This is a genomic window from Wenxinia saemankumensis, from assembly GCF_900141735.1.
In the GTDB taxonomy this organism is placed as follows: Bacteria; Pseudomonadota; Alphaproteobacteria; order Rhodobacterales; family Rhodobacteraceae; genus Wenxinia; species Wenxinia saemankumensis.
Window position 1 is genome coordinate 331,155 of record NZ_FQYO01000002.1, and the last position, 110,893, is coordinate 442,047.

A 110,893-nucleotide genomic window follows, 5' to 3' on the forward strand; every position below is an offset into this window, starting at 1 on the left:
GGCCCTCGACACCCCGACCGGCCCGTTCTGGATCGAGGCCCGGGCCGGCGCGATCGTCGCCGCCGGCTGGGGGCCGGTCCTGCGCCCCGCGCGGGGCGTCGACCTGCTGCAGCGGGCCTGCGTCCAGGTCACCGCCTACTGGGCCGGGCTGCTGCAGGACTTCGACCTGCCGCTCGATCCGGGCGGGACGGGCCTCGCCGCCCGTGTCTGGGCCGAGATGCGCGCCATCCCCTACGGCCGCACCCGCAGCTACGGCGAGATCGGCGCCGCGCTCGGCGTGCCGCCGCAGGCGGTCGGCCAGGCCTGCGGCGCCAACCCGCTGCCGCTGCTGATCCCCTGCCACCGCGTCACCGGCACCGGCCGGCTCGGCGGTTTCTCCGGCGCGCTCGGCCCCGAGACGAAGGCCGCGCTGCTGCGCCACGAGGGCGCGCTGCTGATCTGAGGGGGCGGCCCTGCTCTTATCTTGCCGGAAACACTCCGGGGGAGGCGCGCAGCGCCGGGGGCGGAGCCCCCTTACGCGCCCTCAGCCGTCCCTGCCGTAGATCAGCTGCTGCACCGCGCCGACCGCCAGCAGGTAGACCGACGTGATCGCGAGTCCCCAGAGCGCCCAGCTCTCGGGATGGAAGTCGATCCAGGCCGCCCAGCCGGCGAAGCCGGTCCAGGCCAGCGCCACGGGCAGCGTGACCGCCTTCCAGCGCGGGGTGCGGGTGGGATGCACGAACTTGACCGGCAGGAACATCGCCACCGTCAGCACCGCGACGACGGCGAGGATCACCCAGTAGTTCGGCTTGAGCGCGAACATCACCAGCACGACCATGTTCCAGCAGCCCGGAAAGCCCGAGAAGGACTTGTCGGCCGTCTTCATCCGCGTGTCCGCGAAGTAGAGCCCGCTTGCATAGGTGATGACGAGGATCGCGAGCCAGCCCGACCATCCGGGCAGCAGGTCCGGATGCACGAAGAGCGCGTAGGCCGGGATGAAGACGTAGGTGAGGTAGTCGATGATCAGGTCGAGCAGCTCGCCGTCGAAGACGGGCGCGTTGCGGCCCACGTCGTATCTCCGCGCCAGCGGGCCGTCGATCCCGTCGACGAAGAAGGCGACGACCAGCCACAGGAACATCACGTCCCATTGCCCCGCCACCGCGGCGAGGAGCGAGAGCATCGCGAAGACCGATCCCGTCGCGGTCAGCAGGTGGACCGAGAGGGCCTTTGCGCGGATATCCATCGGATCCTGTCCTCGTCTGTCTGGCATGGCATGCGCCCCTCGTCCGTCGCGGCCGGTGCGCCCCGGCGGAGAGGTCGGGCCCCGGCCTTCGCAGCGCCGGTCCCCGGGGTCAACCGGAACCCCGCGCGGATCGTTCCTCGGCCCTTTCCCCGGCCCCCTCCTCGGCAGGGGCACGCCGCCCTTTGGCGCCGGCCCTCGGATGGGCGGCGTCGTAGACCTCCATCAGCCGGCCGGCATCGACCGCCGTATAAGCCTGCGTGGTGGAGAGCGAGGCATGGCCGAGCAGTTCCTGGATCGCGCGGAGGTCGCCCCCGGCCGAGAGCAGGTGGGTCGCGAAGGAATGGCGCAGGGCATGCGGCGTGGCGCTGGGCGGCAGGCCGAGCCGGGTGCGGGCCCCTTCCATCGCGCGCTGCACGAGCCGGGGATTCAGCGCGCCGCCCCGCGCGCCGCGGAAGAGCGGGCCGTCCGCCTCGGCGGGGAAGGGGCAGAGCCGGAGATAGGCGTCGACCGCGTCCCGCGCGACGGGCAGGACCGGCACGCGCCGCTCCTTGCCGCCCTTGCCCCTGATCGTGATCGCGGCGGCCAGCGGCGCGTCCGCGCCGGTCAGCGACAGCGCCTCCGAGATCCGCAGCCCGCAGCCGTAGAGCAGCGTGACCACCGCCCGGTCCCGCGCCGCGATCCAGGGCTCGGCCGCGACCGCCTCGACATCGTCCAGCACGGCGCGGGCCGCGCCCTCGTCCAGCGGACGCGGCAGGCCGGGCTTGTAGCGCGGGGCGCGGGTCGCGAGGACGGCCGTCGGCTCGAACCCCTCGCGCTCGGACAGCCAGCCGTAGAAGGTCTTCACCGCCGAGAGCGCCCGCGCGAGCGAGCGCGCGCCGACGCCGCGGCCGCGTTCATGCGCCATCCAGGCGCGCATGTCGGGCGTGGTGATCCGCGCCAGCGGGGCGAGGCCGAGCGCATCGCCGTGATGCCGCTGCAGGAAGGCGAGAAAGCCCAGCACGTCCGACTGGTAGGCCCTGACCGTGTTCGCCGCCGCGCCCTTCACCCCGCGCTCGTGGTCCAGCCAGCGGGACAGCGCGTCGGCCAGGGCGGGCGAGAGGCTCATGCCAGCCAGCGCCGCATCGCCCGTTCGAACACGCCGGCGAAGAAGCCGAGAAGGTCGGTCCCCTGCTGCGGCGAGAAGAGATGCGGATCCTCCGACCCCATGACGAGCAGGCCCGCCGCCGTGTCCGGCCCGAAATCGAGCAGCAGGCAGACCTCCGACCGGATCGCGGTGCGCCCGGACCAGAGCGGGCTCTGCGCGACCGCGTCCGGCCCGATCTGGCGCAGCGTGACCTGCCGCAGCGGGATCGCCCTTCCGTGATTGACGTAGTCCGCGATGAAGCCCGCCGGCTGCAGGCTCAGCACGTCGCCCAGCCGGGCGAGGGCGGCCGTGCCGTCGCCCTCCTCGGCCTCCAGCACCAGCCGCAGCTCGTCTACCCGCAGGATCTGCGCCACCTCGGTGCCGAGATCGCGCAGGAAGACCTCGAACTGCGCCGGCTCCAGCAGCTTCAGGATCGCCCGGTGGATCTGGTTGGTGCCGGCGAGGTTCTCGTAGGCGGCCGCGATCACGCTGCGATGCGTGTCCTCCAGCCGGTCGAGCCGCGCCTCCAGCCGCTCCATCGCGATCCCGCGCAGGTCGACGATGTTGGTGCCCATCGCCCGCTCGTTGGCGGCGACGAGCGCGGCCATCACCTCGGCATCGTCGAGAAGCGCGTCGGGGTCGGAGATGATGCGGTCGCGCAAGGTCGCGTCGAGCGCGGCGAGATTCTGGTCCATGGTCGGGGTCCTGCTCGTCTGCCTCGGCCCGTCCCCCTCGTGTGGCGGGGGGATCGGGCGCATGTCGGGCGAGAGTGGCCGCCCGCGACCCGCCCCGCAAGCCGGGACGGCACCGCCCGCCGGCCGGCGTGACTCCCCGGCGACAGGGCCGCCAGGGGGCAGGGGGCAGTCCCGGAGACGAGGGGCCCATCCCGGCCCCGTCTCGTCGCGGCCGGCAACCCGTGCGGGCAGGGGCGTCTGCCGCTCCCCCGCCCGGCACCGACGTCGGTCAGGCCGCCGGCGCGCGACGCCGGGCCCCATCGCGGCGCCAACCGCGCCGGCCGGGCGCGCTTCCGCCCTTTTGCCGCGCGGCCCGGATCGCTACATCGCGGGCCATGCCCCCCGACTCCTCACAATCCGATCTCTTCGGTGCCCCGCAGGGGGCGGCCGGGCCGGATGCGCGCGTGGAGGCCGGGGCGGAAGAGGGGGCCGAGTTCTTTCCCGAGGGCACGCCCATCGCCGTGCTCACCACCCAGCCGCTCGACCGACTTCTCGACTACCGCGCCCCGGCGGGCGGCTGCTGGATCGGTGCCTTCCTCGAAGTGCCGCTCGGCCCGCGGGCGGTGCTCGGCGTCGTCTGGGGGCCGGGGACCGGCAGTTTCGACCGGGCCAGGCTGCGCCCCGCCAGCCGCGTGCTCGAGGCGGCCCCGCTCCGGGCCGAGATGCGCGAGTTCCTCGGCCGCGCGGCCGATTACACGCTGACGCCGATGCCCGCGATGCTGCGCCTCGCCAGCCGGGCGCCGGATCTCGGCGCGCCGCCCGCCGCCCGGCGTGTCTACCGGCTGGGGGAGGGGACGCCCCCCCGCATGACCGAGGCGCGCGAGAAGGTGCTCGCCGTGCTCGAGGAATATGGCGGCCTCGCCTTCCAGCTGTCGGAACTGGCGCAGATGGCCGGCACCGGCACCTCGGTCGTGAAGGGCCTCGTCAAGGCCGGCGCCGTGCTGGAGGAGGAGGCGCCCCGCGACATGCCCTTTCCCCGGCTCGACCCCTCCGCGGCACCGAAGGCGCTGACCGAAAGCCAGCAGGCTGGGGCGGACCGGCTGCGCGCGGCCGTGGCCGCCCGGCGCTATTCCACCACCCTGCTGCGCGGGGTCACCGGCTCGGGCAAGACCGAGGTCTATCTCGAGGCGGTCGCCGAATGCCTCGCGCAGGGCCGGCAGGCGCTGGTCCTGCTGCCCGAGATCGCGCTCACCGGCGAATTCGTGGGCCGGGTGGAGGCGCGGTTCGGCGCCCGCCCCGCCGAATGGCATTCGGGCGTGACCCAGACCGAGCGGCGCCGCACCTGGCACATGGTCGCGGCGGGCGGGGCGGAACTGGTGGTGGGCGCCCGCTCCGCGCTCTTCCTGCCCTACCGGGATCTCGGGCTGATCGTCGTCGACGAGGAGCACGACACCTCCTACAAGCAGGAGGAGGGCGTGCTCTACAACGCCCGCGACATGGCGGTGCTGCGCGCCTCCATCGCGGGCGCGCAGGTGGTTCTCGCCTCCGCCACGCCCTCGCTCGAGAGCTGGGTGAATGCCGAGGCGGGGAAATACGCCCGCATCGACCTGACCGACCGGTTCGGCCCGGCCGTCCTGCCCCGGATGGAGGCGCTGGACCTGCGGGGCGAGGACATGCCCGCCGGCCGTTGGGTCTCCGAGCCGCTGGCCCGCGCGGTCGAGGGGCGTCTGGCGCGGGGCGAGCAGTCGCTCCTCTTCCTCAACCGCCGGGGCTATGCGCCGGTCACGATCTGTCGCGCCTGCGGGCACCAGATCGGCTGCGACACCTGCGATGCCCGCATGGTCGAGCACCGGTTCCTCAAGCGCCTGATGTGCCATCAATGCGGCGAGACGAAGCCGATCCCCGCCGCCTGTCCCGCCTGCGAGGTCGAGGGCAAGCTCGCCCCCGTCGGCCCGGGGGTCGAGCGGCTGGCCGAGGAGGCGACCGCCCGCTTCCCCCGCGCGCGGGTCGCGGTCCTGTCCTCGGATCTCTTCGGCAGCGCCCGCGCGCTCAAGGCCGAGATCGCGGCCATCGCGGCAGGCGCGGCGGACATCGTCATCGGCACGCAACTGGTGGCGAAGGGCCACAATTTCCCCAAGCTGACCCTCGTCGGGGTGATCGACGCCGATCTGGGGTTGCAGGGGTCGGACCTGCGCGCGGCGGAGCGGACCTTCCAGCTGATGCGCCAGGTCGCCGGCCGGGCAGGCCGGGCCGAGGCGCCGGGCACCGCCCTCCTCCAGACCTTCCAGCCCGAGCATCCGGTCATCCGCGCGATCCTGACCGGCGACGAGGAGGGGTTCTGGGCCGCCGAGGCGGCGGAGCGGCGCGCGGCGGGCGTGCCGCCCTTCGGCCGGATGGCGGGGATCGTGCTGTCCTCGCCCGACGTGCAGGAGGTGTTCGATCTCGGCAACGCACTCGCCCGGCGCGACGGCCCGCTCCGGCGGATCGGGGCGCAGGTATTCGGCCCCGCCCCGGCGCCGATCGCCCGCGTCCGGGGCCGCCACCGCGTGCGCCTCCTGGTCAAGGCGGAGCGGAGCGCCCCGCTGCAGGCCGCCTTGGCCGAATGGGTCGCGCAGGTGAAGCGACCCGCGAACCTGCGCCTCGCCATCGACATCGACCCGCAGAGCTTCCTCTGAGCGGCGCCCCGGCCGAGCGAACCCGCCGAGCGGGGCTGGGTCGAGCGGGCGCGGGCCCCCAAATCACCACGATTGTTTCACGATCCGTCCCCGAAGGCGGGACAGGGTCGGCGGCGTTCCCGGCAGGCTGCCGCAACCCGCGAGGCTCAATCCGATGTCCATCGTCGCCCTCGACACGTCGAAATCGCGGGATCACCGCGCCACGGACCAGCTCCCGCGCTCGCGCGTGACCCTCGTCGTGCCCGTCTACAACGAAGAGCGCGCGATCCTGCCCTTCGTCGAGGCGATCGAGGCGCTGCGGCCGGACCTGCCCGAGGGAGTCCGGCTCGACATCCTCTTCGTCAACGACGGCAGTTCCGACGGCACCGAATTCGTCATCCGCTCGCTCGTGGCGCGACGCGAGGCCCTCTCGCTCGTCAACCTGTCGCGCAATTTCGGCAAGGAGGCGGCGCTCTGCGCCGGTCTCGAATACGCGCGCGGCGAGGCGGTGGTGCCGATGGATGTCGACCTGCAGGACGACCCTGCCGCCCTGCCGGGAATGATCGGGCTGTGGCGCGCCGGGGCCGAGGTCGTCAATGCCAGGCGCCGCAACCGTGCCGGCGACAGCTGGATGAAGCGGCAGACCGCCCGCGGCTTCTACCGGGTCTACAACCGCATCTCCGATCACCCGATGCCACAGGACGTGGGCGATTTCCGCCTGCTCGACCGCAAGGTCGTCGACGTGCTGCTCTCGATGAAGGAGAGGGTCCGCCTCAACAAGGCGCTCTTCGCCTGGGTCGGATTCCGCACCGAGGAAGTGCTGTTCGATCGGCCCGGCCGCAATGCCGGCCGGACCCGCCTGAACTACGCCCGGCTCTGGGGCCTCGCGCTGGACGGGATCTTCGGGTCGACGACGAAGCCGCTGCGCTGCTGGACCTATATCGGCAGCGCGATCGGTCTGATGTCCTTGCTCTATGCGGCCTGGGTGTTCGGGGCGACGCTGGTCTACGGCAACCCGGTGCCGGGCTACGCCTCGACCGCGATCCTGATCCTCGGCTTCGGTGGCCTGAACCTGATCGCGCTGGGCATCATCGGGGAATATGTCGGGCGCATCCTGACCGAGGTGCGCGGCCGGCCGCTCTACGTGGTCGGCTCCAGCGCCGGCCTGCCGGAATGAGCGCGGCCCGTTCCGCCCTGTCGCGCCGCGTGGATATCGCGCAGATGCTGCGCTTCGGCGCGGTCGGACTCGCGGCGACCATCGTCCACGCCGCCGCCGCCCTCGCGGCGCAGGCGGCGCTCGGCCTGCCGGACCTCGCCGCGAACCTCGCCGGGTTCGCCGCTGCCGTCGGCGTGTCCTATCTCGGCCATGCCCGCGTCACCTTCCGCCGCCCCGGCGCCGATGCGGGGCAGGCGCTGCGGTTCCTCTGCGTGGCCGGCCTCGCCCTCGCGGTGAGCTCGGCGATCACCCTCGCTGCGGACCGCGCAGGGCTCGATTTCGCGCTGGCGATGGCGCTCGTCGTGCTGATCGTGCCGCCCGCGAACTACCTCGCCGCGAAGGCCTGGGCCTTTGCCGGGCCGGTCTCGGCGATCGAACGGTTTTCGGAATGATCAGACTTCGACCGCTCACCCTCGGCGCGCTGATCGTCGCCCTGCTGCTGCTGGTGCTGTATACGGCAGCCTTCATCGCCTTCCCGCGGGCGATGGGGAAGGATTTCCTGCTGGACTTCGATGTCTTCTATCTCGTCAGCGAGATGAATGCCGAAGGGTCGCTCTATCGAGCCTATGTGCCCGAACTGTTCCTCGAGCGTCAGGCCTCACCGCTCTGGCCCAATTCGCCGAAGATGTACTGGAGCTATCCGCCGCCGTTCAACTTCGTGATCGCGCCGCTCTCGCTCGTTGCGGCGCCGCTGTCCTACGCGCTTTTCATGATCGCGACAGGCGCCTTCGCCGTCCTCGTGCTCCGCCGGCTGTCGGGGGAAGGGTTTCACACCGTTGCAATCCTGTTCTGCCCAATGGCGCTTCTTATCATCAAGTCGGGTCAGAACAGCTTCCTCACGGGGGGACTCGTCGGACTTGCCTGCCTGCTCGCGATGCAGTCTTCGCGGTGGGCCGGGTTGCCGCTGGGGCTGATGGCGATCAAACCGCACCTCGCGCTGGGGGTCGGCATCTGGTCGCTTCTGACCCGGCGCTGGGGCCTCGCGGCGCTGTCGCTCGGGACCGTCACGGCGATCTCCGGCCTGGCGACGCTGGCCTTCGGCCCCGGGATCTGGCCCGCCTCACTGGGGGGTATCGCGGACACGGCCGAGGTCCTCGAGGGCGGCGGCTTCGCCTACTACCGGATGACCTCGATCTACGCGTCGGCGCGGTCGCTCGGGATCGGACACGACATGGCAATGGCCCTGCACCTGGCGGCCGCGATCCTCGCCCTCGCGTCGCTGGCCTGGGTCGTCGCGAGGGGGCCTGCGGCTGGTTTGGTGCTGGGCTACGCGGTCGTCGTCTCGACGCTGCTCAGCCCCTACAACTACGACTACGACCTCGCGATGCTCGCGGCCGCCGCAGGGCTGCTGTTGCCTGCCCTTGCACGCCATGCCGGGGCCGTCGAGAAAGGCGTGCTCATCGGGACTGTCCTGCTGGCTTCGTACTACGGGATGATCGTGACCGAATTCTACGACACCATCCTCGGGGAGGAGGCATACCTGGCGCATCCGCCGGTGTCGCTCGTGGGGCCGGTCATGATCATCGCGGCCTGCCTTCTGCTGCGGATCCTGCAGCGGGCCCGGGACGCGGGCGAGGAGTCCCTGCCGGAAGCGCTTGACCGGGTCGATCGACCCGGGCGCGGGCCGCGATCCGGTCCGGCACGGGGTGAGCCGTCGCTGCAGGCCTGACGCGGGCACCCGCGTCGCCCCCGCAAGTCGGCTCTTGCGTTCCGGCCGTTCGGCATGGCTGGACCGGGCCGCGCGGCGGGCCTAAGGGAGGCCATGGACGCCGCCTATCCCCCCTCCCAGACCACGAACGGGCACGAGGCGCGCCGCCTGCTGGGTCTCGGCCTGCCGCTCGTCGGGTCGGCGGTGGCGGGATTCGCGATCCACATGACCGACGTGCTGATGCTGGGCTGGTACGACGTCGTCGCGCTGGCGGCGGCGACCATCGCCTCGACGCTGTGGTTCAACCTCTTCATCTTCGGCGCGGGATTCGGCAACGCGGTCAGCCCGCTCGTCGCCAGCGCCATCGCCGAGGGCGACGACACCCGCGCCCGGCGCCTCACCCGCATGGCCTTCTGGCTGTCGGCGGGGTTCTCGGTCCTGACGATCCCCGCCTTCTGGTGGTCCGAGGCGCTGCTTCTCGCCATCGGGCAGGAGCCGCAGGTGGCCGCGCTCGCGCAGGACTACCTGCGGATCGCGATGTGGGGCCTGCCGCTGCACCTGGGCGGCAACGTGATGCGCAACTATCTCGGCGCGCAGGGACTGACGCGGGTGCAGCTGTGGGTGACGATGGGCGCCGTGCTGTTCAACGCGGGCGTCAACTACGCGCTGATCTTCGGAAATCTCGGCGCGCCCGAGCTGGGCATCCGCGGGGCGGCCATCGCCTCGATCCTGACGCAGGCGCTGACGCTGCTGATCCTGTGCCTCTATGCCGAGCGGGTGCTGCCGGAGGCGAAGCTGTTCCAGCGGATCTGGCGCGACGATGCCGAGGCGCGGGGGCGGGTGTTCCGCCTCGGCCTGCCGATCGGGCTGACCTCGCTGTTCGAGGCCGGGCTCTTCGCCGCCTCGACGGTGATGGCCGGCTGGTTCGGGGCGATCCCGCTCGCCGCGCACGGCATCGCGCTGCAGCTCGCCGCGCTGACCTTCATGTTCCATGTCGGGATGAGCCAGGCCGCGACGATCCGCGCGGGCGGCGCCTATGGCCGCCGGTCCGAGGCGGATCTGCGCCGCGTCGGCCTCGTCTCGATCCTCGTCGCGCTCGCCTTCGCGCTGGTGGTGGTCGCCGTCTTCGTCGCGATCCCCGGGCCGCTGGTCGCGCTCTTCGTCGACCCGGCGGAGCCGGCCCGCGCGGCGCTGATCTCGGTCGGGGCGAGCCTCGTGCTGATGGCGGCGCTGTTCCAGCTCGCCGACGCGGCGCAGATCATCGCGCTCTCGTTGCTGCGCGGGGTGCAGGACACCGCGGTGCCGATGTGGCTGGCGATGGTCAGCTACTGGGGGATCGGCTTGCCCGCCGGCTACGTCGCCGGGTTCGTCCTGGACTGGGGCGTGCAGGGCGTCTGGCTGGGGCTGACGATCGGCCTCGCCGCGGCCGCCGCCTCGATGATGTGGCGATTCTGGCGCCGATCCGTGCGGATCGGCGTGCGGGCGGCGGCCACCGGCTAGCGCGGCCCGAAGGCGAGGACCTGCGCACCGCGCGGCTCCTCCCCCGCGAGGGCGCCGCCATGCCTGCGGATGAGCGCCTCGATGTCGCCGGCGATCCCGGCATGGCCGCTCAGCCGCGCCGTGCGGCTCAGATCGTCGAGATAGCGCAGCAGCCAGTCCGGCCCGCGGGCCGGGGCGGCCTGCAGCGGCGCGGCGGCCGCATCGGTCCCGGAATCCCTCTCGACGTCGGTCCGGACATCGGCGGGGGCGCCGCCGGCGGCGAGGCAATCGGGACTATGCGTCATCGGACCGCTCCCGGCCGATCCGGTCGGCCTTCTTCCGCACGAGGACGCTGCGCAGGTCGTGCATGGCGAGGAGCAGCGGATCCGTCATCGCGTCGAGCTGGGCGTCGGTCGCCTTCGACTGCACCCAGTGGGCAGTGAGGTTAAGATGGTCGACCGCCCGCAGGATATCGTCCAGCTCGCGTCCGGCCAGCACCTCGCGCCGAGAGGCCAGCCAGTCGTCGATCGCCGCCTGCTCGTCCCCGGTCAGGTCGCGGTCGCCGGTGGCCCGGACATTGCCGTTGTTCACGTTGATCGTCGCGATGTGGTCGAGCTCGATCCGTCGCTGGCGGTTCTCGGTGTTCACCCGGAACGCCAGCGCGCCGTTCTCCTTCACCCGGAAATAGAAGTCCGGAAGGTCTTCGCCCATGTCTGCCTCGTCCGTTCCGGCGCCGTTGATCGCGCGTCCGGCCTTTCGCAGCGAGTCTAGCGACGCCCGGGGCAAGGACAAGGGCAGGGCCCCGGAACGCGAAAAGGGCGCCCCGCGCGTGGCAGGACGCCCTCACTTCGCCCCGCCCCCCGGCAGAGAGGGGCGGGGGGAATGTCGCCCTTACTGGGCGGTCTCTTCCGTCTCGGTGTCGTCCGACGGGTCGGCCACGGCACCGTCATCCGTCACAGCCTCGTCGTCGGCGATGTCGGCGCCTTCGGTGCCCGCATCGGCCTCGGCCTCGGCGGAGGCGTCGGCATTCGCGTCGGTGTCGGCCGAAGCGTCGGAGTCGGCCGCCGCGTCGGCGCTCGTGTCACCGGACGCGTCGGTGTCGGCCGCGGCGTCGGTCTCCATCTCGCCTTCGGCGTCGCTCTCCATGCCGGCGCCGGACTGGCGGGCATCACGCTCTTCAGCGGTCTCGTAGGTGACCGTCGGCTCGCCCACGGTGACGATCTCGATCGTCGGCTGCTCGGCGAAGGTGACGGAGACGTTCGGCTCGGCGCTCTCGTACGAGATCGTCGGATCCGCCGCCTCGACCGTGGCGGTCGGCTGGCCGGCCGGGCGGACGATGTTGACCGTCGGCTCGGTGGAGGCGGTGCTGACATCGGCGTCGGTCGTCTCGGCATCGCCCTCGGCGGTGGCCGTCGAATCCTCGGTCGTGTCGTCGGCCGGGACATCCGTCTCGTCGAGATCGAGCGCGAGTTCCGGGGCGCCCTGGCGGACAGTGACGCGCGGCTCGTTCTGGACGACCTCGACTTCCGGGTCGGCCGTGTCGACGGCGACCTGGGTCTCGCCGCGGGTGACGTAGATCGTCGGCGCGGGGATCTCGACGCGGACGATGATCTCGGGGATCTCGACCGAGACGTTCGGCTGGGCCTGCTCGACGTTGATCTCGCTGGCGCCTTCCATCACGCTGATGTCGGGGTTCGCGGTTGTCACGGTGACCTCCGGCGGATCGACCTCGACGTCGACTTCCGGCTCGGGCACGGTCACGACGGCCTCGCCCTCGATCGTCAGCTCCTCCTCGACCGTGGCCTCGGCGGCGGCATTGGCCTCGGCTTCCGCGTCGGCGCTGGCGTCGGCATCGGCGCTCGCATCGGCGTCGGTTTCGGCGTCAGCGTCGGCGCTGTCCGTCGCGCCGTCGGTCTCGGTATCGGCCGTGTCGGTGCCGGTGTCGGTGCCGGTGTCGGTGCCGGCATCCGCCTCGGCATCGGCAGAAGCGTCGGCCTCGGTGTCGCCGCCCTGTGTCGCCAGCAGGTCGGAGCACTGGGCCTCGTCGTTCTGATTGATGACCGCGACGGCCTCCGAGGTGGAGGGCAGGCCCGCGGGCAGCTCGCCCTCGGTGTTGTAGAGCGCGACGACATCGGCACAGATCGGGACGAGGGCGTTCATGCCTTCGTCGGAGATGCGGATGCGTTCCTGGGCGGACGCGGCACCGGCGGTCAGTGCGGCGGTCGCTGCGCCTGTCAGCAGCGCCTTCTTCATCGAAATGGTCACGGGGAGACCTCCCTGTCTGGATTGGACCGGAGTGCGCCAGGCGGCGCCTCTCACCCGGTCCAATGGCCGGAGCGGCAGATCGTTCCGCGAAATGTGAAGTTTCGGGAGCGGCCCGCGATCAGTGCATCCCGTCGCAGAACCGCGCGATCCGGGCGCAGGCCTCGGTCAGCTCGGTCTCCGACGCGGCATAGCTGACGCGGAAGGCAGGGGAGAGGCCGAAGGCCGCGCCGAAGACCACCGCCACCCCGGCCTCGTCGAGCAGGGCGGTGGTGAAGGCCTCGTCGCTGTCGATCGGCGTACCATCGGCAGAGGTCAGGCCAAGGCAGCCCGAGATGTCGGGATAGACGTAGAACGCCCCTTCCGGCACCGGACAGTCGATGCCCCGCGCGGCGTTCAGCCCCGCGACGACAAGGTCGCGGCGGCGCTGGAAGAGGGCGGCGTTCGGGGCGAGAAAATCCTGCGGGCCGGTCAGGGCCTCGACCGCCGCCCACTGGCTGATCGTGCAGGGGTTCGAGGTGGACTGGCTCTGCACCTTGCGCATGCCGCGGATCAGCTCCTCGGGTCCGGCCGCATAGCCGATCCGCCAGCCGGTCATCGCATAGGCCTTGCTGACGCCGTTCACCGTCAGCGTCCGGTCCATCAGCCCCGGCTCGACCTCTGCCGGGGTGGCGAAGACGAAGCCGTCGAAGGCGAGATGCTCGTACATGTCGTCGGTCAGGACCCAGACATGCGGATGGCGCATCAGCACGTCGGTCAGCCCCTTCAGCTCGGCGGCGGAATAGCCGGCGCCGGTGGGGTTCGAGGGCGAGTTGAAGAGAAACCACTTCGTGCGGGGCGTGATCGCCGCCTCGAGCTGGTCCGGCGTGATCTTGTAGCCCCGCTCGCGCGCGCCGGGCACGAAGACCGGCGTGCCGCCCGCCAGCAGCACCATGTCGGGATAGCTGACCCAGTAGGGCGCGGGGATCACCACCTCGTCGCCCGGGTCCAGCGTGGCCATGAGCGCGTTGTAGAGCACCTGCTTGCCGCCCGTGCCCACGGTGACCTGTTCCGGGCGGTAGTCGAGGCGGTTGTCCCGGGCGAATTTCCGGCAGATCGCGCGCTTGAGCTCGGGCAGGCCGTCGACGGCGGTGTAGCGGGTCCGGCCAGCCTCGATCGCGGCGATCCCGGCCCGGCGGATGTTCTCCGGCGTGCCGAAATCGGGCTCTCCGGCGGAGAGCGAGATCACGTCCCGGCCCGCCGCCTTCAACTCGGCCGCGCGGGTCGTCATGGCGATCGTGGGCGAGGGCTTCACCCGCGCGAGTGTCGCGGACAGGATGGACATGTTCGCTCCCGGGGTGGTTCGGCTGGGACCGCCGTGTCATACGGCGGCCCAGAGGCCCCCACAAGCGCCGGGGCGGGAGGAGCGCCGATGACCGAGACGACGGACTGGTACAGCGACGAGACCGCCACCCTGGGCGACCGGATCTCGGGCGGGCGCGAGGCGCTGGGCATCGACCAGGAGGAGCTGGCCCGCCGCATCGGCGTGCGGCTCGACACCCTGCGCAAGTGGGAGGAGGACCGGGCCGAGCCGCGGGCCAACCGCGTGCAGATGCTGGCCGGCATACTCGGCGTGTCGCTGTCCTGGCTGCTGACCGGCAAGGGCGAGGGGCCAGACGCCCCGCACGAGGCCGAACTGCCCGCCGACGTGGTCAAGCTGCTGGACGAGATGCGGACCCTGCACAGCCAGATCGCCCGCGCCTCGACCCGGCTCGGCCAGGTGGAGAAGGCGCTGCGCCGCCGCCTGCGCGAGGGCTGAGCGTGGCGGAGGACCGCGAGACCCGGCTGCGGCGGCTGCACATGCGCTCGATCCGCCGCGGGATCAAGGAGATGGACCTGATCCTCGGCCGGTTCGCCGTCACCGACCTGCCGGGCCTGCCGGAGGCCGAACTCGACCTCTACGAGGCGCTGCTGGCCGAGAATGATCACGACCTCTACGCATGGATCGCCGGTGCCGCGCCGGTCCCCGACCGGTATGCCGCGCTGATCGCGCGGATCGGGGCGGGGGCCGTCGGCGTGGTGCGCCCCGCCTGACGCGCCGCCGGTCGGCGCCGCCGGGTTCCGCACAATTCGAGCGATCTTTCCCCGCGATTGCCCGCCGAATTCGCCTCGAAAGTAACGGATCGTTCGCTTTTTGCCCCCAGTGTCCCCCTCGACCGGGGAAGGAGCGGCGAAGCGATGAGCTTGCACACGGATATCGGGACAGGGCAGTCGGCCGCCCATCGGCACGGCTTCCTCGCCTCCTACCTCGAGACGGTGACGTTGATCGAGCGGCTGCACCGGTTGCTGCTCGACGTGATCAAGGACGATTTCGAGCGGCTCGGCGTGCTGGAGCTGAACGCCGTGCAGGCGCTGCTGCTGTACAACATCGGCGAGAACGAGGTGACGGCGGGCGAGCTCAAGAGCCGGGGCTACTACCAGGGCTCGAATGTCAGCTACAACCTCAAGAAGCTGGTCGAGATGGGCTACATGCACCACCAGCGCTGCGACATCGACCGCCGCTCCGTCCGGGTGCGCCTGACCGAGAAGGGGCGCGGAATCCGCGCCGCCGTCGCAGAACTCTTCGCCGCCCATGCGGAAGGGCTGGGGCAGTCCGGCGCGCTGGACCTCGACCGGATCGACCTCGTCGCCGGCTCGCTCCGCCGCTTGGAGCGGTTCTGGACCGACCAGATCCGCTACATCTACTGAGGATCGGGGCCGGCCTGACGGGGGGCCGAGGATCGCGGCGGGACAGCCTGCCCCGGCAGGCTTACCGGGGCTCACCGGGCGGGCTCGGCGGACGGACTCACCGGGCGGGCTCGGCGGACGGGCGCCATGCCTCCCGGGTCGGAGCAGGGGGCGACCCGCGGACGTGACGGCGGTCCCGGTCAGATCGACCGGTCACGGCAGGGGGGGGCGGGGCCGTTCCCGGGCCGGAACGCGGACAGGATGCCGGGGCAGCGTCCCGGCCCCCGGGCCTGCCTGCCGGTGGCGCGTGAGTGGTTGGCGGACGATCCACAGGGCCGGACCGCGAACAGGATGACGGAGCGGCATCCCGGCCCCGCCAGTGCCAGTCATGTCAGGCGGCGCCGGGTCGTTTCCGGCGGGATTGGAAGGAGTGGACGGGGCAGGGCTCCCCGCTTCAGGGGAGGGCGCCGATCACGGTTGCCGACAGCTCCCGCACCAGCTTGCGCCGCATCGCACGCTCGTAACCGGCGTAGTCCGAGGCCACCTCGACGAAGGCGCCGGGCCCGTGCGGCACGTTGCGGGTGACCCAGGGGACGAGGTCCGGCTCGTCCGCCCCGATCACCATCGCGTTCACGGTGATCCCGGCAAAGGCGAAGGCGTCATAGGCCAGGCGCGGGCCGAAGCCCTCGTTGTTCGGGCCGTCGGTCGACAGGTCGATCGTGCGGAAGAGGCAGTCCGGCCCCTCGGCCAGCCGGGCCACCGCGTGGCCGAGCGCGTAGCCCATCGCGGTCGGCATGTCCTCGCGGGACCGCTCCGATTCCGCGATCCGTCCTGCCAGCGCGGTCAGGTCGGCGGGACCCTCGACCAGGATCCAGCCGCCGCCGATATCCACCTGGTCCCAGCGCCCCGACCATTCGAAGACAGTCACCGCCACCGGGTCGGGGGAGGAGAAGACGGCCGCGCTCACCTCCGGCGCGAGGAGCGCGGCGGCGAGGCCCTGCCGCTGCAGCCGGTCCTCGTCCTCGTCCACCGAGGAGGACACGTCGAGCGCCAGGACCAGCGCCAGCCGGCAGGCCGCCGCCGGCGTGCCGGCCCCCGCGCAGAGCAGCGCGGCCGGCAGCGCCCCGGCGGCGGCCCGGATCACCCGCGCCTCACCAATGGCCGGTATTCTCCATCGAGGCCCAGGGCTCGGCCGGCTCCTTGCGCTCGCCGGCCTGAAGCAGCTCGATCGAGACGTTGTCGGGCGAGCGGACGAAGGCCATGTGCCCGTCGCGGGGCGGCCGGTTGATGGTCACGCCGTTGTCCATCAGGTGCTGGCAGGTGGCGTAGATGTCGTCCACCGCGTAGGCGAGGTGGCCGAAATGGCGGCTGTCCGAGGGCAGCCCCTCGTCGCCGTCCCAGTTGTAGGTCAGCTCCACCGGGCATTCCTCCTGCCCCGGAGGCGCCATGAAGACGAGCGTGAAGCGCCCGCCCTCGCTGTCGTGGCGGCGCGTCTCCTCCAGCCCCAGCAGGCGGAAGAAGTCCATCGTCTTCTCGAGATCCTTCACGCGGACCATGGTGTGCAGGTATTTCGGGGCCATTCTCGCCCTCCCTCGTTCTGGCTGTTCCGCCGGCCGACCTAGCCCGCCCGTCGACCCGGGCCAGCGCCGATCGCGCCTCGTCAGAAGGTCGAGCGGATCTCGACGCCGAAGCCGAGATTCCGGCTGTCGAAGCGGGAATTGTTGCTGAACGTGCGCTCCGCCTCCAGCGTCGCGACGGGGGTGAAGCCCGCCCAGGACCACCCCGTCAGCGCGGCCTCGACAGTCAGGAGCGCGCGGCGGTCGCGGCGGCCGGCATCGACAAAGCTGAAGGTCGGGAAGTCGAAGACGAAGTAGTCGTCGAACTCGGTCACCGAAACCGCCCCGCCCAGCGTCAGCTCGGCCGGGCCGAGGGGCTGAGCCAGCCGGTGCGTGACATCGAGGCTCGCCCGGCGGAAGGCGGTGTTGGCCCGCTCGGTCGAGAGCCGCGACAGCTCGACTCCCGCCCGGGTCACGCCGCCGCCCGGCCAGGCATGGGTCCAGGCGAGCCCGCCTTCGGCAAGGCGCTCGGTCCCGCCATCGGTGCGCTCGCGCCAGTCCTGCGACAGCGAGAAGGACAGCCGGTCCGCCTCGCCCAGGGGGCGGGAGAGGCGGGCCTCGAACCCCGCCACGTCGTAGATCGCCTCGCCCCCCGCGGCGACGCGGCCGAGCGACAGGCCGAGATCGACCCGCGAAGGCCCGATCAGCCGCACATGGTCGAGACCGATCTCGACCGAGCGGGTCGAGACGTCGATCGTCTCCTCGCCCGCCTCTTCCAGCGCGTTCCGCGACCTGCCCGAGAGGCGGACATGCCGGTCCGACAGGTCGAAGCGCAGGCTCGTCCGGCTCGTCGCGTCCTGCGCCAGGCGGTAGCCGAGCGCGAGGTCGGTCTCGGCGATCCAGCCGTCCAGCGCCTGGGCCGCCACGGTCAGCGCGCCCAGCGTCTCGCCGTTCACGACGTAATCCCCGGTCTCGGCCCCGCCGTTCACATTGGCCGAGGGGCGGATCGAGAAGGAAAGCGAGACGGACCAGGGCGACAGGCGGCGCATGGCGCGGGCCTCGTCCTCGATCGCCGGGACCCGGTCCGGCCCGGCGAGGGTCAGGGCACGCCGGTACCAGAGCTCGGAGACGAAGAACCTCTCCTCCCCCGCCGCGGCCCGGGCGGCGAGCCGGGCCGCGCCGAGGCGCGTCTCGACCGGGGCGCCGCTGTCCCAGATCGCCGCGGCGGCCTGCCGCGCGGCCGCCATCTCGCCCGCCTCGAAGGCCGCGCGGGCCAGGATGGCCAGCGCGCCCGGATCCTGCGGGTCGGCCTCCAGCAGGGCCCGCGCGATCGCCGCCGCCGCGTCCGGGCGCCCCTCGGCCAGCAGCTGCGCCGCCAGAGCCCGGCCCTCGTCCCGGCCGAGGCGGAGCGGCTCCTGCGTGGCGGCGGGGGCGGCGGTCAGGAGGAGGAGGGCGGCCGCCAGAGCGGCGCGGATCACGGGCGGACCTGGCCGGTGATCGTGACGCCGAGCTCGCGGGCGTCGTAGTCGGTGCTGAAGGTCGCCGTCTCGAAGCCCGAGGAGGTGATCTCGTACCCCTCGGGGAAGCCGCTCGTGTCGACCGTCAGCTGGCCGATCGTCTCGCGCCGGTCGGCGCGGGCCTGCAGCGCCTCGGTCCCCACCTGGTCGAGCGCGCTGGCGCTGCCGGTCCGCGTGATGGTCTGGATCAGGGGCAGGCCCGCGACATCGGTCGTCACGGTTTCGGTATAGGTGTACTCGACCACCTCGTACGAGATCCGCTGTTCGCGCGCGACGCCCTCCATCGAGAGGAAGGCGCCGATCTCGTCGCCGTTCGTGCCGGCGATCAGCCCCTCGTATTCGCCGGAGCCGATCTCGTCGCCCTCGGCGTTGAACGTGCTGACCGCGCCGCCCTCGAAGGCGCCGGTCTCGGTCGTGAAGTCGATCCGGCTCATCACCACGTCGGGCAGGGCGTAGGCGGGCCCCGTGCCGGAGACCGGGCTCGTGCTGCGCCCCTCGATATTGGCCAGGATCGAGCCCTGGATCGTCCCCGACGGGTCGAGGTCGAGGATGTCGAGCAGCAGCCGCGTCTCGCCGGTGACCAGCTCGAGCCCGCCGCGATCGTCGAAGCTGCGCATCCCGCTGTAGACGCCGACATAGACGTACTCGCCCCCGTCCGGCAGGCCGAACCGCTCGCGGTTGAGGTTCGCGCCGCCATAGCCGAAGCCGATCCATTCCGCCCCGTTCGCCGCCGTCGCCTCGAGCTCGTCCGAGCGGAGAAAGACGGCATAGGACTGGACCTGTCCGGTCGTCGGCGTCTCGCGGCTGGCATAGAGGCCGGCGATGTCCGTCGTGCCGTCCGTGGGCAGGCCGCCGATCCGGTCGTAGCGTCCGGCGGGGCCGTCGAAGGGCAGGTTGTTGATGACGAGCTCGTCGTTCGCCGCGTCGTAGTCGACCGCGTTCATCGTCAGGTTGCGGTCGAGGTCGAAGAGGAAGCGGTTGGAGACCGTCGTGTTGGGATCGCGCGGATCCACGTCGCCCGGCTCGACCTCGCTCTCGTCGACGAGGTTGTAGGCCTCCAGCGGCTGGCCGTCGCCGCAGGCGAGCAGCAGCAGCAGCGGGGCGAGGGGGGCGGTACGGTGCATCATCGGCCTCCACCCGGGCGCGACGGTCCCGGTCGGGGCGAGGAATCCCGCGCGGGGCGGCCGAGTCAATTCCGAATGCCGCCGCGCGCCCGCCGCGCCCCGGGCCTGTCGCCGGCGCGCCACGACGAGCGATGGACGTTTGCGGCACTCGCCCCCCCAGATGTAGTGTGAGCGCGACTCGCGAATCTCAGGAGACGATGCATGCCGACCGACCAGAGCCCGAGGATCGAGGACGAGATCGCCGAGGCCCGCGCAGCGCAGGTGCCGACCCGCCGCGCCGTCTCGCCGGGGATGGAGGCGCGGCTCTACACCGCGCATCCGGTGCTCGATCACGGCTTCGTCCGGGTGGTCGACTACATGGGCGACGATTCCGCCATCTGCCAGGCGGCGCGGGTCAGCTACGGCAAGGGGACGAAGTCGGTGTCTAACGATACCGGGCTGATCCGCTACCTGATGCGGCACTGGCATTCGACGCCGTTCGAGATGTGCGAGGTGAAGCTGCACGTGAAGCTTCCGGTCTTCGTCGCGCGGCAATGGATCCGGCATCGCACCGCCAACGTGAACGAGTATTCCGCGCGGTATTCGATCCTCGACCGGGAGTTCTATATTCCCCGCGGGGAAGATCTGGCCGCGCAATCGGTGGTGAACAACCAGGGCCGGGGAGAGACCCTGACGGGGGCGGAGGCGCAGCGCGTGCTGGACTGGCTGCGCGAGGATTCGGACCGCGCCTACGATCATTACGAGGCGATGATCAGCCAGGACGGGCAACAGGGGCTGGCGCGGGAACTCGCGCGGATGAACCTGCCGGCGAACATCTACACGCAATGGTACTGGAAGGTGGACCTGCACAACCTGTTCCACTTCCTCCGCCTGCGGGCGGATGCCCACGCGCAATACGAGATCCGGGTCTATGCCGAGATCCTGTGCGAGATCGTCAGGGACTGGGTCCCCGCCGCCTATTCCGCCTTCGAGGATTACCGCCTGGGCGGGGCGCAGTTGAGCGCGAAGGGGGTGGAGGTCCTGAAGCGGCGGCTTGCGGGCGAAGAGGTTTCGGAGGAGAGTTCGGGGATGTCGAAGGGTGAATGGCGGGAGTTTGTGGGGGTTTGGGGATGAATGGACGGGTTGTAATTAGGTCGCTCAAATCCATCGTGAAGCTAAGTTACGACTTGCCGGGGCCAGGCGTCTGGCTACTCACCGGAGCGAATGGTTCGGGAAAAACAAGTTTGCTGGCGGCTCTTCGAAGAATTGGCTATCAGAATGCATTTCCCTTGCACTACCCATCGTCCAAGCGTGACGAAGGTCTAGATACACATTCTTCTGCCTCTGTCGAATACATCTTTGGTGATCGAAGTGTTCGATACGAATACACCGGGGTTCGATGGGAGCCTCGGCCAAAAACTAACAAAAGTGTGCTGCAAGACTTTCCGTTCGCTGCTGTTCTATATATTGGTGCGAATGCCGACCGAATCACCCCAAAACCAGAGGACTTCTCCGCAAACCGGGCCAAGGTGGTCAAAAAATATATCGTCGACGGAGCAAATTATATCTTCGGCACCGAGAAATTTTCAAATTTGCGACAGGTCAACGTAACACGGGGCGTCAACCCAGCTTTTGTTCTCAAAATGGGCGCAAAGTCGGAATATTACTCCGAGAGAAACTTTAGCTTAGGTGAGCTATGCGTTCTTAAGATGCTCCGGACTTTGGAGGCGTGCAAGGCAAGATCGCTAATTTTAATCGATGAATTAGAGATGGCGCTCCATCCCCAAGCGCAAATCGCCTTATATAAGTTTTTAACGAAAGAGGCAAAATCTCGCTCCCATACTGTCATCTTCTCCACCCACTCTGCAAGCCTTATCAAGCACGCATCGAGAGATCAGATTGTATATCTCCGGAAGCTAGATGGGGTAATAGAGCCAATTTTGAAGCCTTATCGGTCCGAGGTGCTCGGCAGCTTGGCTGGGTTTGAGGAACAGATACCTGACGCGCTTTACTACTGCGAAGATGAATACGCGGAGTCGATCTTGACAGCAATGATGCCGCTTGTTGCGAAAAATAAATTTGGCAAAGATGCGATCAACTTTTTTAGAGCGAAAGTGGTTCCGGTGGGTGGCTATGACGCTGTCGTGCGCTTTCTCGATCGACATCCGACTTTTTCTTCTGAAAAGTACCCTGTATATGCTGTCTTGGACGGTGACGTCAGGGATGAAACGCTGGTCAAGTGGAGGGAAAAAGATGATTTTGCCAATTTGGATCGATACAAGAAACATGAGGGCAATATCAAATATCTGCCATTTACACCGGAGGTTGGAGTATGCTCTCTCCTAGGCGGAAAAATATTTCTTTCTGAAATGCGGCGAAGGCTCAATGATCCACAACTTTATTGGGAGGCAAGTCTGCCTTCAGATTACAGCGAGCTTACGGGAAAGCCTAAGCGGGACGCTGCAAAAAAATTCTGCGAATGTCTGGAACTCGAACTTGCCGAAAGATTTAATCGGACGCGCGGGGAGATCAGGCGCATCATCTCGGAATCGTTCGTTCTTCAATACTCTGAGAATAACTCCGGCGAATTGTTAGGCGTTCTCGGCGCAACATTGGTTAAATAAGTCGTATTGAGCGAGCCGTAGGGTGTGTGCTCGTCACGCACCGCCCCACTCATCCCGCGCCACCTCCAGCTCCCATGTCTTCTGCAGGTTCATCCAGAATTCCGGCGTCGTCCCCAGCGCCGCGGCGAGCCGCAGGGCCGTGTCCCCGGTGATCCCGCGCCGGCCGCGGACGATCTCGGTCACGCGGTTGGGGGGCACGTCGAGGCGGCGGGCGAGGGCGGTGGCGCTGAGGTTCATGGGTTCCAGGAATTCCTCGGCCAGAACTTCGCCCGGGTGGACCGGGGCAAGACTGTGGAAATGTTCGTCGGTCATCGGACATCCCGGAATGGTTCGAGCGGAACCCTCGTCGGAATTCCTTGCGGAAACAACAAGGGCGGCCCCCACCCCGAAGCCGCCCGTCGATCCGTCCCGGCCATCCCGCCGGCTCAGAGAGGCTTCAGATCCCCCGCCATCTGGCGGCCGTCGCGGCTTTCGATCAGTTCGTATTCGATCTTCTGGTCCTCGTTCAGGCCCGTCAGCCCGGCCTGCTCCACGGCGGAGATGTGAACGAAGATGTCCTTGCCGCCGCTATCGGGGGCGATGAATCCGTAGCCCTTCGTCGAGTTGAACCATTTCACGGTGCCCGTGGCCATGGGCGTCTCCCTGTCGCTGGCGGCCGGGGCGTCGCGGGTCGGGGTTGCCCCCTTCGGCCGTCTGATCTAGCGCGATCCCTTGCCAGCCCTAACGCGGAACCGCCCGGAGGGTTTCATGCGGATCTTCGTCCTGTCCACCTGCGACACCTGCCGCAAGGCGCTGAAGGAGCTGCGCGCGGCCGGACACGCGCCCGAGGTGATCGACATCCGCAAGGACGGGATCGGGCCGGGGGATCTGGCGGCGATGCTGGACGCGTTCGGGGACAGGGCCGTCAACCGCGCCTCGGCCACCTGGCGCGGCCTGGACGAAGGGCAACGGGCCCGCCCGGCGGCCGAGCTGATCGCCGGGAGTCCCACTCTGCTGAAGCGCCCGGTGATCGAGCGGGACGGGGCCTGGCTGCAGGGGTGGAGCGCGGCGACGAGGGCCGCGCTCCTCTGAGTCAGCGCAGGTCGGGGGCCGTCGCCTCGGCCGCGAGATCGGGGACGAGGGCGTCCAGCGCGACCGTCGAGGTCTGCTTCTCGCCCAGACGGCGGAGCGAGACGGTCCGCCCCTCCACCTCGCGCGCGCCGCAGGCGAGGATCACCGGCACCTTGCCGAGCGAATGCTCGCGGACCTTGTAGTTGATCTTCTCGTTGCGGGTGTCGGCCTCGGCCCGGACGCCCGCCTTGCGGAGCGCGGCGACCACCTCGTGCACGTACTCGTCCGCCTCGGACACGATGGAGGCGACGACGACCTGCCTCGGCGCGAGCCAGAAGGGCAGCTTGCCGGCATGTTCCTCGATCAGGATGCCGATGAACCGCTCGAAGCTGCCGAGCGTGGCGCGGTGCAGCATGAAGGGCCGGTGCTTGGCCCCGTCGGGGCCGACATATTCCGCGTCCAGCCGCTCGGGCAGGTTGGGGTCGACCTGGAAGGTGCCGCATTGCCAGACCCGGCCGATCGCGTCGGTCAGGTAGAAGTCGAGCTTCGGCCCGTAGAAGGCGCCGTCGCCGGGTTCGAGCGTGTAGGTGCGGCCCGTCTTGCGGATCGCCTGTTCCAGCGCGTTCTCGACGTAGTCCCAGCTCTCCTCGGTGCCGACGCGCTTCTCGGGGCGGGTGGCGAACTTGATCTCGAAGGTGGGGAAGCCGAGTTCGGCGTAGATGTCGGCGAGGAACTCGATGAAGCGGGCGCATTCCGCCTCGATCTGGTCCTCGGTGCAGAAGATGTGCGCGTCGTCCTGGGTGAAGCCGCGCACCCGCATGATCCCGTGCAGCGCGCCCGAGGGTTCGTAGCGGGTGCAGGAGCCGAACTCGGCGAGCCGCAGCGGCAGGTCGCGGTAGGATTTCAGGCCCTGGTTGTAGACCTGCACGTGGCAGGGGCAGTTCATCGGCTTGAGCGCATTGACCCGCGTCGCGGCCTTGTCGCGGACGGCGGCATCGTCGTCCTCGCCGTCGCGGCTCTCGTCCACCTCCACGATGAACATGTGGTGCTGGTACTTGTCCCAGTGGCCCGACGCCTCCCACAGCTTGCGGTCCACCACCTGGGGCGTGTTGATCTCGCGGTAGCCCCCGGCGCGCTGCTTGCGGCGCATGTAGTCCTGCAGCGTGGTGTAGATGGTCCAGCCGTTCGGGTGCCAGAAGACCTGTCCCGGCGCCTCCTCCTGCATGTGGAAGAGGTCCATCTCGCGGCCGAGCCGGCGGTGGTCGCGCTTGGCCGCCTCCTCCAGCATGTGCAGATGCGCCTTGAGGTCGTCGCGGTTGCGGAAGGCGACGCCGTAGATGCGCTGGAGCATCTGGCGCCTGGAATCCCCGCGCCAGTAGGCGCCGGCCACGTTCATCAGCTTGAAGGCGTCGGCGGGGACCTGGCCCGTGTTCTGCAGGTGCGGGCCGCGGCAGAGATCCTGCCAGTCCCCGTGCCAGTACATGCGGATCGGCTGGCCGTCGTCGGGGATCGCCTCGACCAGCTCGACCTTGTAGTTTTCCCCGGTCTTCTCGTAATGCGCGATGGCGTCGGCGCGGGACCAGACCTCGGTGCGGACCGGCTCGCGGGCGGCGATGATCTCCTTCATCTTCGCCTCGATGGCGCCCAGATCCTCTGGCGTGAAGGGCTCGGCCCGGTCGAAATCGTAGTACCAGCCATGCTCGATGACGGGGCCGATCGTGACCTTCACGTCGGGCCAGATCTCCTGCACGGCGCGGGCCATGATATGGGCGAGGTCGTGTCGGATGAGTTCGAGCGCGGGGGCGTCGTCCTTCATCGTGTTGATCGTCACCTCGGCATCGGCCTCGATGGGCCAGGCGAGGTCGAAATGGCGGCCGTTCACCTGGGCGCTGATCGCGCGCTTGGCGAGGGAGGGCGCGATGCTCTCGGCCACCTCGGCGGCGGTGGTGCCGGCGGGGTAGCTGCGCGCGCTGCCATCGGGGAATGTCAGGGAAATCTGGGAGTCGTCGAGGCTCATGGCCTGTCTCCTCGTCGGTTCGGCGCCCACGGAACGCCCGGCTGCGGGTTATGTCGTGGGCGCCTAGATGGCGGGGAGGGGGAGGGGCGTCAAGCCGGCGCGGTCACGCCCCCTGTTGCTCCCATAGGTAGCTGCCGCCGAAATTGGCGGCCTGGCCGGATTCCAGGTAGGTCTTGAGCCCCGCGAGCGAGCGGGTCCAGCCGTCGGCGGTGCCGCCCTCGGGGTCGTTGTTCAGGTCCCAGTGCTCGACCGTGAGCTTGCAGAAATCGCCCTCGGGCTCGATCAGGTAGACGACGCGGCTGGGGGTGGTCACGTCGTCCCATTTCGGCTCGAAGCTGGTGACGAGGCGGGTCTTGGGCACCACCTCCAGATCGCGGGCCTGCAGGGTCTCGGTCCCGTCGGGGGTGCGGTAGGTGACGGTGTCGCCGTCGCGCTGCGCGGTCTGGCCGAGGAAATCCCAGCGGGAATAGGCCTCGGCATCGACGAGCGCTTCCCACAGGGCGTCCTGCGAGCAGCGGATGTAGGTGGACATGACGAAGTCGGGTCGGGTCATCGGTGTGGTCCTTTCAAGACTGGTCTTCAGATGGGAGAGGGCACGGACGCGCGGCTTGAGGAGGGGTTCGATCCAGCGGTCGATCACCTCCTGAAGGGGCAGGGCGTTGAGGTAGTGATGCTTGAAGCGCCCGGCCCGGCGGGTGGTCACGAGATGGGCTTCCTCCAGTACCTTGAGATGCTTCATCACGCCGAACCGGCTCATATCGAGCTGCTCCTCCAGTTCGGTCAGCGTCTGCCCGTCCCGCGCCCGGAGCATGTCCAGAAGCGCCCGGCGGGCAGGGTCGTTGAGGGCCTTGAAGATCGCGTCCATCTTTCGCTCTTACGTGATTCTGTGGTCACGTGACAATAGGGTAACCTGTTGGGCCGCGCTTGGACCCCGGGGCCGCCCCCGGTATGGAGGGGCGATTGTCGACGCGGAGGGGACCATGACCGAGATGCTGACCACGCCGCAGGGCCGGACGCTTGCCCTGAACCGGGTGGAGGGGCAGGGGCCGGCGGTGATCTTCCTCGGCGGCTTCCGATCCGACATGGAGGGGACGAAGGCGCTGCATCTCGAAGGCTGGGCGCGGGAGAACGGCCGGGCCTTCGTCCGGTTCGACTATTCGGGCCACGGGGCGAGCGGGGGCGCCTTCGAGGACGGATCCATCGGCGACTGGCGCGACGACGCGGCGGCGGTGCTGGATACGGTGCCGGGGCCGAAGATCCTTGTCGGCTCGTCGATGGGGGGCTGGATCTCGCTCCTGCTGGCGCGGGACAGGGGGGATGTGGCGGGCCTCGTCACCATCGCCGCGGCGCCTGACTTTACCGAGGACGGCTACTGGGCGGGCTTCGACGAGGCCGCGCGGGCGCAGCTGGCGGAGACGGGCGTGGTCCACGTCCCGTCCGAATACGGCGAGCCCTACCCGATCACGCGGCGGCTCATCGAGGAGGGGCGCGCGGTGCTGGTGCTGCGCACGCCCCTGTCCCTGCCGATGCCGGTGCGCTTCCTGCAGGGGACGGCGGATGTGGACGTGCCGGAGGCCTGGGCGCATCGGCTGCTGGCCCATGCGGAGGGGGACGATCTGCGCCTCACGCTCGTGAAGGGCGCGGATCACCGCTTCTCCGACCCGGACTGCCTGGCGCTGATCGTCGCCTCTCTCGAGGAGGTGCTGGGCCGGCTCGCGGCCTGATCGTCGGCCGGAGATCGCCGCCGCGCTTGACCCCGGCGCGCCGGCGGGCCACCCCATGGGGCATCGCCGCCCCGAGGGAACGCCCATGTCCGCCCCGTTCAACGAACCCCTCGTCCTGCTGCCCGGCCTGCTGACCGATGCCCGCCTGTTCCGGCCGCAGATCGACGCGCTCTCGACCCGGGGCACGATCGCGGTCGCGGGCTACGGGCTGGGAGAGCGGGTGGAGGAGATCGCCTCGAGCCTGCTGTCGATGATCCCGGCCCGGACGGCGCTGGTCGGGGCGGGCTTCGGCGGGGCCGTCGCGCTGGAACTGATCCGCCGCGCGCCCGAGCGGGTGACGCGGATCGCGCTGATCTCCACCCATCCGCTGGCGCCGACCCCGGCCGAGGCGGCGGAGGCGGAGACGCGGATCGTCGCGGCCAAGGCGGGCCGGTTCGAGGACGTGATCGCCAAGGAACTGCCGGAGGGCGCGCTGGGCGAGGGGCCCAACAGCGACGAGGCCCGCGCGGCCTATCTCGAGATGGCCCGCGCGGTCGGCCCGGCGGGCTACCTGCGCCGGACCCGGGCCGCGATGCGGCGCAAGGACCAGCAGGCGACGATCCGGCGGATCCACCAGCGGGCGCTGGTGATCTGCGGCGAGGCGGACCCGCTGACGCCGGTCAAGCGGCACAGCTTCATGGCCGAGATGATCCCGACCGGCACCCTGCGCGTCATCGAGGGGGCCGGCCACCTTCCGTCGCTGGAGGCGCCGGAGGCCGTGACCGAGGCGCTGGCCGAATGGATGGGGCAGCCGCTGGTCCTGCGCTAGGGCAGGGGAGCGGCGCCCGGCGCCCGGGCGCGCAGACCGGGACCGGGGCCGTTCGGGTCGCCCCCTCAGACCGGCATCGCGGCGCCGGCGGGACCGTCGCCCTCGGCCTCGCCCGAGGCGGAGCGGACGAGCCGGGGCTTGCGCTTGCCGCCATCGGGCGAATGCCGGTCGATGAACTTCAGCACCAGCGGGCGGATGTTGTTCCGCCACGACCGGCCGGCGAAGATGCCGTAATGGCCCGCGCCGCCCTCGAGATGCTGGGACTTCTTGGCCTGCGGCAGGCCCGTCAGCAGGTCGAGCGCGGCGAGGCATTGCCCGGGGGCCGAGATGTCGTCGTTCTCGCCCTCGACCACCATCACCGCGACGTTGTCGATCCGGCCGATATCGACCGGCTTGCCCTCGACCGTGAAGGCGTTGCGCGCGATCTCGCGGCCCTTGAACACCCTTTCGACGGTCGAGAGGTAGAACTCGGCCGTCATGTCCATCACGGCGAGGTATTCGTCGTAGAAGGCGTTGTGCTTGTCGTGGTCCGACGCCTCGCCCTTGGCCACGCGGAAGATCTGGTCCAGGAAGGCCTGGGCATGGGTGCCGAGGTTCATGTTGATGAACGAGGCAAGCTGCAGCAGCCCCGGGTAGACCGGGCGGCCGACGCCGCGATACTTGAAGCCGACGCGCTGGATGGCCGACGCCTCGAGCTGGCCCATCGTGACAGAGCGGCCGAAATCGGTGACCTCGGTATGGTTCGCCTCGGGGTCGATCGGGCCGCCGATCAGCGTCAGAGACCGGGGCTGCGCGGCCGGATCCTCCTCCGCCAGGTAGGCGGTCGCGGCGAGGGCCAGCGGCGCGGGCTGGCAGACGGCGATGACATGCGTGTCGGGGCCGAGATGGCGCAGGAAATCGACGAGATAGAGCGTGTAGTCCTCGACGTCGAACTTGCCGGCGCTGACCGGAATGTCGCGGGCGTTCTTCCAGTCGGTGACGAAGACCTCGCAATCGGGCAGCAGCGAGATCACCGTCTTGCGCACCAGCGTGGCGTAGTGCCCCGACATCGGCGCGACGAGCAGGACGCGGCGGGCACGGGGGGCGCGGTTGGGCACCTTGAAGTGGATGAGATTGCCGAAGGCGCGCTCGACCACGGTCATGATGCGGACCGTGTGGTCGGTGCCGTCCTCGACCGTGACGGTGGGAATGTTCCAGTCCGGCTTGGCCACCATCCGTTCGAAACTGCGCTCCGTCACCTCGCCCCAGGCCTTGAGCCATTCCATGCCCGGATTGGCCATCGCGGCGGCGGCGGGGTAGGACGCCATGGCCCGCGCGGTGGCGCCGAGCCATTGGTTCGTGTTCCGCACGCTTTCCATGAAGTCGTAGGTGAACATATAATTCATTGCGGGGGCCTTCCGGATGGGGGCGCTCTGTTCCGCGCCAGACGGCGATCCCCCGCGAGGAGGCGGGCGATGCTGCAGGTGCGAAAGGAAACCTAGGGGGGAGGCCCGCCCGTGGCAACTGACGAAACGTCTGGTCCCGTGGACCCGAAACGATCCGTCGCCAGGATGGAACAGAACCTCGCCCGGGTGGAGGAGCTGACGCAGCGCCTGCTCGCCGCGATGGCGGGCAAGCGGCAGGTGCGCCCGTCGCTTCAGGGGCCGGGGCAGCAGCTCTACCTCAAGGCGGCGCAGGCCTGGTGGCAGGACATGGCCCGGAACCCGGCCAAGCTGATCGAGCAGCAGGTGGAGTTCTGGGGCGAGAGCGTGAAGCATTACGCCGAGGCCAGCCAGGAGCTGATGAAGGGCCGGTTCCACGCCCCTCCGGAGGAGGAGGCGGGGCCCGGGCCGCGCGACAAGCGCTTTGCCAACCCGCTCTGGGACAGCCATCCCTGGTTCAACTACGTCAAGCAGCAATACCTCGCCAATGCCCGCGCCATCGAGACGGCGGTGGCCGAGACCGAGGGGCTCGACGCGGGCGAACGCAAGCGGCTGACCTATTTCTCGCGCCAGATCGTGGACATGATGGCGCCGACGAACTTCCTGGCCACCAATCCCGACGCGCTGGAAAAGGCGGTCGAGACCGAGGGGCAGAGCCTGATCGACGGGCTTGAGAACCTGATCGCCGATCTCGAGGCCAACGATGGCGAGCTGGTGGTGAACCTCGCCGACAAGTCGGCCTTCGAGGTGGGCCGCAACATCGCCACGACCCCGGGCGAAGTCGTGTTCCGCAACCGCCTGTTCGAGCTGATCCAGTATGCCCCCGCGACCGAGCAGGTCCACCAGACGCCGATCGTCCTCTTCCCGCCCTGGATCAACAAGTTCTACATTCTCGACCTCAAGCCGCAGAACAGCTTCATCCGATGGGTGGTCGAGCAGGGCTACACGCTCTTCGTCGTGAGCTGGGTCGATCCCGACGCGGAATATGCGCGGACCTCTATGACCGACTACGTCGAGGAGGGCTACCTGGAGGCGATCGCGCAGGTGAAGTCGATCTGCGGCGTCAAGAAGGTGAACGCCATCGGCTACTGCATCGCCGGCACCACGCTGGCGCTTACGCTGGCGGTGATGAAGGCCCGGGGCGACGCGTCGGTGAAGTCGGCGACCTTCTTCACCACGCTGACGGACTTCTCCGACCAGGGGGAGGTGGGGGTCTTCCTCGACGACGACTTCGTGGACGGGATCGAGGCCGAGGTCGCCGAGAACGGCTATCTCGACAAGTTCTACATGGCGCGGACCTTCTCGTTCCTGCGCTCGAACGACCTGATCTACCAGCCCGCGATCCGCTCCTACATGATGGGCGAGGCGCCCCCCGCCTTCGACCTGCTCTACTGGAACGGCGACGGCACCAACCTGCCTGCGACAATGGCCGTCGAATACCTGCGCGGCCTATGCCAGCAGGACCGCTTCGCGAACGGGACGGGGTTCGAGGTGGCGGGCGAGACGGTGCATCTGAAGGACGTCACGGTCCCGGTCTGCGGCATCGCCTGCGAGACGGACCACATCGCCGCCTGGCGCAGCTCGTATCGCGGGATCGGGCGGATGGGCTCGCGCGACAAGACGTTCCTGCTTTCGGGTTCGGGCCATATCGCGGGGATCGTGAACCCTCCGGCCAAGCGGAAATACGGGTGGCGCAGCCATGACGACCTGAGCCTGCCGCCCGACGAATGGTACGCGGCCGCCACGCCGCAGGAGGGATCCTGGTGGCCCCGCTGGGAGGAATGGCTCGCCCCCCGGTCGGGCAGGATGGTGCCCGCGCGCGATCCCGGCGACCCCGCGCATCCGCCGCTGGCCCCCGCCCCCGGACGCTACGTGAAGGGGCGCGCGGCCTGACCCACGCGCAGCCGGTGACGCCAAGTCATTGATCGGTCTGCCGGATCGCGGTCGGCCGGGCAAGCCATCGGCCCGCCTGCCGAAACTCTTATGCTGCGGCGCAGAAAAATCCTTGCAATGCTGCAGTGCAGCACCTAACTTGGCGTCACGAACGACAGGGTGGCGGCGCAACGGCCCCACCCACCCGCACCGACCAGAAAGGAGAGCCGTCATGGCCGCCAAGACCCAGGACTACACCGCGATGATGAAGGACATGATGGGCGCCTTCCCCGTGGACCAGAAAGCCATGGAATCGATGTTCAAGTCGCAGACCGCCTTCGCCGAGAAGATGTCGGCCGTGGCGATCGACGCCGCCCAGCAATCGACCGACCTGTCCGCCCGGTGGACCCAGGACACCCTGACCAAGATGTCCGCGATCACCCAGGCCCGGACCGAGCCGGCCGACTATGCCAAGGCGATGACCGACTTCGCGACCGCCTCGGCCGAGAGCGCCGCCGAGCACATGGCCGCCTTCGCCGACATCGCCAAGAAGGTGCAGACCGAGACGCTCGAGCTGATGATGGCGATGGGCAAGGACATGTCCACCGACATGCAGGACGTCGCCCGCAAGGCCACCAGCGACATGACCTCGGCCGCCAAGAAGGCCTCGGCCAAGTAAGATCGCGGTCCCGGCCCGCCCCCGCACGGGCGAACCGGGACCCGACAGATCCCGGGGCGTCTCCCTCTCCGGGATCGCCCCTCGAAGGGCGGGCCGCCGGTCCGCCCTTTCTTTGCGCGGGCCTTTCTTTTTGCAGGGGGCCGTCCTACGCTTTCTGCCGGTGCACAATCGGGAGGCGTAACGATGTCGGACCAAGGCAAGCCGCTGCTGATCAAGCGCTACGCGAGCCGTCGTCTCTACAACACGGAGACGAGCGATTACGTCACGCTCGAGGACATCGCCAGCTTCATTCGCGCGGGACGCGATGTGCAGATCGTCGACCTGAAATCTGGCGACGACCTGACCCGGCAATACCTGCTCCAGATCATCGCCGAGCACGAGAGCCGGGGCGAGAGCGTCCTGCCGCTCGAGGTGCTGAACGATCTCGTCCGGTCCTATACCAGCCAGGCCTCGACCATCGTGCCGCAATTCCTCGCCATGTCCTTCGACATGCTGCGCGACGGGCAATCGCGCATGATGGAGAACATGGGCCGGGCCAACCCGATGGCCGCGATGCCGGGCTTCGACGCGATGCGCGCCCAGCAGGAGGCCTTCTTCAAGGCGATGACCGGCGGCCGGATGGGCACGTCCGTCCCGATGCCCGAGGCGGAGGAGGCGGAGCCGCGCCCCGCCGGCAAGTCGGGGCGGGACGACGACCTGGAGGCGATGAAGCGGCAGCTCGCCGAGATGCAGGACCGCCTGTCGAAGATGGGCAAATAGGCCCGGCGCCGCCCCCTCCCGAGCCCCGTCCCGGACCCCGTCCCGCCACCGGGGCCGCGGCCCCGCCTGTTCCGCGATGATCTGGCTCTTCGTCTTCTTCTGCCTGCTGCCGCTCGTCGCGGTGCTGCTTCGGCTGCGCCGGGCGCTGCGCCGGGGCCGAACCGTGGCGCTGATCCTGATGGGGCTGGGCGGGGCGGCGGGCAGCGCGGGTTGGCGCGCCGCCGCGCCCGCCGATCCCGCGCCGATCCCGATGGTGGTCGCCGCGGACGGGCTCAATGTCCGCGCCTGTCCCGCCCTCGACTGCGCCGCGCTGGGCCGCCTGCCCGCCGGCCGGACCGTCGCCGTGGCCGAATTGTCGGGCCTGTGGGGCCGGATCGCCTGCCCGCCGGCGGATTGCGACGCGGGCGCGGGGGAGGGTTGGGTGCATACCGGCTATCTCGCGCCCCCCTGAGGGGCCGCGCGCATCAGATCCCCAGCCGGTCGCGCAGCGCGAACCAGGTCATCGCCAGCGTCAGCAGAGGCGCGCGCAGACGTGCGCCGCCCGGGAAACGCGGCACCGGCAGCTGCGAGAGCACGTCGAAGCGCCCCGCCTGGCCGATCACCGCCTCGGCCATGGCCCGGCCCGACAGGCCCGCCAGCGAGACGCCGTGGCCCGAGAAGCCCGCCCCCGACAGCACGTTCGGCGCCACCCGGGCGAGGTGGGGCAGGCGGGTGACGGTGATCCCCAGCGTGCCGCCCCAGACGCTCTCGACCTCGACATCCGCCATCTGCGGAAAGAGAGCGCGCATCCGGGCGACCAGGGCCGGGGCGATCTCCTTCGGGTAGCCGATCGAATAGCTCTCGCGCCCGCCGAAGAGGAAACGGCGGTCCTCGGTGAAGCGGTAGTAGTTCACGACGAACTTGCTGTCGGCCACGGCGATGTCCTCGGCCAGCACGTCGCGCCAGCGCTCGCCCATCGGCTCGGTCGCGCCGATGAAGGAGTTGATCGGCATGACGCGGGCCGCGACCTTCGGCTCGATCCCCGGAAGATAGCCGTTACCCGCGATGATGACGTGATCGGCCACGACCCGGCCCCGCGGGGTCGTCACCGTGGCGGGGTCGCCATGGACGATGCCGGTCGCCTCGGTCAACTCGTGGATGTCGGCGCCCGCCGTCTCGGCCGCGCGGGCGAGGGCGGCGCAGTAGCGCATCGGGTGCAGGTGGCCCGCGCCGCGGTCGATCTGGCCCGCGACGTAGGACTCCGTCTTCACCAGCGACCGGATCCCGTCCCGGTCGAGCATCTCGATCCGGTCGTAGCCGTAGCGGTCGTTCAGGAAGTCGGCCTCGGCCTTCGCCGCCTCGACCTCGGCCGCGTCGTATTCGCCGTGGGCGATGCCGGGGCGGAACAGCGTCTCAGGCGCGTGGCTGGCGCAGAAGTTCCGCAGGCTGGCCTTGCCGTCCTCCGACAGCTCCCACAGGGCGCGGGCGGTGTCCGCGCCGAGGCGCGTCTCCAGCCAGCTCTGCGGCTTGTTGAAGCCCGAATGGACCTGCCCGCCATTCCGGCCGGAGGCGCCGAAGCCGGCGCGGTGCGCCTCGACCACGACCACCTTCAGTCCCGCGCGGGCCGCGGTGAGCGCGGCCCAGAGGCCGGTATAGCCCGCACCGATCACGCACAGATCGGCGCGGATCCCGCCCTCCAGCCGCGGCCGGGGGCGATGGGGCAGGTCGGTCGTCCTGACATACCAGGACGGCGGGTACTGGCCGGGGGCGTCGTTTCGGTAGAGCGGCATGGCCCCCATTTGGCGCGGCGCGGCGACAAATGCCAGTCCCCCGCATCGTGATCGCTGCGTGCGCCCGCGGTGCGGCGTCGCGCGGGGGGAACGCGGGCAAGCGCCGGGGACTTGTCTCCCTGTCGCGGGCGGCCGCGGCCCGATTTCCCAGAAAAGGTCCCCTCCATGACCGACGAGAAGAGAACCGTCCCCCCGACGACGACCGATGCCGGCATCCGCGCGCCCAGCGACGAACATTCGCTGACCGTCGGGTCCGACGGACCGATCGTGCTGCACGATCACTACCTGCTGGAGCAGATGGCCAACTTCAACCGCGAGCGGATCCCCGAGCGGCAGCCCCACGCCAAGGGCGGCGGCGCCTTCGGTCGCTACGAGACGACGCAGGACGTGTCGCGCTACACCAGGGCCGGCATCTTCCAGAAGGGGGCGAGCGCCGAGATCGCGGCCCGCTTCTCGACCGTGGCGGGCGAGCGCGGCAGCCCCGACACCTGGCGCGACCCGCGCGGCTTCTCGGTGAAGATGTACACCGACGAGGGCAATTTCGACATGGTCGGCAACAACACGCCCGTCTTCTTCATCCGCGATCCGATGAAGTTCCAGCACTTCATCCGCAGCCAGAAGCGTCGCGCCGACAACGACCTGCGCGATCACGACATGCAGTGGGACTTCTGGACGCTCAGCCCCGAGAGTGCGCACCAGGTCACCTACCTGATGGGGGACCGGGGCATCCCGAAGAGCTGGCGCGACATGCAGGGCTATTCCTCGCACACCTATTCGCTCGTGAATGCGGAGGGCGAGAGGTTCTGGGTCAAGTTCCACTGGCTGAACGACCAGGGCGACGGCAATTCCTATCTCAGCCAGGACGAGGCCGACAAGCTGGCCGGCTCGGACGGGGACTACCACCGGCGCGACCTGTTCGACGCGATCGGGGCCGGTGATTTCCCGTCCTGGACGCTCTACTGGCAGATCATGCCCTACGAGGAGGCGAAGACCTACCGGATCAACCCGTTCGACCTGACGAAAGTCTGGCCGCGCGGGGATTATCCGCTGATCGAGGTCGGCCGGATGACCCTGGACAGGAACCCGACCGACTTCCACGCCCAGATCGAGCAGCTCGCCTTCGAGCCGAACAACATGGTGCCCGGGGTCGGCCTCTCGCCCGACAAGATGCTGCTGGCGCGCGGCTTCTCCTATGCCGATGCCCATCGGCACCGGCTGGGGGTGAACTACAAGCAGATCCCCGTGAACGCCGCGAAATCCCCCGTCCATTCCTATTCCAAGGACGGCGCGATGCGGGTGACGCCCGTGGCCGACCCGGTCTACGCGCCCAATTCCTACGGCGGGCCGGCGGCCCAGCCCGGTCCCGGCCCCGAAGCGGGCAGGTGGGAGGCGGATGGCGACATGGTGCGCCAGGCCTATCGCCTGCGCGAGGACGACGACGACTGGAGCCAGGCCAACGCCCTGATCAACAAGGTGATGGACGCGGCGCAGCGCGAGCGCCTGGTCGGCAACGTCGCCGGCCACCTGGCCGACGGGGTGAGCGAGAAGGTGCTGCTGCGGGCCTTCGACTACTGGAAGAAGATCGACGCCGCGATCGGAGAGAAGATCGAGGCGAAGGTGCGCGAGATGCTGGGCGGGACGTCGGATGCGCCGGGCCTCGCCAGCGCGCAGAGCGTGTCCGGCAAGCTCGCCGCCGAGTAGGGCGGGTGGATCGAGGAGGAGAGGCGGTCCGTCGGGTCCGCCCCTTTCTCTGGGGCATACGGGACGGAGAGGGCGGAGGGGGGCTGCCCGCCCCCCGCGCTTCGCGCCCCCCCCGGGGAGTATTTCGGGCAAGATAAGAGCCGGGCCGGGCCCCCCGGCATCGTTGCGCCCCGCGCCGGGCCGGATGGCGGCGGCCCAGTGGGGGAGAGGGCGGAACGGGACCCGCGCCGTCAGACGTTCAGCAGCAGGTGCTCACGCTCCCAGGGGGAGATGACCTGCAGGAACTCGTTGTATTCCGTGCGCTTCACCACCGAGTAGACGCGCGCGAAATCGGGGCCGAGCACCTCGTGCATGGCGGCGTTCGCGTCGAAGAGGTCGAGCGCGGCATAGAGGCCCTGCGGGATCTCGTCCTCGGCCTCGTAGGCGTCGCCCCTGAAGCGCTTGTCGGGCCAGATCTCGTTCTTCAGCCCCAGATAGCCGCAGGCCAGCGAGGCCGCGATGCAGAGGTAGGGGTTGCAGTCCATCCCGGCGAGGCGGTTCTCGATCCGCCGCGCCTCGGGCGGGGCGACGGGGACGCGCAGCCCCGTCGTGCGGTTGTCGCGCCCCCATTCGAGATTGATTGGCGCGGCATGGTCGCGGACGTAGCGCCGGTAGGAGTTCACGTAGGGCGCGATCACCGCGATGACGCTGGGCAGATGCTCCTGCAGGCCGCCGATGAAGTGGAAGAAGGCGTCGGTCTCGCCCCCGGCCGGGCCGGTGAAGAGGTTGCGCCCGGTCTTGTCCGTGACCGAGTGGTGGACATGCATCGCGCTGCCCGGCTCGCCCTCGATCGGCTTGGCCATGAAGGTGGCGAAGCAGTCGTGCTTGAGCGCCGCCTCGCGGATCAGGCGCTTGAAGAAGAAGATCTCGTCGGCGAGCTTGATCGGATCGCCGTGGCGCATGTTGATCTCGAGCTGGCCGGCGCCGCCCTCCTGCGCGATGCCGTCGATCTCGAACCCCGCGATCTCGCTCCATTCGTAGATGTCGTCGATGACGGGGCCGTATTCGTCCACCGCCGTCATCGAATAGGCCTGCCGCGCCGCGGCGGGGCGGCCGGTGCGGCCGGTCATCGGGGCCACGGGCTTGGCCGGGTCGACGTTCCGGCCGACGAGATAGAACTCCATCTCGGGCGCGACGACCGGTTCCCACCCCTCGGCACGGTAGAGATCGACCACGCGGCGCAGCACGTTGCGGGGCGCGCAGCCGATGGGCCGGCCCTTCTGGTCGAAGGCGTCGTGGATCACCTGGAGCGTGCCGTCCACCGCCCAGGGAGCGGCGGCGGCGGTCGAGAGATCGGGCTTGAGCACCATGTCGGGTTCGGTGAAGCCGTCCTCGGCCGCCTCCGACCAGTCGCCGGTGATCGTTTGGAAGAAGATCGAGTTCGGCAGGTGGAAGCTGGTCTGCTTCTCCCATTTCGCGGCCGGCACCGCCTTGCCCCGGGCGATGCCGGGCAGGTCGGCGAGGACGCATTCGACCTCGTCGAGGCGCTTCACCTCCAGGTAGGCGCGGGCTGCGTCGGGAATGTGGTCGATCCAGCTCATGCCGCGTCCTCCGCCAGCCCCAGCTTGCCGGAGCGCAGGAACCGTCCGATCATCTGCGCGAGCCGGGCATTGTCGACCGGCCGGTCCAGCCCTTCCCGCGCCTTCTCCAGAAGCGCGTCCGGCACGGTGCCGGGTCCGCGATGCTCGATGAGGAATTCCGTCGCCTCGCGGCCGAATTCGGGATGGGCCTGCACGGTGAAGATGCCGCCCTCGTAGAGCAGCGCGGCATGCGCGCAGAAGGTGGAGGAGGCGAGGACGCTGGCCCCTTCGGGCAGCCGCGTCACCTGGTCCTGGTGCCAGGCGTTGAGCACCGTCGTCTCGCCGCCCCAATCGTATTCGGTCCGTCCGACCGACCAGCCGCCCCCGAACTTCTCGACCGTGCCGCCGAGGGCCTGGGCGATGATCTGGTGGCCGAAGCAGATGCCGACCAGCGGCTTGCGGCTGTCGCGGATCGCCCGGATCAGATCCTCCAGCGGGGGGATGAAGGGGTGGTCCTCGTAGGCGCCGTGGCGCGATCCGGTGACGAGCCAGCCCTCGGCCTCGTCCGGGCCGTGGGGGAACTGCATGTCGACCACGTTCCAGGTCGTGAAGGTGAAGCCCTGCCCGGCGAGCAGCCGTTCGAACAGGGCATCGTATCCACGTCCCTCCGGGGCCATCCCGTCGGGGGCGTGGCCGGTCTGCAGGATGCCGATATGCATGGAGCCTCGCGTGTTGGGCGGGGCCGAGCCTAGGGCCGGGCGCGGGGCGCGGCAAGGGGGCGGCGCGGCGGCTGGGAGGGGCGGGCGCGGTGCGGCGGGGCGGATTGCCTGCGGCCGGCCGCCATGCCCCCCCCCGTGCCGCGACGGGGCGCCCTCGTCTCGGGCCGGGCGGGCGGGGGAGCTGCGGGCCCGGCCCTGTCGGGCCCGCCCGGGTCGTCCGTCAGTCGGGCACGTAGCGTTCCGTCAGCTCCCACCCCGTCTCGCTGGCGAAGAGGGTCAGGATCGCGCGGTCGATCGGGGCCCGCAGCCCGGAGCCGGGGGGCAGGGCGATGGTGATCATCTGGGGATCGAGCGTCGTCTTCTGCACCCGCAGGTCGAGCGTGCCGAGCCCGTCCACCAGGGCCGCGACCTGCGGGGCGGGGCCGGCCGCCGCGTCGGTCTCGTCCGCCTGCGCCGCCTCCAGCGCCGCCTGCAGATCCGGATAGGCGCGGGTCTCGATCCCCTCGGTCCCGAGGAAGGCGGCGGCGGTCGACCCTTCGACCACGGCGACGCTGCGGCCGCGCAGGTCCTCGGGCAGGTCGATCCCCCGCTCGGTCCCCGCGAGGGTCACCACGGCGGCGGTCAGGGCGGCGCTGACGGCGAGGCCCATCAGCATCCAGAGCATCGCCACCGCCCGGCCGAGGAAGGTGGCGGGCGCCTTGTCGCCGTAGCCGATCGTGGTGAGCGTGACGCCGGCCCACCAGAACCCGTCGCCGAGGCCGCGCAGCGGGGAGCGGGCGAACATCTCGTGATTGCTGCGCCGTTCGATCGCCCAGACGATGGCGCCGACGATCAGCAGCAGGACCGAGAGGCCCGCGACGAGCCGCAGGAACTGCCACGAGAGGAACCCGGAGAGAACGCCGAGGATGCGGTTCTCGCGCTCGCCCGCCACGGCCAGGGTCGCGGTGTAGAGCGGCAGGGTGAACTCGGCACGCTCGAGCCCCGCGGCCGTCGCCTGGACCGGCAGGACGAGGTCGGCCGTGCCGTCCCCGAGCGCGGCCAGCGGGTCCGCGGGATCGACGGCGACGAAATCGAAATCCCACCCGTTCGTCTCGGCCACGATGCGCCACATGTCGGCGGCGAGGCCGAGCCACGCGCCCCCCGCCCGTTCCATCGCGAAGGGCTCCGCCGCCTGGATGCCGACGCGCAGCACCGCGCGGGCGTCCGGAGCCGCGGCGGAGGATTCTGCGGGAGCCTGGGCCCGGGCCCCGACGGCGGGCGCGAGCATCGCGAGCGCGAGAAGGGCGAGGGCGGCGAGATGGCGCATGGGGGGCTCCCGGATCCTGTTCCCGGGCCCAACGCGGGGGGCGGGGAGGGGTTGCGCGGAAACCGGCCTAGCGGACGATCTGCGGCAGGAAGCGGGGCCGGGCGGGGCGCCGCGCGGCCGGCAGATGGCGGTTCAGGCTGCGGTTCACGGCGCCGAAGATCGCGACGATGACCAGCGTCAGGGCGATGAAGTAGAGCGCCAGGATCGGGTAGGGGACGAATGGGTTGAAGGTCTGGTCCGCGAAGTAGCTCGCGTAGTAAAGCGCGTCGCCCTTCTGGCCCGCCGCCGGGAACCCGCTGAGGAAGACCAGCGTGGTGGCGTGGAAGAGGAAGATCGCCTCGTTCGTGTAGGCCGGCCAGGCCAGGCGCAGCATGGTCGGCCAGACGATGCGGCGGAACCGGGGCCAGCCGGTCAGCCCGTAGGCCTCGGCCGCCTCGACCTCGCCCCGCGGCACCGAGCGGAGCGCGCCGTGGAAGATCTCGGCCGAGTAGCCGGCGGTGTTGAGGAACAGCACCAGGGCCGCGCCGACCGGGGCGGAGGTCAGCGGATCGAGCGCGGGAACCGACTGCTTGAGCGAGAGGAAGAAGAAGTAGGCGAAGAAGAACTGGATGAAGAGCGGCGAGCCGCGGAAGACGAAGACGAACCACTCGGACGGCTTGCGCAGCCAGGGGGACCGCGCCGCCTTGCCAAGGGCCACGAGCGTGGCCAGGGCGAAGCCGGCGACGAGGGCGACCGCGCCGAAATAGACGTTCCAGATCATGCCGGAACCGATCAGCACGACCTGCTGGCAGAGCGTGAAGTCGCTGCGCGGCAGCAGCCGCTCGCCGTAGCCCAGGCTGCGGAAGGCGTAGTCCGCGACGATCTCCCAGCAGCTCATCGACCCGCGCCCCGTGGCCGGCCGCCGGGGGCGCTGCCCCCGGACCCCCGGAGTATTTCCGGCAAGATAAGAGCAGGAGCGGGCCGCCGGGTCATCGCACGCCCCCCTGCGCCGCGCCGCCGAGCGTCGCCTGGCCGCGGGAGAGACGGATCATCAGGCGCTCCAGCCCGATCTCGGAGACGCGGGTCAGTCCGAGGTAGAAGACGAGGAGCGCGAGGAAGTACCACATCCGCCAGTCGCCATGCGGGTAGTCGGTGAATTGCGGGGTCTTGGTCCCGCCGAGCTCGCGCGCCCAGTAGACGATGTCCTCGACCCCCAGCAGGAAGAGGAGCGGCGTCGCCTTGACCAGCACCATCCAGAGATTGCCGAGACCGGGCAGGGCATAGATCCACATCTGCGGCACGACGATCCTGCGGAAGGTCTGGCGGGGCGTCATGCCGTAGGCCTCCGCGGTCTCGATCTGGGCGCGGGGCACGGCGCGCATCGCCCCGTGGAGGACATTGGCGGCGAAGGCGCCGAAGACGATGGCGAAGGTCAGGACGGCGAGGGCGAAGCCGTAGACCTCGTGCTGCCATTGCGGCGCCGAGGAGAGCGGCAGCTTAGCCTGCGGGCAGACGAGGAAGTCGCTGCCCTGGCGCACCGGCTGGTCCCAGTCCGGGCAGAGCGCGAGATGCCGAAGGTATTCGAGGCCCTGGTCGAGCGCGATCACGAAGAACAGGAAGAAGGCGATGTCGGGCACGCCCCGCACGATCGCGATGTAGCCCCGGCCCAGCCACGACAGCGGCGCCACGGGCGAGCGCGCCGCGACCGCCCCGCCGAAGCCGAAGAGCAGGGCCGCGGGCCCGGTGATCGCAAGCAGCAGCAGGACCGTGCCCACGGCCCAGTAGATGGCCATGTGCTTGCCGGTCGTGAGGTAGCAGGACAGCCAGGCCAGGCCGTCGAGCACCTGCGGGTCGGAGCAATACGCGAACATCGGGGCGCGGGCGCGGCGCGGAGGGGGGGCCCCGCGCCGCGCCGTCAGGAGCCTGGCCGGGTCAGTAGGTGCCGACCTGCTCGCCGAACCACTCGACGAGAAGCGCGTTCAGCGTGCCATCCTCCTTCATCGAGGTGATGGCCGCGTCGAACTGGTCGCGCAGCGCGGCATCGCTCTCGCGCAGGCCCATGCCGACGCCGCCGCCCAGCGGCACCCGCTCGCCCACGAACATCAGCTCGCCGCCCGAAGCCTCGACCAGCGGCAGAAGGTAGTCGTAATCGGCGAAGACGGCGTCGGCCTCGCCGTCGCGGACGGCGGCGACGGTCTCTTCGGGGGTGGCGAATTCGAGCAGGGCGGCGCCGCTCTCGGCCACGTGGCCGGCCTGGATCGTGGCGGTCTGTGCCGAGACCACGCCGCTGAGGACGTCGACCTCCTCGGATGCGGCGACATAGGCGCTTTCGGTCGGGGGGTAGTAGTCCTGGGTGAAGTCGATGACCTCCTCCCGCTCGTCGGTGATGCTCATCCCGGCGATGATCGTGTCGTAATTTCCCGAGACGAGGTTGGGAATGATCGAATCCCAGTCGGTGGTCACCCATTCGCAGGTCAGTCCGGCCCGCGCGCAGAGCTCGTCGCCGAGCTCGCGCTCGAAGCCCGCGACCTCGCCGCTGTCGTCGATGAAGTTGTAGGGGGGGTAGGCGCCCTCGGTCCCCATGCGGATCACGTCCTGGGCGGTCGCTGCGCCGGCGGCGAGGGCCAGGGCGGCGGTGGCGAGTACGAGTTTCATCCGGTTCTCTCCCGTTGGGTCGTCGCGCCTCGTTGCGGGCGCTGATGGGGGGCGAGCCTGCTGCGCTTCGCCGCGCAAGGCAAGCGCCGAAGGCCGAAGTGCCGCATAGTCGCGCGGCATCTGCCCGCGGATCGGGCAGATGCGGGGGGCAGGCGGGCGCGGCCGGGGCCGCGTCGGGGCGGCGGATCGGCGCCGCGCATCCGGATCATCCAGGGGTGCTCCGGGCGGGATCTGGCAGCGCTTTGCCGCAGGCCCCGTCGGCGACCGTGCGCAGGGGAAGGCGCCCCCCGGAGCGGGGGGAACCGGGCCACGCTCAGGTCGCGGCGTGGGCGGGGTCGTGGGCGAGGGTGGAGGAGAGGAAGCCGCGCAGCCGCTCGCTCCGCGGGGCACCGAACAGGGCGCCCGGCGGGCCCTCCTCCTCGATCCGGCCCTGGTGGAGGAAGACGACGTGGTCCGAGCAGTCGCGGGCCATCTTCATGTCGTGCGTCACCAGGATCATCGTCCGCCCCTCGTCGGCGAGCGACTTGATCACGCGCACCACCTCCTGCTCGAGCTCGGGATCGAGCGCGGAGGTCGGCTCGTCGAAGAGCAGGGCCGCGGGCTCCATGCAGAGGGCGCGGGCGATGGCGGCGCGCTGCTGCTGCCCGCCCGAGAGCTGGGCCGGCCAGGCATCGGCCTTGTCCCCGATCCCCACGCGGTCGAGATAGCCGCGGGCCCTGTCCTCCACCTCTGCCCGGTCCCGGCCGAGCACGGTGACCGGCGCCTCCATCACGTTCTGCAGGATCGTCATGTGGGCCCAGAGGTTGAACTGCTGGAACACCATCGAGAGCTGCGTGCGGATCCGCACCACCTGCGCGCGGTCGGCGGGGTGGCGCCCCGCACCGGTGCCGCGCCAGGCGACGGGCTCGCCCTTGAACAGGATCTCGCCCTGCTGGCTGTCCTCGAGCAGGTTGGCGCAGCGCAGGAGCGTGGACTTGCCCGACCCGGAGGAACCGATGAGCGAGACGACATGGCCGCGGGGGGCGGCGATGTCGACGCCCTTCAGCACCTCGAGCTGCCCGTAGGACTTGTGCAGGTCGCGGATCTCGATGACCGGGGAGGTGTCCATGGGGCGCCTTTCTCGCTGGTGGGCGCAATAGGACGGATTTCGCCCGCCGCCGCAATGCGGCCCGCGCGGCAGGGCGCCCGTGCCGGGCCGCGTACGGGGGCGAAGGCCGGCGGCCGCGGTATTTGCGGACCCTGCGAAGGAGGGGGGCGGGGCGCGCCGCCCCCGGGGGGGAGCGGCGTCGCTGGTGCGACGGTCCGGGCCGAACGGCGGTTCGGGCGGGTCAGGCGGCGCGGCGGATCGGCGCCTCCGGGAGCGCCATGTCGTAATCGCCCGAGGGGAGGCGGACGAGGCCGCGCAGGCCGAGCGTGGCGCGATGGTCCGGCGCGAGGCCGTCGATCGCGGCGGCGAGCGCGGCGCGCAGCGTGCCGGCGATGCCGGGATCGGCGGTGACGAAGCTCTGCCCCGGCGAAGTGCCGGTACGGCCGACGACCCGCACCTCCCGCGCCGCCGGGTCCCAGCGCCGCAGCATCGCCCAAGTGATCGAATCGATCGCGGCGAGATCGGCCCGCCCCTCCGCGACGGCGGCGAGGCTGTCGGCATGGGCGCCGGTCTCGAGATGGGGCGCGAGACGCAGGCCGCGCGACTCGGCCCAGGTCCAGACCGCGCCCCAGCCCGAGCAGGACATCGGATCGTTGTAGGCGAGGCGGTGGCCCGCCGCCTCCTCGGCCGTGCGGGCGGGGTCGTCGTGGCGCACGACGAGAACCGAGTGGTAATGCCCGGGCGGGCAGTCGGGCAGGCCGTAATCGCCGCAGCCGAGCACGGTGAGACGCTCGCAGTGGAGCGCGCGGAGCGGCAGGTTGCAGATCTGGCCGACCAGCAGGTCGTCGCGCGCCCAGCCGTCCATGTAGGGGACGTCGCGGTCGAGCGCCTCCGGCGCGTCGATCCCGGCCTGGCGCAGCCGGTCGCGCAGGTCCGCCCAGAGGGCGTCGTGCGCCGCCGCCGTTTCGGGGCGGTCGTACATCGGGAAGGCGGCGAACATCACGCCCTCCGCGCGGCGGCCCGCTGCCGGGCGAGGCCGCTGTCGCGATCCTCGATCCCGAGCAGCGGGGCGACCATGCGCAGCAGCGCGTCCTCCTCCTCGTCGCGCTCGCCGTCGGCGAGGACGACCTCCCACAGCGCCTCGATCACGGTGATGCGCTCCTCGTAGGGGACTCCCTCCTTGATGGCGCGGGTGAAGCGGACGGTGTCGGGCGCCTCGGCCTCGACGGCCTCGGCCTCGGTCCGCAGCGTGCCCGCCGCCTCGGCGGTGAGGGCGAAGCGGCGCGCGAGCACGCGGTCGATGCGGGCGATCTCGCCGGCATCGTAGCTGCCGTCGGCGCGGGCGATGCGGACGAGAAGGGCGGCGAGCGCGAGCCTTGCATCGGGCTCGGGCAGGCGGTCGGCCTCTGGCTGGGCGAGGCGGCGAAGGAAATCGGCGATCATGCGGCGCGACATAGGGCAGGTCCCTCGTCAGGCCAGCGCGGCGAACCTCGCGGCAAGCCGCGCCGCCTCGTCCGCGAGGCCGAAGGGCGGGTTGATGACGGCGAGGCCGGAGCCGATCATCCGGTGCCCCTCGCGGGCCGGCGGGAAGCGCACCTCGTGGAGAAAGACCTTGTCCGGCAGGGAATCCGTCAGCGGCGCCTCAGCCCCGGTGGTGAGGAGGGGGTACCACAGGACCAGCACCCCGACCGGCCAGCGGCGGTGGAGCGCGCGCAGCAGGGCCGGCATCGCCGCGAACTCGGCCTTCACCTCGTAGGAGGGGTCGATCAGGCAGAGGCCGCGGGCGGGATCGGGCGGCACTGCGCCCTTCGCCATCTCGACCCCGTCGCGCTTCTCGATCGTGGCGCGTCGGCCGAGCAGGGCGCGCAGGGCCGCCTCCTCCCGGGGGTGCAGCTCGGCGAGGCGCATCCGGTCGTCCGGCCGCAGCAGCGTCGCCGCGAGAAGGGGGGAGCCGGGATAGGCCCCCGCCCCGTGATCCGCGCGGATCCGGGCCAGGGCGCGCGAGAAGGGATGCGCCGCCGGGGCGAAATCGTGGTCGCGCCCGATCCCGGCGGCGGCTTCGCCGGTGCGGGCGGCCTCGGCCCCCGACAGGTCGTAGAGCCCGCGCCCGGCATGGGTTTCCATGTAGGTCAGGGGCTTTGGCTTGGCCGTCATGTAATCCAGCATCCAGGCCAGCAGGACATGCTTGTGCAGGTCGGCGAGGTTCCCGGCGTGGTAGGCGTGTTGGTAGGACAGCATGGTTCCCGCTTGGCGCGGGGCGTCACGCTTGTCCAGCCGTCTTGCCGGCCGGGGGCGGCCGGCTATGCTGCGGGACGACCGCCTGCCTGCCTCGAAAGGGCCCGCCATGATCCGTCCGATCCTTCTCGCCGCCCTCGTCCTGCCCGCCGCCGCCGGGGCGCAGGAGACGGGCAACCGCATCGTCTTCCAGCTCGGCGGGGGCGCGGCGAGCGTGCCGGGCTATTTCGGCTCGCCCGAGACCGAGATCGTGCCAGATCTCGCCTTCTCCTTCGCCTATGCGCGGCTGGGCGGTTTCGAGTTCGGCGACCCCGACCCCTATGCGCGGGCCAGCGGCCTCGGCTTCGGCGCCTCGTTCCGCGTGGTGCCTGAGCGGACCGCGCGCGACTATCCCGAGCTCGCGGGGCTCGATGATCTCGAGCAGGCGGTCGAGCTGGGCGGGCAGGTCAGCTATGCCGGGCCTGGATTCGAGGCCTTTGCCGCGTTGCGTTACGGCGTGACGGGCCACGAGGCGCTGGTGGGCGAGGTCGGGCTCGACGCGGTGCTGCGCCCGCAGGAGGATCTGGAGCTGACGCTCGGGCCGCGGGTGGTCTACGGATCGGACGATTACGCGGACTACTATTTCGGCATCAGCGCGGCCGAGGCGGCGGCGAGCGGGGTCGACGCCTTCGCGGCCGGAGCGGGGATCGTCTCTGCCGGGATCGCCTTCGGGATGGAGTACCGTCTCGCCCCGGCCTGGTCGCTCTACGGCACGGCGCGCTACGACCAGCTGCAGGGCGATGCGGCCGACAGCCCGATCACCTTCGACGACGAGCAGGTGAGCGTCTCGCTCGGCATCACGCGGACATTCGACCTGCGGTTCTGACGGGCAACCCCCGGAGCGCCCGGGAAATGCCCGCGCAACAACCTGTAGTTGAACGATTTCCGGCCGCTTTCGTTGAAACCAGAAACGCCTGCCCATCGTTGAGGCGGCAGGGAGCCGGGGCGCCGCCCCGGCCCCGGGGGTAACGAGTGCCGGAGGGTGGGCCCGAGGGTCCCTCTCCGGAAGGTTCGGCGCCCGGTCCGCCCGGCGGCGGGCGGCGCGGTGGGGGGCGGTCAGTCCCCGTCAGGCCCCGGTCAGGCCCGGTCAGGCCCCGGTCAGGCGGGAGCCGGGCCGCAGCTAGACCAGGCGCGAATTCTCCACCGCCGCGCGGACGAAGCCGTCGAAGAGCGGGTGCGGGGCAAAGGGCTTGGACTTCAGCTCGGGATGGAACTGCACGCCGATGAACCACGGGTGGTCGGCCCATTCCACGATCTCGGGCAGGCGGCCGTCGGGCGACATGCCCGAGAAGCAGAGACCCGCGTTCTCCAGCTTCTCGCGGTACCGGGTGTCGACCTCGTAGCGGTGGCGGTGACGCTCCTCGATCACGTTGGTGCCGTAGACCTCGGCCACCTTCGATCCCTCGCGCAGGTCGGCGGTATAGGCGCCGAGGCGCATCGTGCCGCCCTTGTCGTCGTCGACCTTGCGCGCGACGACGTGGTTGCCCTGGATCCATTCCTTGAGGTGGTAGACGACCGGCTCGAACCGCCGCACGCCCGCCTCGTGGTCGAACTCCTCGGACCCGGCCGTCTCCAGCCCCGCCGCGTTCCGCGCCGCCTCGATCACCGCCATCTGCATGCCGAGGCAGATGCCGAGATACGGGATCTTGCGCTCGCGCGCGAACTGGGCGGCCTTGATCTTGCCCTCGGTGCCACGCTCGCCGAAGCCGCCGGGAACGAGGATCGCGTGATAGCTCTCCAGATGGGGGGCGGGGTCCTCGCGCTCGAACAGCTCGCTGTCGACCCAGTCGGTGCGGACCCTGACCCGATTCGCCATGCCGCCATGGGTCAGCGCCTCGGCGATGGATTTGTAGGCGTCCTCGAGCTGGGTGTACTTGCCGACGATGGCGACGCGCACCTCGCCCTCGGGATTCTCGAGACGGTCGAGCACGTCCTCCCAGACCGAGAGGTTGGGCTTGGGCGCGGGCGAGATGCCGAACGCATCCAGCACCGCCTGGTCGAGGCCGCTGCGGTGATAGGCGAGCGGCGCCTCGTAGATCGACTTGAGGTCGTAGGCGGGGACCACGTGCTCCTGCCGGACGTTGCAGAAGAGGGCGATCTTCTCGCGCTCGCGGTCGGGAATCGGCTGCTCGGACCGGCAGACCAGCACGTCGGGGGCGAGACCGATGCTCTGCAGCTCCTTCACCGAGTGCTGGGTCGGCTTAGTCTTCAGCTCGCCGCTGGCGGCGAGGTAGGGCAGCAGCGTCAGATGCATCAGGATGCACTCGCCCTTCGGCCGCTCGTGGCTGAACTGGCGGATAGCCTCGAAGAAGGGCAGCCCCTCGATGTCGCCGACCGTGCCGCCGATCTCGCACAGCATGAAATCCACCTCCTCCGCGCCGATGCGGAGGAAGTCCTTGATCTCGTTGGTCACGTGCGGAATCACCTGGATCGTCTTGCCCAGGTAGTCGCCGCGCCGCTCCTTCTCGAGCACATTCGAATAGATGCGCCCAGAACTGACGGAATCGGTCGCCCGCGCCGCGACGCCGGTGAAGCGCTCGTAATGGCCGAGGTCGAGATCCGTCTCGGCCCCGTCATCGGTGACGAAGACCTCGCCGTGCTCGAACGGGCTCATCGTGCCGGGATCGACGTTGAGATAGGGGTCGAGCTTGCGCAGCCGCACCGTGTAGCCGCGCGCCTGCAGCAGCGCGCCGAGCGCGGCCGAGGCGAGCCCCTTGCCGAGGGACGAGACCACGCCGCCGGTGATGAAGATGTAGCGCGCCATGAGGCCCCCGTGATGGTCCGAATCGGTGGATGGCGACGCAAGGGGTCGCGGCATCACGGGAGTCTGTCCTAGCCCGGAACCGCGCCCCGCCGCAAGCGGGCGTCGCAAGATGATGGAGGGTCGAGGCGAGAACGCCGCAACCTGTTGTGGGAATTGGCATTCAGGGGGCAGCCGGCGGCCGCCCCGGGCCGGCTCAGTCGGCCGAGGGGGCGAGCGGGACGTCGCCGCCGCCGGCATCCCCGGCAGAGGGCGGCAGCAGGCTGCCGCCATCGGTCGGCAGGGTCGCTGGCTCGCCCGCCGGAGCCGGCGCGTCCTGCAGGCGATCCACGACCGAGACGCCGGCTGATTGCTCGGCCGCGATGATCGTCAGCGCGATCGAGGTGCAGATGAACGCGATGGCGAGGCCCCAGGTGATCTTGCCCAGCGCCGTGGCCGCCGCGCGGCCCGTCATCACCCCGCCGCCGCCGCCCATGCCGAGGCCGCCGCCCTCGCTCCGCTGGAGGAGCACCACGCCGATCAGGCTGAGCGCGAGAACGAGGTGGACGATCAGGATGACGTTTTCCATTGCGCGGAGGGCCTCGAGAGCGGGGGACGTGCGGGTTGGCGCTATCTAAGGAAGCCGGGCGGGGCAGGCAACCGGCAATTCCGGGCGGCCCGGGGTCAGTAATGCCCGCCCGGCTTGGCGCGGAAGGTCAGTCCCCGCGCCGCCAGCGCCTCGCGCAGGATCGCGATGGCACGGGGGCCGAGGCCGTGCAGTCCGCGCAGCTCCGCCTCCGAGCGCTGGGCGACGTCGCCGAGGGTGCGGATCCCCTCCGCCTCGAGCGCGCGCTCGGCGGGGGCGGGCAGGGCGGGCGGCAGGCCGGTCTCGGGCATCGAGGCTCCCTTGCGTCTGTGGCCGATGATGCCGCGTCCCGCCCGCGCCTGTCCAGCCTGCGGGCGGCCGGGGCGACGTGCCTCGCAATTCCCCCTGTCGCGCGGGCGCCGCTTTCTCTATGACCGCCCCCGGCGTGACAGCCGCATGGCAGCGAGGAGACCTGAGATGGCCAACGTGGTGGTCGTCGGCACCCAGTGGGGCGACGAGGGCAAGGGCAAGATCGTGGACTGGCTGAGCGAGCGCGCGGACGTGATCGTGCGCTTCCAGGGCGGTCACAATGCCGGGCACACGCTGGTGATCGACGGCACCGTCTACAAGCTGCACGCGCTGCCCTCGGGCGTGGTCCGGCCGGGCAAGCTGAGCGTGATCGGCAACGGCGTCGTGCTCGACCCCTGGCACCTGATGGACGAGATCGCCGGCATCCGGGCGCAGGGCGTCGAGATCAGCCCGCAGACGCTGATGATCGCGGGCAACACGCCGCTGATCCTGCCCTTCCACGGCGAACTCGACCGCGCGCGCGAAAGCCAGAACTCGGTGGCGAAGATCGGCACCACGGGGCGCGGCATCGGCCCCGCCTACGAGGACAAGGTCGGGCGCCGCGCGATCCGCGTCGCCGACCTCGCCGACGACGCGACCCTGCAGGTCCGGGTCGACCGTGCGCTCGTCCATCACAACGCGCTGCGGGCCGGGCTGGGGCTCGAGGCGATCGACCGCGATGCGCTGGTCGAGAAGCTGCGCGCCATCGCGCCGCAGCTCGCCCCCTTCGTCGGCAACGTCTGGTACACGCTGAGCGAGGCACGCAAGGCCGGCCGGCGGATCCTGTTCGAGGGGGCGCAGGGCGCGTTGCTCGACATCGACTTCGGCACCTATCCCTACGTCACCTCGTCCAACGTGATCGCCGGGCAGGCGGCCACCGGGTCCGGCGTGGGTCCCGGCGCCATCGACTTCGTGCTGGGGATCGTCAAGGCCTATACGACCCGCGTCGGCGAGGGCCCGTTCCCGACCGAGCTGAACGACGCGGATGGCGAGCGGCTGGGCACGCGCGGCCACGAATTCGGCACGACCACGGGGCGCAAGCGCCGCTGCGGCTGGTTCGACGCCTGCCTCGTGCGGCAGACGGTCGCCACCTCCGGCGTGAACGGGCTGTCGCTGACGAAGCTCGACGTGCTCGACGGGTTCGAGACGCTGAGGATCTGCACCGGCTACGAGCTCGACGGCGAGCGGCTGCCCTACCTGCCGATCGCCGCCGACCAGCAGGCGCGCTGCATCCCGGTCTACGAGGAGATGGAGGGCTGGAGCGAGAGCACGGTCGGCGCCCGGTCCTGGGCGGACCTGCCGGCGCAGGCGATCAAGTACATCCGCCGGATCGAGGAGCTGATCTCCTGCCCGGTCGCGCTCGTCTCGACCTCGCCCGAGCGGGACGACACGATCCTCGTCACCGACCCCTTCGCGGATTGATGGCCCGCTCCCCCTCTCGGTTGTCGCACAAGGCCCGCAAGCGGCTGTCGATCCTCTTCCTGGTCGTCGGCCTCCCCGCCTACATCGTCGCCTGCGTGACGGTGGTGAACCTGTTCGACCGGCCGCCGATCCTGCTGGAGCTGGCGGTCTACGTCGCGCTCGGCATCGTGTGGGCCTTCCTCGCCCGTCCGATCTTCCTCGGCGTCGGGCGGGCGGCGCCGGAGGACGAGGACCGCGAATAGGTAAAGGGCCCCCTCGGGGGCCCTTCCTCCTGCCGCCCGACTGTCCTCAACCGGCGCGGCGCGCCGGGTTGAACCGGGTGGAGGGCGCGACGGCGAAGCGGCCGTTGCGGACCTTGGCGATCCGGCCCTGCCGCAGCAGCGTGCCGAAGGAGCGCAGCTCGTCCTCGCGGCTGAACTCGGCCGGGGCCATCTCGCGGACCCGGTTCACCAGCTGCGGGCGCGAGAAATCCTCGATCCCCTCGACGAAGGCGGTGTAGGCCGCCGCCGCTTCCAGCAGGTCGGGCAGGTCCGACGCGCCCATCTCGCGCGCGAAGCGGGCAAAGCCGCCATCCGGGGCCGGCGCCGGTGCGGGCGCCTCGGCCGAGCCGTCCTGAGACGAGACGCGGCGCGGGCGCACCGGGGTGATCGCTGCGGCGGAGGGCGCCGGGGCTGGCGTGTCGATGCGCTGCGAGGCCACCAGCTTCAGCGGTGCGGGGCGCGGACGCTCCACCCGGTGCTCGGCGCCCGCCTCGGGGCGGCGCGGCCGCACCACCTGGCGCAGATCGTCGCGGAAGGCGGCCTCGTCGGCGGCGCCCTTGCCTTCGCCCAGCTGCCGGGCCGCCTCGGCTGCCGCGACGGCCGCCTTGAGGCCGGTCATCGCCTCGCGCCGGGACTGCGCCTCGGGGGCCGAGATCTCGCCCTCGACCCGCGAATGCAGGCGGCTCGCCTCGGCGTCGTCCTCCTCCAGATCGGGGAGCATGCGGCGCGGGCGGGCGGAACCGCCGTGGAGCGTGTCCTCCTCGTCGTCTTCGGACTCTTCGTCGGGATCGTCGGTCGCGTCGTGCCCGGCCGTCGTCTCCGCCCTAGCGGGCACGTCTTCAGGGACGGGGGCCATCATGTCGTCCGCCTCCGGGCGGGCGGGCTCCGCGTCCAGGTCCCGGTCCGCCCCGTCGTCGTCCTCCGCCTCGGCCAGCGCCATGTCGGCGGCCCAGACGTCGAGATCGGCATCGGCGCGCGCCTCGGCCTCGTCGGGGCCGGCCGCCGCCTTGTCGTCCTCGTCGAGGTGGCGCAGCGCCACCCGGCGGGGAGAGATCGCGGGCGAGTGCTCCGCTTCTTCGGCGACGGGCGCATCGGGGCCATCCGTGTCCTCTGCCTCGCGGAGCGAGGCGGAGAGGCGGCGCATCAGGTCGCCCTCCTCCTCGTCGTCGGCGGCGGAGGAGGCGGCGGGATCCGCGGGGTCGATCGCCTGGACGGCGCGGGAGTCCGGCCCGGCCCCGGAAATGTCCTCCGGCGCCTCGCCGGCGGGGGCCGCGCGGGCCCCGATCCCGGCAAGGTCCACCTGCGGGTCGTCCTCGTCCTCGAACCCGTAATCGAAGCCGCCGAAGCCGGCGGGGGCCGCAGGACCTTCGGCGTCCTCGTCCTCTTCCGCCAGGGCGGCGAGCTCGGATTGCAGGTCGGCCTCGTCCTCCTGGCTGAGGGTGCCGGTGGCGAAATCGTCATCCGCGAGCGTGTCGGCGTCGAAACCGGCGCCGGCCACCTCATCCTCGGCATCGTCGGTCGCCCCGGCCGCGGCGGCGGGTGCGGCCTCGTCCGTCGCGTCGGGCACGCGGCGCATGCGGATGATCCGAGCGCGGACGGGGGGGGGGCTCTCCTCCGTCTCCGCCGGATCCTCGGCGGAAATTCCGTGCGCCGTCTCGCCCAACGCGGGGGTGTCGTCGGCCGCGATGTCCTCGTCCGCGAGCGCGTCGACATCGAAGCCACCCCGAGCGTCCGCCGCGACGAGGGCATCCTCGCCCGCGAGGTCGTCTTCCGCCATCGGCGGGGTCGGGGCGTCATCTTCCGCTGCGACGGGGGTCTCCTCCGCCGTGTCCCCGGCGCGGGCGGCCGCGGGCGCGACGGCGAGAGCCTCGGCCGGGTCGGAGCCGGCCGGCAGGTCGGCGCCTTCCAGCGCCTCCGCCTCGGTCAGCCCGTCCTCCGCCGCGGGCTCGTGTTCGGCCTCGTCGTCCTCCCCGGCCACATGATCGGGCCCGTCCCGATCCTCGCCCGCCCGCGGGGGCAGCGCATCCGGCTGCGGTTGCGGCGCGGGGAAGGCGGAGGTCACGGTCGGCGTGCCCTCCTCCTCGGTATCGGCGAAGCCGGAGGCGAGGGTGGCGCGGCCGGCGGCGGCGCGGATGCGGCGCAGCTTCGCCGCGATGCTGTCGTCCTCGTCCGCCTCGGACGGGCTGGCGACGGGCTCCGGCGCGGCGGGGGGCGCGGGGGGTGCGGTCGGGGGCGTCCCGGCCTCCGGCGCCCGGGCCGCCGGGGGCATCGGCGCGGCGGTCCGGGCGGCGGGAGCGTCGGTGCCGGCGGAGGAATCAGCGTCCGCGTCCGGCGCACTTTCGGCGGGGGCGGGGTCGGGCACGGCGTCCTCGCCCCGCATTCCGGCGGCTGGCGCGGTCGGCGGGGATGCGTCCGCGGATCGCGGCGCCGCCTCCTCGACGGCCTGCGCATGGGCGGGGGCCTGCGGAGCGGCGGGGGCCTGCGGAGCGGCGGGGGCCTGCGGAGCGGCGGGGGCGGCGAGGGCCGAGGCGGCGCGCAGGACGATGCCCTCGCCGCTGGTGCGGGCCTCGACCCGGCGCGAGATCTCGCGCTCGGCGATCCGGGCCAGCATGTCGGCGTCGGGGGTCGGCGGCTCGGCCCCGAAATAGCGGTCGTCGGCGGCGAGGTCGCGGAAATACTCCGCGATCGCCTTCATCGTCCCGAATGAATCGTCGAAGCCCTCGAGGGTGCACGAGAACGTGCCGTAGGACACCGTGAGGATCTTGCTGCTCGTTCCAACCATGTCTCGCTCGCTTCCATCCACTTTCCAGCAACAAACCGTTTACCTGCAATCCGGACGCAAACCGGACCGGCTTCGGGTTGTGCGGGCGGTGATTTTGGGGCCCTTTCGTGACTGTGAACCGGGATCGGGGCGACTTTGCGGAACGGGGCGATGGCGGGCGATGCGCCGGTGGTGACGACGGCGGGGGGACTCACGCTCCTCGGTGGGGGGCCTGTTAGCCCGGCCGACCTTACCGAGGCGTTAGCCCTCGCCCCCGTGCTGGCCGCCGCGGATGGCGGCGCCGACGCGGCGCTGGCGGCGGGGCTGCGTCCGGCCGCCGTGATCGGCGACATGGATTCGCTCTCGGCCGCGGCACGGGCCGCCTTCACCGACGTCCTGCACGAGGTCAGTGAACAGGAGACGACCGATTTCGACAAGGCGCTGCGGGGGGTGGGGGCGCGATTCGTGATCGGCCTGGGCTTCCTCGGCGGCCGGCTCGACCACGCGCTCGCGGCGCTCAGCGTGCTGGCGGCCCATCCGGGCCGGCGCTGCCTGCTCGCCTCGCCCGATTCGGTGGTGTTCCTCTGCCCGCCGCGCGTGGCGCTGGACCTCGCGCCTGGCACGACGGTCTCGCTCTGGCCGATCGCGCCCTGCCGCTGCGAGTCGACCGGGCTGCGCTGGCCGACCGCGGGTCTCGATCTCGACGCCACCGGGCGGATCGGCACGTCGAACGCGGTGGAGGCGGGGCCGGTCACGCTGGCCCCCTCCGCCCCCGCCCTGCTGGCGATCCTGCCCCGCCCGGCGCTGGTGCTGGCGGTCCGGGCGCTGGAGGCGGCGCCGGTCTGGGGCGGAAGCTGAGCCCGGCCGGCGCATCGCTGGTCAAGGGGCCGGGGACGGGCTAGGTCCGGGCGCGACCCCCTCCCGCGCCGGAAGAAGGAGCCCCGCGATGAGCGAGCACGACTACGACCTCTTCGTCATCGGCGGCGGTTCGGGCGGCGTCCGCGCGGCCCGCGTCTCGGCGTCGATGGGGGCGAAGGTGGGACTGGCCGAGGAAAGCCGCATGGGCGGCACCTGCGTGATCCGCGGCTGCGTGCCGAAGAAGCTGATGGTCTTCGCCAGCGGCTTCCGCGAGGGCTTCGGCGAGGCCGCGGCCTATGGCTGGGACATGGGGGAGCCGGGCTTCGACTGGGGCCGCTTCCATCCCAAGCTGCGGGCCGAGCTGGACCGGCTGGAGGGCGTCTATCGCAGGCTGCTCAAGTCCTCGGATGTCGATATCCACGACCAGCGGGCGCGGATCACCGGTCCGAACGAGGTGACGCTCGCCGACGGCACGGTGAAGACGGCCGGCACGATCCTGATCGCGACCGGCGGCCACCCGGTGACCCCCGACAAGGACAATGCCCATCTCGGCCTCGTCTCGGACGACATCTTCGAGCTGGAGGAGCTGCCGAAGTCCATCCTCATCATCGGCGGCGGCTACATCGCCTGCGAGTTCGCGGCGATCCTCGCCGGGCTCGGCGTCGAGGTGACGCAGTACTACCGGGGCGCGCAGATCCTGCGCGGCTTCGACGACGAGGCGCGCGGCCTGATCGCGGAAAGCCTGCGCGAGCTGGGCGTCGATTTGCATGTCGGGACCGACATCGTCGAGATGGCCCATGCCGAGAGCGACCATTTCAATCATCCGACCGGCAGCGACGCGTCGATGGGCGCCGGCGCCGCCGACAGCGCCAAGCTGCTGCCCTCGGACGGCGACAAGGGCTGTCCGGTCTGGGTCAAGTCGACCAACGGGCGCGAGAAGGTGTTCGACGCCGTGCTCTTCGCCACGGGGCGCAAGCCGAACACCCGCGATCTCGGCCTCGACGAGGTGGGGGTCAGGACGGGCCGCGGCGGCGAGATCGAGGTGGACGAGTTCTCGCAGACCTCGGTGCCGTCGATCTACGCGATCGGGGACGTGACGAACCGGATCGCCCTGACGCCCGTCGCGATCCGCGAGGGGATGGCCTTCGCCCGCACCGTCTTCGGGGGCGAGAGGACCTCGATGGATCACGATCTCGTCGCCTCGGCCGTCTTCACCCGGCCGGAGCTAGGCACGATCGGCCTCACCGAGGAGGAGGCGCGCGAGAAGGGCGCCTGCGAGATCTACTGCGCGTCCTTCCGCCCGATGAAGAGCGCCTTCGCCGAGAAACCCGACCGGGTGCTGATGAAGCTGGTCGTCGAGGCCGAGAGCCGGAAGGTCGTCGGGTGTCATATCGTCGCGCCGGAGGCGGGCGAGATGATCCAGCTGGTGGCAATCGCGATCAGGATGGGCGCCACGAAGGAGGATTTCGACCGCACGGTCGCCGTCCACCCCACGATGGCCGAAGAAATCGTGACCATGCGCGAGCCGATCCGCACCTACTGACGGGCGCGGGGCGGTTGATTCTGCGGCGGAACGTTCCGAAATGGTGATCCATCGGATATAGGACCGCTTGCGCGGCGCACGTGGGGGAGGCCCTGGCGCCGCACGAGACAAGGGAAGCAGGAGACAGATGGCAGGCAACAACGGTGGCCCCTGGGGCGGCGGCGGCGGGAACGACGACCGCGGCGGCAACGACGAGGACGTCCGGCGTCCGCAATTCGGCGACCGGCGTCCGGGCGACAGGCGCCCCGGCCAGCGCCGGCCGGGCGAAGGGCCGCAGATGCCCGAGATCGACGACCTCATGAATCGCGGGCGCGAACAGCTCCGCGTCCTGATGGGCGGACGCCGCGGGCCAACGAACGGCAGCGGCGGCTCCGGTCAGGGCGGCCCGCGCCTCACCCGCGGCACCGTCGGCCTGATCGTGGCCGGCATCGTGGTGCTGTGGGGGTTCATGTCGTTCTACACGGTGCGCCCCGAGGAGCAGTCGGTCGAGCTCTTCCTCGGCGACTTCTCGTCGATCGGACAGCCGGGCCTGAACTTCGCCCCCTGGCCCCTGGTCACGCACGAGGTGGTCAACGTCACCTCCGAACGCTCCGAGCAGATCGGCACCACCGGCCGTGCGAACGAGTCCGAGGGGCTGATGCTGACGACTGACGCGAACATCGTCGATATCGGCTTCCAGGTCGTGTGGAACGTCTCCGATCCGGCGCTGATGCTGTTCAACATCGCCGATCCGCAGCTGACCGTGCAGGCCGTGTCTGAATCGGTGATGCGCGAGGTCATCGCGGCCAGCAACCTCGCCCCGATCCTCAACCGCGACCGGGGCCTGATCGCCCAGCAGGTTCAGGAGCGGATCCAGTCCACGCTCGACGAATACGAGAGCGGCATCAACATCGTCCGGGTCAACCTCGATACCGCCGACCCGCCGGCGCAGGTGATCGACGCCTTCCGCGAGGTGCAGGCCGCCGAGCAGGAGCGCGACCGCCTCCAGCGGCAGGCCGACGCCTATGCCAACCGCGTCCTCGCCGAGGCGCGCGGTCAGGCCGCGCAGACGATCGAGGAGGCCGAGGCCTACCGCGCCCAGACCGTCAACAACGCGACCGGCCAGGCCTCCCGCTTCTCGGCCGTGCTCGAGGAATACCTCCTCGCCGAGGACGTGACGCGCCGCCGGATCTATCTGGAGACGATGGAGCGGATCCTCGGCGACACGCAGAAGGTGCTGCTCGACCCGTCCGTCGCCGGGGGCGGCGGAAACGGTCAGGGCGGGGGGACCGGCGTGGTGCCGTTCCTGCCGCTGAACGAGCTCATCCGAAACGACGGTGCCGGCGCAGCCGCCACCGCGGCCAACTGATAGGGGGGCCCGAGACATGAACAAGTCCATCATCATCCTCCCCCTCGTCGTGATCCTGATCGCGCTCGGCCTCAGCTCGATCTTCGTCGTGGACGAGCGCGAGAAGGCCCTCGTCCTGCAGTTCGGGCAGATCGTCCGCGTGCAGGAAGAGCCGGGGCTGGGCTTCAAGATCCCGCTCGTCCAGGAGGTCGTGAGCTACGACGACCGGATCCTCGCCCTCGACACGCCCGAGATCGAGGTGACGCCCTCGGACGATCGGCGCCTGTCGGTCGACGCCTTCGCCCGCTACCGGATCGCCGACGTGGTGCGGTTCCGGCAGGCGGTCGGCATCGGCGGCGTGCGCGTCGCCGAGGACCGGCTGACCAACATCCTCAACGCCCAGATCCGCGAGGTGCTGGGCGCCGATCAGGTCACGTCCGACACGATCCTGTCCGAGGACCGGCGCACGCTGATGAACCGGATCCGCGACCAGGCGCGGGAGCAGGCCCTCTCGCTCGGCATCGACGTGGTGGACGTGCGGCTGAAGCAGACGATGCTGCCGGACCAGAACCTCGACGCGACCTTCGCCCGGATGGAGGCCGAGCGGCAGCGCGAGGCCGCGGACGAGATCGCCCGGGGTAACGAGGCGGCCCAGCGGGTGCGCGCGCTGGCCGACCGGACGGTGACGGAGACGCTGTCAGAGGCGAACCGCGACGCCGACATCACCCGAGGCGAGGCGGACGCGCAGGCCAACGGCATCTTCGCCAGCGCCTATGGCGCCGATCCCGAGTTCTTCGACTTCTACCGCTCGATGCAGGCCTACGAGCTGGCGCTGCAGGGCCGGAACTCGACGATGGTGCTGACGCCGGACAGCTCGTTCTTCGACTACCTCTACGACGGCGACCGGCCGGCCCAGGCTCCGACGCCCGGCACATCGGGCGGCGCGGTCGAGGGCGAGACGCTGGAGCCGGGCGAGTTGCCCGAGGAGGCCCAGGTGGAGGGCACGCCGCCCGAATCGAGCCCCGCGCAGATCGACGCCGACGAGCAGGCGACCTCGCTCTCGGACGAGAGCGCCGAGTTCGTGATCGACGAGACCTCCGACGCGCCGCTCGAGACCGGCGCGGAAGAGGACGCGGCGGGCGATCCGCTGCCGGACGCGATCGTCACCGAGGACGACGACGTTCCGCCCGCGGCGATCAACGTCGACCCCGATCCCGAGACGGCGAACTGACGCCGGCGATGGGGACCGTGCTCTGGGCCCTCGGGCTCGTGCTGATCGTGGAGGGGCTGGTGGTCGCACTGGCCCCTTCGCGCGTCGAGGACCTGCTCGCCGCGCTCCGCGCCCTGCCGGTGGAGGCGCGGCGGCTGATCGGCTTCCTCGCGCTGACCCTGGGGGCGCTGCTCCTCGCGCTGGGGCGGTCGCTGGGTGTGGGCTGAGGGCTGGTACAGCGCTCTCCCCGGTCCGTTTTCGAAGATTACAAGCGCTCAACGCCCTGTGACGCCCTGTTAGCGTCCTTTGTGTTGCGGATCGGCCCCGGTCCGGCGCATGGTCCGCGACATCCGGGGAAGGCCGCGTGGCCAGACGCGCGGCGCCGTCCGGGGGGGACCCCGGCCGGAGACGACCCGGACAGAATCAGGAGTATCGACCACATGAAGGCCATCACCAAAGCTGCCCCGCTTGCCGGTGTCGCCGTCCTGTCGCTGGGCGTGGCGCTGACCGGCCAGACCGGGATCCTCACCGCGCAGGAGATCGACGCGGAGACGGCGCAGGAGACCGTCGAGACCCGGCCCGCCACCTTCGCCGACCTCGCCGAGCTGGTCAGCCCGGCGGTCGTGAACATCACCACCTCGACGATGGTCTCGGGCCAGACCGGACCGCAGGGGATCGTTCCCGAGGGCTCGCCCTTCGAGGATTTCTTCCGCGACTTCCAGGACCGCCAGGATGGCGCGCCGCGCCGGTCCTCGGCGCTCGGCTCGGGCTTCGTCATCTCGGCCGACGGCTACATCGTGACGAACAACCACGTCATCGAGGGCGCGGACGAGATCGAGATCGAGTTCTTCCCCGGCGAGAACCAGCCGAGCGAGTTCCTCCCCGCCGAGCTGATCGGGACCGATCCCAACACCGACATCGCGCTGCTCAAGGTCGAGTACGACAGCCCGCTGCAATACGTGTCCTTCGGCGACAGCGACGGCACGGGCAGCCGCGTCGGCGACTGGGTCATGGCGATGGGCAACCCGCTGGGGCAGGGTTTCTCGGTCTCGGCCGGGATCATCTCGGCCCGCAACCGGGCGCTCTCGGGCACCTATGACGACTACATCCAGACCGACGCCGCCATCAACCGCGGCAATTCCGGCGGGCCGCTCTTCAACATGGACGGCGAGGTGATCGGGGTGAACACCGCGATCCTGTCGCCCAACGGCGGCTCGATCGGGATCGGCTTCGCCATGTCCTCGGCCGTGGTCGAGAACGTGGTCGACCAGCTGCAGGAATTCGGCGAGACCCGCCGCGGCTGGCTGGGCGTGCGGATTCAGGATGTCAGCCCCGACATGGTCGACGCGATCGAGGGCCTCGCCAGCGCGACCGGCGCGCTCGTCACCGACGTGCCGGAAGGGCCGGCGCTCGACGCGGGCATGGAGGCGGGCGACGTCATCATGACCTTCGACGGCGTCGAGGTGCAGGACACGCGCGAGCTCGTCCGCGTGGTCGGCAACTCGCCGATCGGCAAGGAAGTCCCGGTCGAGGTGCTGCGCGACGGCGGGATGGTCTCTCTCACGGTCGAGCTCGGCCGCCGCGAGGGCAATGTCGACGTGCCGGTGCCGGCCTCGGTTGATGCGCCCGACGCCGAGGTCGCGCCCGAGGAACTGCTGGGCCTGTCGCTCTCGACGATCACGCCGGAGCTGACCGACGAGTACGGCCTGACCGTCGAGGAAGGCATCGTCGTCACCGAGGTCGACCCGGCCTCGGACGCGGCGGCCAAGGGCATCGCGCCCGGCGACGTCATCGTCGAGGCGGGCCAGCAGGCGGTGACCAGCGTCGCCGATCTCGAGGCGCGCATCGCCGATACCGAGGCGGCGGGACGCAAGTCGCTGCTGCTGCTCGTGCGGCGCGGCGCCGATCCCCGCTTCGTCGCGCTGACGGTGGGCGAGGGCTGATCCCGGCCCGGAACCGGACGACCTGCGGGAGGCGCCCTTCGGGGCGCCTCTTTGCATTCCGGGCGCCGCTTGCCAGAACGGGGGCGAAGTCGGGCGGAGGCACGCGATGATACCGGTGGCGGGATTCGAGGGGCAGGAGGTCGGCGTGCTCGGCCTGGGCCGGTCGGGGCGGGCGACGGCGGCGGCGCTGGCGGCGGGCGGGGCCCGCCCCGTCGTCTGGGACGACGGGGCGCCGGGACGCGACGCGGCGGAGGCGGCGGGCCTCACCCTGCGCGACCTGACCGCGCCCGGCGGGATGACGGGCCTTGCCGCGCTGATCGTCTCGCCCGGGATCCCGCATCTCTATCCCGCGCCGCACCCGGCCATCGCGGCCGCGCTGGAGGCGGGGGTGCCGGTCGACAACGACATCGGCCTCTTCTTCCGCTCCTTCGGGAGCGACGCCTTCGCCCGGCACGACACCGTGCCGCGGGTGATCGCGGTGACCGGATCGAACGGCAAGTCCACCACCTCGGCCCTGATCCACCACATCCTGACCGAGGCCGGACGCCCCGCGCAGCTCGCCGGCAATATCGGCCGGGGGGTCCTCGACCTCGACCCGCCGCGGGACGGCGAGGTGATCGTGCTGGAGCTCAGCTCCTACCAGACCGAGCTGGCGCGGGCGCTGACGCCGGATGTCGCGGTCTTCACCAATCTCTCGCCCGACCATCTCGACCGGCACGGGGGGCCGGGCGGCTATTTCGCGGCCAAGCGCCGGCTCTTCGCCGAGGGCGGGCCCGACCGGGCCGTGATCGGCGTGGACGAGGTCGAGGGGCGGTTCCTGGCGAACCAGCTGACCGAAGGGTCCGGCGATCCCCGGGTGATCCGGGTCTCGGTCGAGCAGGGGCTGAAGGACGCAGCCTGGTCGGTCTTCGCCCGCAAGGGGCATCTCGCCGAATGGCGCAAGGGCCGGCAGCAGGCGAGCATCGACCTGCGCCCGATCAAGGGTCTGCCCGGCGCGCACAATCACCAGAACGCCTGCTGCGCCTATGCCGCGCTGCGGGCGCTGAATCTCGGCCCGCGCGATATCGAGGCGGGTCTGGCGAGCTATCCCGGCCTGCCGCATCGCAGCCAGCTGATCGCCGAGCGGGGCGGCGTCGCCTTCGTCAACGACAGCAAGGCGACGAACGTGGACGCCGCCGAGATGGCGCTGCGCGCCTTTCCCCGCATCCGCTGGATCTGCGGGGGCCTGATGAAGGAGGGGGGCCTCGGCGCGCTGGAGCCGCATCTGGGGTCGGTGGCCAAGGCCTACGTGATCGGGCGCGAGGCCGAGGCCTTTGCCCGCGCCCTGCCGGGGGTGGAGGCCGAGATCTGCACGACGATGGACGTGGCCGTGATCCGCGCCATGGCCGAAGCCGAGCCCGGCGACACCGTGCTGCTGGCGCCGGCGGCGGCGAGCTTCGACCAGTACGACAATTTCGAGCGGCGGGGCGAGGATTTCGTCGCCTGCGTCGAGCGCGGGCTGGCGGCGGGGCGCTGACGGCGCAGCCTTCCGCCGGCGGTGTGCCCGGGGCCCGGTCCATCCGGTCGCACGCTGACCCCTGCGGGGCGCGGGCGGACGGGACGGCGCCGCGGTATTTGCAACCCGCGAAGGAGGGGACGGCCCGCCCCGACCCCGGGGAGGGGCGTAGCCTCTGCCAGCGGCGCGCGGAGCCGGGAGGGGGGCGGCCGGGCTCGGGACCGGAGCGGGGGTAGGGTGCGTGGCCGGGGGCGGCGCCGCTCAGGCGTCCCGGATCGCGGCGGCGGCGGCGGCGGCCGAGGCCCAGGCCCACTGGAAGTTGTAGCCGCCCAGCCAGCCGGTGACGTCGACGCATTCGCCGATGAAGTAGAGGCCTGGCACCGCCTTGGCCTCCATCGTCTTCGACGACAGGCCGGCCGTGTCGACGCCGCCGAGCATGACCTCCGCCGTGCGGTAGCCTTCGGTCCCCGACGGGACGAGGCGCCAGTCGGCCAGCCTGTCCGCCAGGGTGGCCAGCTCGGCATCCGGCCAGTCCGCGATCGGCCGGCCCGCGCCCGCGATCCCCTCGCACAGATGCTCGGCCAGACGGGCGGGCAGGTGCCGGGCGAGATGGGTCCGCAGCGCCCTGGCGCCCTCCTGCCGCTTCGCCGCGACCAGCGCCGCGCCGAGGCCGGGACCGGCGAGGTCGAGGACGATCTCCTCGCCCTCGTGCCAGTAGTTCGACGCCTGGAGGAGCGCGGGGCCGGACAGGCCGCGATGGGTGAAGAGCATCGCCTCGGGGAAGGCGGGTCCGCGTTCGGCGGCGCGGGCGGTGATCGGCAGGGACAGGCCCGACAGGCCCGCGAAGGGCTGGCCCGAGAAGGTGAAGGGGACGAGGGCGGGCCGCGTCTCCGTCACGGCGAGGCCGAAGCGACGCGCGATCTCGAGGCCGCGCCCGGTCGCCCCCATCCTGGGGATCGACTTGCCGCCCGTTGCGACGACGAGGTGGCGGGCGCGGATCGTCTCGGCCCGGCCGTTCCGCACCGTCTCCACGGTGAAGCGGCTGCCGTCATGGCCGACCTCGCCGAGTCCCGTCTCCATGCGGATCGCGGCCCCGGCGCGGGCGGCGGCGCCGGTCAGCATCTCGACGATCTGGCGGGAGGAGCCGTCGCAGAAGAGCTGGCCCAGCGTCTTCTCGTGCCAGGCGATACCGGCCGCCTCGACCTCGGCCAGGAAGTCCCACGGCGTCAGGCGGGCCAGCGCGCTCTTGGCGAAGTGGGGATTGGCGGAGAGGAAGTTCCCGGCCTCGGTGCCGGTATTGGTGAAGTTGCAGCGCCCGCCGCCGGAGATGCGGATCTTCTCGCCCGGGCGTTTCGCGTGGTCGAGCACGAGCGTGTCCGGCCCGGTCCGGGCGGCGGCGTAGAGGCCGGCGGCGCCGGCGCCGAGGATGAGGGTGCGGCACTCCATGCGGGGGCCTTGCCGCGGGGCCGGGTCGGCCGCAAGGGGGAGAGGCGCCGGGGGCGCATCGGCCCTCGCGCCTCCGGCTCTTCGCAAGGGACGGGCGCGCCGCAGATTGCCGCTTTCCAACCCGCCCCCCGATTCGCTACACTGGCGGCCAGACCCGGGACGAACCCGGGCGGATACGAGGCAAACGGGTGGACACCCCATGACCGAGATGGTGCACGGCGCCGTGCCGATCGCGTCCGGCGATCCGGTGCTGCCGCGCTGGTGGCGGACGATCGACAAGTGGACGATGTCCTCGATCCTGATCCTGTTCGGGATCGGGCTGCTGCTCGGCCTCGCCGCCTCGCCGCCGCTGGCGGCGCGCAACAATGTCGAGCCCTTCTACTACGTCGCGCGGCAGGCCTCGTTCGGGGCGGTGGCGCTGCTGACCATGCTGCTGATCTCGATGTTGAGCCCGCGCGTCGTGCGGCGCCTCGCCGTGGTCGGCTTCGCCGTGTCCTTCGTCGCGATCATGCTGCTGCCGATCTTCGGGACCGATTTCGGCAAGGGCGCGGTGCGCTGGTATTCCTTCGGCTTCGCCTCGGTCCAGCCGTCGGAGTTCCTCAAGCCGGGCTTCGTCGTCGTCGCGGCCTGGCTGATGGCCGCGGGGCAGGAGATCGGCGGCCCGCCGGGCAAGACCTGGTCGCTGGCGCTGACCATGGTGATCGTCGGCTTCCTCGCGCTGCAGCCCGATTTCGGGCAATCCGCGCTCGTCCTCTTCTCCTGGGGGGTGATGTATTTCGTCGCCGGGGCGCCGATGACGCTGCTCGTCTGCCTCGCCGGGGTGGTGATCTTCGCCGGGACGGTCTTCTACGAGAATTCCGAGCACTTCGCCCGCCGCATCGACGGCTTCCTCAACCCCGAGATCGATCCGACGACCCAGATCGGCTACGCCACGAACGCGATCCGCGAGGGCGGGTTCTTCGGCGTCGGCGTGGGCGAGGGGCAGGTGAAGTGGTCGCTGCCCGACGCGCATACCGATTTCATCATCGCCGTGGCGGCCGAGGAATACGGGCTGATCTGCGTGCTGCTGATCCTCGCCCTCTACGCCGTGATCGTCGTGCGCTCGCTGGTGCGCCTGATGAAGGAGCGCGATCCCTTCATCCGGCTCGCCGGGACGGGGCTGGCCTGCGCCTTCGGCGTGCAGGCGATGATCAACATGGGCGTCGCGGTGCGGCTGCTGCCGGCCAAGGGGATGACGCTGCCCTTCGTCAGCTACGGCGGCTCGTCCCTGATCGCGGGGGGCATCGCGGTGGGGATGCTGCTGGCCTTCACCCGGACCCGCCCGCAGGGCGAGATCGGCGACTTCCTCGGACGCGCGCGGTGAGCCGCGCATCGCGCCGCCCCGCCGCCGGACCCGGGTTGACCCCCGGGCCGGGGGCGGGGCAGGGACGCGCCCCATGACGGCCCCCCTCCTTCTCCTCGCCGCCGGCGGCACCGGCGGACACCTCTTTCCCGCCCAGGCGCTGGCCGAGACGATGCTGGCCCGCGGCTGGCGGGTCGCGCTGTCGACCGATGCGCGCGGCGCCCGCTACGTGGGCGGCTTCCCGGCCGAGGTCGCCGTCGAGGTCGTCGCCTCCGGCACCACGGCGGGCCGGTCGCCGCTGCAGAAGGCGCTGGTGCCGGCGCGGATCGGGGCGGGCACCCTCGCCGCGGCGCGGCGGATGCGGGCCGACCGGCCGGCGGTGGTGGTCGGCTTCGGCGGCTACCCGTCGATCCCGGCGCTGGGCGCGGCGACGCTGCTGCGGGTGCCGCGGATGATCCACGAGCAGAACGGCGTTCTGGGGCGGGTCAACCAGCTCTTCGCCCGGCGGGTGGACGCCGTGGCCTGCGGCATCTGGCCCACCGATCTGCCCGCCGGGGTGACCGGCACGCCGGTCGGCAACCCGGTCCGCGCGGCGATCCGCGCCCGGGCCGGCGCCCCCTACATCGCGCCGGGCGATCACCCGATGGAGATCCTCGTCACCGGCGGCAGCCAGGGCGCGCGGATCCTGTCGGACGTGGTGCCCCCGGCCATCGCCGAGCTGCCGCGCGACATGCGCGAGCGGCTGCGCGTCAGCCACCAGGCGCGGTCCGAGGACGTGGACCGCGTGAGCGCCTTCTACGACGAGGCGCTGGTGCGGGCCGAGGTCGTGCCCTTCTTCACCGACATGCCGGACCGCATCGCCTCGGCGCAGCTGGTGATCGCGCGGTCCGGCGCCTCGACCGTCGCGGATCTGAGCGTGATCGGCCGCCCCGCGATCCTCGTCCCGCTCGCCAGCGCGCTGCGCGACGAGCAGACGGCGAATGCGCGCGGCCTCGTCGAGGCCGGCGCGGCGGAGCTGATGCCGGAGAGCGACGTCCACCCGCAGGCGCTGACGGCGCGGATCGCCGCGCTGCTGGGCGATCCCGCGCGGGCGGCGGGAATGGCCCGTGCGGCGCTGGCCGTAGGCCGCCCCGACGCGGCGGAGAGATTGGCGGACCTGGTGGCCCGGGTTGCCGGCCGGACAGAGGAGAGTGCAGGATGATGGACGGAAGCCCCCGGATGACCAACGCGACGAAGCTGCCCCTCGACATCGGGCCGATCCACTTCGTCGGGATCGGCGGGATCGGGATGTCCGGCATCGCCGAGGTCCTGCTCAATCTCGGCTACCGGGTGCAGGGGTCGGACCTGAAATCGTCGAAGATCACCGACCGGCTCGTCGCGATGGGGGCGACGGTCCATGTCGGGCAGGCGGCCGAGAATCTGGACGGGGCGGAGGTCGTCGTGATCTCCTCGGCGATCAAGACCGGCAATCCCGAGCTCGACGCCGCGCGCCAGCGCGGCCTGCCCATCGTGCGCCGGGCCGAGATGCTGGCCGAGCTGATGCGGCTGAAGTCCAACGTCGCCATCGGCGGCACCCACGGCAAGACGACGACGACCACGATGGTCGCGGCGCTGCTGGACGAGGGCGGGATCGACCCCACCGTCATCAACGGCGGCATCATCCACGCCTACGGCTCGAACGCGCGGATGGGCGAGGGGGAATGGATGGTGGTGGAGGCCGACGAGAGCGACGGCACCTTCACCCGCCTGCCCGCGACCATCGCCATCGTCACCAATATCGACCCCGAGCATATGGAACACTGGGGCTCGATCGAGAAGCTGCGCGAGGGGTTCCGCGACTTCGTCTCGGGCGTGCCGTTCTACGGGCTGGCGATCTGCTGCACCGACCATCCGGAGGTGCAGGCGCTGGTGGGCCGCGTCCGCGACCGGCGGGTCGTGACCTTCGGCTTCAACGCGCAGGCCGACGTGCGGGCGGTGAACCTGCGCTATGCCAGGGGCGTCGCGCATTTCGACATCGCCCTCCAGGCCGAGGAGGCGGTGATCGAGGGTTGCACCCTGCCGATGCCGGGGGACCACAACGTGTCCAACGCGCTCGCCGCCGTCGCCGTGGCACGGCATCTGGGGATGAGCCATGACGGGATCCGCGCGGCGCTGGCCAAGTTCGGCGGCGTCAATCGCCGCTTCACCAAGGTGGGCGAGTGGAACGAGGTCGCGATCATCGACGATTACGGCCACCATCCCGTCGAGATCGCCGCCGTGCTGAAGGCCGCCCGGCAGGCCAGCGAGGGGCGGGTGATCGCCGTGCACCAGCCGCACCGCTATTCCCGCCTGTCCTCGCTGTTCGAGGATTTCTGCACCTGCTTCAACGAGGCCGACGTGGTCGGCATCGCCGAGGTCTACGCCGCGGGCGAGGAGCCGATCCCGGGCGCCAGCCGCGACGACCTCGTCGCCGGGCTGATCGCCCATGGCCACCGCCATGCCCGCTCCGTCACCTGCGAGGACGATCTCGTCCGGCTGGTGCGCGAGCAGGCCCGGCCGGGGGACATCGTCGTCTGCCTCGGCGCCGGCACGATCAGCGCCTGGGCGAACGCGCTGCCCGCGCGGCTGGCGGAGGCGGGGTGAGCCCCGCGCTCACAGCCGCCTGTCTCTGGGCGCTGCTGGGGACCGTGACGGCCTTGTTGCCGATGCGGCGGCAGATGGTGCCCGGGCTGGTCCTGCTCGTGAGCGCACCTTTCCTGCTGGCCTGGCTGGCCGTGGCGCATGGCTGGTGGGTGCTGGCCCTCGGCCTCGCCGCCTTTGCCTCGATGATGCGCAATCCGATCCGCTACCTCCTCGCCCGGGCGCGGGGGCAGAGGCCGGAGATCCCGCGATGAACCCGGCGCTCGTCGCGGCCTTCCTCTGGGTCGTGCTGGCCCACCTGCTCGCCCTGCTGCCGAGCCGCGACCATCACTGGCGCCGGGCCTACGGGCTGATCGCGATCGGCATCCCCATCGTGGGCTGGGTCACCGCGACGAACGGACCCGTCATCGGCCTGGTCGTGCTCGCCATGGGGGCGAGCGTGCTGCGCTGGCCGGTGATCCATCTCGCCCGGTGGGTGCGGCGGCGCGGCCGCCGCGCCGGGACCGCCCCGGGCACCGCCCCCGGCGCCGCACCGGGCACCGAAGGAGAGGCTCCATGACCGACCATGCCACGCTGCCGATCGACCTGCCGCCGGTGCGCGGAACGCTGACCCCGGACCGCGACCTGTCCGGCCTGACCTGGATGCGGGTCGGCGGCCCGGCGGACGTGCTGTTCCAGCCGGCGGACGAGGAGGATCTCTCCGGCTTCCTCGCCGCGCTGCCGGCCGGGGTGCCGGTCTTTCCGATGGGGGTGGGGTCCAACCTGATCGTCCGCGACGGCGGCATCCGCGGCGTGGTGATCCGGCTCGGGCGCGGCTTCAACGGGATCCGAGTCGAGGGGGGCAGAGTCCATGCGGGGGCGGCCGCGCTCGACGCGCATGTCGCGCGGCGCGCGGCCGAGGCGGGGCGCGACCTGACCTTCCTGCGCACGATCCCCGGCAGCATAGGCGGGGCGGTGCGGATGAATGCCGGCTGCTACGGCACCTATACCGCCGACGTGCTGGAGAGCGTGCGCGTGATCCACAGGGACGGCCGCACCGAGACGCTGCCCGCCGCCGCCCTGAACATGCGCTACCGGCAGAGCGACCTGCCGGAGGGCGCGGTCGTCGTCGAGGCGATCTTCGCCGCGCCCGAGGGCGATCCCGAGGCGCTGGCGGCGCGGATGGCCGAGCAGCTCGCCCGCCGCGACGAGACCCAGCCGTCGAAGGACCGCACCGCCGGCTCGACCTTCCGCAACCCGGCGGGTTTCAGTTCCACCGGGCGGGACGACGACACGCACGAGCTGAAGGCGTGGAAGGTCATCGACGAGGCGGGGATGCGCGGCGCGCGCATCGGCGGCGCGGTGATGAACGAGAAACACTCCAATTTCCTGACCAATGCAGAGGATGCCACGGCAGAGGATCTCGAATCCCTGGGCGAACTCGTCCGTAAGAGGGTTTACGAGAGTCAAGGCATCCGGCTAGAGTGGGAAATCATGCGCGTGGGCGATCCCGCGCGCTGACGACCCCGCAGACCGCGACGAACAGCCTCCCCCGGGCAGGGGAGGGCGGATCCGGGGGAACAGGCACCGGCGGGCAGGTCCCGCCGGATCGGTGCGACGGGCGACGAACGCCCGCGGACCGCAGGACAGACAGACGGGCGGCAAACGCCCGCGGATTCGAGGCGGACAGAGCATGGGGGCCTTTCCGGGCCAGCATATCGTCGTGGTGAAGGGCGGCCCGTCGGCCGAGCGCGAGGTCTCGCTCTCGTCCGGGCACGAATGCGCGGTCGCGCTGCGCGCCGCCGGCTACGACGTCACCGAACTGGATGCCGGGCCCGACCTGGCCGCGCGGCTGGCCGAGCTGCGCCCCGCCGCCGTGTTTAACGCGCTGCACGGCCGCTGGGGCGAGGACGGGACGGTGCAGGGCCTGCTCGAATGGCTGCGCATTCCCTACACCCATTCCGGCGTGCTCGCCTCGGCCCTCGCCATGGACAAGGAGCGGGCCAAGGCGGTCTACCGCCAGCACGGCCTGCCCGTGGTCGACAGCCGCCTCGCCGCCCGGGCCGAGGTCGAGGCCGCCCATGTCATGGACCCGCCCTACGTGGTGAAGCCCTACAACGAGGGCTCCTCGGTCGGGGTCTACCTGGTGCGCGAGCGCGCGAACGGGCCGCCGACCCTCTCTCCCGACATGCCGGAGACGGTGATGGTCGAGAGCTACGTGCCGGGGCGCGAGCTGACGGTGAGCGTGCTCGGCGACCGGGCGCTGACCGTGACCGACATCGTCACCGACGGCTGGTACGACTATGCCGCGAAATACGAGACCGGCGGCTCGCGCCACGTCGTTCCGGCCGAGATCCCGCAGGACGTGTTCGACGCCTGCCTCGCCCATGCCGAGACCGCCCACCGCGCGCTCGGCTGCCGCGGACTCAGCCGGACCGATTTCCGCTGGGACGAAGCCCGCGGCCTCGCGGGGCTCGTCGTGCTGGAGACCAATACCCAGCCCGGCATGACGCCGACCTCGCTCTCGCCCGAGCAGGCCGCCCATGCCGGCATGGATTTCCCGGCGCTCTGCCGCTGGTTGGTGGAGGATGCCTCGTGCGATCGCTGATCTCGCTCGTCCGGCGCCCGGCCGAGAAGCCGGGCCGGGTCGATCCCGCCCCGTCGCGCTGGGGCTACCGCTTCCACCGGCTGATGCTGACGCCGTCCTTCCGCGGCTTCCTGCGGGTCGGGCTGCCGGTGATCGTGATCGGCGGGCTCGTCATCGGCTGGGCCGCGCAGCGCGAGAACCGCGACGCCGCCCGCGAGGTCGTGGCCGGCCTGCGCCAGCAGATCGAGACGCGGCCGGAATTCATGGTCACGGGCGTCGACGTCTCGGGCGCGGACCTCGCCCTCGCCGCGGCGATCGGCCAGGTGCTGAGCGCGCACGAGATCGCCTTTCCCGTCTCGTCCTTCGCCCTCGACCTCGAGGAGATCCGCGCCGCCGTCACCGACCTGACAGCGGTGCGCGAGACCGTCGTGCGGGTGCGACCGGGCGGCGTGCTCGAGATCGCGGTCGACCAGCGGCGCCCGGTGGCGGTCTGGCGGCATCTCGACGGGCTGCGCCTGCTGGACGCCGACGGGGTGATGACCGGCATGATCGCGGCCCGCACCGACCGGCCCGACCTGCCGCTGCTCGCCGGGGACGGCGTGCGTGCCCATACCGAGGAGGCGCTGGCCCTGTTCGAGGCGGCCCGCCCGCTGGAGGACCGGGTCCGCGGCCTGGTGCGGATGGGCCAGCGGCGCTGGGACCTGCTGCTGGACCGCGACCAGCGCGTGCTGCTGCCGGAGCAGCAGCCCGTGGCGGCGCTCGAGCGGCTGCTGGCGCTGGACGAGACGCAGGACGTGCTGGACCGGGACGTCTCGGTGATCGACCTGCGCAACGCGCAGCGGATCATCGTGCGGGTCTCGCCGATGGGGATGGACACGCTGCGGCTGGCCTCGGGGGACGGCCGGTGACGGGGCAAGGCACAACGACAAGAATGGGGCAGGACGGATGACGCGGGATCTCTACCAGTCGCAGCGCGCGATGCGGAACATGCGCCGGGCGGCGATGCAGCGCGGCGTGATCGCCGTGCTCGACGTGGGCACGTCGAAGATCGCCTGCCTCGTCCTGCGCTTCGACGGGCCGGCGCCCGACGGCGACAGCGGCGTCGGGCGCATGGCCGGGCAGAGCCAGTTCCGCGTGATCGGCGCCGCGACGACCCGGTCCCGCGGCGTCCGCTTCGGCGAGATCGAGGCGATGGCCGAGACCGAGCGCGCGATCCGCACCGCCGTGCAGGCGGCGCAGAAGATGGCGAACGTGCGCGTCGATCACGCGATCGCCTGCTTCTCGGGCGCGCGGCCCCGCAGCTACGGGCTCGACGGGTCGGTGGACCTGCACGGGATGCCGGTGACCGACGGCGATATCGGCGCGGTGCTCGCCGCCTGCGACGTCCCCGATTTCGGCGCGGGCCGCGAGGTGCTGCATGCCCAGCCGGTGAACTTCGCGCTCGACCACCGCTCCGGCCTCGCCGATCCGCGGGGCCAGATCGGCAACCGGCTGTCGACCGACCTGCACCTGCTGACGGTAGACGGCGCGTCGATCCAGAACCTGCTGCATTGCATCAAGCGCTGCGACCTCGAGCTCGCGGGGCTCGCCTCGTCGGCCTATGTCTCGGGCATCTCCTCGCTCGTCGAGGACGAGCAGGAGCTGGGCGCGGCCTGCATCGATCTGGGCGGCGGGGCCTCCGGCATCTCGATCTTCTGGCGCGGGCACATGATCTACGCCGACAGCGTGCGGATGGGCGGCGATCACGTCACCTCCGACATCTCGATGGGCCTGCAGGTCAACGTGGCGGTCGCCGAGCGGATCAAGACCTTCTACGGCGGGGTCGAGGCGACCGGCATGGACGACCGCGAGATGATCGAGATCGGCGGCGACAGCGGCGACTGGGACAAGGACCGGCGCACCGTCTCGCGCGCGGAACTCATCGGCATCATGCGCCCCCGCGTGGAGGAGATCCTCGAGGAGGTGCGCGCCCGGCTCGACGCCGCCGGCTTCGACCAGCTGCCCAGCCAGCAGATCGTCCTGACGGGGGGCGGCAGCCAGATCCCCGGCATCGACTGGATCGCGGGGCGCATCCTCGGCAGCCAGATACGGCTCGGGCGGCCGCTGCGCGTGCAGGGCCTGCCGCAGGCGGCGACGGGATCGGCCTTCGCGGCCGCCGTGGGCCTCAGCCTGTTCGCGGCGAATCCCCAGGACGAATGGTGGGATTTCGAGATCCCGGCCGAGAAATACCCGGCCCGCTCGCTCAAGCGCGCGGTCCGCTGGTTTCGCGACAACTGGTAGGCGGCGGCCCCCCTCCCCGGGGGCGGCGAAGGTCGGCCGATCGCGCGGGGCGGGGCTTGCCCTCGCCCACGAAGGGCGGTTTGTAGGGATCGGGCGACGGTGGAAAACCTCCGCGCCGGACGGCACGGGCAGTGTCAGCAGCATATGCGCGACCCGCGGCTTCGGCCGATGCGGCGGCGCGATTCGGCCAGCAGCATCTGGCGTCCGGCAGGGGCCGGAACGCTACTGGAGCCGTCGTAACCGAGATGCGCCGGGTCTCGGCAGTCTCTCGCCTATATTTTGTGGAAAACAGGGTATTGACGGGTGACGCCGGAGCAACACCGGGGTAGGTTGCCCCAATTCAGGCGGATCGACGCCCGGTGGGACGGGCCAACCAGGAACGAGGCGGACAGCAGATGACTCTCAATCTCTCCATGCCCGGGCAGGACGACCTTCGTCCCCGGATCACCGTGTTCGGCGTCGGCGGCGCGGGTGGCAACGCGGTCAACAACATGATCGAGAAGCAGCTCGACGGGGTCGAGTTCGTCGTCGCCAATACCGATGCGCAGGCGCTGAGCCAGGCCATGGCCGAGGCGAAGATCCAGATGGGCGTGAAGGTGACGGAAGGGCTGGGCGCGGGGGCCCGGGCCAGCGTCGGCGCCGCCGCGGCCGAGGAGAGCATCGAGCAGATCGTCGACCACCTGGCCGGGGCGCATATGTGCTTCATCACCGCCGGGATGGGCGGCGGCACCGGGACCGGCGCCGCGCCGATCATCGCGCAGGCCGCCCGGGAGCTCGGCGTGCTGACCGTCGGTGTCGTGACCAAGCCGTTCCAGTTCGAGGGCGCCAAGCGGATGCGCCAGGCCGAGGACGGGGTCGAGGCGCTGCAGAAGGTGGTCGACACCCTCATCATCATTCCGAACCAGAACCTCTTCCGCCTCGCCAACGAGCGCACGACCTTCACCGAGGCGTTCAGCCTTGCCGACGACGTGCTCTACCAGGGCGTGAAGGGCGTGACCGACCTGATGGTGCGCCCCGGCCTCATCAACCTCGACTTCGCGGACGTGCGCGCGGTGATGGACGAGATGGGCAAGGCGATGATGGGCACCGGCGAAGCCGACGGCGAGGACCGCGCCGTGCAGGCCGCGCAGAAGGCCATCAACAACCCGCTGCTGGACGAGCTGTCGCTGGATGGCGCCAAGGGCGTGCTCATCAACATCACCGGCGGCCACGACCTGACGCTGTTCGAGCTGGACGAGGCGGCGAACCAGATCCGCGAGAAGGTGGATCCGGACGCCAACATCATCGTCGGCTCGACCCTCGACCCGTCGATGGAAGGCGCGATGCGCGTTTCGGTCGTCGCCACCGGGATCGACGCCGTGGCCAGCCGCGCCGACACCCCGCTGCCGCGCCGCTCGATGTCGCAGCCGCTGCGCGACAAGGTCGCCGCCGAGGAGCCCGCCGAGCGGCCCGCCGCCCGTGAGCGGGCCCCCGAACGGGCCGAACGGAACGTCGAGCGCAACCTCGAGCGCACGGCCGAGCCCCGGCCGGCCCCGCGCGACGAGGCGCCCCGCGCCGCGGCCGAGCGCCGCGTGACCGAGGCCCCGCGTCCCGCGCCCCAGCCGGTCGCCGAGGCCGAGGAGGAGCCGAACCTGTTCGACGCCTCCGATTTTGACGAGCCGGGCTATGACGGGCGCGACGGCGGCCGCTACGAGGCCGAGGACGATCTGCCGCCCCCGGCCTACCGCCCGCGCGCCGAGCCCCCGATGGGCCATGCGCCCGAGAGCTTCGTCGCGCCGCGCAAGCCGGCCGGCGGCCAGCCCGCGCCCGATGCGCTGGCACGCCTGCGCGACGCCGCGCAGCGCAGCCAGCCCCGCGCCGACAGCCGCCAGCAGGAGCCCGCCCCCCGGGGCGAGGCGCCGCGCGCGTCGGAGGGCGAGCGTCCGCGCTTTGGCCTCAACTCCCTGATCGGCCGGATGACCGGCTCGGGCGAGGGCCATGCCGAGCCGCAGGCCCGCGCCGCGGGCGAGCGGCCCCAGCCCCGCGCCGCCACGCCGGAGCGGTCGCAGCCCCGCCCGCAGGCCGTGCGCGGTGACGCCGATGTCGATCCCGAGCAGGAGAAGATCGAGATCCCGGCCTTCCTCCGCCGCCAGGCGAACTGAGCCGTCCCGGCCGGTCCGGAGCGGGACCGGACGAGACGAGCGACACGATCCGGCAGGGCCGTCCCCAGGGGCGGCCCTGTGGCGTTCCGCGCCCGGACCCGGCCCGCCCCGGCCCGCCCCTGACGGTGACGCGGCCGACCCTTCCCCGGCGCGCTCCGACACAGCCCTCGCCAGATTGGCGCGAGCCGGACCTCTGCCGGGTGCCGATCCGCCGAGGCCCCGGGGCCGGGACGTGGCCCTCGCCAGCTTCGCGCGGGCCGGCCCTCTGCCGACGACCGACCTGCCCGGACCCCGGCTGCCACTTGCCGCGCACGGCCCGCATGGAGCGGCGCGGTTCGTTCGCGGGACCCTGCCCGGGACGACCCTCGCGGGGCCGCGGAACAAGGGCCGCACCCGTGCACGGAGGCTGTTACAGGGGCGTTGCAAAAGGTGAGTTGAGGGGCAGGGGCCCCTTTCCTAGATCATGTTCCGAAAAGATTAAGCGCGAGTTGACGCGCGACGAGACGCAGGCAGATCACGTGCAGACCACCATCGCCCAGACGACGACCTTCACGGGACGCGGCCTCCATTCGGGGCAGCCGGCCCGGCTCGTCCTGCGCCCGGCGCCGGCCGGGCGGGGGATCGTGTTCCGCCGGACCGACCTCGTCCCCGCGGTCGAGATCCCCGCCCTGTGGTCCCACGTCCCCGGCGAGCCGCTGAACACCCGGATCGTGCGCGGCGCGGTTTCGGTCGGCACGATCGAGCACCTGATGGCGGCGCTGGCCGGGACCGGGATCCACAACGTCGTGGTCGAGATCGACGGTCCCGAGGTCCCGATCCTCGACGGCAGCGCGCGGCCCTTCGTCCGCGGTCTGCTCGATGCCGGGATCGCGCCGCTGGCCGAACCGCTGCGCGCCATCGTCGTGCGCCGCCCGGTCGAGGCGCGGCGTGGCGAGGCCGTCGCCCGGCTCGACCCCGCGCCGGGGCTGGTGATCGACTTCACGATCGACTTCCCCGACCCGGCGATCGGCCGGCAGCAGCGGCGGATGGACATGGCGAACGGCGCCTTCGTGCACGATCTGTGCGACAGCCGCACCTTCTGCCGGCTCTCGGATGTCGAGGCGATGCAGGCGGGGGGGCTCGCCCTCGGCGGATCGCTCGAGAACGCGGTGGTGGTCGACGGGGCCGAGGTGCTGACCCCGGGCGGGCTGCGCCATGAGGACGAGGCGGTGCGGCACAAGATGCTGGACGCGCTCGGCGATCTCTACACCGCCGGGGCGCCGATCCTGGGCCGCTATACCGGGCTTCGCGCGGGCCACGCGGTGACCAACGCGCTCCTGCGGGCGCTCTTCGCCGACCCGGCCAACTGGGGCTGGACGACCTGCGATTCCCGGCGGGCGGCGCGTCTGCCGGGCGCCGGCGTCGCGCTCTGCGACCTCGAGGCCGCGGCCTGACGCCGCCTCGCGCCGGTCCCGCCCGTCGCCCATTTCCCGCGCCCGGACTTTCATGGTAGAGGCAGGCCCTGGGGACCAAGAGGCGGCACGCCCGGGCCCGGACAAGAGGCGGAAAGAGGGGAGCGGCATGGCAGGCGGACGTCAGGCCCTGATGGCAGCGATGCTGGCGACGACGCTGACGGGATGCGGCATCCTGGACGGCGGCGTGCCCGGCCCGCTGGACGGCTACCCGGCGGAGGAGATCTTCCAGCGCGGGGAATACGAGCTGTCGCAGGGCCAGGCCGAGGACGCGGCCTTCTATTTCGGCGAGGTCGAGCGGCTCTATCCCTATTCGCAGCTGGCGAAGCGGGCGCTGATCATGCAGGCCTTCGCCTATCACCGCGACCGCGACTACGAGAGCGCGCGGTCCTCGGCGCAGCGCTTCCTCGACTTCTACCCGGCGGACGAGGACGCGGCCTACGCGTCCTACCTGCTGGCGCTGAGCTATTACGACCAGATCGACGAGATCGGCCGCGACCAGGGGCTGACCTTCCAGGCGCTGCAGGCGCTGCGGGTCGTGATCGAGCAATATCCCGAGAGCGAGTACGCGCAATCGGCGATGCTGAAGTTCGACCTCGCCTTCGACCACCTCGCGGCGAAGGAGATGGAGATCGGGCGCTACTATCTCGGCCGTGGCCATTTCGCGGCGGCGGTGAACCGCTTCCGCGTCGTGGTGGAGGATTTCCAGACCACGACGCACACGCCCGAGGCGCTGCACCGGCTGGTCGAGGCCTACCTCTCGCTCGGCCTGACGGAGGAGGCGCAGACCGCCGGCGCGATCCTCGGCTACAACTACCAGTCGACCGAATGGTACGCGAGCAGCTACGCGCTGCTGACCGGGCAGGGCCTGGCGATGGAGGCGCGGGGCGACAGCTGGCTCGCCTCGATCTACAGGCAGGTCGTGCGGGGCGAGTGGATCTGACGGCGTCGAGGGGCGGATATCGGGCGGGGGCTCTGCCCCCGTCGCCTGAGGGCGACTCCCCCGGAGTATTTGCGGCAAGATAAGGGGGCGGGCCGGGCCCGACCTTGCCGGCCCCACCCGGTGCGCGGGACGGGCCATTGACGCTGCATCGGCAGCCCCCATAAAGGCGCCATGCTCCGCCACCTGCATATCCGCGACATGCTGATCATCGACCGGCTGGACATGGCCTTCCGGCCCGGCCTGAACGTGATCACGGGCGAGACGGGGGCCGGCAAGTCGATCCTCCTCGACAGCCTGGGCTTCGTGCTGGGATGGCGCGGGCGCGCCGAGCTGGTGCGCCAGGGCGCCGCGCAGGGCGAGGTGACGGCCGAGTTCGAGCTGGACGCCGACCATCCCGGGCGTGCGGTGCTGGCCGAGGCGGGGATCGCGGTCGAGGACGGCGAGGTGATCCTGCGGCGGGTCAATGCCGAGGGCGGGCGCAAGACCGCCTGGATCAACTCGGTCCGCGTCTCCGGCGAGGTGCTGCGGGCGCTGTCCGAGACGCTGGTGGAGCTGCAGGGGCAGGGCGACGACCGGGGCCTCCTGGACGCGCGGGGGCATCGCCGGCTGCTGGACGCGCATGGCGGGCTCGAGGATCTCGTGGCCGCGACCCGCGCGGCCTGGGCCCGGCGGCGCGCGGCGGAGCGGGCGCTGGACGAGGTGCGCCGGGCCCGCGACGCTCTGCTCGAGGAGGAGGAGTTCCTGCGCCACGCGGCGGGCGAGCTGCGCGTCCTCGACCCGCGGCCCGGCGAGGATGCCGCCCTGGATACCGAGCGCAGGGCGCTGCAGGCGGGCGCGCGGATCCGCGGCGACATCGAGCGGGCCCATGCCGGGATCGGCGGCGAGGGGGCCGAGGGCCTTGCCGCGGATGCGATGCGCTGGCTGGACGGCGCGGCGGCGCAGGCCGATGGCCGGCTCGACGCGGCGATCGCGGCGCTGGCCCGCGCGATGGACGCGATCGGCGAGGCCGAGCAGGAAGTCGCCGCGGCGCTGGACGCGCTGGAGGACGATCCCGGCCGTCTGGAGGCGGTGGAGGAGCGGCTCTTCGCGATCCGCGGCCTCGCCCGCAAGCACGGCGTGCAGCCCGACGGCCTGGCGGAATTCGCGGCGGGCCTCGAGACGCGGCTGGCGGCGCTCGACGCGTCGGACGGCGACATGGACCGGCTGGCCCGCGAGGCGCGCGAGGCCGGTGCGGCCTTCGCCGCCGCCGATGCCGCGTTGCGGGCGGGGCGCGAGGCGGCCGCCCGCGCGCTCGAGGCGGACATGGCGCGCGAGCTGGAGCCGCTGAAGCTGGGCCGGGCGGTGTTCCAGGTGGAGATCGCGGACGGCGCGCCGGGGCCGGAGGGCTCGTCCGAGGCCACGTTCGTCGTCGCGACCAATCCGGGCGCGCCGCCCGGGCCGCTCGGCCGGGTCGCCTCGGGCGGGGAGCTCAGCCGCTTCCTGCTGGCGCTGAAGGTGAGCCTCACCCGCGAGGCGCGGGGGCTGACGCTGATCTTCGACGAGATCGACCGCGGGGTCGGCGGGGCGACGGCCGATGCCGTCGGACGCCGGCTCGCGCGGCTGGCGGAGGGGGCGCAGGTCCTCGTCGTGACGCATTCCCCGCAGGTGGCCGCGCGCGGCGCGCATCACTGGCGCACCGAGAAGCGCGTCGAGGGGGACGAGACGCTGAGCCGGGTCGTGGCGCTGGCGCCCGCCGACCGGGTGGACGAGATCGCACGGATGATCTCGGGCGACACGGTGACCGAGGCGGCGCGGGAGGCGGCGCGGGCCCTGCTGGCGGACGTGGCGGCCTGAGGCCCCCGACCGGGGGGATCAGCGGGCCGGGACCGGACGGCAGCCCAGGGGCGGCGCGCCGGGGCGCTGCAGGTCGGGCAGGGGCACCGCCGGCAGGCCGAGCCGCCGGGCGAGACAGGGCACGACGCCGCAGAGCGCGACGAGGCGGACGGTCCGGCCGATGGCGGTGACGCGCGCGGTGCCGCCGGGGCCGGTGACGAGAACCGCGGGGGTCGGGCGTCTGCGCATCGGGCGATCCGTCATGCCTGCCCCCCGCGGGTTCATCGACCGGGAAATGATCCGGCCCTGTGCTGTCAAATCGGAAAAGGATCCGCGCGTGGCGGCCCCCCCTGTCGAAACGTCGCGCCCCCCGGGACCGGCGGGCCGCGGCAATGCGCTTGCGGCGACCCCTGCCTTCTAGGATCCGTGCGCCGATGTCGTCATACCCCGATTGGGGCAAACCGGGGCATGCGGCGGGAAAATCGCGGGGCGAGCCGCCCGCCCCCTCTCAGCGCCGGGGGGGCAGATGGCGCTCCAGTTCGTCCAGCACGTCGCGCCATTCGCGGAAGAACAGCAGTTGCCCGGCGCCGGGATAGCGGCGGAAGTCGATCCAGCCGTATTCGGCGACATGCTCCTCAAGCGTGGCGAGGGGGACCTGGGGGTCCTGATGGCCGCTGAAGAACACGACCGGCCGGCCGGAGGCGCGGAGCGCGGCGAGGTCGGCGCTCCAGTCCGTGCGCTCGTGGCTGATGACCTCGCGGGTGAAGGCCTCGTGCGCGGAATGATCCTCGCTCAGGGCCACGTCCGAGCCGCAGACCATCGCCTCGTAGACCTCCGGGATCTCGAAGGTGGCGACGTCGGCGGCCGACTTGCCGTAGACCGAGTGGACGAAGTAGCGCTTGCCCTTGCGCCGGGCGAGCGCGAAGCCGCCCTTGACCATGAAGGGCAGGAGCTGCGGCGTGTAGCGCGCCGAGGCGAGGATGAACCGGTGCCACTTGTCCATCCGCTCGTACTGGTCGGGGCGGGTGAGCGGCAGCACACCCGAGGCGCAGATCAGAGCGGCGATGCGGGCCGGGTGGCGCGACTGCAGGCGGTAGCCGAAATAGCTGTCGTTCCCGAGCGTCAGAACCGGGCAGGCGGCGATGCCGAGATGGTCGAGCAGCGCCGCGTGATCGTCGACGATCGTGTCGGCATAGGGGGCGCCCTTCGGCAGCGGGGTCGACCGGCCGTAGCCCGGCCGGATCGGGACGACGATCCGCATGCCGCGCGCTGCGGCCGCAGCCTCGGCGCTGGCGGGCCACCGGACGAGTCCGTAATCCAGCGGGTAGTACAGTACCGGCCGCCCGGCGGGATCGCCGAGCAGGAGGTACTCGATCTGCCGCGGCCCGGGGCGGTCGAGGCGGAAGACTTCGCGCGGGGCGAGCGTGCCCTGACCGATCGACCGGCCGGCCGGGGCCGGCGCCCGGCCCGGCAGGCGGGCGAGCTCGGTCAGCGACAGCGTCAGGCGGACCAGCTCGCTCTGGCCGCGGGTCTCGGTCTTGGAGAGGATCGACTTGATCTGCGCCCGCACCGTGCCGACGCTGCGCCCCCTCTGTCCGGCGATCTGCGGCGCGCCGAGCCCCTCGCAGAGGCCGCGCACCACCTCGCACTCGGCCCGGGTCAGCTCGAAGGCCTGGGAGAGCAGCTCGGCGATCCCCTCGCTCCAGCCCAGCTCGGACGAGATGACGAGGACGAAGGGCGCCTCGCCCTCCGGCGCGACGTGCCGCAGGTTCAGCAGGACGACGCGCCCGTCCTCGGGCCCGTGGACCCGCATCACCGTCGGGGACGGGCGGGGGGAGGCGAACATCCGGGCCAGCTGCCGCAGCAGCAGGTCGGCCTCGCCCGCGGCGAGGCGCATCGCGTCGAGCCGCGCCTCGGCAGCGAGGCCGAAGACCTGCGCCGCCGGCGGGTTCAGGCCGGCGACCCGGCCCCCGCGATCGACGACGAAGGCGGCGCTGTCGATCCCGTCGAGGGCGGCGCGGACGCTGTCGCGGCCGCCCCCGTCGGCCAGGGCGCGGTCCAGCATCGCGGCGGCCCGGCGGGTGTGATCCTCGATCCGGGGGAGCGGCGGGTCGATGGCGGCGCGCGGATCGTTCGCGGCGGCGCGGTGCGGGGCGATCAGCGCCTCCCACCTGTCGAGAAGGTCCTCGTAGCGGGCCGGGTCGACCGCCACGTCGTAGAGCCGGCCGATCAGGTCCTGGGCGTCGTCCTCCGGCACCGCGTCGGGGCGGGGCGGGGGGGCGGAGTCTCTGCGGCTTGGACGGGACAAGGGGCGACGGACCGGGCTGACGGGAACGGGGGTGCCGCTAGGGTACCCCGGCCGGGCCGGCGAGGCGAGTCCCGCGAGGATGCGACCTGCGGCCGCGGATCACGGGCGCGCCGAACAGGCGTCCCGGTCGCGGCGCGGCCGATCCCGCGGACCCGGCCCCTCCCGCACGGGGGGCGACACGGCACCTGCGCCGGCGGCCGGTTTGGAGGCCGACCGGAGGGCGGGGCCTTCCGGGACGCGGCCCCACGGGCTATGACGCGCCCTGCAGCAAGGGACGATGATGCCGACAGACCCTCCCCGATCTTCCGGCCCGGGCACGCGCGCCGATGCCGGTCCCGGCCCCGCTGGGGGTGGCGGACCCGGTCTGGCGGGGGGCGCCGGCACTCCGGGCGAGCGCGGCGCACCGGCCCGGGCCCGCCCGGCGGCCGGCCTCGTCCGGGCCGGCGCGGGGGCGGCATCGGGGGCCGTGGCGCGCGCCTGGGACCTGCTGCTGCGGCGCGGACCCGACCAGGCGCAGTTCTGGGTCATCGCCCTCGCCCTCGGCATCGTGGCGGGGGGCGCGGCGGTCGCGTTCCGCTGGGTGGTGGCCCGCATGCAGGCCGCACTCTACGGGACCGACGACATCAATACACTCGGCAGCTTCGCCGCGACGCTGGACTGGCACTGGATCGTCCTGATCCCGGTGGCGGGCGGCCTCGCCGTGGGGCTGCTGCTGCACCGCTTCCAGATGGACGGACGCGTGCGCGGCGTGCCCGAGGTGATCGAGGGCGCCGCCCTCTACGACGGGCGGGTCGAGCGGCGGCGCGGCATCCTGTCGACCCTCGCCTCCGCCATCACCCTATCGACCGGCGGCTCCACCGGGCGCGAGGGGCCGGTCGTGCACCTCGCCGCGATCCTCTCCTCGTGGATCGCCGTGCGGATCAACGCCAGCGGCATGGTCGGGCGCGACCTTCTGGGCTGCGCGGTGGCGGCGGGCGTCGCGGCGAGCTTCAACGCCCCCATCGCGGGGGCGATCTTCGCGCTCGAGGTCGTGCTGCGGCACTACGCGATCCACGCCTTCGCGCCCATCGCCATCGCCAGCGTCGCGGGCGCCGTGACCAGCCGCATCGCCTTCGGCGACGTGCGCGAGTTCGACCTGCCGGTGCAATCGGCGCTCGCCTTCTATGTCGAGCTTCCCGCCTTCCTGCTGCTCGGCCTGCTCTGCGGGGCCGTCGCGGTCGTGCTGATGCGGTCGATCTTCTTCGCCGACCGGGTGGGCAGCGCGGTGCAGGCGCGGCTGGCGCTGCCGATCTGGGCGCGGCCGATGGGGGCGGGACTGCTGCTCGGGCTGATGGCGCTGGCCTGGCCCGAGATCATCGGCGTCGGCTACGAGACGACGAACCGCGCGCTCTCGGGCGAGTACGGCTTTTTTGCCTGCGTGACGCTGGTCGCGGTCAAGGTGGCGGCGGTCGCGGTGACGCTGGGCGGGCGGATGGGCGGGGGCGTCTTCTCGCCCGCGCTGATGGTCGGGGCGCTGACCGGACTCGCCTTCGGATCCGTGGCGACCGCGCTGGTGCCCGAGATGTCTGGCGAGGGGGCGCTCTACGCCCTGGCGGGGCTGGGCGCGGTGACGGCGTCCGTGCTCGGTGCGCCGGTCTCGACCACGCTGATCGTGTTCGAGCTGACGGGCGACTGGCAGGCGGCGGTGGCGGTCCTGGCGGCCGTCTCGACCGCCGTCGCGGTGTCGAGCCGGGCGGTCGACCATTCCTTCTTCCTCACGGCGCTCGGCAAGCGGGGCGTGCGGCTGGCGGCGGGTCCGCAGGCCTGGCTGCTGGGCACCTTGCGGGCGGAGGAGGTGATGCGCGGCCCGGACCATCCGCGCGCCGCCGATGCCGAGATCGCCGAGCGCCTGGTGACGGAAGGCACGTACCTGCCGCGCGACGCGACGCTGGAAGAGGCGATGCCGGTCTTCGAGGCGACGGGGGCCGCCTTCCTGCCCGTCGTCCGCTTCCCGCCCGGCGATTCCCCGCCCGAGATCGTCGGCGCGGTCTTCCAGACCGACGCGCTGCGCGCCCTCAACGCCGCGCTGGTGGCGCAGGCGCGGGAGGAACATTCCTGAGAAGGCCGGTCGCGCCGGAGGGGGCCCACCCCCCGGCGAGTTTCAGAGTGTGACGATCGTCAGGGGGGCGCTCATTCCCCGGCAGGTTGCAGGCCGGGCCGCAGGCCGGGGCGGGAGCCCTTGTCCGGCGGGCGCCGCCCTCCGGGCCGGCCGAAGTCCCCCTCGGGTTCAGCTTCGGCCGGCGGCTGCGGCCGAGGGACGGGGGCGAAGCGACCGGACCGGCGCCCGCGCGCCGGATGAGCCCGTTCCGTCGCCGGGCGTGTCCTTCCCCGATCGGACATGGTCGGCCCCGGATGCGGGGGCGGGCCGGTCCGCGTCTCGGCGCCGGGGCCCGGTCACGGTCCGCACCGGGGCGGCCCGGGCCGCACCGGAAGCTGCGCGGCGGGCAGGCCGGCGGCGTCAGGTCTGCTCGACCGTGACCTTGTCGGGATAGAACGCGATGTGACCGGCGATCTGCGCGACATCCGCCTTCGGCGTCTCGTAGGACCAGCCGCCGTCCGGGATCGTGCCGCTGCCGGTCGAGATGTGGAAATAGCTCGCCTCGCCCTTGTGGGGGCAGGTGGTCCGAGTCGGCGAGGGATCGAGGAAGGCCATCGCCAGATCCTCGCGCGGGACGTAGATGACCGGGTCGTGGCCGTCCTCGACCAGTTCCAGCGCCCGCGACGTCTCGCCCAGCACCGCGCCGCCGGCGCGGATCGAATAGGTGCCCGTCGCCGGGCGGATCTCGATCTTGCTCATGCCTCGTCCTTCCTTCCCGCGATGTCGTGGCCGCATCGGCCCGCGCATCGCCCTCGTCCTAATCCGGTCATGGCGGGATCGTCCGGGCCGGTGCCCCTCAGAGGGGCGCGCAGGCCGCGGCGAGCCAGTCCGCCGCCGCCCCGTCGACCCGCGGACCGATCCGCGCGAGTGTATCGGCGTGGTAGGCGTTGATCCAGTCCCTCTCTCCGGGGGTCAGCATGCCCGCCTCGATCAGGCGGCGATCGAGCGGCACCCAGGTCAGCGTCTCGAAATCCTGCCACGGTCGGTCGTCCTGGCCGGGCAGGGGCGAGGCCTGCCGCACCACGATCAGGTTCTCGATCCGGATGCCCCAGGCGCCCTCGCGATAGTAGCCCGGCTCGTTCGACAGGATCATCCCCGGCTCAAGCGCGATGTCCGAGGTGCGCGAGATGCGCTGCGGCCCCTCGTGGACCGAGAGGTAGACGCCGACCCCGTGCCCGGTGCCGTGATCGTAATCGAGCCCCGCCTGCCAGAGCGGCGTGCGCGCAAGCACGTCGAGATGGGCGCCGGCGACCCCCTTGGGGAAGCGGCAGCGCGACACCGCGATCATGCCCTGCAGGACGCGGGTATAGGCTTCGCGCGCGCCTTCGGGCGGGGTCCCGACGGTTATCGTGCGGGTGATGTCCGTGGTGCCGTCGATGTACTGCCCGCCGCTGTCCACGAGGAGGAGTTCCCCCGCGCGGACAGGCCGGTCGGTGTCCTCGGTCACGCGGTAATGCACGATGGCCCCGTGCTCCCCCGCGCCCGAGATCGTCTCGAAGGAGATGTCGAGCAGCTGGTTGGTATCGCGCCGGAACCCCTCCAGCGCCTCGACCACGGCGATCTCGGTCAGCTGGCCCTTCGGCGCCTCGGCGTCGAGCCAGGCGAGGAAGCGGACCATCGCCGCGCCGTCGCGCAGATGCGCCTCGCGCGTGCCGGCGAGCTCCGCCTCGGTCTTGCGCGCCTTCGGCAGGAGGCAGGGATCGGGGGCCTGGGCGATCTCCACCTCGGCCGCCTCGAGCGCGTCGCGCACGGCGACGGGGCAGCTCGCCGGGTCGATCTGGACCGGCCCGTCGAGCGAGGCGATCGCGGCGAGAAGCGCGTCCTCCGGCAGCAGGGCGACATCGGGACCGAGATCGAGCCCCTCCGCCTTGCCCTCGCGCGCGAAAAGCTGGCAGCTGCCGTCTTCCATCAGGATGGCGAAGGCATGGGGGACGGGATTGCGCGCGATGTCGACGCCGCGGATGTTCAGCAGCCACGCGATGGAATCGGGCAGGGTGAGGACCGTGGCGCGGCGGCCCGCCTCGCGCAGGCCCCTGGCGATCTGGGCCCGCTTGTCGGCGGCGCTGCGGCCGGCCCGTTCCTCGGGATAGGCGGTGAAGGCGCCGGTCGGCGGCTCGGGCCGGTCCGCCCAGACGCGGTCGACGAGGTTCGGCCCGTCCGTCACCCGGATCCCGTGCGGGGCGAGAGCGGCGCGCAGCTCGTCGATCTCCTTCACCGTGTGCAGCCAGGGATCGAATCCCAGCGTGCTGCCGCGCGGCAACCGCTCGGCCACCCAGTCCGCCGTCCTCGTCTCGGGCCAGTTCACCGGGGTGAAGGCGGCGAGGTCCACCTGGGACCGCACCTGCACCCGGTAGCGCCCGTCGACGAAGATCCCCGCCTCCTCGGCCGTCGCGACGGCGAAGCCCGCGGAGCCGGTGAAGCCGGTCAGCCAGGCCAGCCGCTCGTCCGCCGGGGCGACGTATTCGCCCTGGTGCGCATCGGCCCGGGGGACGAGGACGGCGTCGAGCCCCTCCTCCGCCATCTCGGCGCGCAGCGCGGCGAGACGTCCGGCGCCGTGATCCGGGCTCGTGGCGGCGGTGAAGGTCTGGAACATGGCGGGCCCCTCTGGTCTGGCGTGCCGGGGTTGTCGGCCCTCGTCGGGGGGATGGCAAGGGGCGGGGGCGGAAGGACAGCGGGGGGCGCGAACACCCGCCCCGGGACTGACCCGGGCCCCCGCGGGGCCGGGGGGCGGTGTCGGGGCCCGCAGGAACGGGGTGCCGTCCCTTCGCGTCCCGCAGCGCCAGAGCCCGCTCAGTCGTCGTTGATGTCGCGGTCCCAGTACTTCACCTGTCCCGGGCGCCTGCCCACCACCGCGCGCAGCACCAGCCACGACAGCAAGGCCACGACCGCCGCAACCAGCATCAGCCCGCCCGGTCCGCCCGGCATGATCCCGGGCGCCACCAGCAGGCCGAGGCCGACGGCCCCCGCGCCGAACCCGAAGCCGAGGAAGACGTAGCCCGGCACGATTGCCTCCAGGATGCCGAGCGCCAGCGCGGCGACGGTCCAGAGCCACCACATCTCCCACGGCCATTGCGGCAGCCAGCCCATCAGCCGCGACCCTTGAGCAGCGAGAACGCGTCGGAGAAGGCCTCGACCGCAGCGGCGGGAACGATGATCGTCTGCCCGCCCGTGCCCTGGCTCATCGCGGCCAGAGCCTCGACCTGCTTCAGCGCGACCTGGTAGCGCGCCGCCTCGATCCCGCCGTCATGCAGCGAGGCGGCGAGCTGGGTCGTGGCATAGGCCTCGGCCTCGGCGAGGATGCGCTTGGCCTTGGCGCTCTGCTCGGCGGCGTAGAGCTCGCCGTCGGCGGCGAGTTCCACCGCGCGGCGCTTGCCCTCGGCCTCGGTCACCATGGCGCGGCGCGCCCGCTCGGCATTGAGCTGCTGGAGCATCGCGGCCCGCGTCGCCTCGTCGAGATTGACGTCCAGCACCTCGGCCCGGGTCACCTCGATTCCCCAGTCGTCGACCATCGCCCGCACGCCCTCGCGCACGTTGGCGATCAGCTCGGAGCGGTTGGACTGCACCTCGTCCAGCTCGATCTTGCCGATCTCGGAGCGGACGATGCCGGCGACGGTGGTGGCGATGGCGCCGTCCACGTCGCGGATCCGGTAGACCGTCTTCTCGGGCTCGGTCACCCGGTAGAAGACCGAAGTCTCGACCTTCACCAGCACGTTGTCGGCGGTGATCGCGTCCTGCTCGGCATTGGGCAGCTGCCGCTCGAGCACCGAGACCTTGTGCGCCACCCGGTCGAGCCAGGGGACGATGAGGTTGATCCCGGGCCCGAGGACCGAGCGCAGGCGGCCGAACCGCTCCACCACGTACTTGTCCGATTGAGGCACGATGCGGACCCCCATGAGGATCGTGACCGCGACGAGGATCGCGGCGGCGATCCAGACGATCTCGGTGCCGGAGAGGGGGAACTGGTCGAGGCTGTCCATCGGAGGGGTCCGGCTGCTGTCTTCGTCGCGGCCAGTATGGCGCGACCTCGACCCCGGGGAAAAGCGCGCCGGACGGATCGGGCGCAGGAAGCGAACGCGGCGTCATCCATCCGCCACCCTGCCCGGCGGCGGCCGTGCCCGGGGGCGGGTGAATGGCCCTCCCGAAGGCCGGAACGACGCAGCGGAAAGGAGGAGCCCCGGGGCGGGGCGCGGCGGGGGACGCGCTAGGCGACCCGCCGCATCCCCCGGAACCGCGCCCGCGCGCGGGGATCGCTGTCGAAGAGGCTGGCGAGCTGTTCCGTCATCGCTCCGGCGAGCTGCTCGACATCCGTGATCGTGACCGCGCGGTCGTAGTAGCGCGTCACGTCGTGTCCGATGCCGATGGCGATCAGCTCCACCGCCTTGCGCTTCTCGACCATCGCGATGACGTCGCGCAGGTGCTTTTCCAGGTAGTTCGCGGCGTTCACGCTGAGGGTGCTGTCGTCGACCGGCGCGCCGTCCGAGATGACCATCAGGATCTTGCGCGCCTCGGGCCGGGCGGTCATCCGGCGATGCGCCCATTCCAGCGCCTCGCCGTCGATGTTCTCCTTCAGCAGCCCTTCCTTCATCATCAGGCCGAGATTGTCGCGCACGCGTCGCCACGGGGCGTCGGCGCGCTTGTAGATGATGTGGCGCAGGTCGTTGAGGCGCCCCGGACTGGCCGGGCGGCCGTCGGCGAGCCAGGCCTCGCGGGCCTGTCCGCCCTTCCAGGCGCGGGTGGTGAAGCCCAGGATCTCGACCTTCACGTCGCAGCGTTCCAGCGTTCGGGCCAGCACGTCGGCGCAGATCGCGGCGATCGAGATCGGGCGGCCGCGCATCGAGCCCGAATTGTCGAGCAGCAGGGTGACGACCGTGTCGCGGAACTCGGTATCCTTCTCGACCTTGAAGGACAGGGGGGTCGTCGGGTTCGCGACCACCCGGGCGAGCCGGCCGGCATCGAGGATCCCCTCCTCGAGGTCGAATTCCCAGCTGCGGTTCTGCTGCGCCTGCAGCCGGCGCTGCAGCTTGTTCGCCAGCCGCCCGACCGCGCCCTTCAGCGGCTCGAGCTGCTGGTCGAGATAGGCGCGCAGGCGCTCGAGCTCCGCCGGTTCGGCCAGATCCTCGGCGCCCATCTCCTCGTCGTGCTCGGTGAGATAGACCTTGTAGTCGGGATCGGCCTCGCTGGCGGGGGCAGGGGGCGGCGGCTCCATCGGGGCCTCCCCATCGGGGAGTTCCTGCTCCTCGGCCTCCTCGCTGTCGGCGGTCTCGTCCATCGAGACCTGGGCCTGGCTCTCGTCCTGCTGCTCGTCCTGGGACTGCTCGGGCGCGGCCTCGGCCTCGTCGCCGTCGCTCTCGTCCTGTCCCTCGCTCTCCTGTTCCTCCTCCTCGGCGGTCTCGTCAGACGCCTCGTCCTCGTCGTCGGAGAGGTCGGGATCGTCGCCGAGCTGGTCGCCGTAGCCGAGGTCGCGGATCACGTCGCGGGCGAACTTCGCGAAGGCGCCCTGGTCGTCGAGCCGGCCGGCGAGGTCGTCCAGCCGGTCGCCCGTCTGCTCCTCGATGAATCCGCGCCACAGCTCCATCACGTTGCGCGCGCCCTCGGGCATCTCGCGTCCCGTGGCGAGGTGGCGAAAGAGGTAGCCGGCGGCCACGGCAAGCGGCGCGTCGCTGGCCTCGCGGATCTGCTCGTAGCCCTTGCGCCGCGCCTCGGTGCCGATGCGCGCGTCGATGTTGCCGGCTGTGCCCGGCATCCGCTCGGCCCCCAGCGCCTCGACCCGCGCGGTCTCCATCGCCTCGTAGAGGTCGCGCGCCATCTGGCCCTGCGGCAGGTAGCGGTTATGGGTCGCGGCGTCATGGTAGCGGTGGCGAAGCGCCGAGCTGTCGGCGACCCCCCGGGCGAGCAGCACCTCGTCGCGGGTCATCCGGCGGCTGACCTGGGGCAGGCGGATCGAATCGGCCGTCTGGCCCGGCGGATCGACCGAGAAGCTGATCGTCAGATCGGCGTCGTCGGCGAGCACCTTCGTCGCCTCGATCAGCGCCTTCTTGAAGGGATCGGCCGGGTTGTCGCTGTTCTTCGCCATGGGGGAGACATCGTCCAGCGACGCGGCCTTGGCAAGGGGCGGGGCCCTTAACCCCGTCTTCATCCCGCCGCTGCATGCTGGCGGGCATGTGGCGCCTCGTCCTCCTCCTCTGCCTCTCTCCCGCCGGCCTTGCGGCGCAGGACGTGGCCCGTCCCGGCGGCGTCCGGGGCGTGCCGGGGGGGCTGGACCTCTACGGGCAGATCCTGGGGGTGGGGCTGGTGCTGGCGCTCATCGCCGGGGCCATCGCGATCTGGGGTGACCGGTTCCGCCGCTCGCGCCGCGAACGCCGGTTCGATTGCGATCTGCCGGTGCGGCTCGTGCCGGATCGCGGCGATCCCGCCGTGCGGCTGGTGGACCTGTCCCGGCACGGGGCGCGGCTGCGGATGTCGGCGCCCCCCGCGCAGGGGACACGGATCGGCTTCCTCGTCTGCGGCGTCCGGATCACGGGCACGGTCGCCTGGACGGGGGAGGTGTTCGTGGGCCTGCGCCTGCACCGCGCCCTGCCGAAAGCGGTGCTGATGCGCCTTCTCGCCGAAAGCGCCGCACGCGCCGCGCCGGCCGAACGGGACGAGCCGCTCTGGGCGCGGGACGGGCGGCGGGGCTAGGACCGCGCGAGCGGGGGCATGCCGCCCCTCGTGCGGGACGGGCGGCGGGACCGGGAGCGGCCCCGCGGGGCGAGCCGCTGCGGGTATCGGAGGGGCATCTGTGCCAGCAGCGGCTCTACCGGGCACGCATCTCGGGCGCTGGACTGGCGGGACCGGGAGCGGCCCTGCGGGGCGCGCAGCCGCGGGACGGGCAGCGGGGCAGCCGGCGCGAGCGGGCCCGCGGGCGCGGGTGCCCGATCCGGCCGCGGGAGGGGCCCCGCGCCGGACCGGCGGTCGATCAGGCCATCGCCATGGCGGCGGCGCTCTCGGGCAGTTCCTCGGCGAAGCAGCGCTGGTAGAACTCCGCCACCGTCTGCCGCTCGAGCTCGTCGCACTTGTTGAGGAAGGACAGGCGGAAGGCATAGCCCACGTTGCGGAAGATCTCGGCGTTCTGCGCCCAATTGATCACCGTGCGCGGACTCATCACCGTCGACAGCTCGCCCGACATGAAGGCGGTGCGCGTCAGTTCCGCCACCGTCACCATGCGGCTGACGGTCTTGCGGCCCTTCTCGGTATTGTAGTGCGGGCACTTGGCCAGAACGATCGCCGCCTCGGCATCGTGCGACAGGTAGTTCAGCGTCGTCACCAGGCTCCAGCGGTCCATCTGCGCCTGGTTGATCTGCTGCACCCCGTGATAGAGGCCCGTCGTGTCGCCGAGACCGACCGTGTTCGACGTGGCGAAGAGCCGGAAATACGGATTGGGGGTGATGATCTCGTTCTGGTCGAGCAGCGTGAGCTTGCCGTCCGCCTCGAGGATCCGCTGGATCACGAACATCACGTCCGCGCGGCCGGCATCGTATTCGTCGAAGACGATCGCGACCGGGTTGCGCAGCGCCCAGGGCAGGATCCCCTCCTGGAAATCGGTGACCTGCTTGCCGTCCTTCAGCTTGATCGCGTCCTTGCCGATCAGGTCGATGCGGCTGATGTGGCTGTCGAGGTTCACCCGAACCGCGGGCCAGTTCAGCCGCGCGGCGACCTGTTCGATATGCGTCGACTTGCCGGTGCCGTGATACCCCTGGATCATCACCCGACGGTTATGCGAGAAACCGGCGAGGATCGCGAGCGTCGTGTCGGGGTCGAACTTGTAGGTGCTGTCCACCTCGGGCACCCGCTCCGTCCGCTCGGCGAAGCCCTTGACCACCATGTCGGTCTCGATGCCGAAGGTCTCGCGGACCGAGATCTCCTCGGTCGGACGCAGGTTCGGGTCGAACGTTCCGTGGGACATGGTCGCACTCCTTCGCGGACAGGACGGCGGATGCGCCCCGGGGGCGCCGGCGACCCTCTTCCAACATCGCCGGGCGAAGGGCAAGGGAGGGGGGAGGCGGGCGCCCGTGTTAAGGCCTGTGGCGGAGCCCGCCCGCGAACACAGCGTTTCCGCCCCGCCCGGACCACAAGGACGGCCGGTTCGTTTAGGACTCGGAAACCATCCGAGGCCGGGACCGCCGTTCACATGCTCAAACGAAACAACCTGAAGTTGAGTGCCGGGGAGCGGCAGCAGGTGCAGTCCTATGCCGCCATGGCGCTCGTCTCGGCCTTCGTCGGCTATGTCGTCGTCGTCAACCTGGATGCCGGCCGTTCCGTCTTCGACCCGCTCGGCCCCTATCACGTCTGGCTGATCGTCGCCGCGACGCTCGGCGGCGTGCTGGGGCTGCATTTCGTGCGGTCGCATCTCGGCCATTCCGGGCCGCGCGGCTGGTTGCGTCTCGCACGCGCGATCGCGCAGGGCACGCTCTATGCCGGGCTGTTCGGCGGAACGCTGGCCCTGCCGCTCTACGGCACGATGTTCGGGCCGTTCACGCTGCTAGTCACGCTCGCCGCCTGGCCGGCGGTCGGCCTGATGTGGGTGCTGATCTACCTGATCGCCCATCTCCACCGCGCCGAGTACCAGCGCGAGCGGGACAGCATCTTCGCCTGGACGCCGTCCGCCCCGGCTACGACGCGTCGCGGAAGTTCCGGCTGACCCTGATCTGGTCCCATGCCCAGACGACCTGGGCAAGCTGTTCCTCGTGGCTGCGGTCGCCGCCGTTCATGTCGGGATGCAGCACCTTGATCAGGGCCTTGTAGGCCTTGCGGATCTCGGGCTTGGTCATGCTGTCCCTGACGTCCAGGATCTCGACCGCGCGGCGCTCGGTCGGGGGCAGCTTTCGCTTGCCCGAGGCCGCCTTGCCGGGATTGCGGGTCGCGTTCTCGCCCAGGACCTGATGCGCGTCGTCGATGCCGAGCCGCGCCCAGGCGCGCTCTTCCACGCTGCGCTTGAAGGGCTTGGTCTCGCGGTCCCAGACCCGGTCGCCGGCCATCCGCTCCTCGTAGTCCGACTCCGTCTTGCCGTCGAAGAAGTTCCACTTGAGGTTGTACTCGCGGACATGGTCCTTGCAGAACCAGTAGAAATCGTCGAGGGAATCGGGGCTCTTCGGGGCCCGGTACTTGCCGGATTCCTCGCAGCCCGGATGGTCGCAGACCCGGGTCGAGGTCTCGAACGCCCCGGACATGCCGCGGCGGCCGCGCGGGTTCTTCTTCTTCGACGCGGATACCGACATATCGAAGCCGAATGGATCGCTCTTAGCCATGATAGCCGCCTCGCCTGCTCGATCTGGAGGCGGGATTTTATGCAAAGAGACGGGGGATTGAAGAGGTGGAAAGGAAAAAATGAGACTTGACGCGCAGATCCGTGATCGCCTGCAGGCGGCCTTCCGCCCGCAGCGGCTGGAGGTCATCAACGAGAGCGCCCAGCATGCGGGCCATGCCGGCGATGACGGCAGCGGCGAGAGCCATTGGCGGGTGCGGATCTCGGACGAGTCCTTCGAGGGGCAGAGCCGGATCGCGCGTCACCGCGCGATCCACGCCGCCATCGGACGGGACCTCATGGACCGGATCCACGCCCTCGCCATCGAGATCGGCTGAGGGCGCTCAGCTCTCGTCGGATTTCGGGCGGTCGCGCATCGTGTCGCCGATCGCCCCGGGGCTGGGCAGCGTGCCCTTGTCCCCGCTGCCGAAGACCTCGGACCGGTCGGCGGCCGGGGCGAGCGGGCCGCCCGGCGGGGCCGAGCGGTCCGCCCCGCCCAGGATGCGGGGGGGGCGCACGGGGGCCGGGTCGGTCGCGGTGACGGTGGCGCCCGGGCCCGCGGGCGCCGGGGCGGGATCGACCGACGGGGCAGGGGCCGCCGCCGCGCTCTCCTCGCGCGACGGGGCGGGCAGCGCCTCGCGCCGGGGGGACTCCTCGGCCCGGCGCCGGCGGAAGACCAGGACGTTCTGGAACGTGGTCGTCCGGCCGGTCAGACCCTGACGCTCCTCCACCGGCAGGGTGTCGACGCGCAGGTATTCCCATCCCTCGGCGCCCTGCTCGTTGAGAAGGGTTTCCAGCGTGGCCGCGATCAGCGCGTCGGCCCCTTTGACGCCCTTGACCTTCTCGGCCTTCTTCGGGGCGGGCACGACGCGGTATTCGTATGTCATGATCGGGATCTTCCGGCTCTGGCTGCCGGCCCCCTCTAGCAGCGCCGCCGCGGGAAGGGAAACCGCGCGCGGCCGGGACGCGCGCGGAGCGCCGCCGATCCGGGCGCCGTTATCCGATGATTTTGCTAGGATTTCGCTGTCATCTGCCTGTTGGAATCGGCGCCTATGGCCCCTGCATGCCGGGCCGAGCGCGCCCGCATCACGGGAAACCAGCTGCCTGACAGGGAGACGATCATGAAGGACGACATCAAGGGCCAGGGCCTGACCTTCGACGAGTGGGACGAGGCGAACTTCCCCCGCCCCGAGGTGCAGGAGTTCGACCGCGTCGTGGAACGGGCGATCTCGCGTCGCGGCTTCCTCGGCGGCGTGCTCGCCTTCGGGTCGGGCGCGGCGGTGATGGGCGGCGCGGCGCTGCGCGGGACGACCGCGATGGCGCAGGGCGCCTCGCGCTTCCCGTTCGAGCAGATCGCGGCGCAGACCGACGGCACGATCCACGTCGCCGAGGGCTACGAGTGGGACGTTTTGGTGCGCTGGGGCGATCCGCTCTTCTCCGACGCGCCGGCCTTCGATCCCGAGACGGGCATCCCGACCGAGGGGTCGGACCGCGTCTTCGGCGAGAACACCGACGGGATGGAGCTGTTCAGCGTCGACGGGCGCGAGATCCTGGTCGTGAACAGCGAATACACCAACAACGACATCAATCTGATGGGCCGGAACGTCGAGAATCCGGACGAGCAGGAGGATGACGCCGCCCCCGCCAGTGCCGATGACGTGCTGCGGCTGCAGAACTTCCAGGGCGTGACGGTGATGGAAGTGGCGCAGACCGGCGGCGCCTGGGAGGTCGTGGTCGACAGCCCCTACAACCGCCGCATCACGCACAACTCGCCGATGGCGATCGACGGCCCCGCCGCCGGCCATCCGCTGATGCAGACCGCCGCCGATCCGTCGGGCACCCAGTCGCTGGGCACGTTCAACAATTGCGGCTCGGGTCGGACGCCGTGGGGCACCTACTTGACCTGCGAGGAGAACTTCAACGGCTACTTCGGCGCCACGGGCGAGATGCCGACGGACGAGAAGGTCGCGGCCGGCTATGCCCGTTACGGCATCTCGGCGGACGGCAACGGCTACAACTACCACCTCTACGACTCGCGCTTCGACGTGACCGCTGAGCCGAACGAGCCGCACCGCGCCGGCTGGATCGTGGAGATCGATCCCTCCGACGCCAATTCGACCCCGGTCAAGCACACCGCCCTCGGCCGCTTCAAGCACGAGAACGCGGCGTATGCGCTGGCGAACGACGGGCGCCTGGTCGTCTACATGGGCGACGACGAGCGCGGCGAGTTCATGTACAAATGGGTCAGCCGCGACGTCTCCGAGGAGGGCGGGGACACCTCCACCCTGCTGGTCGAGGGACAGCTCTTCGCGGCGACCTTCGCCGACAACATGACCGGCGAATGGGTCGCCCTGACCCCCGAGGCGACGGGGATGGAGCCGGCGGAGATCGCGATCTTCACCCGGACCGCCGCTTCTGCCGTCGGCGCCACGACGATGGACCGTCCCGAATGGATCGCGGTCGATCCCACGGCGGCCGAGGCCTATTGCTGCCTGACCAACAATTCCCGTCGCGGGGCCACGAACGATGCCGGCGAGGTGCTGACCAATGCCGGCGGCGATCCGATGGCGGTCAATGCGCCCAACCCGCGCGAGACCAACGAGTACGGCCAGATCGTGCGCTGGCGGCCCGAGAACGGCGATCACGGCGCCGTCGATTTCGACTGGGATCTCTACGTCATGGCGGGCAATCCGAACGTCCATGCCGAGGGGCCCTATGCGGGGACCGAGAACATCAATGCCGGCAACCTGTTCAACTCGCCCGACGGGATGCAGATCGACACGACCGGCCTGATCTGGATCCAGACCGACGGCGACGACAGCAACGAGGGCGAGTTCGAGGGCATGGGCAACAACCAGATGCTCGCGGGCGATCCCGAGACCGGCGAGATCCGGCGCTTCCTCACCGGCCCGAACGGGTCCGAGGTGACGGGCCTGACCTGGTCGTCGGATCGCTCGACGATGTTCGTCGGCATCCAGCACCCCTCCGCCCCGTTCCCGGACGGCGAAGGCGTGCTGCCGCGCTCTTCCATCGTGGTCGTCCGCCGCACGGATGGCGCGACGGTCGGCTGAGCCCGGCAGGTCGAGTGACGAGTGGGGCGGGCCCTTCGGGGTCCGCCTTTTTCGTGTGCGGGTCCCGGAACGGAAAACGGCGCCGCAAGGGGCGCCGTTCCCGGTCTTCGCGGGGGAGGGGCGTCAGAGCCCCAGCTTCTCCGTCACCAACTGGTTGACCGCGGCCGGGTTCGCCTTGCCGCCCGTCGCCTTCATCACCTGGCCGACGAACCAGCCCGCGAGCTTGGGGTTCGCCCTGGCCTTCTCGACCTGGGCGGGGTTCGCGGCGATCACCTCGTCCACCGCCGCCTCGAGCGCGCCGGTATCGGTGACCTGCTTCATGCCGCGCGACTCGACGATTTCGGCCGGGTCGCCCCCTTCGGAATAGACGATCTCGAACAGGTCCTTGGCGATCTTGCCCGAGATGTCGCCCTTCGCGATCAGGTCGACGATCCCGCCCAGCTGGGCGGGGGAGACGGGGCTTTCGGTGATGTCCCGGTCGTCCTTCTTCAGCCGGCCGAACAGCTCGTTGATGACCCAGTTCGCCGCCATCTTGCCATCGCGGCCCGCGCCGCCCTCGACCACGGCGTCGAAATAGGCGGCCGTCTCGACCTCGGCGGTGAGGACGCCCGCGTCGTAGTCGGTCAGGCCGAACTCGGCCATGAACCGCGCCTTCTTCTCGTCCGGCAGTTCGGGCAGCGAGGCGGCGATGTCGTCGACCCAGCCCTGCTCGATCTCGAGCGGGAGCAGGTCGGGATCGGGGAAGTAGCGGTAATCGTGCGCCTCCTCCTTCGATCGCATCGAGCGCGTCTCGCCCTTGTCGGGATCGTAGAGCCGGGTTTCCTGCGTGACGGTCCTGCCGTCCTCGAGCAGCGCGATCTGGCGGCGGGCCTCGTACTCGATCGCCTGCTGGATGAAGCGCATCGAGTTCATGTTCTTGATCTCGCAGCGCGTGCCGAGATGGCTGAAGTCCTGGCTTTCCTGGTAGCGCTCGTAGTCGCCGGGCCGGCAGACGCTGACGTTCACGTCCGCGCGCAGGTTGCCGTTCTGCATGTTGCCGTCGCAGGTGCCGAGATAGCGCATGATCTGGCGCAGCTTGCCGACATAGGCGGCGGCCTCCTCGGGCCCGCGGATGTCGGGGCGGCTCACGATCTCCATCAGGGCGACGCCGGTGCGGTTGAGATCGACGAAGGACATGTGCGGGTCCATGTCGTGGATCGACTTGCCCGCGTCCTGCTCGAGGTGGATCCGCTCGATCCGGACGCGCCGCGCGATCCCGGGGCCCATCTCGACGATCACCTCGCCCTCGCCGACGATGGGATGATAAAGCTGGCTGATCTGGTAGCCCTGCGGCAGGTCGGGATAGAAGTAGTTCTTGCGGTCGAACGCGCTGACGAGGTTGATCACGGCCTTCAGCCCCAGCCCGGTCCGCACCGCCTGCGCCACGCAGCCCTCGTTGATGACGGGCAGCATTCCGGGCATCCCGGCATCGACGAAGGCGACGTTGCTGTTCGGCTCGGCCCCGAACCGCGTCGAGGCGCCCGAGAAGAGCTTGGCCTTCGTCGCGACCTGGGCGTGGACCTCGAGGCCGATCACCAGCTCCCAGTCGCCCGTGGCGCCGGAGATCCGCCTGGGCGCGGGGGCTTCGAATGTCAGGTCCAGCATGGGGGCGCACCTCGTTCCTTCGGGGTGCGGCGGTTCTAGGCGAAGGCCCCGAAGGGGGCAAGCTGTGGACAAGTGCCCGGGATCGGCGGGATTTACCTCTACGTCAGGCGAGAATCTGCCGAAAATTGCGGCAGAGCCGAAAGGCCGACTCGACCTCGGGGCGGAATCCGGGTCCAAGCCGCCGGTCTTCAACAACGACGGTCCAGATCCGATGAACTTCCGCCTCGCCGCCGCGCCGCTCGCTCTCGTGGCCCTGCTCTCCGCCTGCGCGACCTCGCCCGTGCTGGAGAGCCCCGACGTCGAGATCGTGGAGGCCCTGCCCGTGATGGCGTGGGACCACCGGCCGGAGAGCGAGGAATGGACCGAGGCGACGCTCGAGGCGCTGCAGGAAGAGGGCGCGGTCCTGCTGTCGACCCTGCCTGCGGACATCGAAAGCTGGTGCCCCGGCTTCGACACCGCCCCGCAGGAGGAACGCGCGGCCTTCTGGGCCGGTCTCTTCTCGGCGCTGGCGCGGTTCGAGAGCACCTGGAACCCCCGCGCGGTCGGTGGCGGCGGTCGCTGGTTCGGCCTCGTCCAGATCGACCCGCGCACGGCCCGCGGCTATGGCTGCGAGGCGCAGTCGGGTGAGGCGCTGCGCGACGGCACGGCGAACCTGCAATGCGCGGTCCGCATCGCGGCCCATCAGGTCGCCTCGCGCGGGACCGTCTCGCGCGGGATGCTGGACTGGGGCCCGTTCCATTCCGCCACGCACCGCGCCGAGATGCGCGACTGGGTGAGCAACCAGGAATATTGCCGGCCCGGTGCCGCGGCGCAGCAGGGCTGATCGACGGACGACGGACAGCAGGGCCCCAGCGGCCGGAAGGATCGAGGATGCGCACGACGATGACGACCAGGTCGATCCCGGGGGGCCTGCGCGGCGCGGTCCTCGCCTCACTCCTCGGGCTGCCGGGCGCGCTGGCCGCGCAATCGGCGCCGCTGCCGTCCGATCTCGCCGCCACGGCCACCTCCGCCCCCCTGGCACCCGCGCTGGCCGCGACCGCCGTCGTCGTGCCGCGCCCCGCCGCCCGGCCGGAGCTTGCCCCGCCGCCGGTCAATGTGGGTCTTCCGCCCGCCCGGCCGCGTGCGCGCGATCCCTACCTGCCGGCCGCGCAGTGGAACGACGAGAGCCGCGGCCCGCTCTGGACGCGGGTGATGATGTCCGCGCTCGAGGGGCACGGCGCGGAGGTGCCCGCCACCATCCCCGCCGATATCGCGACCTGGTGCCCGGGCTACGAGCAGGCCTCGCTCCGCGACCGCCGCGCCTTCTGGACCGGCCTGATGTCGGGCATTGCCTATTACGAAAGCCGCTTCCAGCCCGAGGTGGTGGGGGCGGGCCTCTATCACGGGCTGCTTCAGATCTATCCCAGCACCGCCGATGCCGTGGATTGCCGGGCGGACAGCGGGTCCGAACTGCAGAGCGGCACGGCCAACCTGTCCTGCGCGGTGCGGATCATGTCGGTCGTGGTTCCCGATCACGACGTGGTCGCGGCGGGCGGGCGCGGAATCGCGAATCAGTGGGGCCCGATGAGCCATGGCTGGGTCCGCGACGAGATCGCGGAATGGACCCGGTCGCAGGATTACTGCCAGATCGCGCCGCTCGACACGGTGCCGCGGCCGCAGGACCGGCCCTATGCGCTGCTGACCACGCCCGGCCCGGCCGGCGCGCCGGTCCGGGGCTGACGCGAGCGCTTCAGGACTTCAGGACGGGCCGGGTCGCGCGGACGAGGCTGACCGCCGGCCCCTCGCTCTCGCCGCCGAGCGAGAGGGTGATGCGCTTGAGCATCTCGATCCCCTCCTCGCCGCCGGCCGGAATGGCGGCGGGCGAGACCTCTTCCCCGATGGTGACCCGGTAGGGCTGACGGGCCTTGTTCAGCGTCTCGTGGAAGAGGGTGATGTCCCGCAGGGTGGGGTGGATCAGGTCGAACAGGTAGAACAGGCTGGAATTGCGGGCCCGGATGTTGATCGGGATGACCGGCAGGTCGTATTTCCGCGCGAGCATCGCGGCCGAGGGCATCCAGTCCCGCTCGTGCAGCGACAGCTTCTTGCGCTGGGCGAGGCGGCCGGAGGGGAAGATGATCCCGATCCGCCCGTCCTTCACCGCCTGACGGGTGAAGGCCATCGTCTCGCGCGTCTTGCCGTGGCTGCGCTGATCCTTGCGCCATTCGACCGGCGCGATCACGTCGGCCATCTGCGGCACGACGCGCAGGATGTCGCGATTGGCGTAGACGTAGAGATCGGGCCGGATCGGGCGCAGGACATGCCACAGCACGATGCCGTCCATGATGCCGGTCGGATGGTTCGCGACGATCATCGCGGGGCCGTGGCGGGGGATGTTCGACAGGCCCGTCACCTGCACCTCGCGCGCGAGCATCGACGCGAGGTCGTCCATCAGCTGGTGCGTGGACCAGTCGCGGTACTTCTCGGCCAGTTCGACGGTGCGGTCGTAGGAGAGCCCGAGATGGAGCAGCCCCCGGAGCATGCGGATCGCCATGCCCCTCCGGTAGATCCAGGGGGCCCGTTCCTCGATGAGGGGGTCGATCCTGTCTCGCATTGCTCCGCCCATGCTACGCGGAGAGAAGCCATCATCCCGCGGTAAGAGTTCCGTGACATCTGGCCTGGGGGAAAGGCGAAATCAAGCAATCCGAAGACAAGGGCCGGGGACCGGCGAGCGCTCGCCGGCCCCCGGGCCTGCCGGTCAGGCGGCCGGACGGCGATGCTCGCCCTCCTCGACCTCCTCGACGATCTTGTCGATGAAGGCCGGCAGGTCGTTCGGGTTGCGGCTGGTGATGATGCCGTTGGAGATGGCGACCTCCTTGTCGACCACGTTCGCGCCGGCATTCTTCAGGTCGGTGCGGATCGAGGGATAGGAGGTCATCTCGCGGCCGCGGACCACGTCCGCCTCGACCAGCAGCCAGGGGCCGTGGCAGACGGCGGCGACGATCTTGTTGCCGGTGACGAAGTCCTTCACCAGCTGGACCGCCTCGGGCTTGGTCCGCAGCACGTCCGGGTTGATCTGGCCGCCCGGCAGGACGAGGGCGTCGTAATCGCTCCACGTCACGTCCGAGAGCTTGAGATCGGAGGCGATGCTGTCGCCCCAGTCCGTCTCGTCCCACGACTTGATCTCGCCGCCCTCGGGCGAGGCGATGTGCACGGTCGCGCCGCGCTTCTGCAGTTCCTCGTGCGGCTGGCGCAGCTCGCTGCGCTCGTAGCCGTCGGTGGCGAGGATGAGGATCTTGCTGTCGCCGATCTTGGGCATGGAAAGGCTCCTTTCGCCGTTTCGGTCGTCATTCGATGGGCCGGCAACGCGAAAGGGGCGGGGGCCGGTTCCTCAGCCCTCCAGCATGCGCTGGGCCATTTCCCCGAGGTCGCGGCTCACATCGTCGCGATCCAGCATCCTGTGCAGGGCGGCGCGCATCCTTTCCTGTCGCCCGGCATCGTAGCGCTTCCAGGACGAGAAGACGGTGCTCGTGCGGGCCGCGACGGACGGATTCACGGGGTCGAGCCGGACGATCCAGTCGGCGAGGAAATCGTAGCCCGCCCCGTCGGCGCGGTGGAAACCCGCATGATTGCCGGCGAGGCCCCGCATCAGGGCGCGGAAGCGGTTCGGAGTCTTCCAGGCGAAGGCCGGGTGATCGGCGAGGGAGCGGGCCGTCTCGACCGCGCTCTCCGGCGGGGCCTGCCCGGCGACGAGGGCGAACCAGCTGTCGAGGACGAGGCGCTCGTCCTTCCAGCGGTCGTGGAAGGCCGCCGCCTCCGCCTCGCCCGCCCCGATGGAGAGCAGGGCGGACAGGCCGGCGAGGACGTTCGTCATGTTCTCGTCCGCCGCCACCTGGGCCCTCGCCCGGGCGCCGCCATCGGCCGCGGTCAGGATCCAGAGCGCGCGGTTGCGCAGCGCCCGCTGGCCCGCCGGGCCGGCGGAGGGATCGTAGGGGCCGGGGGTGGCGCCCTCGTGGTAGGCCGCCTCGAGCTGCGGGGACAGGCGCTCGGCCAGGATCCGGCGGATCCGGGCACGACCGGAATGGATCGCGTCCGGGTCGGGCACGTCGCCCCGCTCGGCCAGCGCGATCGCGATGTCCTCGTCCCCCGGAAGATCGAGGAGCAGAGCGCGGAAGGCGGGGTCGAGCCCGGTATCGGCGAGCGCGCGGCCCAGCCCCTCGATCCAGTCGGGGGCCGGATCGCCCGCGCCCCCGGCGGCATCCATCAGCGCGGCCCGGGCAAGGGCCTGCGCCGCGTCCCATCGGTTGAACGGATCGGTGTCGTGGGCGAGCAGGAAGGCCCGCTCGGCGCTCGGCACCTCGCGCTGCAGCACCACGGGGGCCGAGAAGTCCCGCAGGATCGACGGGATCGGCCGGGCGGAAAGCCCCTCGAAGGCAAAGCTCTGCCGCGCCTCGGTCATCTCGAGCACCTTCGTCGGCACCACCTCGTCGCCGTTGGGGTTCAGCAGTCCGACCGCGATGGGCAGGACCTGCGGCGCCTTGTCCGGCTGACCGGGGGTGGGGGGAGTCTCCTGCGTGAAGATCAGGGTGTAGGTGCCGTCCTCCCAGGCCTCCTCGACCGAGAGCCGGGGCGTGCCGGCCTGGCTGTACCAGCGCTTGAACTGCGACAGGTCGCGGCCAGTCGCGTCCTCGAACACCTGCAGCCAGTCCTCGATGGTGGCCGCGTCGCCGTCATGGCGATCGAAATAGAGATCGAGCGCGCGCTTGTAGGCGGCCGCCCCGACAAGGCGGCGCAGCATCCCGATCACCTCCGCCCCCTTCTCGTAGACGGTGATCGTGTAGAAGTTGTTGATCTCGACGAAGCTCTCGGGCCGGACGGGGTGGGCGAGGGGACCCTGGTCCTCCTTGAACTGGTGGCGGCGGATCGTCTGCGCATCCTCGATCCGCTTCACCGCCTCGGACCGCATGGCGGAGGTGAACTGCTGGTCGCGGAAGACGGTCAGCCCCTCCTTCAGGCAGAGCTGGAACCAGTCGCGGCAGGTGATGCGGTTGCCCGTCCAGTTGTGGAAGTATTCATGCGCGATCACCGCCTCGATCCGCTCGTAGGTGCCGTCGGTCGCGGTCTCGGGCGAGGCGAGGACGAGGGCGGAGTTGAAGACGTTCAGCCCCTTGTTCTCCATCGCGCCGGCATTGAAGTCGTCCACCGCCACGATGTTGAAGACGCCGAGGTCGTATTCTCGGCCGTAGACCTCCTCGTCCCAGCGCATCGACGCCTTGAGCGCCTCCATCGCGAAGGCGCAGCGGCCCTGGTCGCCCGGGCGCACCCAGATGCCGAGATCGACCTCGCGTCCCGACAGCGTGGTGAAGCGGTCGCGCACCGCGACCAGGTCCCCCGCGACCAGCGCGAAGAGATAGGCCGGCTTGCGCCACGGGTCGTCCCACTCGGCCCAGCCCGGGCCCGATGCCTCGGGATTGCCGTTCGACAGCAGGACCGGCAGGTCGCCCTCCACGCGGACCCGGAAGGGGGCCATCACGTCGGGCCGGTCGGGATACCAGGTGATGCGGCGGAAGCCCTCGGCCTCGCATTGGGTGCAGTAGATGCCGTTCGACATGTAGAGCCCCTCGAGCGCGGTGTTCTCCGCCGGGGCGATCTCGACCTCCGCCTCCCAGGTGAAGGGGGCGTCGGGCACGTCGCAGGTGATCCCGCCTTCTGCCTCGCGCAGGGTCGCGGGGCGGCCGTCGATCGTGGCCGAGATCGTCTTCAGCCCCTCGCCATGCAGGAAGAAGGTGCGGTCGGTGCTGTCGGGGTTCGGGCGGAAGCGGATGGTCGAGAGCACCCGCGTCGCCTGCGGATCGAGCCGGAAGGTCAGCGCCACGTCCGCCACCAGCCAGGCGGGCGGCGCGTAATCGGCGAGGCGGATCGTCCGGGGGGCGGCGTCTTTCATCGGGGAACCTTCCGAGGGGGGAACCGAAGCGGTGGCCGGACCGTATGTGCACGAAGGCGGGGCCGCAACGGCGCCGCATGCGCCATGCCGGCGTGACGACGACGACAGGAGGGCCCCATGTCCGCACCGCATACCAATGTCGAGAAGCAGGCCAAGCGCCACCGCCCCGCGCTCTGGGGCATCGCCTTCGCGGCGGTGTTCGGCGTGGCCATGATCATGTTCCTGCTCTTCTGGTCGGTGGACGAGGGAGAGACGCCGTCCAACGACACGCCCCAGACCGAGCTCGGGGTCGGCACCGATCTGGAAACCGGCGAGACGACGCCCGCCCCCGCCGAGGACGGCCTCGCGCCCGATACCGTGACCGAGTGATCCGCCTCGCGCGGCATCCGCCATGCCTCGCGTGAGGAAGGCCGATCTGCCGGTCAAGACCTGCCCCGTCTGCGGCCGCCCCTTCACCTGGCGGCGCAAATGGGCGCGGGACTGGGACGAGGTCCGCTATTGTTCGGAACGATGCCGGCGCGGCAAGGCGCGCGGATAGCTTGTCCGCGCCCGCCGCCGCGTTAGGGTGCGCCGGGTCAGAGATGCCGGAGGCCCCCATGACCGATCGCGCCGACCGCCACGGGCTTTCCGTGGCCCTGCCGCTTCTGCACTTCGTCGAGGAACGGGCGCTGCCCGGAACGGGGGTGGAGGCCGAGACCTTCTGGTCCGGGTTCGCGGCCCTCGTGCGCGATCTCGCCCCCCGCAATGCCGCGCTGCTGGAGAGGCGCGAGGAATTGCAGGCGCGGATCGACGCGCGGCTCAAGGGCGGCGGGAAAGCGGACGAGGCCTTCCTGCGCGAGATCGGCTACCTCGTCGAGGAGGGGCCGGATTTCGAGATCGCTACCCGGGACGTCGACCCCGAGATCGCGGACATCGCCGGCCCGCAGCTGGTCGTGCCGATCACCAATGCCCGCTTCGCGCTCAACGCCGCCAATGCCCGCTGGGGCTCGCTCTACGACGCGCTCTACGGCACCGACGCACTGGGCGACCTGCCGGCGGGCAAGGGCTACGATGCCGAGCGCGGCGCCCGCGTGATCGCCTGGGCGAAGCGCTTCCTCGACGGGGCGGTGCCGCTCTCCTCGGGGTCGTGGGCCGATGTCACGCGCCTCGCCTGGGAAGACGGGCTGGTGATCGAGGGCGCCGGAGGGCTGGCCGATCCGGGCCAGGTCCTGGGCCATGTCGAGCATGACGGCTGGGAGATGTTCCTCTTCGAGAACAACGGTCTGAAGCTCGAGATCCTCGTCAATGCCGAGGGCGAGATCGGCCGGACCGACCCCGCCGGCATCGACGCGGTTCACCTCGAGAGTGCGCTGACGGCCATCATGGATTGCGAGGATTCCGTCGCCTGCGTCGATGCGCGCGACAAGGTGTTGGCCTATTCGAACTGGCTGGGCCTGATGAAGGGCGACCTCGTCGAGACCTTCCGGAAGGGCGGCGAGACGGTCACCCGCAAGCTGCACGGAGACTTCACCTATACCGCCCCGGACGGGTCGGACCTGATCGTGAAGTGCCGGTCCCTCATGCTGGTGCGAAATGTCGGCCACCTGATGACCAATCCCGCCATCCTGATGGAGGATGGATCGGAGATCCCCGAGGGGCTTATGGACGCCGCCCTGACGGTCCTCATCGCCATGCACGACCTGGCGAAGACGCGGGGGCCCCGCAATTCCGAGACCGGGTCGGTCTATGTCGTGAAGCCCAAGATGCACGGCCCCGAGGAGGTCGCCTTCGCGGTGGAGACGTTCGACCGGGTGGAGGACATGCTCGGCCTGCCGCGGAATACGGTGAAGCTCGGCATCATGGACGAGGAGCGGCGGACCAGCGCGAACCTCAAGGAATGCATCCGGGCCGCGAAGGACCGGGTCGCCTTCATCAATACCGGCTTCCTCGACCGGACGGGCGACGAGATCCATACGAGCATGGAGGCCGGACCGATGATCCCCAAGGGGGAGATGAAGTCGGCGAAATGGATCAAGGCCTACGAGGATCGCAACGTCGATATCGGCCTCGCCTGCGGATTGCGGGGGCGCGCGCAGATCGGCAAGGGCATGTGGGCCATGCCCGACCGGATGGCGGACATGCTGGAGGCCAAGATCGGCCATCCAAAAGCGGGCGCCAACTGCGCCTGGGTCCCGTCGCCCACCGCCGCGACGCTGCACGCGACGCATTACCACCGGGTGAACGTCCACGAGGTGCAGGAGGAGATCGCCAAGGGCGGGCCGCGCGCCTCGCTGTCTGACCTGCTGACGGTGCCGGTCGCGACGGGGCGCAACTTCACCGACGAGGAGGTGACGGCCGAGCTCGAGAACAACGCGCAGGGCATCCTCGGTTACGTCGTCCGCTGGATCGATGCCGGGATCGGCTGCTCCAAGGTGCCTGACATCCACGATGTCGGCCTGATGGAGGATCGCGCGACCTGCCGCATCTCGTCCCAGGGTCTCGCCAACTGGCTGCATCACGGCGTGGTCACCGAGGATCAGGTGATGGCGGCGATGAAGAAGATGGCCGCCGTGGTCGATCGCCAGAACGCGGGCGATCCCGCCTACGAGAAGATGGCCCCGTCCTTCGACGGCGCGGCCTTCCGGGCGGCCTGCGACCTGGTCTTCGAGGGGCGAGATCAGCCCTCGGGCTATACCGAGCCGGTCCTGCACCGCCGCCGGCTGGAGAAGAAGGCGGAGGCGTGAGCGCGGCCGGACATCTGCGGGGCTTTCCCGACCTGCCGCCGGTCTGGGCGCTGGGGACGCTCGCCCTCCAGTGGGCGCTGGCGCGCTGGCTGCCGGTCGTCCGGTTGGAGGCGCCCTCCGCCGCGCTTGCCGGCTGGCTTTTCGTCGCGCTCGGCCTCGCGCTGATCCTGTGGTCCGCGCTCTGGTTCCGCCGGCAGGCCACGCCGATCATGCCGCGCGAGACCCCGCGCCGGCTGATCGCGGCGGGGCCGTTCCGGCTGAACCGCAACCCGATCTATACCGGCATGGCGCTGGCCCTGGCCGGGACGGGCCTGCTTCTCGGGGCGCTGGGCGCGATCCTCGCCGTCCTGCCCTTCCTCTGGATCATCGACCGGCGCTTCGTCCGGGGCGAGGAGGCGGGCCTGCGCGCCGCCTTCGGCGCCGAGGCCGAGCGCTACATCGCTCAGACCCGCCGCTGGTAAAGGAGAAACCGATGCCGACGCTCGACCAGGCCCGCACCATCATCGAAGCCACCCGCGCCGAGGGGCGCAGGATGGGCCTCAAGCCCCTCTCCGTCATCGTGCTCGACGCGGGCGGCCACGTCCTCGCCTTCGAGCGCGAGGACGGCGCCTCTCCGGGGCGGTTCCAGATCGCGCTGGGCAAGGCCTATGGCGCGGTGATGCTGGGCATGGGCGGTGCGGCGCAGATGAAGCGGGCCGAGGACCAGGCCTATTTCATGGCGGCGATGAACGGCGCCTTCGGCGGGCGCGTCGTCCCGGTCCCGGGCGGGGTGCTGATCCGGCAGGACGGGGTCGTGACCGGCGCGGTCGGGGTCACCGGCGACACGTCCGACAACGATGCCGCGGCGGCGATGGCCGGGATCGCGGCGGCGGGGCTGACGGGCGAGGCCTGACCGCAGAAGGCTGACCGGCAGGGGCCGCGGCCCCCCGCATCTCAGCGGAAATGGGCTTCGATCCCGTCCAGCACGGGATCCCGGATCTCGGCCCGCTCCATCAGGATCTCGTGTCGGCCGCCCTCGACCACGGTCAGCGCGCCGCCGGGCCACCGTCCCATCCGGTCGTGGATGCGGCCCGGATCGACGATCCTCTCGTCCGTGCCCAGCCAGCAGCGCGCCCGAACCGGCGGCGAGGGGCGGCGCGACAGGCCCCGCATCTCGACCAGCGCCTCGTTCAGCCAGCGCAGCGACGGGCCGCCCAGGGCGAGGTCCGGATGGGCGGTGATCTGGCGTCCGAGCCGGTCCCATTGCGCCCGGTCGGTGGTCAGCGTGTTGTCCTCGAAGCCGGTCTTCAGCACGTAGGGATGCGGCGCCTGCGCCGGCGCCATCCGGCCCGACAGGCCGAGCGGCCGGGCGAGGGTCGACAGCCCCCAGGCGGCGGCGCGCATCGCGCCGGTCAGCGCGATCCCCCACATTGGGGCCGAGAAGACCGCCGCCCGGACCGGCAGCCCCTCGATCAGGGCGCGCAGGCCGATGCATCCGCCCATCGAATGGGCGATCAAGTAGAACGGCTCCGGCAGGGCCCTGGCCCGCGCGAAGGCGAGAAGCGCTGCCACGTCGCGCTGGTAGTCGCGGAAGGTCACGACATGGCCGAGATCGCGCTGCGGGTGCATCCGCCCGGCGAGGCCCTGGCCGCGCCAGTCGACCGTGGCGAAGGCGAAGCCGCGCGCGGTCAGATCGCCGGCGAGCGCGCCGTATTTCTCGATGTATTCGGTCCGGCCCGGGAACATCAGCACCGTGCCGCGCGGGCTGGCCGCTCCGCCCCAGGCGGCGGCGCGGATCCGCACGCCGTCATCCGTGTCCAGCCAGGCCGCGACGCCCCCGGCGGGGGCGCCGGAGACGTCGTCGTGAAGAGGGGCCGGTCCGGTCTGCGCGGCGGGTCCGGTCACGGGCGGCTTCAGCTCAGCACGCCGGCCAGCTTCATCGCCTGGCCCATGTCGCCGTCGACCTTGAGCTGGCCCTGCATGAAGGCGGCGGTCGCGTCCTTTTCGCCGTCGAGGATCGCCCTGAAGGTCTCGGCATCGGCGGTGAGCGTCACGTCCGCCTCGCCCTCGCCCGCGCGCGCGCCGGACTGGTCGAGCAGGATCGTACCCTCGTCCTCGATCACGAACTTGGCGTTGCCGTCGAAGCCCTCGCCGCCGAGCTTGGCGTTGAGCCGGGTCACGGCCTCGGTGATGGTCTCGCTCATTCTCTCTCTCCTGCTGTCCGTCATGTGATCGGCGCCGCGTGCGCTTCGGCTTGTCACGGGGGCGCCGGGTCTGGTCTACCTTGCAGGGTATGACCTTCCGCATCCCCTCGATCAAATCTGCCGTGACGGCACTGGCTGCCGCGACCGGGTTTTCCGCGCCGCTCGCCGCGCAGGACATGCTGCCCGAGGCCGCGCCCACGCTGCCCGCGCCGGTGCCGCTGCCCGAGGACGCCCCCGAGGCCGCGCCCGGCGACGCGGCCGGGGCCGAGGCGCGGGTCGACGAGCTGCTCGCCCAGCTGGCCGAGGCGCCGGAGGGGCTGGACGCGCGGATCGTGCAGCGGATCTTCCTCGAATGGTCGCGCAGCGGCTCGCCCACCGTGGACCTGCTGCTCTCGCGCGGGCAGGACGCGATGGAGGCGGGCGACCCCGTCCGCGCGGCCGAGCACTTCACTGCCGCCATCGACTACGCGCCCGACTTCGCCGAGGCCTATTACGGGCGGGCGACCGCCTATTACACGTCGGGCCTGATCGGGCCCGCCATCGACGACCTGCGCCAGACGCTCGTCCTCAACCCCCGGCATTTCCTCGCCATGCAGGGCTTCGCCGTCCTGCTGCAGGAGCTGGGCCGCGAGGAGGACGCGCTGGAGCTGTTCTCGCGCGTGCACGAGATGCATCCGGCCAATGCCGAGGTGACCTACATGGTCGAGCAGCTCGAACAGCGCTTCGGCGGCCAGCCGCTCTGACAGTCCCCCCGGCAGGTCCCTGACGGCTCTCTTGCGGGGCGATCCGGGGGGCGCCCAGGTTGCGTTCGGGCGCGCAGCCGCTATCTCTGACCCAGCAGCAGCGCAGGGACGCGATCCCCATGGCCCATGACGGGCGGATCCTCGCGGTCCTCGGCCCCACCAATACCGGCAAGACGCATTACGCGATCGAGCGCATGCTCGCTCATCGCTCGGGCGTGATCGGTCTGCCGCTGCGCCTGCTCGCCCGCGAGGTCTACGACCGCATCGTCGCCGCGCGCGGCCCGTCGGTCGTCGCGCTGGTGACGGGCGAGGAGCGGATCGTGCCGACCCGCGCGCAGTACTGGGTCTGCACCGTCGAGGCGATGCCCGAGGGGATGGGCTGCGATTTCCTCGCCGTCGACGAGATCCAGCTCTGCGCCGATCCCGAACGGGGGCATGTCTTCACCGACCGTCTGCTGAACGCGCGCGGCCGGCTCGAGACGATCTTCATGGGGGCCGAGACGATGCGCGGCGCCATCGCGGCGCTGGTGCCCGGCGTGCAGTTCAGCCGGCGCGAGCGGTTCTCGACCCTGACCTATACCGGCGCGAGAAAGCTGAGCCGGATGCCCGAGCGATCGGCCATCGTGGGGTTCAGCGTCGACAATTGCTACGCCATCGCCGAGCTGCTGCGCCGGACGAAGGGCGGGGCGGCGGTGGTGATGGGGGCGCTCAGCCCCCGCACGCGCAACGCGCAGGTCGCGATGTACCAGCGGGGCGAGGTCGACTACCTCGTCGCGACGGACGCGATCGGGATGGGGCTCAACCTCGACATCGAGCACGTCGCCTTCTCGGCGGTGGAGAAGTTCGACGGACGCCGCTGGCGGCATCTCGACGCGGGCGAGCTGGCGCAGATCGCGGGCCGGGCCGGGCGGCACATGAAGGCCGGCTCCTTCGGCACGACGGGCGAGGCGCCCGCGCTGGAGGACGAGGTGATCCAGGCGATCGAGAACCATGCATTCCGCCCCGTGCAGAAGCTGCAATGGCGCAATGCCCGCCTGCGCTTCGGCTCGATCAGGGCGCTGATCGCCAGCCTCGAGGAGCGGACGGACAATCCCTGGCTCACCCGCGTGCGCGACGCCGACGACGTCACCGCGCTCAAGACGCTGGCCGAGGATGCCGAGGTGCAGGCCCGCGCGAGCGACGGCCATTCGGTGCACCTGCTCTGGGACGTGTGCCGGGTGCCCGACTTCCGCGGCATCTCGAAGGGCGAGCATGCGGCGCTGCTGCGCCGCATCTTCTGCGACCTGCACCAGCACGGCCATGTCGAGCGCGCGTGGTTCGCCGCCCAGGTGGAGCGGATCGATCGCACTGACGGCGACATCGACACGTTGTCGAAACGGCTGGCCTACATCCGCACCTGGACCTACGTCGCACAGCGCAAGCACTGGGTGCAGGACGAAGAGCATTGGCGGGCCGAGACCCGCAGGGTAGAAGACCGATTGTCGGACGCGCTGCATGCCGCGCTGACACAGGCATTCGTGGACCGGCGGACGAGCGTGCTCGCCCGGCGGCTCAAGCAGAGGGAGAGCCTTGTGGCCGAGGTGACAGACAAGGGCGAGGTGAGCGTGGATGGCGAGCTGCTGGGGCGGCTCGAGGGGTTCCGCTTCCGCGCCGACAAGACCGCGAGCCCGGACGAGGCGAGGACCGTCGCCCGCGCCGCGCGCGAGGCGCTGGCGCCGCAGTTCACCCTGCGCGCCGACCGGTTCTACAACGCGCCCGACACCGAGATCGACGTGACCGAGCAGGGGGGCCTGATGTGGGGCTCCGACGCGGTCGGCAAGCTGGTGGCGGGGGCCGATCCGCTGAAACCCGAGGCGAAGGCCTTCGTCGACGAGGAGGCGGGCGAGGAGGTCGCGAAGAAGGTGCAGCGCCGGCTGCAGCATTTCGTCGACCGCCGCGTCGCCGCCACGCAGGAGCCGCTGATCGCGCTGTCCAGGGACGAGACGCTGACGGGGCAGGCCAAGGGCTTTGCCTACCGCATGGTCGAGAATTTCGGCATCATCCCGCGCGGCGAGGTCGCCGACGAGGTCAAATCGCTGGGGCAGGAGGACCGCGCCGCCCTGCGCAAGCACGGCATCCGGTTCGGCCAGTTCACGATCTTCATGCCCGCGCTGCTCAAGCCCGCGCCGACCCGGATCCGGCTGCTGCTCTGGGGGCTGTCCAAGGGACTGGACGAGTTCCCCGAGAGCCCGCCGCCGGGCCTCGTCACCGTGCCGGCCGCGCAGGGCGTGCCGGCGGGCTATTTCGCGATGGCCGGCTACCGCGCCGCGGGCGAGCGGGCGGTCCGTCTCGACATGCTGGAGCGGCTCGCCGACATGCTGCGCGACCGCGATTCGCGCGGTGGGTTCGAGGCCAATCCCGACATGCTCTCGATCACGGGCCTGTCGCTGGAGCAGTTCGCCGTCCTGATGGAGGGGCTGGGCTACCGGGCCGAGAAGGGCGAGCGTCCCAAGGTGAAGCCCGCCGCCGCCGGTCCGCAGCCGGACCAGCCCGGGCCCGACGTTCCGGCACCGGGACCGACCCCGGACGCGCCGCAGACGCCCGAGGAGACGCCGCAGCCCGACCTGCCCGAGGCGCCGCCGCAGACTC

At 71.3% G+C, this 110,893-nt stretch carries 104 protein-coding genes (2 of these 104 only partly in view); 56 read left to right on the plus strand and 48 right to left on the minus strand.

Annotated features, from left to right (window positions below):
• Window positions 1-442: the 3' portion of a methylated-DNA--[protein]-cysteine S-methyltransferase gene (locus tag BUE30_RS05430; protein ID WP_073326837.1), read on the plus strand. The gene continues 29 nt to the left of window position 1, outside the view; the window shows 442 of its 471 coding nt (coding positions 30-471); its start codon lies off the left edge, out of view; it ends in the stop codon at window positions 440-442.
• A gap of 81 nt (window positions 443-523) precedes the next feature.
• Here BUE30_RS05430 and BUE30_RS05435 read toward each other — a convergent pair whose 3' ends face one another.
• The 3 genes from BUE30_RS05435 to BUE30_RS05445 form a co-directional block, all read right to left on the minus strand.
• On the minus strand, window positions 524-1,222 hold the full coding sequence (locus BUE30_RS05435) for a CDP-alcohol phosphatidyltransferase family protein (RefSeq protein WP_073326838.1): 699 nt from the start codon (window positions 1,220-1,222) through the stop codon (window positions 524-526).
• Between the two features lie 109 nt (window positions 1,223-1,331).
• Window positions 1,332-2,327: a tyrosine recombinase XerC gene (locus BUE30_RS05440; RefSeq protein ID WP_073326839.1), complete on the minus strand. Its 996-nt coding sequence runs from the start codon at window positions 2,325-2,327 to the stop codon at window positions 1,332-1,334.
• Window positions 2,324-3,040: a DUF484 family protein gene (locus tag BUE30_RS05445; protein ID WP_073326840.1), complete on the minus strand. Its 717-nt coding sequence runs from the start codon at window positions 3,038-3,040 to the stop codon at window positions 2,324-2,326. The genes BUE30_RS05440 and BUE30_RS05445 overlap by 4 nt, the downstream gene beginning before the upstream one ends.
• A 374-nt stretch (window positions 3,041-3,414) precedes the next feature.
• On the opposite strand from BUE30_RS05445, the gene BUE30_RS05450 reads away from it, so the two are divergent.
• From BUE30_RS05450 to BUE30_RS05470, 5 genes are all read left to right on the plus strand, one after another.
• Entirely contained in the window at window positions 3,415-5,694 is a 2,280-nt protein-coding gene (locus BUE30_RS05450; RefSeq protein WP_083601154.1) for a primosomal protein N', read from the plus strand.
• Window positions 5,695-5,848: 154 nt separating this feature from the next.
• Window positions 5,849-6,850, plus strand: a complete 1,002-nt coding sequence (locus tag BUE30_RS05455; protein WP_083601156.1) for a glycosyltransferase family 2 protein — start codon at window positions 5,849-5,851, stop codon at window positions 6,848-6,850.
• On the plus strand, window positions 6,847-7,281 hold the full coding sequence (locus BUE30_RS05460; protein WP_073326842.1) for a GtrA family protein: 435 nt from the start codon (window positions 6,847-6,849) through the stop codon (window positions 7,279-7,281). The genes BUE30_RS05455 and BUE30_RS05460 overlap by 4 nt, the downstream gene beginning before the upstream one ends.
• The gene (locus tag BUE30_RS05465) at window positions 7,278-8,558 is read left to right on the plus strand and encodes a glycosyltransferase family 87 protein (RefSeq protein ID WP_073326843.1); all 1,281 of its coding nucleotides are present in this window, start codon (window positions 7,278-7,280) and stop codon (window positions 8,556-8,558) included. Before BUE30_RS05460 ends, BUE30_RS05465 begins: the two co-directional genes overlap by 4 nt.
• 93 nt (window positions 8,559-8,651) lie before the next feature.
• Entirely contained in the window at window positions 8,652-10,037 is a 1,386-nt protein-coding gene (locus BUE30_RS05470) for an MATE family efflux transporter (RefSeq protein WP_073326844.1), read from the plus strand.
• Here BUE30_RS05470 and BUE30_RS05475 read toward each other — a convergent pair.
• The 4 genes from BUE30_RS05475 to BUE30_RS05490 all read right to left on the minus strand — a co-directional run bounded on the left by BUE30_RS05475 (window position 10,034) and on the right by BUE30_RS05490 (window position 13,602).
• Window positions 10,034-10,321: a hypothetical protein gene (locus tag BUE30_RS05475; protein WP_073326845.1), complete on the minus strand. Its 288-nt coding sequence runs from the start codon at window positions 10,319-10,321 to the stop codon at window positions 10,034-10,036. The genes BUE30_RS05470 and BUE30_RS05475 overlap by 4 nt on opposite strands.
• Complete coding sequence (locus tag BUE30_RS05480) at window positions 10,311-10,727, minus strand: hypothetical protein (protein ID WP_073326846.1); 417 nt, start codon at window positions 10,725-10,727, stop codon at window positions 10,311-10,313. The genes BUE30_RS05475 and BUE30_RS05480 overlap by 11 nt, the downstream gene beginning before the upstream one ends.
• 180 nt (window positions 10,728-10,907) lie before the next feature.
• Complete coding sequence (locus BUE30_RS17745; RefSeq protein WP_170865613.1) at window positions 10,908-12,281, minus strand: hypothetical protein; 1,374 nt, start codon at window positions 12,279-12,281, stop codon at window positions 10,908-10,910.
• Between the two features lie 118 nt (window positions 12,282-12,399).
• Window positions 12,400-13,602 carry a pyridoxal phosphate-dependent aminotransferase gene (locus BUE30_RS05490; RefSeq protein ID WP_073326848.1) on the minus strand — a complete coding sequence of 401 codons (1,203 nt, stop codon included), beginning with the start codon at window positions 13,600-13,602 and terminating at the stop codon, window positions 12,400-12,402.
• An 87-nt stretch (window positions 13,603-13,689) separates the two neighbouring features.
• On the opposite strand from BUE30_RS05490, the gene BUE30_RS05495 reads away from it, so the two are divergent.
• The 3 genes from BUE30_RS05495 to BUE30_RS05505 all read left to right on the plus strand — a co-directional run bounded on the left by BUE30_RS05495 (window position 13,690) and on the right by BUE30_RS05505 (window position 15,005).
• Window positions 13,690-14,076 carry a helix-turn-helix domain-containing protein gene (locus BUE30_RS05495; RefSeq protein ID WP_073326849.1) on the plus strand — a complete coding sequence of 129 codons (387 nt, stop codon included), beginning with the start codon at window positions 13,690-13,692 and terminating at the stop codon, window positions 14,074-14,076.
• Window positions 14,077-14,078: 2 nt separating this feature from the next.
• On the plus strand, window positions 14,079-14,351 hold the full coding sequence (locus tag BUE30_RS05500; protein WP_244526279.1) for a succinate dehydrogenase assembly factor 2: 273 nt from the start codon (window positions 14,079-14,081) through the stop codon (window positions 14,349-14,351).
• Window positions 14,352-14,495: 144 nt separating this feature from the next.
• The gene (locus BUE30_RS05505; protein WP_073326850.1) at window positions 14,496-15,005 is read left to right on the plus strand and encodes a MarR family winged helix-turn-helix transcriptional regulator; all 510 of its coding nucleotides are present in this window, start codon (window positions 14,496-14,498) and stop codon (window positions 15,003-15,005) included.
• 433 nt (window positions 15,006-15,438) lie between these two features.
• On the opposite strand, the gene BUE30_RS05510 is transcribed toward BUE30_RS05505, so the two are convergent.
• From BUE30_RS05510 to BUE30_RS17755, 4 genes are all read right to left on the minus strand, one after another.
• Complete coding sequence (locus BUE30_RS05510; RefSeq protein ID WP_073326851.1) at window positions 15,439-16,128, minus strand: DUF1194 domain-containing protein; 690 nt, start codon at window positions 16,126-16,128, stop codon at window positions 15,439-15,441.
• A 7-nt stretch (window positions 16,129-16,135) separates the two neighbouring features.
• A complete protein-coding gene (locus tag BUE30_RS05515; RefSeq protein WP_073326852.1) occupies window positions 16,136-16,564 on the minus strand; it encodes a VOC family protein in 429 nt (142 codons plus the stop codon).
• A gap of 80 nt (window positions 16,565-16,644) precedes the next feature.
• A complete protein-coding gene (locus BUE30_RS17750; RefSeq protein ID WP_073326853.1) occupies window positions 16,645-18,018 on the minus strand; it encodes a tetratricopeptide repeat protein in 1,374 nt (457 codons plus the stop codon).
• Window positions 18,015-19,184, minus strand: a complete 1,170-nt coding sequence (locus tag BUE30_RS17755) for a hypothetical protein (RefSeq protein WP_073326854.1) — start codon at window positions 19,182-19,184, stop codon at window positions 18,015-18,017. Before BUE30_RS17755 ends, BUE30_RS17750 begins: the two co-directional genes overlap by 4 nt.
• Before the next feature lie 198 nt (window positions 19,185-19,382).
• Between BUE30_RS17755 and thyX the strand changes: the two genes are divergently transcribed.
• Both thyX and BUE30_RS05535 read left to right on the plus strand, forming a co-directional pair.
• Window positions 19,383-20,294: an FAD-dependent thymidylate synthase gene (gene thyX, locus BUE30_RS05530; RefSeq protein WP_083601158.1), complete on the plus strand. Its 912-nt coding sequence runs from the start codon at window positions 19,383-19,385 to the stop codon at window positions 20,292-20,294.
• 35 nt (window positions 20,295-20,329) lie between these two features.
• Window positions 20,330-21,784, plus strand: coding sequence for an AAA family ATPase (locus tag BUE30_RS05535; RefSeq protein ID WP_170865614.1), 1,455 nt, complete (start codon window positions 20,330-20,332; stop codon window positions 21,782-21,784).
• Window positions 21,785-21,817: 33 nt separating this feature from the next.
• On the opposite strand, the gene BUE30_RS05540 is transcribed toward BUE30_RS05535, so the two are convergent.
• Complete coding sequence (locus BUE30_RS05540; protein WP_073326856.1) at window positions 21,818-22,096, minus strand: HigA family addiction module antitoxin; 279 nt, start codon at window positions 22,094-22,096, stop codon at window positions 21,818-21,820.
• 113 nt (window positions 22,097-22,209) lie between these two features.
• Window positions 22,210-22,416, minus strand: coding sequence for a cold-shock protein (locus tag BUE30_RS05545; protein ID WP_073326857.1), 207 nt, complete (start codon window positions 22,414-22,416; stop codon window positions 22,210-22,212).
• A 115-nt stretch (window positions 22,417-22,531) separates the two neighbouring features.
• On the opposite strand from BUE30_RS05545, the gene BUE30_RS05550 reads away from it, so the two are divergent.
• Window positions 22,532-22,855 (plus strand): arsenate reductase family protein, encoded by a 324-nt coding sequence (locus tag BUE30_RS05550; protein ID WP_073326858.1) that lies wholly within the window; start codon window positions 22,532-22,534, stop codon window positions 22,853-22,855.
• A 1-nt stretch (window position 22,856) separates the two neighbouring features.
• Here the strand turns inward: BUE30_RS05550 and thrS are convergent, their stop codons facing one another.
• Window positions 22,857-24,851 carry a threonine--tRNA ligase gene (gene thrS, locus BUE30_RS05555; protein ID WP_073326859.1) on the minus strand — a complete coding sequence of 665 codons (1,995 nt, stop codon included), beginning with the start codon at window positions 24,849-24,851 and terminating at the stop codon, window positions 22,857-22,859.
• 103 nt (window positions 24,852-24,954) lie between these two features.
• Entirely contained in the window at window positions 24,955-25,716 is a 762-nt protein-coding gene (locus BUE30_RS05560) for an ArsR/SmtB family transcription factor (RefSeq protein WP_073326860.1), read from the minus strand.
• 115 nt (window positions 25,717-25,831) lie between these two features.
• On the opposite strand from BUE30_RS05560, the gene BUE30_RS05565 reads away from it, so the two are divergent.
• Both BUE30_RS05565 and BUE30_RS05570 read left to right on the plus strand, forming a co-directional pair.
• On the plus strand, window positions 25,832-26,575 hold the full coding sequence (locus tag BUE30_RS05565; protein ID WP_073326861.1) for an alpha/beta hydrolase: 744 nt from the start codon (window positions 25,832-25,834) through the stop codon (window positions 26,573-26,575).
• 85 nt (window positions 26,576-26,660) lie between these two features.
• Complete coding sequence (locus tag BUE30_RS05570; RefSeq protein ID WP_073326862.1) at window positions 26,661-27,383, plus strand: alpha/beta fold hydrolase; 723 nt, start codon at window positions 26,661-26,663, stop codon at window positions 27,381-27,383.
• 65 nt (window positions 27,384-27,448) lie between these two features.
• On the opposite strand, the gene phaZ is transcribed toward BUE30_RS05570, so the two are convergent.
• Window positions 27,449-28,768, minus strand: a complete 1,320-nt coding sequence (gene phaZ / locus BUE30_RS05575; RefSeq protein WP_073326863.1) for a polyhydroxyalkanoate depolymerase — start codon at window positions 28,766-28,768, stop codon at window positions 27,449-27,451.
• A gap of 165 nt (window positions 28,769-28,933) precedes the next feature.
• Here phaZ and BUE30_RS05580 point away from each other — a divergent pair, with 165 nt between their 5' ends.
• The 4 genes from BUE30_RS05580 (at window position 28,934) to BUE30_RS05595 (ending at window position 32,565) form a co-directional block, all read left to right on the plus strand.
• Entirely contained in the window at window positions 28,934-30,697 is a 1,764-nt protein-coding gene (locus tag BUE30_RS05580) for a PHA/PHB synthase family protein (RefSeq protein WP_139300489.1), read from the plus strand.
• A gap of 211 nt (window positions 30,698-30,908) precedes the next feature.
• Window positions 30,909-31,355: a phasin family protein gene (locus tag BUE30_RS05585; RefSeq protein ID WP_073326865.1), complete on the plus strand. Its 447-nt coding sequence runs from the start codon at window positions 30,909-30,911 to the stop codon at window positions 31,353-31,355.
• A gap of 183 nt (window positions 31,356-31,538) precedes the next feature.
• A complete protein-coding gene (gene phaR, locus BUE30_RS05590; RefSeq protein ID WP_073326866.1) occupies window positions 31,539-32,114 on the plus strand; it encodes a polyhydroxyalkanoate synthesis repressor PhaR in 576 nt (191 codons plus the stop codon).
• Between the two features lie 76 nt (window positions 32,115-32,190).
• Window positions 32,191-32,565 carry an SH3 domain-containing protein gene (locus tag BUE30_RS05595; RefSeq protein ID WP_073326867.1) on the plus strand — a complete coding sequence of 125 codons (375 nt, stop codon included), beginning with the start codon at window positions 32,191-32,193 and terminating at the stop codon, window positions 32,563-32,565.
• A gap of 13 nt (window positions 32,566-32,578) precedes the next feature.
• Here the strand turns inward: BUE30_RS05595 and BUE30_RS05600 are convergent, their stop codons facing one another.
• Window positions 32,579-33,883 carry an NAD(P)/FAD-dependent oxidoreductase gene (locus tag BUE30_RS05600; RefSeq protein WP_073327705.1) on the minus strand — a complete coding sequence of 435 codons (1,305 nt, stop codon included), beginning with the start codon at window positions 33,881-33,883 and terminating at the stop codon, window positions 32,579-32,581.
• Window positions 33,884-34,048: 165 nt separating this feature from the next.
• On the opposite strand from BUE30_RS05600, the gene BUE30_RS05605 reads away from it, so the two are divergent.
• Window positions 34,049-35,584, plus strand: a complete 1,536-nt coding sequence (locus BUE30_RS05605; RefSeq protein WP_073326868.1) for a catalase — start codon at window positions 34,049-34,051, stop codon at window positions 35,582-35,584.
• A 230-nt stretch (window positions 35,585-35,814) separates the two neighbouring features.
• Here BUE30_RS05605 and BUE30_RS05610 read toward each other — a convergent pair whose 3' ends face one another.
• The 10 genes from BUE30_RS05610 to rlmJ all read right to left on the minus strand — a co-directional run bounded on the left by BUE30_RS05610 (window position 35,815) and on the right by rlmJ (window position 45,127).
• The gene (locus BUE30_RS05610; protein WP_073326869.1) at window positions 35,815-37,164 is read right to left on the minus strand and encodes a glutamine synthetase family protein; all 1,350 of its coding nucleotides are present in this window, start codon (window positions 37,162-37,164) and stop codon (window positions 35,815-35,817) included.
• Entirely contained in the window at window positions 37,161-37,862 is a 702-nt protein-coding gene (locus BUE30_RS05615) for a type 1 glutamine amidotransferase (RefSeq protein WP_073326870.1), read from the minus strand. Before BUE30_RS05615 ends, BUE30_RS05610 begins: the two co-directional genes overlap by 4 nt.
• Before the next feature lie 220 nt (window positions 37,863-38,082).
• Entirely contained in the window at window positions 38,083-39,168 is a 1,086-nt protein-coding gene (locus tag BUE30_RS05620) for an ion channel (protein WP_073326871.1), read from the minus strand.
• Window positions 39,169-39,235: 67 nt separating this feature from the next.
• A complete protein-coding gene (locus tag BUE30_RS05625) occupies window positions 39,236-40,045 on the minus strand; it encodes an ABC transporter permease (protein WP_073326872.1) in 810 nt (269 codons plus the stop codon).
• 91 nt (window positions 40,046-40,136) lie between these two features.
• The gene (locus tag BUE30_RS05630; protein ID WP_073326873.1) at window positions 40,137-41,018 is read right to left on the minus strand and encodes an ABC transporter permease; all 882 of its coding nucleotides are present in this window, start codon (window positions 41,016-41,018) and stop codon (window positions 40,137-40,139) included.
• A 61-nt stretch (window positions 41,019-41,079) separates the two neighbouring features.
• Window positions 41,080-41,802, minus strand: coding sequence for a transporter substrate-binding domain-containing protein (locus BUE30_RS05635; protein WP_073326874.1), 723 nt, complete (start codon window positions 41,800-41,802; stop codon window positions 41,080-41,082).
• A 313-nt stretch (window positions 41,803-42,115) separates the two neighbouring features.
• On the minus strand, window positions 42,116-42,910 hold the full coding sequence (locus BUE30_RS05640) for an ABC transporter ATP-binding protein (protein ID WP_073326875.1): 795 nt from the start codon (window positions 42,908-42,910) through the stop codon (window positions 42,116-42,118).
• Between the two features lie 220 nt (window positions 42,911-43,130).
• Window positions 43,131-43,889: a phosphate/phosphite/phosphonate ABC transporter substrate-binding protein gene (locus BUE30_RS05645; RefSeq protein WP_073326876.1), complete on the minus strand. Its 759-nt coding sequence runs from the start codon at window positions 43,887-43,889 to the stop codon at window positions 43,131-43,133.
• The gene (locus tag BUE30_RS05650) at window positions 43,889-44,332 is read right to left on the minus strand and encodes a tellurite resistance TerB family protein (protein ID WP_073327708.1); all 444 of its coding nucleotides are present in this window, start codon (window positions 44,330-44,332) and stop codon (window positions 43,889-43,891) included. Before BUE30_RS05650 ends, BUE30_RS05645 begins: the two co-directional genes overlap by 1 nt.
• A gap of 27 nt (window positions 44,333-44,359) precedes the next feature.
• On the minus strand, window positions 44,360-45,127 hold the full coding sequence (gene rlmJ / locus BUE30_RS05655) for a 23S rRNA (adenine(2030)-N(6))-methyltransferase RlmJ (protein WP_073326877.1): 768 nt from the start codon (window positions 45,125-45,127) through the stop codon (window positions 44,360-44,362).
• 106 nt (window positions 45,128-45,233) lie between these two features.
• Between rlmJ and BUE30_RS05660 the strand changes: the two genes are divergently transcribed.
• On the plus strand, window positions 45,234-45,989 hold the full coding sequence (locus BUE30_RS05660) for a MipA/OmpV family protein (protein WP_073327711.1): 756 nt from the start codon (window positions 45,234-45,236) through the stop codon (window positions 45,987-45,989).
• Between the two features lie 294 nt (window positions 45,990-46,283).
• Here the strand turns inward: BUE30_RS05660 and BUE30_RS05665 are convergent, their stop codons facing one another.
• From BUE30_RS05665 to BUE30_RS05675, 3 genes are all read right to left on the minus strand, one after another.
• Window positions 46,284-47,927, minus strand: coding sequence for a CTP synthase (locus BUE30_RS05665; protein ID WP_073326878.1), 1,644 nt, complete (start codon window positions 47,925-47,927; stop codon window positions 46,284-46,286).
• Between the two features lie 193 nt (window positions 47,928-48,120).
• Window positions 48,121-48,492 (minus strand): preprotein translocase subunit SecG, encoded by a 372-nt coding sequence (gene secG, locus BUE30_RS05670; protein WP_073326879.1) that lies wholly within the window; start codon window positions 48,490-48,492, stop codon window positions 48,121-48,123.
• A 95-nt stretch (window positions 48,493-48,587) separates the two neighbouring features.
• Window positions 48,588-48,800, minus strand: coding sequence for a helix-hairpin-helix domain-containing protein (locus tag BUE30_RS05675; RefSeq protein WP_073326880.1), 213 nt, complete (start codon window positions 48,798-48,800; stop codon window positions 48,588-48,590).
• A gap of 166 nt (window positions 48,801-48,966) precedes the next feature.
• Between BUE30_RS05675 and BUE30_RS05680 the strand changes: the two genes are divergently transcribed.
• Together BUE30_RS05680 and BUE30_RS05685 are read left to right on the plus strand one after the other, a co-directional pair.
• Entirely contained in the window at window positions 48,967-50,259 is a 1,293-nt protein-coding gene (locus tag BUE30_RS05680) for an adenylosuccinate synthase (protein WP_073326881.1), read from the plus strand.
• Entirely contained in the window at window positions 50,259-50,501 is a 243-nt protein-coding gene (locus BUE30_RS05685; RefSeq protein ID WP_073326882.1) for a DUF2842 domain-containing protein, read from the plus strand. Before BUE30_RS05680 ends, BUE30_RS05685 begins: the two co-directional genes overlap by 1 nt.
• A 46-nt stretch (window positions 50,502-50,547) precedes the next feature.
• Here BUE30_RS05685 and BUE30_RS05690 read toward each other — a convergent pair whose 3' ends face one another.
• Window positions 50,548-53,301 carry a hypothetical protein gene (locus tag BUE30_RS05690; protein WP_073326883.1) on the minus strand — a complete coding sequence of 918 codons (2,754 nt, stop codon included), beginning with the start codon at window positions 53,299-53,301 and terminating at the stop codon, window positions 50,548-50,550.
• A 150-nt stretch (window positions 53,302-53,451) separates the two neighbouring features.
• Here BUE30_RS05690 and BUE30_RS05695 point away from each other — a divergent pair, with 150 nt between their 5' ends.
• The 7 genes from BUE30_RS05695 to murD all read left to right on the plus strand — a co-directional run bounded on the left by BUE30_RS05695 (window position 53,452) and on the right by murD (window position 61,677).
• A complete protein-coding gene (locus tag BUE30_RS05695; protein ID WP_073326884.1) occupies window positions 53,452-54,138 on the plus strand; it encodes a thiamine diphosphokinase in 687 nt (228 codons plus the stop codon).
• Window positions 54,139-54,226: 88 nt separating this feature from the next.
• Entirely contained in the window at window positions 54,227-55,681 is a 1,455-nt protein-coding gene (locus BUE30_RS05700; protein ID WP_073326885.1) for an FAD-dependent oxidoreductase, read from the plus strand.
• Window positions 55,682-55,808: 127 nt separating this feature from the next.
• Window positions 55,809-57,029, plus strand: a complete 1,221-nt coding sequence (hflK, locus tag BUE30_RS05705; RefSeq protein WP_073326886.1) for an FtsH protease activity modulator HflK — start codon at window positions 55,809-55,811, stop codon at window positions 57,027-57,029.
• A gap of 16 nt (window positions 57,030-57,045) precedes the next feature.
• Window positions 57,046-58,239 (plus strand): protease modulator HflC, encoded by a 1,194-nt coding sequence (gene hflC, locus BUE30_RS05710; RefSeq protein ID WP_083601166.1) that lies wholly within the window; start codon window positions 57,046-57,048, stop codon window positions 58,237-58,239.
• Window positions 58,240-58,247: 8 nt separating this feature from the next.
• Window positions 58,248-58,445 (plus strand): DUF2065 family protein, encoded by a 198-nt coding sequence (locus BUE30_RS05715; protein ID WP_073326887.1) that lies wholly within the window; start codon window positions 58,248-58,250, stop codon window positions 58,443-58,445.
• 213 nt (window positions 58,446-58,658) lie between these two features.
• Window positions 58,659-60,161 (plus strand): Do family serine endopeptidase, encoded by a 1,503-nt coding sequence (locus BUE30_RS05720; protein ID WP_073326888.1) that lies wholly within the window; start codon window positions 58,659-58,661, stop codon window positions 60,159-60,161.
• 106 nt (window positions 60,162-60,267) lie between these two features.
• Window positions 60,268-61,677: a UDP-N-acetylmuramoyl-L-alanine--D-glutamate ligase gene (gene murD / locus BUE30_RS05725; protein ID WP_073326889.1), complete on the plus strand. Its 1,410-nt coding sequence runs from the start codon at window positions 60,268-60,270 to the stop codon at window positions 61,675-61,677.
• Window positions 61,678-61,917: 240 nt separating this feature from the next.
• Here murD and BUE30_RS05730 read toward each other — a convergent pair whose 3' ends face one another.
• Complete coding sequence (locus BUE30_RS05730; protein WP_073326890.1) at window positions 61,918-63,102, minus strand: BaiN/RdsA family NAD(P)/FAD-dependent oxidoreductase; 1,185 nt, start codon at window positions 63,100-63,102, stop codon at window positions 61,918-61,920.
• Between the two features lie 199 nt (window positions 63,103-63,301).
• On the opposite strand from BUE30_RS05730, the gene ftsW reads away from it, so the two are divergent.
• The 13 genes from ftsW (at window position 63,302) to recN (ending at window position 78,277) form a co-directional block, all read left to right on the plus strand.
• Window positions 63,302-64,465, plus strand: coding sequence for a putative lipid II flippase FtsW (gene ftsW, locus BUE30_RS05735; protein ID WP_073326891.1), 1,164 nt, complete (start codon window positions 63,302-63,304; stop codon window positions 64,463-64,465).
• A 73-nt stretch (window positions 64,466-64,538) separates the two neighbouring features.
• Entirely contained in the window at window positions 64,539-65,645 is a 1,107-nt protein-coding gene (locus BUE30_RS05740) for a UDP-N-acetylglucosamine--N-acetylmuramyl-(pentapeptide) pyrophosphoryl-undecaprenol N-acetylglucosamine transferase (protein WP_073326892.1), read from the plus strand.
• On the plus strand, window positions 65,645-67,066 hold the full coding sequence (gene murC / locus BUE30_RS05745; protein WP_073327714.1) for a UDP-N-acetylmuramate--L-alanine ligase: 1,422 nt from the start codon (window positions 65,645-65,647) through the stop codon (window positions 67,064-67,066). Before BUE30_RS05740 ends, murC begins: the two co-directional genes overlap by 1 nt.
• Window positions 67,063-67,317, plus strand: coding sequence for a DUF2484 family protein (locus BUE30_RS05750; RefSeq protein WP_073326893.1), 255 nt, complete (start codon window positions 67,063-67,065; stop codon window positions 67,315-67,317). Before murC ends, BUE30_RS05750 begins: the two co-directional genes overlap by 4 nt.
• Window positions 67,314-67,622 (plus strand): DUF2484 family protein, encoded by a 309-nt coding sequence (locus BUE30_RS05755; RefSeq protein WP_073326894.1) that lies wholly within the window; start codon window positions 67,314-67,316, stop codon window positions 67,620-67,622. The genes BUE30_RS05750 and BUE30_RS05755 overlap by 4 nt, the downstream gene beginning before the upstream one ends.
• Window positions 67,619-68,563 (plus strand): UDP-N-acetylmuramate dehydrogenase, encoded by a 945-nt coding sequence (gene murB / locus BUE30_RS05760; protein WP_073326895.1) that lies wholly within the window; start codon window positions 67,619-67,621, stop codon window positions 68,561-68,563. The genes BUE30_RS05755 and murB overlap by 4 nt, the downstream gene beginning before the upstream one ends.
• 172 nt (window positions 68,564-68,735) lie before the next feature.
• Window positions 68,736-69,650 carry a D-alanine--D-alanine ligase gene (locus BUE30_RS05765; RefSeq protein WP_073326896.1) on the plus strand — a complete coding sequence of 305 codons (915 nt, stop codon included), beginning with the start codon at window positions 68,736-68,738 and terminating at the stop codon, window positions 69,648-69,650.
• The gene (locus tag BUE30_RS05770) at window positions 69,638-70,537 is read left to right on the plus strand and encodes a cell division protein FtsQ/DivIB (RefSeq protein WP_073326897.1); all 900 of its coding nucleotides are present in this window, start codon (window positions 69,638-69,640) and stop codon (window positions 70,535-70,537) included. The genes BUE30_RS05765 and BUE30_RS05770 overlap by 13 nt, the downstream gene beginning before the upstream one ends.
• A gap of 37 nt (window positions 70,538-70,574) precedes the next feature.
• A complete protein-coding gene (gene ftsA, locus BUE30_RS05775) occupies window positions 70,575-71,909 on the plus strand; it encodes a cell division protein FtsA (RefSeq protein WP_073326898.1) in 1,335 nt (444 codons plus the stop codon).
• A gap of 395 nt (window positions 71,910-72,304) precedes the next feature.
• Window positions 72,305-74,050, plus strand: coding sequence for a cell division protein FtsZ (gene ftsZ, locus BUE30_RS05780; RefSeq protein WP_073326899.1), 1,746 nt, complete (start codon window positions 72,305-72,307; stop codon window positions 74,048-74,050).
• A gap of 518 nt (window positions 74,051-74,568) precedes the next feature.
• Window positions 74,569-75,483, plus strand: coding sequence for a UDP-3-O-acyl-N-acetylglucosamine deacetylase (gene lpxC, locus BUE30_RS05785; protein ID WP_073327717.1), 915 nt, complete (start codon window positions 74,569-74,571; stop codon window positions 75,481-75,483).
• Between the two features lie 127 nt (window positions 75,484-75,610).
• Window positions 75,611-76,444 carry an outer membrane protein assembly factor BamD gene (locus tag BUE30_RS05790; RefSeq protein WP_073326900.1) on the plus strand — a complete coding sequence of 278 codons (834 nt, stop codon included), beginning with the start codon at window positions 75,611-75,613 and terminating at the stop codon, window positions 76,442-76,444.
• A 171-nt stretch (window positions 76,445-76,615) separates the two neighbouring features.
• The gene (gene recN, locus BUE30_RS05795) at window positions 76,616-78,277 is read left to right on the plus strand and encodes a DNA repair protein RecN (protein ID WP_073326901.1); all 1,662 of its coding nucleotides are present in this window, start codon (window positions 76,616-76,618) and stop codon (window positions 78,275-78,277) included.
• A gap of 18 nt (window positions 78,278-78,295) precedes the next feature.
• On the opposite strand, the gene BUE30_RS05800 is transcribed toward recN, so the two are convergent.
• The gene (locus tag BUE30_RS05800) at window positions 78,296-78,505 is read right to left on the minus strand and encodes a hypothetical protein (protein ID WP_073326902.1); all 210 of its coding nucleotides are present in this window, start codon (window positions 78,503-78,505) and stop codon (window positions 78,296-78,298) included.
• A 259-nt stretch (window positions 78,506-78,764) separates the two neighbouring features.
• A complete protein-coding gene (locus BUE30_RS05805) occupies window positions 78,765-80,513 on the minus strand; it encodes a bifunctional helix-turn-helix transcriptional regulator/alpha/beta hydrolase (RefSeq protein WP_073326903.1) in 1,749 nt (582 codons plus the stop codon).
• 517 nt (window positions 80,514-81,030) lie between these two features.
• Here BUE30_RS05805 and BUE30_RS05810 point away from each other — a divergent pair.
• Window positions 81,031-82,662 carry a chloride channel protein gene (locus BUE30_RS05810; protein WP_073326904.1) on the plus strand — a complete coding sequence of 544 codons (1,632 nt, stop codon included), beginning with the start codon at window positions 81,031-81,033 and terminating at the stop codon, window positions 82,660-82,662.
• A gap of 399 nt (window positions 82,663-83,061) precedes the next feature.
• Here BUE30_RS05810 and BUE30_RS05815 read toward each other — a convergent pair whose 3' ends face one another.
• The 5 genes from BUE30_RS05815 to cobT form a co-directional block, all read right to left on the minus strand.
• Complete coding sequence (locus BUE30_RS05815) at window positions 83,062-83,400, minus strand: DUF427 domain-containing protein (RefSeq protein ID WP_073326905.1); 339 nt, start codon at window positions 83,398-83,400, stop codon at window positions 83,062-83,064.
• A gap of 97 nt (window positions 83,401-83,497) precedes the next feature.
• Window positions 83,498-85,294 carry an aminopeptidase P family protein gene (locus tag BUE30_RS05820; RefSeq protein ID WP_073326906.1) on the minus strand — a complete coding sequence of 599 codons (1,797 nt, stop codon included), beginning with the start codon at window positions 85,292-85,294 and terminating at the stop codon, window positions 83,498-83,500.
• A gap of 197 nt (window positions 85,295-85,491) precedes the next feature.
• On the minus strand, window positions 85,492-85,788 hold the full coding sequence (locus BUE30_RS05825; RefSeq protein ID WP_073326907.1) for a hypothetical protein: 297 nt from the start codon (window positions 85,786-85,788) through the stop codon (window positions 85,492-85,494).
• The gene (locus BUE30_RS05830; RefSeq protein WP_073326908.1) at window positions 85,788-86,678 is read right to left on the minus strand and encodes an SPFH domain-containing protein; all 891 of its coding nucleotides are present in this window, start codon (window positions 86,676-86,678) and stop codon (window positions 85,788-85,790) included. Before BUE30_RS05830 ends, BUE30_RS05825 begins: the two co-directional genes overlap by 1 nt.
• Window positions 86,679-86,902: 224 nt before the next feature.
• Complete coding sequence (cobT, locus tag BUE30_RS05835; protein ID WP_073326909.1) at window positions 86,903-88,774, minus strand: cobaltochelatase subunit CobT; 1,872 nt, start codon at window positions 88,772-88,774, stop codon at window positions 86,903-86,905.
• Between the two features lie 86 nt (window positions 88,775-88,860).
• On the opposite strand from cobT, the gene BUE30_RS05840 reads away from it, so the two are divergent.
• Window positions 88,861-89,379, plus strand: coding sequence for a PilZ domain-containing protein (locus BUE30_RS05840; RefSeq protein WP_170865615.1), 519 nt, complete (start codon window positions 88,861-88,863; stop codon window positions 89,377-89,379).
• Window positions 89,380-89,656: 277 nt separating this feature from the next.
• On the opposite strand, the gene cobS is transcribed toward BUE30_RS05840, so the two are convergent.
• Complete coding sequence (cobS, locus tag BUE30_RS05845) at window positions 89,657-90,643, minus strand: cobaltochelatase subunit CobS (protein ID WP_073326911.1); 987 nt, start codon at window positions 90,641-90,643, stop codon at window positions 89,657-89,659.
• A 225-nt stretch (window positions 90,644-90,868) separates the two neighbouring features.
• Here cobS and BUE30_RS05850 point away from each other — a divergent pair, with 225 nt between their 5' ends.
• Complete coding sequence (locus tag BUE30_RS05850) at window positions 90,869-91,378, plus strand: hypothetical protein (RefSeq protein WP_073326912.1); 510 nt, start codon at window positions 90,869-90,871, stop codon at window positions 91,376-91,378.
• On the opposite strand, the gene BUE30_RS05855 is transcribed toward BUE30_RS05850, so the two are convergent.
• Window positions 91,350-91,985 carry a J domain-containing protein gene (locus tag BUE30_RS05855; protein ID WP_073326913.1) on the minus strand — a complete coding sequence of 212 codons (636 nt, stop codon included), beginning with the start codon at window positions 91,983-91,985 and terminating at the stop codon, window positions 91,350-91,352. The two genes, BUE30_RS05850 and BUE30_RS05855, sit on opposite strands and share 29 nt — an antisense overlap.
• Window positions 91,986-92,064: 79 nt before the next feature.
• Between BUE30_RS05855 and BUE30_RS05860 the strand changes: the two genes are divergently transcribed.
• Window positions 92,065-92,319: a BolA family protein gene (locus BUE30_RS05860; protein WP_073326914.1), complete on the plus strand. Its 255-nt coding sequence runs from the start codon at window positions 92,065-92,067 to the stop codon at window positions 92,317-92,319.
• Window positions 92,320-92,325: 6 nt separating this feature from the next.
• Here the strand turns inward: BUE30_RS05860 and BUE30_RS05865 are convergent, their stop codons facing one another.
• Window positions 92,326-92,868 carry a DUF4177 domain-containing protein gene (locus tag BUE30_RS05865; protein ID WP_073326915.1) on the minus strand — a complete coding sequence of 181 codons (543 nt, stop codon included), beginning with the start codon at window positions 92,866-92,868 and terminating at the stop codon, window positions 92,326-92,328.
• Window positions 92,869-93,102: 234 nt separating this feature from the next.
• Here BUE30_RS05865 and BUE30_RS05870 point away from each other — a divergent pair, with 234 nt between their 5' ends.
• Complete coding sequence (locus BUE30_RS05870; RefSeq protein WP_073326916.1) at window positions 93,103-95,052, plus strand: PhoX family protein; 1,950 nt, start codon at window positions 93,103-93,105, stop codon at window positions 95,050-95,052.
• 123 nt (window positions 95,053-95,175) lie between these two features.
• Here the strand turns inward: BUE30_RS05870 and gatB are convergent, their stop codons facing one another.
• On the minus strand, window positions 95,176-96,696 hold the full coding sequence (gene gatB / locus BUE30_RS05875; protein ID WP_073326917.1) for an Asp-tRNA(Asn)/Glu-tRNA(Gln) amidotransferase subunit GatB: 1,521 nt from the start codon (window positions 96,694-96,696) through the stop codon (window positions 95,176-95,178).
• 211 nt (window positions 96,697-96,907) lie between these two features.
• Between gatB and BUE30_RS05880 the strand changes: the two genes are divergently transcribed.
• A complete protein-coding gene (locus BUE30_RS05880; RefSeq protein ID WP_073326918.1) occupies window positions 96,908-97,519 on the plus strand; it encodes a lytic transglycosylase domain-containing protein in 612 nt (203 codons plus the stop codon).
• A 47-nt stretch (window positions 97,520-97,566) separates the two neighbouring features.
• Window positions 97,567-98,415, plus strand: coding sequence for a transglycosylase SLT domain-containing protein (locus BUE30_RS05885; RefSeq protein WP_083601168.1), 849 nt, complete (start codon window positions 97,567-97,569; stop codon window positions 98,413-98,415).
• A gap of 10 nt (window positions 98,416-98,425) precedes the next feature.
• On the opposite strand, the gene BUE30_RS05890 is transcribed toward BUE30_RS05885, so the two are convergent.
• From BUE30_RS05890 to pepN, 3 genes are all read right to left on the minus strand, one after another.
• On the minus strand, window positions 98,426-99,286 hold the full coding sequence (locus BUE30_RS05890; protein WP_139300491.1) for a 1-acyl-sn-glycerol-3-phosphate acyltransferase: 861 nt from the start codon (window positions 99,284-99,286) through the stop codon (window positions 98,426-98,428).
• A gap of 144 nt (window positions 99,287-99,430) precedes the next feature.
• Entirely contained in the window at window positions 99,431-99,991 is a 561-nt protein-coding gene (locus BUE30_RS05895; RefSeq protein ID WP_073326920.1) for a type 1 glutamine amidotransferase domain-containing protein, read from the minus strand.
• A 72-nt stretch (window positions 99,992-100,063) separates the two neighbouring features.
• Window positions 100,064-102,616 carry an aminopeptidase N gene (pepN, locus tag BUE30_RS05900; protein WP_073326921.1) on the minus strand — a complete coding sequence of 851 codons (2,553 nt, stop codon included), beginning with the start codon at window positions 102,614-102,616 and terminating at the stop codon, window positions 100,064-100,066.
• Window positions 102,617-102,733: 117 nt separating this feature from the next.
• Between pepN and BUE30_RS05905 the strand changes: the two genes are divergently transcribed.
• From BUE30_RS05905 to BUE30_RS05925, 5 genes are read left to right on the plus strand one after another with little or no spacing between them, the layout of a single operon-like run.
• Window positions 102,734-102,985 carry a hypothetical protein gene (locus tag BUE30_RS05905; protein WP_073326922.1) on the plus strand — a complete coding sequence of 84 codons (252 nt, stop codon included), beginning with the start codon at window positions 102,734-102,736 and terminating at the stop codon, window positions 102,983-102,985.
• Between the two features lie 22 nt (window positions 102,986-103,007).
• Entirely contained in the window at window positions 103,008-103,154 is a 147-nt protein-coding gene (locus tag BUE30_RS05910) for a DUF2256 domain-containing protein (protein ID WP_212590707.1), read from the plus strand.
• Window positions 103,155-103,212: 58 nt separating this feature from the next.
• Complete coding sequence (locus tag BUE30_RS05915) at window positions 103,213-105,339, plus strand: malate synthase G (RefSeq protein WP_073326923.1); 2,127 nt, start codon at window positions 103,213-103,215, stop codon at window positions 105,337-105,339.
• Window positions 105,336-105,800, plus strand: a complete 465-nt coding sequence (locus tag BUE30_RS05920; protein WP_244526280.1) for a methyltransferase family protein — start codon at window positions 105,336-105,338, stop codon at window positions 105,798-105,800. The genes BUE30_RS05915 and BUE30_RS05920 overlap by 4 nt, the downstream gene beginning before the upstream one ends.
• Window positions 105,801-105,811: 11 nt before the next feature.
• The gene (locus BUE30_RS05925; protein WP_073326924.1) at window positions 105,812-106,231 is read left to right on the plus strand and encodes a GlcG/HbpS family heme-binding protein; all 420 of its coding nucleotides are present in this window, start codon (window positions 105,812-105,814) and stop codon (window positions 106,229-106,231) included.
• 41 nt (window positions 106,232-106,272) lie between these two features.
• Here the strand turns inward: BUE30_RS05925 and BUE30_RS05930 are convergent, their stop codons facing one another.
• Both BUE30_RS05930 and BUE30_RS05935 read right to left on the minus strand, forming a co-directional pair.
• The gene (locus BUE30_RS05930) at window positions 106,273-107,223 is read right to left on the minus strand and encodes an alpha/beta fold hydrolase (protein ID WP_073326925.1); all 951 of its coding nucleotides are present in this window, start codon (window positions 107,221-107,223) and stop codon (window positions 106,273-106,275) included.
• An 8-nt stretch (window positions 107,224-107,231) separates the two neighbouring features.
• Complete coding sequence (locus tag BUE30_RS05935) at window positions 107,232-107,522, minus strand: SCP2 sterol-binding domain-containing protein (protein WP_073326926.1); 291 nt, start codon at window positions 107,520-107,522, stop codon at window positions 107,232-107,234.
• Window positions 107,523-107,611: 89 nt separating this feature from the next.
• Here BUE30_RS05935 and BUE30_RS05940 point away from each other — a divergent pair, with 89 nt between their 5' ends.
• Complete coding sequence (locus tag BUE30_RS05940) at window positions 107,612-108,265, plus strand: tetratricopeptide repeat protein (RefSeq protein ID WP_244526281.1); 654 nt, start codon at window positions 107,612-107,614, stop codon at window positions 108,263-108,265.
• A 119-nt stretch (window positions 108,266-108,384) separates the two neighbouring features.
• Window positions 108,385-110,893: the 5' portion of a helicase-related protein gene (locus BUE30_RS05945; protein ID WP_073326927.1), read on the plus strand. Its footprint extends 740 nt past the window's final position; only the first 2,509 of its 3,249 coding nucleotides appear in the window; its start codon is at window positions 108,385-108,387; the stop codon falls past the right edge of the window.

What these genes read in the sequence shown, in the direction of transcription:
- BUE30_RS05435 (WP_073326838.1), bottom strand. Translation starts at nt 1,222, where the DNA reads ATGGATATCCGCGCAAAGGCCCTCTCGGTCCACCTGCTGACCGCGACG.
- BUE30_RS05440 (WP_073326839.1), bottom strand. Translation starts at nt 2,327, where the DNA reads ATGAGCCTCTCGCCCGCCCTGGCCGACGCGCTGTCCCGCTGGCTGGAC.
- BUE30_RS05445 (WP_073326840.1), bottom strand. Translation starts at nt 3,040, where the DNA reads ATGGACCAGAATCTCGCCGCGCTCGACGCGACCTTGCGCGACCGCATC.
- BUE30_RS05450 (WP_083601154.1), top strand. Translation starts at nt 3,415, where the DNA reads ATGCCCCCCGACTCCTCACAATCCGATCTCTTCGGTGCCCCGCAGGGG.
- BUE30_RS05455 (WP_083601156.1), top strand. Translation starts at nt 5,849, where the DNA reads ATGTCCATCGTCGCCCTCGACACGTCGAAATCGCGGGATCACCGCGCC.
- BUE30_RS05460 (WP_073326842.1), top strand. Translation starts at nt 6,847, where the DNA reads ATGAGCGCGGCCCGTTCCGCCCTGTCGCGCCGCGTGGATATCGCGCAG.
- BUE30_RS05465 (WP_073326843.1), top strand. Translation starts at nt 7,278, where the DNA reads ATGATCAGACTTCGACCGCTCACCCTCGGCGCGCTGATCGTCGCCCTG.
- BUE30_RS05470 (WP_073326844.1), top strand. Translation starts at nt 8,652, where the DNA reads ATGGACGCCGCCTATCCCCCCTCCCAGACCACGAACGGGCACGAGGCG.
- BUE30_RS05475 (WP_073326845.1), bottom strand. Translation starts at nt 10,321, where the DNA reads ATGACGCATAGTCCCGATTGCCTCGCCGCCGGCGGCGCCCCCGCCGAT.
- BUE30_RS05480 (WP_073326846.1), bottom strand. Translation starts at nt 10,727, where the DNA reads ATGGGCGAAGACCTTCCGGACTTCTATTTCCGGGTGAAGGAGAACGGC.
- BUE30_RS05490 (WP_073326848.1), bottom strand. Translation starts at nt 13,602, where the DNA reads ATGTCCATCCTGTCCGCGACACTCGCGCGGGTGAAGCCCTCGCCCACG.
- BUE30_RS05495 (WP_073326849.1), top strand. Translation starts at nt 13,690, where the DNA reads ATGACCGAGACGACGGACTGGTACAGCGACGAGACCGCCACCCTGGGC.
- BUE30_RS05505 (WP_073326850.1), top strand. Translation starts at nt 14,496, where the DNA reads ATGAGCTTGCACACGGATATCGGGACAGGGCAGTCGGCCGCCCATCGG.
- BUE30_RS05515 (WP_073326852.1), bottom strand. Translation starts at nt 16,564, where the DNA reads ATGGCCCCGAAATACCTGCACACCATGGTCCGCGTGAAGGATCTCGAG.
- BUE30_RS17755 (WP_073326854.1), bottom strand. Translation starts at nt 19,184, where the DNA reads ATGATGCACCGTACCGCCCCCCTCGCCCCGCTGCTGCTGCTGCTCGCC.
- thyX (WP_083601158.1), top strand. Translation starts at nt 19,383, where the DNA reads ATGCCGACCGACCAGAGCCCGAGGATCGAGGACGAGATCGCCGAGGCC.
- BUE30_RS05540 (WP_073326856.1), bottom strand. Translation starts at nt 22,096, where the DNA reads ATGACCGACGAACATTTCCACAGTCTTGCCCCGGTCCACCCGGGCGAA.
- BUE30_RS05545 (WP_073326857.1), bottom strand. Translation starts at nt 22,416, where the DNA reads ATGGCCACGGGCACCGTGAAATGGTTCAACTCGACGAAGGGCTACGGA.
- BUE30_RS05550 (WP_073326858.1), top strand. Translation starts at nt 22,532, where the DNA reads ATGCGGATCTTCGTCCTGTCCACCTGCGACACCTGCCGCAAGGCGCTG.
- thrS (WP_073326859.1), bottom strand. Translation starts at nt 24,851, where the DNA reads ATGAGCCTCGACGACTCCCAGATTTCCCTGACATTCCCCGATGGCAGC.
- BUE30_RS05560 (WP_073326860.1), bottom strand. Translation starts at nt 25,716, where the DNA reads ATGGACGCGATCTTCAAGGCCCTCAACGACCCTGCCCGCCGGGCGCTT.
- BUE30_RS05565 (WP_073326861.1), top strand. Translation starts at nt 25,832, where the DNA reads ATGACCGAGATGCTGACCACGCCGCAGGGCCGGACGCTTGCCCTGAAC.
- BUE30_RS05570 (WP_073326862.1), top strand. Translation starts at nt 26,661, where the DNA reads ATGTCCGCCCCGTTCAACGAACCCCTCGTCCTGCTGCCCGGCCTGCTG.
- phaZ (WP_073326863.1), bottom strand. Translation starts at nt 28,768, where the DNA reads ATGAATTATATGTTCACCTACGACTTCATGGAAAGCGTGCGGAACACG.
- BUE30_RS05580 (WP_139300489.1), top strand. Translation starts at nt 28,934, where the DNA reads ATGGAACAGAACCTCGCCCGGGTGGAGGAGCTGACGCAGCGCCTGCTC.
- BUE30_RS05585 (WP_073326865.1), top strand. Translation starts at nt 30,909, where the DNA reads ATGGCCGCCAAGACCCAGGACTACACCGCGATGATGAAGGACATGATG.
- phaR (WP_073326866.1), top strand. Translation starts at nt 31,539, where the DNA reads ATGTCGGACCAAGGCAAGCCGCTGCTGATCAAGCGCTACGCGAGCCGT.
- BUE30_RS05595 (WP_073326867.1), top strand. Translation starts at nt 32,191, where the DNA reads ATGATCTGGCTCTTCGTCTTCTTCTGCCTGCTGCCGCTCGTCGCGGTG.
- BUE30_RS05600 (WP_073327705.1), bottom strand. Translation starts at nt 33,883, where the DNA reads ATGCCGCTCTACCGAAACGACGCCCCCGGCCAGTACCCGCCGTCCTGG.
- BUE30_RS05605 (WP_073326868.1), top strand. Translation starts at nt 34,049, where the DNA reads ATGACCGACGAGAAGAGAACCGTCCCCCCGACGACGACCGATGCCGGC.
- BUE30_RS05610 (WP_073326869.1), bottom strand. Translation starts at nt 37,164, where the DNA reads ATGAGCTGGATCGACCACATTCCCGACGCAGCCCGCGCCTACCTGGAG.
- BUE30_RS05615 (WP_073326870.1), bottom strand. Translation starts at nt 37,862, where the DNA reads ATGCATATCGGCATCCTGCAGACCGGCCACGCCCCCGACGGGATGGCC.
- BUE30_RS05620 (WP_073326871.1), bottom strand. Translation starts at nt 39,168, where the DNA reads ATGCGCCATCTCGCCGCCCTCGCCCTTCTCGCGCTCGCGATGCTCGCG.
- BUE30_RS05625 (WP_073326872.1), bottom strand. Translation starts at nt 40,045, where the DNA reads ATGAGCTGCTGGGAGATCGTCGCGGACTACGCCTTCCGCAGCCTGGGC.
- BUE30_RS05630 (WP_073326873.1), bottom strand. Translation starts at nt 41,018, where the DNA reads ATGTTCGCGTATTGCTCCGACCCGCAGGTGCTCGACGGCCTGGCCTGG.
- BUE30_RS05635 (WP_073326874.1), bottom strand. Translation starts at nt 41,802, where the DNA reads ATGAAACTCGTACTCGCCACCGCCGCCCTGGCCCTCGCCGCCGGCGCA.
- BUE30_RS05640 (WP_073326875.1), bottom strand. Translation starts at nt 42,910, where the DNA reads ATGGACACCTCCCCGGTCATCGAGATCCGCGACCTGCACAAGTCCTAC.
- BUE30_RS05645 (WP_073326876.1), bottom strand. Translation starts at nt 43,889, where the DNA reads ATGTTCGCCGCCTTCCCGATGTACGACCGCCCCGAAACGGCGGCGGCG.
- BUE30_RS05650 (WP_073327708.1), bottom strand. Translation starts at nt 44,332, where the DNA reads ATGATCGCCGATTTCCTTCGCCGCCTCGCCCAGCCAGAGGCCGACCGC.
- rlmJ (WP_073326877.1), bottom strand. Translation starts at nt 45,127, where the DNA reads ATGCTGTCCTACCAACACGCCTACCACGCCGGGAACCTCGCCGACCTG.
- BUE30_RS05660 (WP_073327711.1), top strand. Translation starts at nt 45,234, where the DNA reads ATGATCCGTCCGATCCTTCTCGCCGCCCTCGTCCTGCCCGCCGCCGCC.
- BUE30_RS05665 (WP_073326878.1), bottom strand. Translation starts at nt 47,927, where the DNA reads ATGGCGCGCTACATCTTCATCACCGGCGGCGTGGTCTCGTCCCTCGGC.
- secG (WP_073326879.1), bottom strand. Translation starts at nt 48,492, where the DNA reads ATGGAAAACGTCATCCTGATCGTCCACCTCGTTCTCGCGCTCAGCCTG.
- BUE30_RS05675 (WP_073326880.1), bottom strand. Translation starts at nt 48,800, where the DNA reads ATGCCCGAGACCGGCCTGCCGCCCGCCCTGCCCGCCCCCGCCGAGCGC.
- BUE30_RS05680 (WP_073326881.1), top strand. Translation starts at nt 48,967, where the DNA reads ATGGCCAACGTGGTGGTCGTCGGCACCCAGTGGGGCGACGAGGGCAAG.
- BUE30_RS05685 (WP_073326882.1), top strand. Translation starts at nt 50,259, where the DNA reads ATGGCCCGCTCCCCCTCTCGGTTGTCGCACAAGGCCCGCAAGCGGCTG.
- BUE30_RS05690 (WP_073326883.1), bottom strand. Translation starts at nt 53,301, where the DNA reads ATGGTTGGAACGAGCAGCAAGATCCTCACGGTGTCCTACGGCACGTTC.
- BUE30_RS05695 (WP_073326884.1), top strand. Translation starts at nt 53,452, where the DNA reads ATGGCGGGCGATGCGCCGGTGGTGACGACGGCGGGGGGACTCACGCTC.
- BUE30_RS05700 (WP_073326885.1), top strand. Translation starts at nt 54,227, where the DNA reads ATGAGCGAGCACGACTACGACCTCTTCGTCATCGGCGGCGGTTCGGGC.
- hflK (WP_073326886.1), top strand. Translation starts at nt 55,809, where the DNA reads ATGGCAGGCAACAACGGTGGCCCCTGGGGCGGCGGCGGCGGGAACGAC.
- hflC (WP_083601166.1), top strand. Translation starts at nt 57,046, where the DNA reads ATGAACAAGTCCATCATCATCCTCCCCCTCGTCGTGATCCTGATCGCG.
- BUE30_RS05715 (WP_073326887.1), top strand. Translation starts at nt 58,248, where the DNA reads ATGGGGACCGTGCTCTGGGCCCTCGGGCTCGTGCTGATCGTGGAGGGG.
- BUE30_RS05720 (WP_073326888.1), top strand. Translation starts at nt 58,659, where the DNA reads ATGAAGGCCATCACCAAAGCTGCCCCGCTTGCCGGTGTCGCCGTCCTG.
- murD (WP_073326889.1), top strand. Translation starts at nt 60,268, where the DNA reads ATGATACCGGTGGCGGGATTCGAGGGGCAGGAGGTCGGCGTGCTCGGC.
- BUE30_RS05730 (WP_073326890.1), bottom strand. Translation starts at nt 63,102, where the DNA reads ATGGAGTGCCGCACCCTCATCCTCGGCGCCGGCGCCGCCGGCCTCTAC.
- ftsW (WP_073326891.1), top strand. Translation starts at nt 63,302, where the DNA reads ATGACCGAGATGGTGCACGGCGCCGTGCCGATCGCGTCCGGCGATCCG.
- BUE30_RS05740 (WP_073326892.1), top strand. Translation starts at nt 64,539, where the DNA reads ATGACGGCCCCCCTCCTTCTCCTCGCCGCCGGCGGCACCGGCGGACAC.
- murC (WP_073327714.1), top strand. Translation starts at nt 65,645, where the DNA reads ATGGACGGAAGCCCCCGGATGACCAACGCGACGAAGCTGCCCCTCGAC.
- BUE30_RS05755 (WP_073326894.1), top strand. Translation starts at nt 67,314, where the DNA reads ATGAACCCGGCGCTCGTCGCGGCCTTCCTCTGGGTCGTGCTGGCCCAC.
- murB (WP_073326895.1), top strand. Translation starts at nt 67,619, where the DNA reads ATGACCGACCATGCCACGCTGCCGATCGACCTGCCGCCGGTGCGCGGA.
- BUE30_RS05765 (WP_073326896.1), top strand. Translation starts at nt 68,736, where the DNA reads ATGGGGGCCTTTCCGGGCCAGCATATCGTCGTGGTGAAGGGCGGCCCG.
- ftsA (WP_073326898.1), top strand. Translation starts at nt 70,575, where the DNA reads ATGACGCGGGATCTCTACCAGTCGCAGCGCGCGATGCGGAACATGCGC.
- ftsZ (WP_073326899.1), top strand. Translation starts at nt 72,305, where the DNA reads ATGACTCTCAATCTCTCCATGCCCGGGCAGGACGACCTTCGTCCCCGG.
- BUE30_RS05790 (WP_073326900.1), top strand. Translation starts at nt 75,611, where the DNA reads ATGGCAGGCGGACGTCAGGCCCTGATGGCAGCGATGCTGGCGACGACG.
- recN (WP_073326901.1), top strand. Translation starts at nt 76,616, where the DNA reads ATGCTCCGCCACCTGCATATCCGCGACATGCTGATCATCGACCGGCTG.
- BUE30_RS05800 (WP_073326902.1), bottom strand. Translation starts at nt 78,505, where the DNA reads ATGCGCAGACGCCCGACCCCCGCGGTTCTCGTCACCGGCCCCGGCGGC.
- BUE30_RS05815 (WP_073326905.1), bottom strand. Translation starts at nt 83,400, where the DNA reads ATGAGCAAGATCGAGATCCGCCCGGCGACGGGCACCTATTCGATCCGC.
- BUE30_RS05820 (WP_073326906.1), bottom strand. Translation starts at nt 85,294, where the DNA reads ATGTTCCAGACCTTCACCGCCGCCACGAGCCCGGATCACGGCGCCGGA.
- BUE30_RS05825 (WP_073326907.1), bottom strand. Translation starts at nt 85,788, where the DNA reads ATGGGCTGGCTGCCGCAATGGCCGTGGGAGATGTGGTGGCTCTGGACC.
- BUE30_RS05830 (WP_073326908.1), bottom strand. Translation starts at nt 86,678, where the DNA reads ATGGACAGCCTCGACCAGTTCCCCCTCTCCGGCACCGAGATCGTCTGG.
- cobT (WP_073326909.1), bottom strand. Translation starts at nt 88,774, where the DNA reads ATGGCGAAGAACAGCGACAACCCGGCCGATCCCTTCAAGAAGGCGCTG.
- BUE30_RS05840 (WP_170865615.1), top strand. Translation starts at nt 88,861, where the DNA reads ATGTGGCGCCTCGTCCTCCTCCTCTGCCTCTCTCCCGCCGGCCTTGCG.
- cobS (WP_073326911.1), bottom strand. Translation starts at nt 90,643, where the DNA reads ATGTCCCACGGAACGTTCGACCCGAACCTGCGTCCGACCGAGGAGATC.
- BUE30_RS05850 (WP_073326912.1), top strand. Translation starts at nt 90,869, where the DNA reads ATGCTCAAACGAAACAACCTGAAGTTGAGTGCCGGGGAGCGGCAGCAG.
- BUE30_RS05855 (WP_073326913.1), bottom strand. Translation starts at nt 91,985, where the DNA reads ATGGCTAAGAGCGATCCATTCGGCTTCGATATGTCGGTATCCGCGTCG.
- BUE30_RS05860 (WP_073326914.1), top strand. Translation starts at nt 92,065, where the DNA reads ATGAGACTTGACGCGCAGATCCGTGATCGCCTGCAGGCGGCCTTCCGC.
- BUE30_RS05865 (WP_073326915.1), bottom strand. Translation starts at nt 92,868, where the DNA reads ATGACATACGAATACCGCGTCGTGCCCGCCCCGAAGAAGGCCGAGAAG.
- BUE30_RS05870 (WP_073326916.1), top strand. Translation starts at nt 93,103, where the DNA reads ATGAAGGACGACATCAAGGGCCAGGGCCTGACCTTCGACGAGTGGGAC.
- gatB (WP_073326917.1), bottom strand. Translation starts at nt 96,696, where the DNA reads ATGCTGGACCTGACATTCGAAGCCCCCGCGCCCAGGCGGATCTCCGGC.
- BUE30_RS05880 (WP_073326918.1), top strand. Translation starts at nt 96,908, where the DNA reads ATGAACTTCCGCCTCGCCGCCGCGCCGCTCGCTCTCGTGGCCCTGCTC.
- BUE30_RS05885 (WP_083601168.1), top strand. Translation starts at nt 97,567, where the DNA reads ATGCGCACGACGATGACGACCAGGTCGATCCCGGGGGGCCTGCGCGGC.
- BUE30_RS05890 (WP_139300491.1), bottom strand. Translation starts at nt 99,286, where the DNA reads ATGCGAGACAGGATCGACCCCCTCATCGAGGAACGGGCCCCCTGGATC.
- BUE30_RS05895 (WP_073326920.1), bottom strand. Translation starts at nt 99,991, where the DNA reads ATGCCCAAGATCGGCGACAGCAAGATCCTCATCCTCGCCACCGACGGC.
- pepN (WP_073326921.1), bottom strand. Translation starts at nt 102,616, where the DNA reads ATGAAAGACGCCGCCCCCCGGACGATCCGCCTCGCCGATTACGCGCCG.
- BUE30_RS05905 (WP_073326922.1), top strand. Translation starts at nt 102,734, where the DNA reads ATGTCCGCACCGCATACCAATGTCGAGAAGCAGGCCAAGCGCCACCGC.
- BUE30_RS05910 (WP_212590707.1), top strand. Translation starts at nt 103,008, where the DNA reads ATGCCTCGCGTGAGGAAGGCCGATCTGCCGGTCAAGACCTGCCCCGTC.
- BUE30_RS05915 (WP_073326923.1), top strand. Translation starts at nt 103,213, where the DNA reads ATGACCGATCGCGCCGACCGCCACGGGCTTTCCGTGGCCCTGCCGCTT.
- BUE30_RS05925 (WP_073326924.1), top strand. Translation starts at nt 105,812, where the DNA reads ATGCCGACGCTCGACCAGGCCCGCACCATCATCGAAGCCACCCGCGCC.
- BUE30_RS05935 (WP_073326926.1), bottom strand. Translation starts at nt 107,522, where the DNA reads ATGAGCGAGACCATCACCGAGGCCGTGACCCGGCTCAACGCCAAGCTC.
- BUE30_RS05940 (WP_244526281.1), top strand. Translation starts at nt 107,612, where the DNA reads ATGACCTTCCGCATCCCCTCGATCAAATCTGCCGTGACGGCACTGGCT.